The organism is Streptomyces sp. NPDC002104, from assembly GCF_053593795.1.
This window is the reverse complement of the sequence record NZ_JBSFDF010000004.1, coordinates 115,344-226,210: the sequence shown is the minus strand read 5'-3', so window position 1 is coordinate 226,210 and position 110,867 is coordinate 115,344. Positions and strand designations below refer to the sequence as shown.

110 protein-coding genes and 5 pseudogenes (2 of these 115 cut by a window edge) are annotated in these 110,867 nt (G+C 72.3%); 52 read left to right on the top strand and 63 right to left on the bottom strand.

The features are described 5' to 3' along the window. On the bottom strand, window positions 1-206 hold the 5' end (the start) of the coding sequence (locus ACWCP2_RS05920; protein WP_450907339.1) for a TOMM precursor leader peptide-binding protein. Its footprint begins 2,047 nt before the window's first position; 206 of the gene's 2,253 nt are visible here — the first part of the coding sequence; it begins with the start codon at window positions 204-206; the stop codon falls past the left edge of the window. A gap of 276 nt (window positions 207-482) precedes the next feature. Here ACWCP2_RS05920 and ACWCP2_RS05915 point away from each other — a divergent pair, with 276 nt between their 5' ends. Next, window positions 483-3,023, top strand: a complete 2,541-nt coding sequence (locus ACWCP2_RS05915; protein WP_450907338.1) for an AAA family ATPase — start codon at window positions 483-485, stop codon at window positions 3,021-3,023. Between the two features lie 52 nt (window positions 3,024-3,075). Here ACWCP2_RS05915 and ACWCP2_RS05910 read toward each other — a convergent pair whose 3' ends face one another. From ACWCP2_RS05910 to ACWCP2_RS05865, 10 genes are all read right to left on the bottom strand, one after another. Beyond that, a complete protein-coding gene (locus tag ACWCP2_RS05910; RefSeq protein WP_450907337.1) occupies window positions 3,076-4,518 on the bottom strand; it encodes an NAD(P)/FAD-dependent oxidoreductase in 1,443 nt (480 codons plus the stop codon). A gap of 232 nt (window positions 4,519-4,750) precedes the next feature. Continuing rightward, window positions 4,751-5,419 carry a VOC family protein gene (locus ACWCP2_RS05905; protein WP_450907336.1) on the bottom strand — a complete coding sequence of 223 codons (669 nt, stop codon included), beginning with the start codon at window positions 5,417-5,419 and terminating at the stop codon, window positions 4,751-4,753. Next, window positions 5,365-6,243, bottom strand: a complete 879-nt coding sequence (locus ACWCP2_RS05900; RefSeq protein WP_450907335.1) for a hypothetical protein — start codon at window positions 6,241-6,243, stop codon at window positions 5,365-5,367. The genes ACWCP2_RS05905 and ACWCP2_RS05900 overlap by 55 nt, the downstream gene beginning before the upstream one ends. A 96-nt stretch (window positions 6,244-6,339) precedes the next feature. Beyond that, window positions 6,340-7,242 carry an alpha/beta fold hydrolase gene (locus tag ACWCP2_RS05895; RefSeq protein WP_450907334.1) on the bottom strand — a complete coding sequence of 301 codons (903 nt, stop codon included), beginning with the start codon at window positions 7,240-7,242 and terminating at the stop codon, window positions 6,340-6,342. Continuing rightward, window positions 7,239-8,165, bottom strand: coding sequence for a Rieske 2Fe-2S domain-containing protein (locus tag ACWCP2_RS05890; protein ID WP_450907333.1), 927 nt, complete (start codon window positions 8,163-8,165; stop codon window positions 7,239-7,241). Before ACWCP2_RS05890 ends, ACWCP2_RS05895 begins: the two co-directional genes overlap by 4 nt. Next, window positions 8,162-9,415: a flavin monoamine oxidase family protein gene (locus tag ACWCP2_RS05885; protein WP_450907332.1), complete on the bottom strand. Its 1,254-nt coding sequence runs from the start codon at window positions 9,413-9,415 to the stop codon at window positions 8,162-8,164. The genes ACWCP2_RS05890 and ACWCP2_RS05885 overlap by 4 nt, the downstream gene beginning before the upstream one ends. Next, the gene (locus tag ACWCP2_RS05880) at window positions 9,408-10,655 is read right to left on the bottom strand and encodes a cytochrome P450 (RefSeq protein ID WP_450907331.1); all 1,248 of its coding nucleotides are present in this window, start codon (window positions 10,653-10,655) and stop codon (window positions 9,408-9,410) included. The genes ACWCP2_RS05885 and ACWCP2_RS05880 overlap by 8 nt, the downstream gene beginning before the upstream one ends. A gap of 71 nt (window positions 10,656-10,726) precedes the next feature. Beyond that, complete coding sequence (locus ACWCP2_RS05875) at window positions 10,727-11,629, bottom strand: ABC transporter permease (protein ID WP_450907330.1); 903 nt, start codon at window positions 11,627-11,629, stop codon at window positions 10,727-10,729. Continuing rightward, on the bottom strand, window positions 11,626-12,573 hold the full coding sequence (locus ACWCP2_RS05870) for an ABC transporter ATP-binding protein (protein ID WP_450907329.1): 948 nt from the start codon (window positions 12,571-12,573) through the stop codon (window positions 11,626-11,628). Before ACWCP2_RS05870 ends, ACWCP2_RS05875 begins: the two co-directional genes overlap by 4 nt. Before the next feature lie 44 nt (window positions 12,574-12,617). Continuing rightward, complete coding sequence (locus ACWCP2_RS05865) at window positions 12,618-12,998, bottom strand: hypothetical protein (RefSeq protein ID WP_450907328.1); 381 nt, start codon at window positions 12,996-12,998, stop codon at window positions 12,618-12,620. A 448-nt stretch (window positions 12,999-13,446) separates the two neighbouring features. On the opposite strand from ACWCP2_RS05865, the gene ACWCP2_RS05860 reads away from it, so the two are divergent. From ACWCP2_RS05860 to ACWCP2_RS05835, 6 genes are all read left to right on the top strand, one after another. Then, entirely contained in the window at window positions 13,447-14,730 is a 1,284-nt protein-coding gene (locus ACWCP2_RS05860) for a cytochrome P450 (protein WP_450907327.1), read from the top strand. After that, entirely contained in the window at window positions 14,727-15,611 is an 885-nt protein-coding gene (locus ACWCP2_RS05855; protein ID WP_450907326.1) for a class I SAM-dependent methyltransferase, read from the top strand. The genes ACWCP2_RS05860 and ACWCP2_RS05855 overlap by 4 nt, the downstream gene beginning before the upstream one ends. 42 nt (window positions 15,612-15,653) lie before the next feature. After that, complete coding sequence (locus ACWCP2_RS05850) at window positions 15,654-15,839, top strand: hypothetical protein (RefSeq protein WP_450907325.1); 186 nt, start codon at window positions 15,654-15,656, stop codon at window positions 15,837-15,839. An 84-nt stretch (window positions 15,840-15,923) separates the two neighbouring features. Beyond that, a complete protein-coding gene (locus ACWCP2_RS05845) occupies window positions 15,924-17,189 on the top strand; it encodes a cation:proton antiporter domain-containing protein (protein WP_450907324.1) in 1,266 nt (421 codons plus the stop codon). 203 nt (window positions 17,190-17,392) lie between these two features. Beyond that, window positions 17,393-18,037 (top strand): hypothetical protein, encoded by a 645-nt coding sequence (locus ACWCP2_RS05840; RefSeq protein ID WP_450907323.1) that lies wholly within the window; start codon window positions 17,393-17,395, stop codon window positions 18,035-18,037. Window positions 18,038-18,059: 22 nt separating this feature from the next. Further along, window positions 18,060-19,709, top strand: coding sequence for a phospholipase D family protein (locus ACWCP2_RS05835; RefSeq protein WP_450907322.1), 1,650 nt, complete (start codon window positions 18,060-18,062; stop codon window positions 19,707-19,709). Window positions 19,710-19,754: 45 nt separating this feature from the next. Here ACWCP2_RS05835 and rph read toward each other — a convergent pair whose 3' ends face one another. The 5 genes from rph to ACWCP2_RS05810 form a co-directional block, all read right to left on the bottom strand. Continuing rightward, window positions 19,755-22,352 carry a rifamycin-inactivating phosphotransferase gene (rph, locus tag ACWCP2_RS05830; protein WP_450907321.1) on the bottom strand — a complete coding sequence of 866 codons (2,598 nt, stop codon included), beginning with the start codon at window positions 22,350-22,352 and terminating at the stop codon, window positions 19,755-19,757. Window positions 22,353-22,614: 262 nt separating this feature from the next. After that, complete coding sequence (locus ACWCP2_RS05825; protein WP_450907320.1) at window positions 22,615-23,826, bottom strand: PucR family transcriptional regulator; 1,212 nt, start codon at window positions 23,824-23,826, stop codon at window positions 22,615-22,617. Window positions 23,827-24,036: 210 nt separating this feature from the next. Then, complete coding sequence (locus tag ACWCP2_RS05820) at window positions 24,037-24,984, bottom strand: hypothetical protein (protein WP_450907319.1); 948 nt, start codon at window positions 24,982-24,984, stop codon at window positions 24,037-24,039. A 106-nt stretch (window positions 24,985-25,090) separates the two neighbouring features. Further along, on the bottom strand, window positions 25,091-26,734 hold the full coding sequence (locus tag ACWCP2_RS05815; protein WP_450907318.1) for a DUF6801 domain-containing protein: 1,644 nt from the start codon (window positions 26,732-26,734) through the stop codon (window positions 25,091-25,093). Window positions 26,735-26,976: 242 nt separating this feature from the next. Further along, window positions 26,977-27,612: a hypothetical protein gene (locus tag ACWCP2_RS05810; protein ID WP_450907317.1), complete on the bottom strand. Its 636-nt coding sequence runs from the start codon at window positions 27,610-27,612 to the stop codon at window positions 26,977-26,979. A 734-nt stretch (window positions 27,613-28,346) separates the two neighbouring features. Here ACWCP2_RS05810 and ACWCP2_RS05805 point away from each other — a divergent pair. From ACWCP2_RS05805 to ACWCP2_RS05745, 13 genes are all read left to right on the top strand, one after another. Beyond that, window positions 28,347-29,360, top strand: coding sequence for an ABC transporter ATP-binding protein (locus tag ACWCP2_RS05805; protein ID WP_450907316.1), 1,014 nt, complete (start codon window positions 28,347-28,349; stop codon window positions 29,358-29,360). Then, window positions 29,357-30,121: an MlaE family ABC transporter permease gene (locus ACWCP2_RS05800; RefSeq protein WP_450907315.1), complete on the top strand. Its 765-nt coding sequence runs from the start codon at window positions 29,357-29,359 to the stop codon at window positions 30,119-30,121. The genes ACWCP2_RS05805 and ACWCP2_RS05800 overlap by 4 nt, the downstream gene beginning before the upstream one ends. Before the next feature lie 5 nt (window positions 30,122-30,126). Then, on the top strand, window positions 30,127-30,933 hold the full coding sequence (locus ACWCP2_RS05795) for an MlaE family ABC transporter permease (RefSeq protein WP_450907314.1): 807 nt from the start codon (window positions 30,127-30,129) through the stop codon (window positions 30,931-30,933). Window position 30,934: 1 nt separating this feature from the next. Beyond that, window positions 30,935-32,188: an MCE family protein gene (locus ACWCP2_RS05790; protein ID WP_450907313.1), complete on the top strand. Its 1,254-nt coding sequence runs from the start codon at window positions 30,935-30,937 to the stop codon at window positions 32,186-32,188. After that, complete coding sequence (locus ACWCP2_RS05785) at window positions 32,185-33,240, top strand: MCE family protein (protein WP_450907312.1); 1,056 nt, start codon at window positions 32,185-32,187, stop codon at window positions 33,238-33,240. The genes ACWCP2_RS05790 and ACWCP2_RS05785 overlap by 4 nt, the downstream gene beginning before the upstream one ends. Continuing rightward, window positions 33,237-34,286 carry an MCE family protein gene (locus tag ACWCP2_RS05780; protein WP_450907311.1) on the top strand — a complete coding sequence of 350 codons (1,050 nt, stop codon included), beginning with the start codon at window positions 33,237-33,239 and terminating at the stop codon, window positions 34,284-34,286. Before ACWCP2_RS05785 ends, ACWCP2_RS05780 begins: the two co-directional genes overlap by 4 nt. Window positions 34,287-34,294: 8 nt before the next feature. Further along, complete coding sequence (locus tag ACWCP2_RS05775; RefSeq protein ID WP_450907375.1) at window positions 34,295-35,335, top strand: MCE family protein; 1,041 nt, start codon at window positions 34,295-34,297, stop codon at window positions 35,333-35,335. Then, window positions 35,332-36,627 carry an MCE family protein gene (locus ACWCP2_RS05770; protein WP_450907310.1) on the top strand — a complete coding sequence of 432 codons (1,296 nt, stop codon included), beginning with the start codon at window positions 35,332-35,334 and terminating at the stop codon, window positions 36,625-36,627. The genes ACWCP2_RS05775 and ACWCP2_RS05770 overlap by 4 nt, the downstream gene beginning before the upstream one ends. Continuing rightward, window positions 36,624-37,919: an MCE family protein gene (locus tag ACWCP2_RS05765; RefSeq protein ID WP_450907309.1), complete on the top strand. Its 1,296-nt coding sequence runs from the start codon at window positions 36,624-36,626 to the stop codon at window positions 37,917-37,919. Before ACWCP2_RS05770 ends, ACWCP2_RS05765 begins: the two co-directional genes overlap by 4 nt. Continuing rightward, complete coding sequence (locus ACWCP2_RS05760) at window positions 37,916-38,464, top strand: hypothetical protein (protein WP_450907308.1); 549 nt, start codon at window positions 37,916-37,918, stop codon at window positions 38,462-38,464. Before ACWCP2_RS05765 ends, ACWCP2_RS05760 begins: the two co-directional genes overlap by 4 nt. A 20-nt stretch (window positions 38,465-38,484) precedes the next feature. Further along, window positions 38,485-39,159 carry a hypothetical protein gene (locus ACWCP2_RS05755; protein WP_450907307.1) on the top strand — a complete coding sequence of 225 codons (675 nt, stop codon included), beginning with the start codon at window positions 38,485-38,487 and terminating at the stop codon, window positions 39,157-39,159. 27 nt (window positions 39,160-39,186) lie between these two features. Continuing rightward, window positions 39,187-39,729 carry a hypothetical protein gene (locus tag ACWCP2_RS05750; RefSeq protein ID WP_450907306.1) on the top strand — a complete coding sequence of 181 codons (543 nt, stop codon included), beginning with the start codon at window positions 39,187-39,189 and terminating at the stop codon, window positions 39,727-39,729. A gap of 66 nt (window positions 39,730-39,795) precedes the next feature. Next, window positions 39,796-40,506 carry a hypothetical protein gene (locus ACWCP2_RS05745; RefSeq protein WP_450907305.1) on the top strand — a complete coding sequence of 237 codons (711 nt, stop codon included), beginning with the start codon at window positions 39,796-39,798 and terminating at the stop codon, window positions 40,504-40,506. Between the two features lie 36 nt (window positions 40,507-40,542). Here ACWCP2_RS05745 and ACWCP2_RS05740 read toward each other — a convergent pair whose 3' ends face one another. Beyond that, the gene (locus ACWCP2_RS05740; RefSeq protein ID WP_450907304.1) at window positions 40,543-40,869 is read right to left on the bottom strand and encodes a winged helix-turn-helix transcriptional regulator; all 327 of its coding nucleotides are present in this window, start codon (window positions 40,867-40,869) and stop codon (window positions 40,543-40,545) included. 186 nt (window positions 40,870-41,055) lie between these two features. Here ACWCP2_RS05740 and ACWCP2_RS05735 point away from each other — a divergent pair, with 186 nt between their 5' ends. Next, entirely contained in the window at window positions 41,056-41,367 is a 312-nt protein-coding gene (locus ACWCP2_RS05735; RefSeq protein ID WP_450907303.1) for an EthD family reductase, read from the top strand. 43 nt (window positions 41,368-41,410) lie between these two features. Here ACWCP2_RS05735 and ACWCP2_RS05730 read toward each other — a convergent pair whose 3' ends face one another. Both ACWCP2_RS05730 and ACWCP2_RS05725 read right to left on the bottom strand, forming a co-directional pair. Further along, a complete protein-coding gene (locus tag ACWCP2_RS05730) occupies window positions 41,411-41,914 on the bottom strand; it encodes a GNAT family N-acetyltransferase (protein ID WP_450907302.1) in 504 nt (167 codons plus the stop codon). Between the two features lie 24 nt (window positions 41,915-41,938). Beyond that, on the bottom strand, window positions 41,939-42,331 hold the full coding sequence (locus tag ACWCP2_RS05725; protein ID WP_450907301.1) for a winged helix-turn-helix transcriptional regulator: 393 nt from the start codon (window positions 42,329-42,331) through the stop codon (window positions 41,939-41,941). Between the two features lie 100 nt (window positions 42,332-42,431). On the opposite strand from ACWCP2_RS05725, the gene ACWCP2_RS05720 reads away from it, so the two are divergent. After that, the gene (locus ACWCP2_RS05720; RefSeq protein ID WP_450907300.1) at window positions 42,432-42,839 is read left to right on the top strand and encodes a RidA family protein; all 408 of its coding nucleotides are present in this window, start codon (window positions 42,432-42,434) and stop codon (window positions 42,837-42,839) included. A gap of 115 nt (window positions 42,840-42,954) precedes the next feature. On the opposite strand, the gene ACWCP2_RS05715 is transcribed toward ACWCP2_RS05720, so the two are convergent. Next, window positions 42,955-43,581 (bottom strand): alpha/beta hydrolase, encoded by a 627-nt coding sequence (locus tag ACWCP2_RS05715; RefSeq protein ID WP_450907299.1) that lies wholly within the window; start codon window positions 43,579-43,581, stop codon window positions 42,955-42,957. A gap of 428 nt (window positions 43,582-44,009) precedes the next feature. Here ACWCP2_RS05715 and ACWCP2_RS05710 point away from each other — a divergent pair, with 428 nt between their 5' ends. Together ACWCP2_RS05710 and ACWCP2_RS05705 are read left to right on the top strand one after the other, a co-directional pair. Then, window positions 44,010-44,555 (top strand): hypothetical protein, encoded by a 546-nt coding sequence (locus tag ACWCP2_RS05710; protein WP_450907298.1) that lies wholly within the window; start codon window positions 44,010-44,012, stop codon window positions 44,553-44,555. Window positions 44,556-44,756: 201 nt separating this feature from the next. Then, window positions 44,757-45,185, top strand: a pseudogene (locus ACWCP2_RS05705) (DUF6924 domain-containing protein). 112 nt (window positions 45,186-45,297) lie between these two features. Here ACWCP2_RS05705 and ACWCP2_RS05700 read toward each other — a convergent pair. The 6 genes and pseudogenes from ACWCP2_RS05700 to ACWCP2_RS05675 all read right to left on the bottom strand — a co-directional run bounded on the left by ACWCP2_RS05700 (window position 45,298) and on the right by ACWCP2_RS05675 (window position 50,786). Then, window positions 45,298-45,645, bottom strand: a complete 348-nt coding sequence (locus tag ACWCP2_RS05700) for a hypothetical protein (protein WP_450907297.1) — start codon at window positions 45,643-45,645, stop codon at window positions 45,298-45,300. Window positions 45,646-45,852: 207 nt separating this feature from the next. After that, a complete protein-coding gene (locus ACWCP2_RS05695) occupies window positions 45,853-46,830 on the bottom strand; it encodes an SUKH-3 domain-containing protein (RefSeq protein WP_450907296.1) in 978 nt (325 codons plus the stop codon). Next, on the bottom strand, window positions 46,820-47,203 hold the full coding sequence (locus ACWCP2_RS05690) for a YwqJ-related putative deaminase (protein ID WP_450907295.1): 384 nt from the start codon (window positions 47,201-47,203) through the stop codon (window positions 46,820-46,822). The genes ACWCP2_RS05695 and ACWCP2_RS05690 overlap by 11 nt, the downstream gene beginning before the upstream one ends. A gap of 1 nt (window position 47,204) precedes the next feature. Then, window positions 47,205-47,675, bottom strand: coding sequence for an SUKH-3 domain-containing protein (locus ACWCP2_RS05685; protein ID WP_450907294.1), 471 nt, complete (start codon window positions 47,673-47,675; stop codon window positions 47,205-47,207). 52 nt (window positions 47,676-47,727) lie between these two features. Then, window positions 47,728-49,515, bottom strand: a pseudogene (locus ACWCP2_RS05680) (YwqJ-related putative deaminase); the annotation flags it as partial. Window positions 49,516-50,489: 974 nt separating this feature from the next. Then, window positions 50,490-50,786: a C40 family peptidase gene (locus tag ACWCP2_RS05675; RefSeq protein ID WP_450907293.1), complete on the bottom strand. Its 297-nt coding sequence runs from the start codon at window positions 50,784-50,786 to the stop codon at window positions 50,490-50,492. 106 nt (window positions 50,787-50,892) lie between these two features. Between ACWCP2_RS05675 and ACWCP2_RS05670 the strand changes: the two genes are divergently transcribed. Next, window positions 50,893-51,033, top strand: coding sequence for a hypothetical protein (locus tag ACWCP2_RS05670; protein ID WP_450907292.1), 141 nt, complete (start codon window positions 50,893-50,895; stop codon window positions 51,031-51,033). 181 nt (window positions 51,034-51,214) lie between these two features. Here ACWCP2_RS05670 and ACWCP2_RS05665 read toward each other — a convergent pair whose 3' ends face one another. Continuing rightward, a complete protein-coding gene (locus ACWCP2_RS05665; RefSeq protein ID WP_450907291.1) occupies window positions 51,215-51,712 on the bottom strand; it encodes a hypothetical protein in 498 nt (165 codons plus the stop codon). A 274-nt stretch (window positions 51,713-51,986) separates the two neighbouring features. Here ACWCP2_RS05665 and ACWCP2_RS05660 point away from each other — a divergent pair, with 274 nt between their 5' ends. From ACWCP2_RS05660 to ACWCP2_RS05635, 6 genes are all read left to right on the top strand, one after another. After that, window positions 51,987-52,658, top strand: coding sequence for a DedA family protein (locus tag ACWCP2_RS05660; RefSeq protein WP_450907290.1), 672 nt, complete (start codon window positions 51,987-51,989; stop codon window positions 52,656-52,658). Continuing rightward, window positions 52,655-53,260: a phosphatase PAP2 family protein gene (locus ACWCP2_RS05655; RefSeq protein WP_450907289.1), complete on the top strand. Its 606-nt coding sequence runs from the start codon at window positions 52,655-52,657 to the stop codon at window positions 53,258-53,260. Before ACWCP2_RS05660 ends, ACWCP2_RS05655 begins: the two co-directional genes overlap by 4 nt. 66 nt (window positions 53,261-53,326) lie before the next feature. After that, a complete protein-coding gene (locus tag ACWCP2_RS05650; protein ID WP_450907288.1) occupies window positions 53,327-54,016 on the top strand; it encodes a phosphatase PAP2 family protein in 690 nt (229 codons plus the stop codon). Between the two features lie 66 nt (window positions 54,017-54,082). Next, complete coding sequence (locus ACWCP2_RS05645) at window positions 54,083-54,457, top strand: BlaI/MecI/CopY family transcriptional regulator (protein ID WP_450907287.1); 375 nt, start codon at window positions 54,083-54,085, stop codon at window positions 54,455-54,457. Next, complete coding sequence (locus ACWCP2_RS05640; protein WP_450907286.1) at window positions 54,454-55,395, top strand: M48 family metalloprotease; 942 nt, start codon at window positions 54,454-54,456, stop codon at window positions 55,393-55,395. Before ACWCP2_RS05645 ends, ACWCP2_RS05640 begins: the two co-directional genes overlap by 4 nt. 344 nt (window positions 55,396-55,739) lie before the next feature. After that, window positions 55,740-56,387 (top strand): hypothetical protein, encoded by a 648-nt coding sequence (locus ACWCP2_RS05635; RefSeq protein WP_450907285.1) that lies wholly within the window; start codon window positions 55,740-55,742, stop codon window positions 56,385-56,387. 94 nt (window positions 56,388-56,481) lie between these two features. Here ACWCP2_RS05635 and ACWCP2_RS05630 read toward each other — a convergent pair whose 3' ends face one another. The 3 genes from ACWCP2_RS05630 to ACWCP2_RS05620 all read right to left on the bottom strand — a co-directional run bounded on the left by ACWCP2_RS05630 (window position 56,482) and on the right by ACWCP2_RS05620 (window position 58,578). Beyond that, the gene (locus ACWCP2_RS05630; RefSeq protein WP_450907284.1) at window positions 56,482-57,036 is read right to left on the bottom strand and encodes an NIPSNAP family protein; all 555 of its coding nucleotides are present in this window, start codon (window positions 57,034-57,036) and stop codon (window positions 56,482-56,484) included. A 187-nt stretch (window positions 57,037-57,223) separates the two neighbouring features. After that, window positions 57,224-58,171, bottom strand: a complete 948-nt coding sequence (locus tag ACWCP2_RS05625) for a M56 family metallopeptidase (RefSeq protein ID WP_450907283.1) — start codon at window positions 58,169-58,171, stop codon at window positions 57,224-57,226. Next, window positions 58,168-58,578 (bottom strand): BlaI/MecI/CopY family transcriptional regulator, encoded by a 411-nt coding sequence (locus ACWCP2_RS05620; RefSeq protein ID WP_450907282.1) that lies wholly within the window; start codon window positions 58,576-58,578, stop codon window positions 58,168-58,170. Before ACWCP2_RS05620 ends, ACWCP2_RS05625 begins: the two co-directional genes overlap by 4 nt. 164 nt (window positions 58,579-58,742) lie before the next feature. On the opposite strand from ACWCP2_RS05620, the gene ACWCP2_RS05615 reads away from it, so the two are divergent. From ACWCP2_RS05615 to ACWCP2_RS05600, 4 genes and pseudogenes are all read left to right on the top strand, one after another. Then, window positions 58,743-60,470 carry a diacylglycerol kinase family protein gene (locus ACWCP2_RS05615; RefSeq protein ID WP_450907281.1) on the top strand — a complete coding sequence of 576 codons (1,728 nt, stop codon included), beginning with the start codon at window positions 58,743-58,745 and terminating at the stop codon, window positions 60,468-60,470. Between the two features lie 95 nt (window positions 60,471-60,565). Beyond that, window positions 60,566-61,519 carry a YihY/virulence factor BrkB family protein gene (locus ACWCP2_RS05610; protein ID WP_450907280.1) on the top strand — a complete coding sequence of 318 codons (954 nt, stop codon included), beginning with the start codon at window positions 60,566-60,568 and terminating at the stop codon, window positions 61,517-61,519. Window positions 61,520-61,741: 222 nt separating this feature from the next. Further along, a pseudogene (locus ACWCP2_RS05605) lies at window positions 61,742-62,494 on the top strand (phosphatase PAP2 family protein); the annotation flags it as partial. 182 nt (window positions 62,495-62,676) lie between these two features. Beyond that, on the top strand, window positions 62,677-62,919 hold the full coding sequence (locus ACWCP2_RS05600; protein ID WP_450907279.1) for a protealysin inhibitor emfourin: 243 nt from the start codon (window positions 62,677-62,679) through the stop codon (window positions 62,917-62,919). Window positions 62,920-63,123: 204 nt separating this feature from the next. On the opposite strand, the gene ACWCP2_RS05595 is transcribed toward ACWCP2_RS05600, so the two are convergent. Then, window positions 63,124-63,477, bottom strand: a complete 354-nt coding sequence (locus ACWCP2_RS05595; RefSeq protein ID WP_450907278.1) for a PRC-barrel domain-containing protein — start codon at window positions 63,475-63,477, stop codon at window positions 63,124-63,126. A 169-nt stretch (window positions 63,478-63,646) separates the two neighbouring features. Here ACWCP2_RS05595 and ACWCP2_RS05590 point away from each other — a divergent pair, with 169 nt between their 5' ends. Further along, entirely contained in the window at window positions 63,647-65,380 is a 1,734-nt protein-coding gene (locus tag ACWCP2_RS05590) for a thiamine pyrophosphate-dependent enzyme (RefSeq protein WP_450907277.1), read from the top strand. 27 nt (window positions 65,381-65,407) lie between these two features. On the opposite strand, the gene ACWCP2_RS05585 is transcribed toward ACWCP2_RS05590, so the two are convergent. Continuing rightward, window positions 65,408-66,139, bottom strand: a complete 732-nt coding sequence (locus ACWCP2_RS05585; RefSeq protein ID WP_450907374.1) for a VOC family protein — start codon at window positions 66,137-66,139, stop codon at window positions 65,408-65,410. A gap of 207 nt (window positions 66,140-66,346) precedes the next feature. On the opposite strand from ACWCP2_RS05585, the gene ACWCP2_RS05580 reads away from it, so the two are divergent. Further along, window positions 66,347-66,736, top strand: coding sequence for a hypothetical protein (locus ACWCP2_RS05580; RefSeq protein WP_450907276.1), 390 nt, complete (start codon window positions 66,347-66,349; stop codon window positions 66,734-66,736). Between the two features lie 58 nt (window positions 66,737-66,794). On the opposite strand, the pseudogene ACWCP2_RS05575 reads toward ACWCP2_RS05580, so the two are convergent. Continuing rightward, window positions 66,795-67,202 (bottom strand): annotated as a pseudogene (locus tag ACWCP2_RS05575) (Fur family transcriptional regulator); the annotation flags it as partial. A 356-nt stretch (window positions 67,203-67,558) separates the two neighbouring features. Here ACWCP2_RS05575 and katG point away from each other — a divergent pair. Next, on the top strand, window positions 67,559-69,751 hold the full coding sequence (gene katG / locus ACWCP2_RS05570) for a catalase/peroxidase HPI (protein ID WP_450907275.1): 2,193 nt from the start codon (window positions 67,559-67,561) through the stop codon (window positions 69,749-69,751). Window positions 69,752-69,803: 52 nt separating this feature from the next. Here the strand turns inward: katG and ACWCP2_RS05565 are convergent, their stop codons facing one another. Together ACWCP2_RS05565 and ACWCP2_RS05560 are read right to left on the bottom strand one after the other, a co-directional pair. Continuing rightward, complete coding sequence (locus ACWCP2_RS05565; protein ID WP_450907274.1) at window positions 69,804-70,091, bottom strand: hypothetical protein; 288 nt, start codon at window positions 70,089-70,091, stop codon at window positions 69,804-69,806. Window positions 70,092-70,344: 253 nt separating this feature from the next. Then, window positions 70,345-72,624, bottom strand: coding sequence for a catalase (locus tag ACWCP2_RS05560; protein WP_450907273.1), 2,280 nt, complete (start codon window positions 72,622-72,624; stop codon window positions 70,345-70,347). A 303-nt stretch (window positions 72,625-72,927) separates the two neighbouring features. Here ACWCP2_RS05560 and ACWCP2_RS05555 point away from each other — a divergent pair, with 303 nt between their 5' ends. From ACWCP2_RS05555 to ACWCP2_RS05540, 4 genes are all read left to right on the top strand, one after another. Continuing rightward, window positions 72,928-73,755: a sulfite exporter TauE/SafE family protein gene (locus tag ACWCP2_RS05555; RefSeq protein WP_450907272.1), complete on the top strand. Its 828-nt coding sequence runs from the start codon at window positions 72,928-72,930 to the stop codon at window positions 73,753-73,755. Window positions 73,756-73,942: 187 nt separating this feature from the next. Beyond that, on the top strand, window positions 73,943-74,311 hold the full coding sequence (locus ACWCP2_RS05550) for a PRC-barrel domain-containing protein (RefSeq protein ID WP_450907271.1): 369 nt from the start codon (window positions 73,943-73,945) through the stop codon (window positions 74,309-74,311). A gap of 142 nt (window positions 74,312-74,453) precedes the next feature. After that, a complete protein-coding gene (locus ACWCP2_RS05545) occupies window positions 74,454-74,885 on the top strand; it encodes a hypothetical protein (RefSeq protein ID WP_450907270.1) in 432 nt (143 codons plus the stop codon). Beyond that, window positions 74,882-75,148 (top strand): DUF4235 domain-containing protein, encoded by a 267-nt coding sequence (locus ACWCP2_RS05540; protein WP_450907269.1) that lies wholly within the window; start codon window positions 74,882-74,884, stop codon window positions 75,146-75,148. Before ACWCP2_RS05545 ends, ACWCP2_RS05540 begins: the two co-directional genes overlap by 4 nt. Before the next feature lie 71 nt (window positions 75,149-75,219). Here ACWCP2_RS05540 and ACWCP2_RS05535 read toward each other — a convergent pair whose 3' ends face one another. From ACWCP2_RS05535 to ACWCP2_RS05495, 9 genes and pseudogenes are all read right to left on the bottom strand, one after another. Continuing rightward, window positions 75,220-76,329 (bottom strand): AI-2E family transporter, encoded by a 1,110-nt coding sequence (locus ACWCP2_RS05535; protein WP_450907268.1) that lies wholly within the window; start codon window positions 76,327-76,329, stop codon window positions 75,220-75,222. A 223-nt stretch (window positions 76,330-76,552) separates the two neighbouring features. Then, window positions 76,553-76,833, bottom strand: a pseudogene (locus tag ACWCP2_RS05530) (alpha/beta fold hydrolase); the annotation flags it as partial. A gap of 131 nt (window positions 76,834-76,964) precedes the next feature. After that, window positions 76,965-77,279, bottom strand: coding sequence for an SCO5918 family protein (locus tag ACWCP2_RS05525; protein ID WP_450907267.1), 315 nt, complete (start codon window positions 77,277-77,279; stop codon window positions 76,965-76,967). 49 nt (window positions 77,280-77,328) lie between these two features. Next, window positions 77,329-77,736 carry a CBS domain-containing protein gene (locus tag ACWCP2_RS05520; protein ID WP_450907266.1) on the bottom strand — a complete coding sequence of 136 codons (408 nt, stop codon included), beginning with the start codon at window positions 77,734-77,736 and terminating at the stop codon, window positions 77,329-77,331. Between the two features lie 46 nt (window positions 77,737-77,782). Next, a complete protein-coding gene (locus ACWCP2_RS05515) occupies window positions 77,783-79,303 on the bottom strand; it encodes a DEAD/DEAH box helicase (RefSeq protein WP_450907265.1) in 1,521 nt (506 codons plus the stop codon). Between the two features lie 328 nt (window positions 79,304-79,631). Continuing rightward, window positions 79,632-79,835 (bottom strand): cold-shock protein, encoded by a 204-nt coding sequence (locus tag ACWCP2_RS05510; protein ID WP_008734853.1) that lies wholly within the window; start codon window positions 79,833-79,835, stop codon window positions 79,632-79,634. A 302-nt stretch (window positions 79,836-80,137) separates the two neighbouring features. Beyond that, on the bottom strand, window positions 80,138-80,536 hold the full coding sequence (locus ACWCP2_RS05505; protein WP_450907264.1) for an ATP-binding protein: 399 nt from the start codon (window positions 80,534-80,536) through the stop codon (window positions 80,138-80,140). 49 nt (window positions 80,537-80,585) lie between these two features. Next, entirely contained in the window at window positions 80,586-81,809 is a 1,224-nt protein-coding gene (locus ACWCP2_RS05500) for a PP2C family protein-serine/threonine phosphatase (protein WP_450907263.1), read from the bottom strand. A 123-nt stretch (window positions 81,810-81,932) separates the two neighbouring features. After that, window positions 81,933-83,183, bottom strand: coding sequence for a PP2C family protein-serine/threonine phosphatase (locus ACWCP2_RS05495; protein ID WP_450907262.1), 1,251 nt, complete (start codon window positions 83,181-83,183; stop codon window positions 81,933-81,935). A gap of 270 nt (window positions 83,184-83,453) precedes the next feature. Between ACWCP2_RS05495 and ACWCP2_RS05490 the strand changes: the two genes are divergently transcribed. The 8 genes from ACWCP2_RS05490 (at window position 83,454) to ACWCP2_RS05455 (ending at window position 89,678) form a co-directional block, all read left to right on the top strand. Next, entirely contained in the window at window positions 83,454-83,723 is a 270-nt protein-coding gene (locus ACWCP2_RS05490) for a GlsB/YeaQ/YmgE family stress response membrane protein (RefSeq protein WP_450907261.1), read from the top strand. 231 nt (window positions 83,724-83,954) lie between these two features. Then, entirely contained in the window at window positions 83,955-84,116 is a 162-nt protein-coding gene (locus ACWCP2_RS05485; protein ID WP_450907260.1) for a hydrophobic protein, read from the top strand. 194 nt (window positions 84,117-84,310) lie between these two features. Then, on the top strand, window positions 84,311-84,664 hold the full coding sequence (locus ACWCP2_RS05480) for a PRC-barrel domain-containing protein (protein ID WP_450907259.1): 354 nt from the start codon (window positions 84,311-84,313) through the stop codon (window positions 84,662-84,664). Window positions 84,665-84,797: 133 nt separating this feature from the next. After that, window positions 84,798-86,009, top strand: a complete 1,212-nt coding sequence (tal, locus tag ACWCP2_RS05475) for a transaldolase (protein ID WP_450907258.1) — start codon at window positions 84,798-84,800, stop codon at window positions 86,007-86,009. A 577-nt stretch (window positions 86,010-86,586) separates the two neighbouring features. After that, complete coding sequence (locus ACWCP2_RS05470; protein WP_450907257.1) at window positions 86,587-87,228, top strand: HemK2/MTQ2 family protein methyltransferase; 642 nt, start codon at window positions 86,587-86,589, stop codon at window positions 87,226-87,228. After that, the gene (locus ACWCP2_RS05465; RefSeq protein WP_450907256.1) at window positions 87,212-87,481 is read left to right on the top strand and encodes a CDGSH iron-sulfur domain-containing protein; all 270 of its coding nucleotides are present in this window, start codon (window positions 87,212-87,214) and stop codon (window positions 87,479-87,481) included. Before ACWCP2_RS05470 ends, ACWCP2_RS05465 begins: the two co-directional genes overlap by 17 nt. After that, window positions 87,478-88,509, top strand: a complete 1,032-nt coding sequence (locus ACWCP2_RS05460) for an iron-containing redox enzyme family protein (protein ID WP_450907255.1) — start codon at window positions 87,478-87,480, stop codon at window positions 88,507-88,509. Before ACWCP2_RS05465 ends, ACWCP2_RS05460 begins: the two co-directional genes overlap by 4 nt. Before the next feature lie 56 nt (window positions 88,510-88,565). After that, on the top strand, window positions 88,566-89,678 hold the full coding sequence (locus ACWCP2_RS05455) for a carboxylate-amine ligase (protein WP_450907254.1): 1,113 nt from the start codon (window positions 88,566-88,568) through the stop codon (window positions 89,676-89,678). A gap of 56 nt (window positions 89,679-89,734) precedes the next feature. Here ACWCP2_RS05455 and ACWCP2_RS05450 read toward each other — a convergent pair whose 3' ends face one another. From ACWCP2_RS05450 to ACWCP2_RS05370, 17 genes are all read right to left on the bottom strand, one after another. Then, window positions 89,735-90,379: a methionine ABC transporter permease gene (locus tag ACWCP2_RS05450; RefSeq protein ID WP_450907253.1), complete on the bottom strand. Its 645-nt coding sequence runs from the start codon at window positions 90,377-90,379 to the stop codon at window positions 89,735-89,737. A 14-nt stretch (window positions 90,380-90,393) separates the two neighbouring features. Beyond that, window positions 90,394-91,410, bottom strand: a complete 1,017-nt coding sequence (locus tag ACWCP2_RS05445; RefSeq protein WP_450907252.1) for a methionine ABC transporter ATP-binding protein — start codon at window positions 91,408-91,410, stop codon at window positions 90,394-90,396. After that, window positions 91,407-92,276: a MetQ/NlpA family ABC transporter substrate-binding protein gene (locus tag ACWCP2_RS05440; RefSeq protein ID WP_450907251.1), complete on the bottom strand. Its 870-nt coding sequence runs from the start codon at window positions 92,274-92,276 to the stop codon at window positions 91,407-91,409. Before ACWCP2_RS05440 ends, ACWCP2_RS05445 begins: the two co-directional genes overlap by 4 nt. 29 nt (window positions 92,277-92,305) lie before the next feature. Continuing rightward, complete coding sequence (locus tag ACWCP2_RS05435) at window positions 92,306-92,974, bottom strand: hypothetical protein (protein WP_450907250.1); 669 nt, start codon at window positions 92,972-92,974, stop codon at window positions 92,306-92,308. A gap of 305 nt (window positions 92,975-93,279) precedes the next feature. After that, window positions 93,280-94,614 carry a diaminopimelate decarboxylase gene (gene lysA, locus ACWCP2_RS05430; RefSeq protein WP_450907249.1) on the bottom strand — a complete coding sequence of 445 codons (1,335 nt, stop codon included), beginning with the start codon at window positions 94,612-94,614 and terminating at the stop codon, window positions 93,280-93,282. Window positions 94,615-94,627: 13 nt separating this feature from the next. Further along, window positions 94,628-95,086, bottom strand: coding sequence for an SAV_915 family protein (locus ACWCP2_RS05425; protein ID WP_450907248.1), 459 nt, complete (start codon window positions 95,084-95,086; stop codon window positions 94,628-94,630). Window positions 95,087-95,257: 171 nt separating this feature from the next. Continuing rightward, window positions 95,258-95,794, bottom strand: coding sequence for a flavin reductase family protein (locus ACWCP2_RS05420; RefSeq protein WP_450907247.1), 537 nt, complete (start codon window positions 95,792-95,794; stop codon window positions 95,258-95,260). Window positions 95,795-95,849: 55 nt separating this feature from the next. Continuing rightward, a complete protein-coding gene (locus ACWCP2_RS05415; protein ID WP_450907246.1) occupies window positions 95,850-96,665 on the bottom strand; it encodes an alpha/beta hydrolase in 816 nt (271 codons plus the stop codon). A 1-nt stretch (window position 96,666) separates the two neighbouring features. Then, complete coding sequence (locus ACWCP2_RS05410; RefSeq protein WP_450907245.1) at window positions 96,667-98,421, bottom strand: FAD-dependent oxidoreductase; 1,755 nt, start codon at window positions 98,419-98,421, stop codon at window positions 96,667-96,669. 10 nt (window positions 98,422-98,431) lie between these two features. Then, a complete protein-coding gene (locus ACWCP2_RS05405) occupies window positions 98,432-99,772 on the bottom strand; it encodes an NtaA/DmoA family FMN-dependent monooxygenase (protein ID WP_450907244.1) in 1,341 nt (446 codons plus the stop codon). Window positions 99,773-99,810: 38 nt separating this feature from the next. Further along, window positions 99,811-100,638 carry an ABC transporter ATP-binding protein gene (locus ACWCP2_RS05400; protein ID WP_450907243.1) on the bottom strand — a complete coding sequence of 276 codons (828 nt, stop codon included), beginning with the start codon at window positions 100,636-100,638 and terminating at the stop codon, window positions 99,811-99,813. After that, entirely contained in the window at window positions 100,635-101,537 is a 903-nt protein-coding gene (locus ACWCP2_RS05395) for an ABC transporter ATP-binding protein (protein ID WP_450907242.1), read from the bottom strand. Before ACWCP2_RS05395 ends, ACWCP2_RS05400 begins: the two co-directional genes overlap by 4 nt. After that, window positions 101,534-102,460 (bottom strand): ABC transporter permease, encoded by a 927-nt coding sequence (locus tag ACWCP2_RS05390; protein WP_450907241.1) that lies wholly within the window; start codon window positions 102,458-102,460, stop codon window positions 101,534-101,536. Before ACWCP2_RS05390 ends, ACWCP2_RS05395 begins: the two co-directional genes overlap by 4 nt. 2 nt (window positions 102,461-102,462) lie before the next feature. Beyond that, window positions 102,463-103,491, bottom strand: coding sequence for an ABC transporter permease (locus ACWCP2_RS05385; RefSeq protein ID WP_450907240.1), 1,029 nt, complete (start codon window positions 103,489-103,491; stop codon window positions 102,463-102,465). Window positions 103,492-103,522: 31 nt separating this feature from the next. Beyond that, window positions 103,523-105,100, bottom strand: coding sequence for an ABC transporter substrate-binding protein (locus ACWCP2_RS05380; protein WP_450907239.1), 1,578 nt, complete (start codon window positions 105,098-105,100; stop codon window positions 103,523-103,525). Window positions 105,101-105,723: 623 nt separating this feature from the next. Beyond that, the gene (locus ACWCP2_RS05375) at window positions 105,724-106,614 is read right to left on the bottom strand and encodes a DsbA family oxidoreductase (protein ID WP_450907373.1); all 891 of its coding nucleotides are present in this window, start codon (window positions 106,612-106,614) and stop codon (window positions 105,724-105,726) included. A 647-nt stretch (window positions 106,615-107,261) separates the two neighbouring features. After that, window positions 107,262-107,708, bottom strand: a complete 447-nt coding sequence (locus ACWCP2_RS05370; protein WP_450907238.1) for an RrF2 family transcriptional regulator — start codon at window positions 107,706-107,708, stop codon at window positions 107,262-107,264. Between the two features lie 138 nt (window positions 107,709-107,846). Between ACWCP2_RS05370 and ACWCP2_RS05365 the strand changes: the two genes are divergently transcribed. Further along, entirely contained in the window at window positions 107,847-108,353 is a 507-nt protein-coding gene (locus tag ACWCP2_RS05365; RefSeq protein WP_450907237.1) for a cupin domain-containing protein, read from the top strand. Between the two features lie 73 nt (window positions 108,354-108,426). On the opposite strand, the gene ACWCP2_RS05360 is transcribed toward ACWCP2_RS05365, so the two are convergent. Together ACWCP2_RS05360 and ACWCP2_RS05355 are read right to left on the bottom strand one after the other, a co-directional pair. After that, on the bottom strand, window positions 108,427-109,275 hold the full coding sequence (locus ACWCP2_RS05360) for an isocitrate lyase/PEP mutase family protein (protein ID WP_450907236.1): 849 nt from the start codon (window positions 109,273-109,275) through the stop codon (window positions 108,427-108,429). Then, window positions 109,272-110,054 carry a GNAT family N-acetyltransferase gene (locus ACWCP2_RS05355; RefSeq protein WP_450907235.1) on the bottom strand — a complete coding sequence of 261 codons (783 nt, stop codon included), beginning with the start codon at window positions 110,052-110,054 and terminating at the stop codon, window positions 109,272-109,274. The genes ACWCP2_RS05360 and ACWCP2_RS05355 overlap by 4 nt, the downstream gene beginning before the upstream one ends. A gap of 175 nt (window positions 110,055-110,229) precedes the next feature. On the opposite strand from ACWCP2_RS05355, the gene ACWCP2_RS05350 reads away from it, so the two are divergent. Then, window positions 110,230-110,867, top strand: partial view of an MDR family MFS transporter gene (locus ACWCP2_RS05350; protein ID WP_450907234.1) — the 5' end (the start) only. 886 nt of this gene lie beyond the right edge of the window; only the first 638 of its 1,524 coding nucleotides appear in the window; its start codon is at window positions 110,230-110,232; the stop codon falls past the right edge of the window.

Here is a 110,867-nt window from a genome sequence, read left to right as displayed (position 1 = left end):
AGTGCCGCGAGGACGGTGGGGATGGGCAGGGTGCCGGCGAGGGCCTGCACGATCTCCATGACGGTCTTGCGGCCGTCCAGGTGCGGGAGCACGGCCGCGGCCGCCTTGCCGGGCACCAGGTAGTCCTGGCCCTCCGCGTAGAGGAAGACCCGCTCGCCCTCCACCACCTCGACGTGGAAATGGGCCTTGAGGCGCGGCTTTTCCATCTGTCCCCCCTGGTTCTCCGGTCAGCCCTGACGTGGCATCACACCGAGAACCCAAACACGGGGCCGACCCCGGGTAAATGCTTCACCTGATACGCAGGAAGGGCCCTCGAATACGTAGCGCGTACGTGTTTCATACGTACCGGGACGCGCGCGGCACGCGACCCGCCCCGGGCGGAATTCCGACCTCCGGTTGCTCTGTGGGAACCTGGCCCAACTGGGCCTGGAAGACTGCCCATTTGGCTTGATCTGCACCCGGCGGAATGCGACATTGACCCCATGCATTCACCCAATGGGGATCTGTACCACCGCGAGCGTGAGATGGGCCTCCTCCAGGGTGCCGTCGGGGAACTCGCCCTGGGGCGACCGACGGTGGCCACCATTCACGGGTCGCACGGAATCGGGAAGTCCGCGCTGCTGAACGCGGTGCCCCGGCTCCTGGCCCCGGGGACCCTGGTGCTGCGGGCGCGCTGCCATCCGAGCGAGAGCCAGTTCCCGTACAGCATGGTGAGCCAGCTGTTCGACCCCGTCCTCGGCGGCGCCGGGGGCCACGGCACGCCCGGAGCCGGGCTCGGGGAGGCCGGTCCCACCCACGAGGCCCTGCTGGGCCTGCTGCGCACCACCCGCTCCCTCGCCGTCGACCGGCCGGTGGCCATCCTCGTCGACGACCTGACCAACGCCGATCCGCACTCGCTGCGCTGGTTCTCGTACATCGCCCGGCGGCTCGACGACCTGCCGGTGCTGATGGTGGCCACGCTGCCCGCCTCGGCCGCCGCGCAGGTGGCGGAGCAGCTCGGACCGCTGCCCTACCTGCTGCGGCTGTGGCCGGAGCCGCTGTGCCCGACCTGTACGACCGAGCTGGTCGACCGCGCCTTCGACAGCCCCGTCGACCAGGAGCTGGCGGCGCTCTGCCACACCCTCGCGCACGGAAACCCGCTCGTGCTGCACGACCTGGTGACCCGGCTGCGGCGCACCCACGTGCCGCCGGGCTCGCCCGACCCGGACCAGGTGCTGCCGATCGGGGCGCAGGCCCTGTCGGAGACCGTGCTGGCCTGGCTCGACGAGGACGACCCGTGCGCGAGCGAACTGCTCACGCAGCTGGCCGTCCTCGGCCCCGGCACCGACCCGGCCGTGTGCGCCGCGCTCTCCAAGCACGGCGAGGTGCACGACCAGCAGGCCCGCGAGACGCTCGTACGGACCGGGCTCCTGGAAGCCGGAGCGCCCGGCCGCTTCACGCACCCGGCCGTCCGGCCCGCGGTCCTCGCCCGGGTGTCGGCGCACGAGCGGCTGGTGCTGCACGGGCGCGCCGCGGCCGTCCTGGCCCGGCTCGGCGCCCCGGCCCGGCAGACCGCGGACCAGCTGATCCTGGCGGGCTGCGACTGGGGCATCGACGTGCTGCGCGGCGCCGGCATCCAGGCCTCCGGAGTCGGCGACCACGAGTCGGCGGCCCGCTACCTGCGGCGCGCGCTCACCCTGCTGGAGCAGCGCGGCGCGCCCGCGGCGGAGGGCGACGAGAGCGCGGCGAAGGAGGCACGTGAGCGTGAAGAATCGTTTCTTGACCTGACGGTGCGGCTCGGCGCCGTCGAACTCCACCGCGACCTCGACGCCTGCGCCCGGCAGGCCGCGGCCGCCGCCGACAGCCCACTGGGTCCGGTGCGGCGCGCCGAGGCCCTGGCCCGGCTCGCCTCCCCCGTGCTCGTCTCCCGGGTCGAGGGCGCCCAGCCGTTCGTCCGGGTCTGCGGCGAACTGGCCACGCTGCCGGCGCCGCCGCGCGAACACCTGCTGCGGCTGACCGCGCAGACCCTGCTGACCGGGCACCGCTCCGGTCTGCGCCGGGCGGCCCGGCTCGCCGCCGCCGATCCCGGGGACCCGGCCGCGCACGTCTTCGCGGGCGCGCTCGCCGCGGCGGCCGCCGCCAGCGGCCGGCTCGGCACCGCGCGCCGGATGGCCCTGCGGGTCGCGGCCGGCCCGGCGGGCGCACCGGAGGGGACGGTGCCCGCGTCGGCGGCCGGCCCGGTGGGCGCCGCCCTGGCTCTGACCTGGATCGGCGACCTCGACGGGGCCGCGGGCCTCGCCGACCGGCTGATCAGCGTGTCCCGCGCGTCGGACGACCTCGCCACCACCCTGCTCGCCCGCCTCGTGCGCAGCGAGATCCGCCACCGCGGGGACGCGCACGCCGACGCGCTCACCGACGCCGAGGCCGCGCTGCACCTGGCCCGCCGGCTGAACGCCCCCGCCCTGGCCGGCGCGGCCGCGGCGGGCGCGGCCCGCGCCCTCGTGGGCCTGGACCGGGCCGCCGAAGCGGCCGTCCTGCTGACCGCCGAACCGGCGGCCGGGGACGCCCACCCGTTCATCAAGGCACTGTCCCTCCAGGCGCACGGCACGGTCGCCGCGGCCCTCGGCGACCACGTCACCGCCGTACGCCTGTTCCTCGACTGCGGCCACCGGCTCGCGCTGCGCGGCATCACCCATCCCGGGTGCGTGACCTGGCGGGCCCAGGCGGCCGCCTCGTACCGGGCCCTGGGCGAGGAGTCCGCCTCGGCCACGATCCTGGACGGCGCGCCCCGGCAGCGGGGCGCGGCGCCGCGGCCCCGGCAGGGGACGCAGCCGGGGCGCGAGCCCGTACGCACCCTGCTGAGCCCGGCGGAGCAGCGGGTGGCCGAGCTGGTGGTACGGGGCAGCTCCAGCCTGGAGGTCGCGGAGAAGCTGTTCCTCAGCAAGCGCACCGTCGACACCCATCTGGGCCGCATCTACCGCAAGCTCGGCATCCACAGCCGGCACGAGCTGGCGGGCGCGATCGGCGAGGAACTGCCGGTGTGACACCGGCCGGTGGGCGGAGCCGCCGGCCCCGCCCACCGGCCGGCCCATGGGATCAGGCGCGCGCCGCCTGCGCGGAGCGGCCGGAGCGGCCTATGCCCAGCCGGGGACTGGTCGTCAGGTACAGCCCCGTCGCCGCGTCGTGGCCGCCGATGTCGTGCTGCCCGGACGACGGGACGGACATCAGGCCGGACATCTGGCCGGCCAGGACCTCCGCGGGCAGCGGACCCGCGCCACCCGCCCGCCGGGCGTCGTCGAGGTCCAGGACCCCGGCGGTCAGCGCCGCGAACGCCTCGCTGTCCGGCGCGGAGCGCATCGGGACCGGGCTCTCGCGGGGGGCCATCAGCTCGGGGTGGCGGCCGCGGGCGAGGCGCTGGGCGAGCCAGAAGTACGTGGACTTGCCGCGGTACTGCTCGTAGAACCCGGCCACCATCGAGAACATGCGGGCGTAGGCGTTGCGGTAGAGCGCCTCGTAGAACGCCATCGCCTCGTCCTCGGTCACCTCGCCCGCGTCGAGGGCCGTGATCGACGCGGCGGCGAGCATGCCGCTGTACATGCCGAGGTGGACGCCGGTCGACAGCAGCGGGTCCAGGAAGCACGCGGAGTCGCCGGCGAGGAAGTAGCCGGGCCCGCAGAAGCTGTCCGCCGTGTACGAGAAGTCCTGTTCGACGCGCACCTCGTGCTGGAAGACGCCGTCCGCCACCAGCTCGCGCACGGTCGGCGACTCCTGCACGGCGTCCAGGAACAGGGCCTCCAGGCCCGCCGTACCCCCGGCGTAGCGCTGCTTGCGCTTGAGGAAGTGGTCCTGGTGGGTCACGAGGCCGACGCTGTACACGTCGTCCTTGAGCGGGATGACCCAGTACCAGCCCTCGGGGGCGGAGATGACGTTGATGCCGCCGCGGGGGGTGCGCGGCAGCAGCGCGCCGCCCTGGTAGTAGCCCCAGACGGCCACGTTGCGGAACACGTCGTGGGGTGTGCGGTTGTCGAGGTGGCGCACCGACAGCAGGCCGGCCCGGCCGGTCGCGTCGATCACGTGGCCGGCGCGGGTGGTGTGCTCCCGGCCCTCGTGGGTCCACTTCACGCCCGCCGCGCGGCCGTTCTCGAAGAGCACCTCGCGGGCCTGGGCCCCCTCGACGACCTCGACGCCCTGGGAGGCGGCGTGGCGCAGCAGGACGTCGTCGAAGTCCGCGCGGTCCACCTGCCAGGAGGTCTGGGCGTTGGTCCCGAAGATCTCGGGCCAGTCGACGACCCAGTCCTGCTCGGCGCCCCAGCGCAGCAGCAGGCCCTCCTTGACCTGATAGCCGCGTGCCTCCACCTTCTCCAGCGCGCCGGCCAGCTCGATGATGGACCGGCAGGACGTCGCCACGGATTCCCCGATGTGGTACCGCGGGAAATGGGCACGCTCCAGCAGTTTCACGCGCGCGCCCTGGCGGGCCAGCAGCGCCGCGGCAATGGAGCCGGCCGGCCCACCGCCCATGACCACGATCTCGGATGCCATCGCTTTCGCCTTTCCCGTTCCCCGAAGGAATTTCCACCGCATTCCACGCTGCGCGCGGCGTCGCGCGCGAGCACGGGAATTCCGCACGGCGGATGTCTGGCATCGGATTTCCCCGGCCGAATCGACCTTCGCACGACGGACGGCGCGAATGAACGGGAGGCGATGCGCAGCGGGGGATTACGTATCCGGTGGATTGCGTCATCAGCGGGGGAGAGGGGCTGTGCCGGGGCTTCTAGGCGCTGGCGAAGCCGTCGGTCACGCCGAACACCGCCCCCCACGGATCGGCCAGCAGTCCCGGGGCGAGGACGCGGGCGCCCGCCGCGCGGGCGAGGTTCTCGAAGGTGCCGGTGTCGGCGACCCCGAACCGCGGCACCCAGCGCGCGTCCGCCGCCCGCGCCACCTCCTCGGTGTGCGGCCGGGCTCCGCACACCTCCCGGTAGAAGTCGCCCGACTCCACCGGCCGTGGCGTGTGCAGGGCCGCGCCGGTCAGGGCGCCGGCCTCGTCGACGACCACCACGCCCTCGTCGTGGGCGCCCTGCCACAGCCCGAAGGCCGCGCCCAGGGGGTCGACGGCGAGGCTGAGCCGGCCGTTGCCGCCGGCCGGGACGCCCGCCACCACCACGCGGGCGCCGTGCCGCTCGGCCCGCCGCCCCGCGCCGTCGAGGTCCTTCGCCGCGAGGTACACGGTCCAGGCGGAGCCGAAGCGCGGTCCGGCCGGGCTCGGTCCGAGGCCGCCGACGATCTCGCCGCCGAGCAGCACCAGGTGGTAGCCCCGGCCGCCCTCGGGCCGGAACTCCCAGCCGAAGAGGGCCGCGTAGAAGTCCTTGGCGCCCGTGGGGTCGACGCCTACGTGGTCGATCCAGCAAGGAGTTCCGTCAACGTAGGAGGTGCGACGGGGCACGGCACGGTTCCCTTCGGGGTGGTCGCGGTCAGTCGTCCGTCGAGCAGGTCGGCGGCCTCTTCCGCGGCGCCCGATTCGGGCAGCAGGAGGCGCATCCGGGGGGTGGCCGCGAAGGCGGGGTCCGCCGAGGCGTCCGGGGGCCACACCGAGGCGGCGAAGTTCCAGTCCTCCAGCCGGGACCGCTGCGCGCCCCTGCTGCAGAGCCGGACCAGGGTGGCCGGGCCGAACCGCTCGCGGATGTCCGCCGTGGCGATCAGCCGCTCCGGGCGGACCATGACGGACTCTCCCGTCAGCGGCGAACAGACCGTGCGTACGTCGTTGCCGGGGCCGCCGTCGGTGAGGCCGGCGGCCCGGGCCGCCTCCAGGGCGGGTCCTCGGAGTTCGAGGGGCAGTTGGTAGGGCAGCGTCTCCCCGGTGGTGCGGTCGACGACCAGGTATTGGCCGGAAACCATGCGCCATCCGCGTGCGCCCAGGGCGAGCGCCACGGAGTTCCGGGGCGAACCGATGCCGCCGACCAGTGCGACCACGCCGGCGCCCTTGGCCAGCACGGCGGCCTGGAGGACCGCGTACGGATGCTCCAGGACGGCGAAGGGCGGCAGGACTGGCGGGATTCCGCCTGTGCCGTGGTAGGCCCAGCGGCGCAGTACGCGCCCCTCGCCGTCCAGCACGCGCACCTCACGCCCCACGTGGCCCACCCCGGTGGTCGAGGCGAAATGCAGGCTCACCGGGGTCCGTACGGGCTCCGCGCGCTCCCCGAGCAGGTGCCGGCCGAAGTGGAAGGCGAGGTCGGAGCCTTCCACGAGGCCCATTACTTGGAGGATCATCCCAAAGAACTCAAGCGCGAATATCGGCATGTCCCCGCCCCCCTGATGTGGTTCCCTTGATCACTTTATACGGGCATCGATAGGCTGATTAAGTGCCTAACAGGCCAACAGGTGGTCCAGCAGCAGCGGCGCCACGGCCCACGGCTGCTCGAGAAAGGGCAAATGGCCGGCATCGGGAACGACATGGATGCGGCAGCGGGGCACGGTGCGGGACAACAAAGCGGCATTGGCATGGAATGCGGGCATGTCGGCGCTGCCGGTTAGTGCGAACGTACAGGCCTTGATCCGTGCCAGGTCCTCCGCGGAGTGCACGTGCGCGCTGAGCCCCGCCATCGCCCCGCTGTCCAGCTCGGCCCAGGAGTGGCGGGCCACGACGGACCGCAGCTCGGCGCGGAGCACCGGATGGGCCTCCGTGCCCCGGAAGATGTCCGGCGGCGCCGCCATCCAGAGGTCGGCCAGCGGCTCGGCCGCCTCCGCCCCGCGCATCCGGCGCAGCATCAGCATCTCGATGTACCGCTTGCGGGCCGCCGGGTCGGGCGGTCCGCCGGCCGGCGTCGGCGCGCCCACGACGAGGCGGTCGACCTCGTCCAGGTGGGTGAGCGCCGCCTCCAGCGCGACCGTCGACCCGAAGGACAGGCCCACCCACCGCCGGGCCCCCTGCTCACGGGCAAGTCCCATGATCCGTGCGGCGAGTTCCGGCATGGTCAGCCCGGGGCGCAGCGCCTCGGAGCCGCCGTGCCCCGGGAGGTCCACGCCGACGTGGCGCAGCCCGGGGAGCAGCCGCCACAGGGGCCGCCACAGGGTGGAGTCCATGGTGTAGCCGTGCACCCACAGCACGGTGGGGCCGCTGCCGTAGGTCAGGGTGCGCAGCCCGTCGTACGCGCCCTCCTGCTCGCCGGGCAGTGGCTCGCGGGAGACGTGGCGCCTGTCGTCGCCCGTCACCCCGGCTCCGGTCGCGGTCCCGGTCGCGGTCCCGGTCCCGGCCGCGGTCCCGGTCACGATGCCTCCCCGTCGCCGAGGTCGGTGAAGCCCGCGCAGAACTCCCGGTAGGCGACGACCGCCACGTCGGCCGCGTCGTAGCGCGGCGCCACCCGCGGGTTGAGGTGCTCCCAGACGGCGATGTCCTCGGCGAGGGCCCGCTCGCTGCCGGCGATCAGCAGGGGCAGCTGGTTCTCGCGGCCCTCGCGCACGCCGACAGCGACCCGGGCGACGCAGCCCCCGCGCCCGTCGGGCACGGCGCCGGTGACGATGACGTGCACCTCGTCGGCGGGCCCGAACTCGGTGACGACGACACCGGGGCTGTACGCACGGGCGTGGAAGCGGGGAACGTACGGCTGCGCCGGGCCCGCGCCCCCGCGGCCGGCCCAGGGCGAGGCCGACATCGGGAACTCCCCGTCCATCACCAACTCGCCGTGCACACCGGTGGAATGCCGCATGCCGCGGATCCGGTGGACCTTGTGCAGCGCCGTGAAGTGGTCGGTGTCGAAGGCGTTCTCGACGACGAGGTCCGCGGCCGCGGCCACGGGCCGCTCCACCGCCTTGACCAGCGGCATCGACCCGGCCAGTTCCTTGAGCACGGTGCGCAGCCCGCGGTCGTCGTCGGGCCCGTCGGTGAGGCGTACGAAGACGGCGTCGCCGCACTCGACGACCTCGTGCTCGCGCACCCAGGGCCGGCTGCCCTCGCCCGAGGGCTGCCCCAGCCCGATGCGCCGCCCGTGGAAGGGGCACACCAGGCAGCCGCCCTCGACCCGGCCGCCGTGGCCGAGATGGGCGCCGCGGTGCGGGCAGTCCGCGTCGAGGACGCGCAGGCCGCCCTCCGCGCGCACCGCCACCAGGCGGCGCCCGCCGATGTCCAACGGGGCCACCTCGCGGTCCAGTTCGGACGCGAAGGCGGCCAGGTACCACCCCGAATGGACGTTCAAGGACATCGTTTCCCCGCTTCCAGAACCTCGTGTGCGGCGCGCCGCCCGTCGGCGTACGCGCCCTGCAGCCACGGCAGTGCCCGCCCGGTCACGGCGGCCTCTCCCGCGAAGAACAGCCGCCCGTCGGGCCCGTTCAGGGGACGGGCCCAGTCCCGGGCCGCCCGTTCCGTGCCCGGACCGGGCGCGCAGAACGCCCCGCCGCTGTACGGGTCGGCGGCCCAGTCGGCGGTCACGACGTCCACCACCGCCACGCCCCTGGTCCACGGCAGCGCCACGGCCAGCAGCTCGGCGAGGTGGCCCGCGGACCCGGCGGCCTCCCGTACGCACGCGGCCGCCGCCGACTTGGCGACGATCAGCACCTCGGGGCGGCCCCGCCGGCAGGAGACGAACCCGACGACGCCGTCCGCGTCGAACACGGCGGCCGTCTCGGGGGCCGGGCCGGCCAGGGTCACCACGGCGCAGAACCCGTCGCCCGGTACCAGCGCCTTCGCGGCGGCGGTCTTCTGCGCGCCGAGCCCGTCGATGGCGAGCAGGCCGCCGGCGACGACGGCGGGCGGTACGGCCAGGACCGCCCGGTCCGCGGTGAGTTCGCCGTCATCGGTGACGATGCGCACGCCGCCCCCGGGGCCGGCCACGATCCGCCGGACGGGAGTTCCGGTGCGCACGTCCAGCCCCTCGGCGAGGGCGCGGGGCAGCAGGTCCATGCCGCCGGGCACGGTGAACTCCCCACGGCCGCCCCCGTCCTGGCGCACCGCGGCCGCCACCCCGGCGGCGTCGAGCCGGTCGGGGTCCGCGGCCCAGGTCTGGCGCAGCCACTCGCGGGCCGTGGCCGCCTCGGCGGGTGCGGCGCCGCTCGCCGCCAGCCAGCCGCCGACGCTCAGCCCGGCGCCGGGACCGCCGGGGGCCGGGGCATGGCCGGCGAGCCTGCCCTCCAGCAGCCACGGCGGGTTCGCGCCGCGGGCCAGGACGCCCATGGGGCGGGCGACGCGCCCGGTCACTACGTACGCGGCCGGCGGGCGGGGCGCGGCCGGGAGCGGGCCGAGGACGGAGTGGGCCGGGTTCCGGTCGCCGTGCACGACCTGCGCGCCGAGTTCGAGCGCCGGGCCGCCGTCGGCCGGGCGGAACGTGCGGACGCGGCCGCCGATCCGGGGACGGGCCTCCAGGACGAGGGCGTCGACGCCGGCCTGTGCCAGGCGTTGGGCACAGGCCAGCCCGGCGACCCCGGCTCCGATCACGACGACCTCAGGCATGCACGTCCTCCAGCCCGGCTGCCTCCCGTACGCCCGCATCTCGTATCCCCGCCTCCCGTACCTCCGCGCCCAGGTCGACGGGGAGCGAGGTGAGCCGGCGCGGGATCAGCGACGGCGCCCAGCGCGGGTCCGGGCCGGCGATGACGGCCTCGGGGAAGCGGCGGACGATCCTGCCGAGCAGGATCGCGCCGGACTGCTTGACCAGCCGGGCGGCCAGACAGAAGTGCGGGCCGCCGCCGAAGGCGAGGTGCGGGTTGGGCCGCCGGTCCCACACCAGGCCGCCGGGGTCGGCGAAGACGGCGGGGTCCCGGTTGGCGGCGGCGAGCACCGCGAGGACCCGCTGCCCGGCCGGGATGCGCCCGCCGGGAAGCGTGGCGTCGTGGAGGGTGACGCGGGCGGTGAAGGGGATCGGCGCTTCGAGGCGCAGCAGTTCGTCTACGGCCGTCTCGGCCGCGTCCTGGCCGGCGGAGCGCAGGGCGGCGCGCACCTCGGGGCGCGGCAGCAGCCAGTACAGGGCGTTGCCGACGGCCTCGGCCAGCGGCTGCCAGCCTCCTACGACGGCCAGGCCGAGGATGCCGAGCATCTCCTGCCGGGTCAGCCGGGTGTCGGCGGCGAGCCGGCCGAGGGGGCAGTGCGGGTCGACACGGTCGGTGTGGCCGTCGAGGAACCGGGTCAGCTCACCCATGGCGGCGCGGCCCAGGCGCGCGATGTGCGGCGGGGCGAGCGGATCGAGGTTGACGGACGCGGCACGGGCCAGCGCGGCCAGGGTCTCCCGCGCGTCTTCGGGCAGGCCGAACAGCCGGGCCAGTACGGAGGTGGCCAGCGGCGCGCCCAGCTCCTCCACGGCGTCGACGGGCACGCCGTCCTCCACGGCCCGGTCGAGCAGGGCGTCGGCGTCGGCGGCGATCGCGTCGGCCACGGACGCCAGGGCGGCCGGGCCGAGCAGCAGGGCGCCGGGGGCGCGCAGCCGGGTGTGGTCGACGCCGTCCGTGGTCAGCATGGACACGGGCAGGTCGTCGTCCCGGGACCGCTCGCGCTGCCCCGAGGCCGCGGAGAAGGCCGGGTCCTTGAGCAGGGCCGTGCAGTCGGCGTGCCCGGTGACCAGCCACATGCCGGTCATCGGGTCGCGGTGCACGGGGTCGTGGGTCCGCAGCCACTCGTAGGCCGGGTACGGGTCGATCCGCCCGGCGGGGCTGAAGGGGTGGGCGAGGTGGGCGGGCAGCCCGGCGGCCTCGGTCATGTACGGGATCTCCTCGTCACGGCACTTCTCTCGCCCGGCTCCCGCCCGGCCATGGTCATCCGGGGACCCGCTCAGCGCACCCGCGGGCCGCGCCAGCCGAAGGTCAGGCCGGTCGCCAGCAGGCCGCCGACCGCCCACAGGGCCAGGACCAGGGCGATGCGGCCCAGCTCCCAGGAGCCGGCGGGCTCGACGGCGGCGAAGGAGTCGGGCAGGAACACCGAACGGAAGCCCTGCGCCATCCACTTCACGGGGAACAGGGCGGCGGTGTTCTGCATCCACAGCGGCAGGTTCTCGAACGGGTAGAACACGCCCGAGATGAACTGCAGCACCATGAAGACGGGCGTCACCACGGCGGCGGCGGAACGGCTGTTGGGGATCAGCGCGCTGTAGGCGGTGCCGGCCAGCGCGCAGGCCGCGGTGCCCAGCGCCAGGCACCACGCGAGGGTGCTCCACCGCTCGGGGGTCTGCGGCAGGGGCAGTCCGAACGCGGTCACGGCGATCCCGATGAGCAGGGCCGTCTCCAGCACGGTGGTGACCACCACGCGCACGAGCTTGCCCACGAAGTACGCCGACTTGGGCATCGGGGTCAGGGCGAGACGGCGGATGGTGCCGGTGTCCCGCTCGATGGCCACGTTGATGGCCAGGCCGGAGAACGCGGTGCTCATGACGCCCGCCGCGATCACCCCGGCCATGAAGACCTGCCGGAAGTCCGTATCGGTGCCCTCGACCTTCCCCTCGAAGATCGAGCCGAAGACGACGAGCAGGATCACCGGGAAGAACAGGGTGAACACCAGGGACTGCTTGTTGCGGAAGAACGCCCGCAGTTCGGCCGACGAACGTGCCGCGCAGGCCCGTACGTACCCGCGCGCACCGCGCGCGGCCGGGCGTGCGGGCACGGCTCCGGCGCGGCGGACCGCACCGTCGCCGGATAACTCCGGGGTCGAGGTCCTGGTTTCGGGCACGGTCGCGGTCATGCGGCGGTCTCCCTGCTCTCCCTGGCGATCAGACTCAGGTAGATCTCTTCGAGGGTGGGCCGGTGCACGCGCAGGTCCGCGAGTTCCAGCGAGCCCGCCTCGCGTGCCCAGGGCAGCAGCAGGCTCAGCGCCTGCGAGGGCGCGGCGGTGCGCAGCGTCACGGTGCCCGGTCCGGACGGCAGCACCTCGGTGCCGGGCGGCAGCGCGGGCAGCGCGACGCCGGCCAGAGCTTCGCCACGGCGGAAGGAGACCGTGGCGGGGGTCTGGTCGCGCCCGCCGAACGAGGCCAGCGGCCCGTACTCGACGAGGCGGCCGCCGACGACGACACCGGCCCGCTGGGCCAGTTCCTCGGCCTCGTCGAGGTAGTGCGTGGTCAGGACGGTCGTACGGCCGCGGCCGGCGAAGTAGCGGACGAGCTCCCAGGCCTCGCGGCGGGCCACCGGGTCCAGGCCCGTGGTCGGCTCGTCCAGGAAGATCAGCTCGGGGTCGCCGACGACCCCGACCGCGACGTCCAGGCGGCGTTGCTGGCCGCCGGAGAGCGCGGTGGCCTGGCGGGAGTGGAAGGAGCCGAGCCCCACCATCTCCAGCACCTCGCCGACCGGCAGCGGGGCCGGATACATGGCGGCGAAATGCCTGACGACTTCTTTCACGGTCAGATCCGAGTAGGCGCCCGCCGTCTGCGGCACCACGCCTATCCTCGCCCGCCATTCCCGCGGGTCCTCGGCCGGATCATGGCCGAGGACCCGCACTTCTCCACCGGTGCGTCTGCGCACTCCCGTCAGAATGTCGACGGTCGTGGTCTTTCCGGCGCCATTGGGCCCGAGCAGTGCGAACACTTCGCCGCGATGAATATCGAGGCTGATGTCGCGCACTGCCTGGACGTCACCGTATCGCTTGGAAAGTCCGCGTACGGAAACGGGGTGTTCCGTCAGCGCATTGGGCATGCGACGCTCCAGCGGAGTGGGAAGGGTTGCGGGCACCGCACCTGTCAGGTGCAGCAGCAGCAGGGGCAGCAGCAGTAGTTGCAGGCGTCGAGCACGCCGGCGGCGACGTCGGACAGGTCGCCCTCGCTGAGCTCGACGGCGTCGACCGTCGGGGTCGCGGGGATGTGGAACTCGTAGCGACCGGTCTCCAGGCCCGTCTCCCACAGGGCGACCTGCACGTCCAGGTTGCCCTGCTCGTGGCCCTCGGGGGCCTGGGTGACGATGACGACCTCGGACTCGGCCGGGAGTTCGAGGCCGGCCTCGGCGAGCGCGGTCCGCGGCTCGGTGGCGAGCTTGGCGGAGAACGCCTCGTCGGACCAGGCGCTGATGAGAACCCGTGTGTAGGAGTTCACGAACTCAGCGCGCTGCTGCGGGTCGAGTGCCATGTGGACTCTCCATTCGATGCGGTTGCTGCGGATTCGATGCGGTCGGTGTGCCGGCGACAACGCAAGATTCACACGGCGGGAACCGCGCCGCCAAGACGCAATGAAACGTAATCCGAAGGCCCCCGCGGATGAGTATCCGGCCGCCCTCGATAAGCATTGAGCCTATTCTTTAAGGGAGTTACTGTGACCGAACCACCCGCGCCCGCAGGCCCGGTTGCCGTGCCCGCGTAGGCATGCTCTCACGCAGGGCGCCGTACGACGCCCGCCGGGAAGGCAACCGGGGTAATCCCAGCGGCGATTACGGAATTACCGACAGCCGGTACGTAGCGCCGGACCGGCTTGCGTAGAGGGCGTACGTACATCGGCTCAACCATCCACGGAGGTTCACGTGACAGCCACCACCGCACCGGCGGGCACCGTCCCACCGGGGCCGGATACCCCTGTGGACATGGAACTTATGCGCGCCGACCCCCTGGCCTTCGTGACCGCGATGAACCGTCGCCACGGCGACATCACCAGCCATGTCGGCGACGGCGAGCGGGTGGTCATGCTGCACCGGCCCGAGCTGGCCAGGCACGTGCTGAAGGACAACACCGCCAACTACACGAAGGCCGGCACCCCCGACGACGCCATGCTGCGGCCCCTCCTCGGAAACGGGCTGCTGACCAGCAACGGAGCCGACTGGGCCCGCCAGCGCAAGCAGTGCGCCCCCGCGTTCCGCCGCACCGAGGTCGCCACCTTCGACCGCATCATCACCGAGGAGACCGAAGCCCTCCTGGCGCGCTGGCAGCCGGCCGTGCGGGACGGCAGCGCCCTCCCCGTCGAACACCACCTGACCTCGCTGACCCTGGCGATCCTCACCCGCGCCGTGCTGGGCGTGGACCTGGGCACGGCCGGCGAGGGCTTCGGGCGCGCCGTCGACGCCACCAACCGGTTCATGGGGCACTACGTACCGAGCCCCGATCCGGACCCCGAGGACACGGCGCTGCGCCGCAAGGGCTACGTACAGGCGCGCATGTTCCTCCAGTTGATCGCCCGCACCGTCATCGCCTCCCGGCGGGCGGTCGCCGGGGCGCAGCCCCCCGCGCACGGATCCGCGTCCCTGCTCGACGCGATGATCGGCGAGCTGGACGACGAGGAACTGCGCGACCAGGTGCTCACCCTCGTCATGGCGGGCCACGAGACCACGGCCAAGGCCCTGACCTGGACCCTGTACCTGCTCGACCGGCACCCGGAGGAGGCCGAGAAGGTCCGCGCGGAGCTCGACGCGGTCCTCGGCGACCGCACGCCCACCGCGGCCGACCTGCCCGACCTGGTGCGCTGCCGGCGGGCGATCGAGGAGGCCATGCGCCTCTACCCGCCGGTATGGCTGATCTCCCGGCGCGCCAAGGGCCCCGACACCGTCGGCGGGTACGAAATCCCCGCCGGGACGCTGGTGTGCGTCAGCCAGTGGGTGCTGCACCGGCACCCCGACTACTGGGACCGGCCCGATGCGTACGTACCCGACCGCTTCGAGGACGCCGACCTGCCCAGCCACCTCTACCTGCCCTTCGGCGGGGGCGAGCGCATCTGCATCGGCCAGCACCTGGCCCTGATCGAGGCCACCCTGGTGCTGGCCGTCCTGATGCGCTCGACCCGCCTCGAACTGGAGCCGGGCTTCACGGTGGAGCCGGAAGCCCTGGTGACCCTGCGCCCCAAGCACGGCATGCGGATGACTGCGAGGCCCCGATGACCGCCCCCCTGACCTCCCCGCTGCCGTCGGCCCCGGCCGCCGCGGCGGTCGCCGACCGGGCGGGCGCCGCCGCCGGCCCGGTCGGCGGCTCGTACGACCCCGCCGCCACCACGGCCGGCGGGCTCACCGGTGAACTGGCCCGGCTGGAGGCCCAGGCCGAGCTGTCCTTCGCCGCCGAGCTGCGCATCCTGCGCGAAGCGGGCCTGGACGCGCACGCCGGCCCGTTCCTCGAGATCGGCGCCGGCTCGGGGGCGGTCACCCGCAGGCTGCGCGCCGCCCTGCCCGGCCTCGCCCACACCGCCGTCGACATCGACGGCGACCTGCTGTCCCACGCCGCCGGCTGCGGAGCCGAACTCCTCGTCGCCGACGGCGCGGCCCTGCCGCTCCCCGACGACTCCGCCGGCTTCGTGCTGCTGCGCTACGTACTCCAGCACCTGGCCGACCCGCAGGCCGTACTCGCCGAGGCGCTGCGCGTGCTGCGGCCCGGCGGGCGGATCGCCGTGACCGAGGTCGACGCCTCCTGCTGGGGCCTGGCCGAGCCCGCGTACCCCGAACTGGCCGCGATCCACGGCAAACTGGCCCGCGCCCAGACCTCGGCCGGCGGGGACCGGACCATCGGACGCCGCCTGACCCGGCTGCTGCGCGGCGCGGGCTACGAGGACGTGGCCCTGCGGCCCTTCGCCAGCACCAACGACGACCACCCCGTCGAGGCCTTCGCCCCGCACCTGGGCCCCGGCCGCCTCCAGCCGCTCGTGGCCGCCGGTGTGGTCAGCCTGGCCGAGTTCGCGCTGGCCGCCGACCGCTGGAACCGCTTCCGCGGCGACCCGGACGCGTACGTGATGCTGCTCGGCTTCACCGCCACGGGCACCGCCCCCCACTGACCCGCCCGAACAACCGAACCGATCCGATTGGACCCGCCCCCCATGAACCCGAGCCTCAAGATCTTCCTGACGATCTTCTGCTACATCAGCGGCGTGATGGGCGTCGTGACCGCCGTCCTGCACGCCAGCGACCAGCCCGCCCAGACCACCGCGGCCGTCATCGCCGGCACCCTCGGCGTGGTCTTCCTGTTCGCCGGCATCGCACTCGGCCGCCGCCCCCGCCACTGACGGCACCGGGCGCCGCCGCACCGCACCGCGGAGGGCCACCCCACCCGGGTCACCAGGTCCGGCAGAGCAGAACGGAAGAACCGCATGTTCCCTCTCGACTCCGTCGGCCACTTCTTCCTCGGTGCGGCCGTCGTCCTCGCCCTGTCCCGGGTCGCGGGCGGCCTCGCCGCCCGGGTGGGACAGCCGCGCGTGATGGGCGAGGTGCTCGCTGGCCTGGCCCTCGGCCCCTCGCTCCTGGGCGCGCTCGCCCCCGAGGCGGCGCTGTGGCTGTTCCCGAAGGCCGTGCTGCCCATGTTCTCCGGGCTCGCGCAGATCGGCCTGGCGGTGTTCATGTTCTTCACGGGGCAGGAGCTCTGCGCGATGCGGGTGCGGGGCACCGCCCGGGAGGGCCTGCTGATCAGCCAGGCATCCCTGCTCGTCCCGTTCGCCGGTGGCGCCCTGGCCGCCCTGCCGCTCGCGGACCGCTACACGCCCGCGGGCATGCCGCGGTCCGTCTTCGTCCTGTTCATCGGATGCGCGATCAGCATCACCGCGTTCCCGGTGCTGGCACGCATGCTGGAGGACCTGGGCCTCTCCCGCACCCGGCCCGGCCGGCTGAGCCTGTTCGCGGCCGCCGTCGGAGACGGCGGCAGCTGGCTGGCGCTCTCGGCGATCCTCGCGCTGTCCCAGGGGTCGAACCACCGGGACGCGGCCGTACGCGCGCTGGTCGCGGTGGTCGTCGTCGCCGTCTATCTGGGGCCGGTGCGCCGGGCGGCGGCCTGGTGGTTCGCGCGCAAGGGCGACACCACCGACCTCGCCACCCTGCGGGTCGTGCTCGTCATCGCGATCGCCGCCTCCGCGGCGCTGACCGCCGCCCTCGGCGTGCACCAGCTCATCGGCGCGTTCCTGGTCGGCCTGGTGTGGCCGGCCGGCAACCCGTTCGCCGTCGCCGCCGCCGAGCCGCTGGCCACCACGTCCAAGACCGTGCTGCTGCCCTTCTTCTTCCTGGGCTTCGGGCTCGGAGTGGACCTGTCGGCCCTGGACCTCTCCTCGGGCGGGGCCCTGGTCCTGCCGGCCCTGCTGGCCGTGGCCGTTCTCGGGAAGACGGGCGGCGCGGGGCTGGCCGCGCGGTACGCGGGCCTGCCCTGGCGGGAGTCGTTCACCGTGGGCGTGCTGCTGAACACCCGCGGGCTGACCGAGCTGGTCGTCCTCCAGATCGGCCACGAGGCGGGCATCATCGACGGCCCGCTGCTCGCGGTACTCACCGTCGTCGCCCTGGTCACCACCCTGATGACCGGCCCCCTGGTGAAACTGGCGGGCCCGCCGGCCCCGGCCGCGCACACCCCGCACCCCGCACCCGCGCACCACTGAGCACCGCCGACCGGGCCGCGGCGGCGCGCACCACCGTCCCGGGCGGGACGGCGGGCCGGTCGGGTGGTCCCTGCGCCGTACGCGTGAAACGGTCCTCGGTGCGTTCGGGGCCGGGTGTTCAGCCGTCCGCTCCGGCCGTGTGGCGGGGCCGCCGGGCGGGGGACATCCTGCTCGCTAAGAGCCCGCCTCCGAGGAGTCCGCGCATGTTCCGCAGTCCCGCCCTGGCCCTGGCAGCGGCCGCCGCTCTCTCCCTGACGGCCGCCGCCGCTCCTGCCTCCGCCTCTCCCTCCGCCTCCCCCTCCGGCATCGACACCGGCATCGACAGCGGCAAGGCGGGGGCCGAGCGCGCGATCGTCTACCGGGCGACCGCCCCGTTCCAGCAGCACGCGGCCGCGGTGAGAGCGGGCTACGTCCCGGACAAGCACTGCGTCGAGGACAGGGCGGGATCCGGCGCTCTCGGCTACCCGCACTTCAACCACGCGTACGACAACTCCGTCGACCCGGCGAAGCCAGCGGCGCTCTTCTACGAGGACGACGGGCACGGGGGCAAACGCCTCGTCGGCGCCCAGTGGCTCGTGTACGACCGCGACCAGGACACGGCCACGGACGACGACCGCCCGAAGCTCTTCGGCCGCTCCTTCGACGGCCCGACGCCCGGGCACTTCCCCCGCCAGCCCGTCCACTACGCCCTGCACCTGTGGCTGTGGAAGAAGAACCCCCGCGGGACGTTCGGGACCTACAACCCCACGGTCGCCTGCCTCCCCGGGACCACCAAGCCGAAGCGGCCCGCCACCCGCCCCGCCGACCCGGGCGGGGGCGGAGTGTCTGAGACCGCGCCGGGCGGGTAGCCGCTCGGGGGAGGCACGACACATGGAACGCAGTGACTGGATGCTCACCGCCGGCGAACGCGGCAACACGTCCACCCGGGTGGACAGCCGTCACCCCGACGGCGCGTCGTGGACCCGGGGCAACCAGGCGCGCCCGCTCGTGCACGGAGCCACGTACTTCGCGGAGCTCCTTCGCAACATCCGGGCACAGCGCCGGGGAGACCTGCTCCTCTTCACGGACTGGCGGGGCGACCCCGACGAACGGCTCGACGGCGAGGGTACGGAGATCGGCACCGTGCTGGCGGAGGCGGCCGGGCGGGGCGTGATCGTCAAGGGCCTCCTCTGGCGGTCCCACCTGGACGGACTGCGCTACAGCGAGAGCGAGAACCGGCATCTCGGGGAGGAGATCGCGGCGGCGGGCGGCGAATGCCTGCTCGACATGCGGGTGCGCCCCGGAGGGAGCCACCACCAGAAGCTGGTCGTCCTGCGCCACCCCTGCCGCCCTTCCCTGGACGTGGCCTACGTGGGCGGGATCGACCTGTGCCACAGCCGCAACGACGACGCCGACCATCACGGGGACCCGCAGGTGATGCCGATGGCGGCCGCCTACGGCCCCCGGCCGCCCTGGCACGACGTCCAACTGGCCGTCCGGGGACCCGCCGTCGGTGACATAGAGGCGGGATTCCGCGAACGCTGGGAGGATCCGGCCGCGCTGAGCCGCAGCCCGCTCGTCAAACTGCGGGCGCTGGTCAACGGCGAGGACACCTACGCGGATCCCATCCCGCCGCAGCTGCCCGACCCGCCGCCCTGCGGCAACCACACCGTGCAGGTGCTGCGCACCTATCCCAACCGGCTGCTGCGCGGCTACCCCTTCGCGCCGGACGGGGAGCGCAGCGTGGCGCGCAGCTACCTCAAGGCGCTCAAGCGGGCCAGGCGGCTCATCTACCTGGAGGACCAGTACCTGTGGTCCCCCGAGGTGGTGGAGTCCTTCGCCGGGGCGCTGCGCGAGAACCCCGAACTGCGGCTGATCGCCGTGATACCCACCGTCCCCGACCAGGACGGCCGGCTGTCCGGGCCGATGAACGTGGTCGGCCGGGTCAAGGCCCTGGACAAGCTGCGCGAGGCGGGCGGCGGGCGGGTGGCGGTGTACGGGCTGGAGAACCGCGCCGGCACTCCCGTGTACGTGCACGCCAAGGTGTGCGTGGTGGACGACGTGTGGGCCACGGTCGGATCCGACAACATCAACCTCCGGTCCTGGACGCACGACTCGGAACTCAACTGTGCCGTCCTGGACGAGGAGGCGGACCCCCGCGCGCCCGCCGACCCCGGGGGACTGGGCGACGGCGCCCGCCGCTTCGCGAGGGAACTGCGGCTGGAGCTCTCCCGCGAGCACCTCGACGCAACCGCGCCCGGTCCGCCCGAGCCCGGCGATCCGGACGCCACGGACGCTCCGGGCACCTCGGATCCGCTGTGCGACCCCGTACGGGCCTTCGAGGCGTTCGCGGCGAGCGCCGCCGCGCTGGACGCCTGGCACGAGGGCGGCGGCCGCGGGCCGAAGCCGCCGGGCCGGCTGCGCGCGTACAGCCCGCCCGACCTCTCGTACGCCGAGCGGCGCCTCACCATGCCGCTCTACCGGCTCGTCGTCGACCCGGACGGCCGTACGTTCGGACTCCGGCGGCGCAACGCCTTCTGACCCCCGGCCACCCCCCGGAGGGGGGGGCGGGGCCCGGGCGGCCGGTCAGGGCAGGATCTCGACGTAGCCCCCGGTTCCGTGCACGCGGATCCGCTGCCCGTCGCGGATCAGCCGGGTGGCCCGGTCCACGCCGACGACGGCCGGCAGACCGTACTCCCGGGCGATCACCGCGCCATGGGTCATCAGGCCGCCCACCTCGGTCACCATGCCCGCGATCCCGACGAACAGCGGCGACCAGCTCGGGTCGGTGAAGGCGGTGACGAGGATGTCGCCCGGTTCGAGATCCGCGTCCGCCATGTCGAGGATCACGCGGGCCCTCCCCTCGACGGTCCCGGCGGAAACCGGCAGGCCGGCCAGGGCCCCGGCCGGCACGTCGTCGCGCCGGTAGGCCCCGGTGAGGGCCTCGCCGTCCGAGGTGAGCACCCGGGGCGGTGTGAGCGCGTGGTACGAACGGAACGCCTCCTTGCGCCGCGCGATGAGCCCCTGGTCCGCCCGGTGCGTGCGCACCACCTCGTGGAACTCCTGGAACGTGAGGTGGAAGACGTCCTCCTGCCCGGCGAGCACCCCCGCCCGCACCAGGCGCCCGGCCTCCCGCAGGAGGGCCTGCTTGTAGACGAAGTAGCGGCTGACGATGCCGTACTTCGGGTACTCCCGGTACCCGATGAAGGTTCTGACCCGGTCGATCATCCGCTTGGTCTCGGCGGCCCTGCGGTCCCCGTCCGGCAGGGACCGCAGGCGCGACAGCACGTCCCGTTCCTTGTGCTGCGCCTTCTGCCGTCCCTCCTCGAAGCGCCGTGCGGCGGCGCCCGGCCCGAAGTTCCTGACGTTGTCCAGGATCAGGGGGACGAGGGTGGAGGGGCGCTCGCGCCAGCGCGGCCTCGTGATGTCGATCTCGCCGACGCAGCGCATGCCGTACCGGTCGAGGTAGTCCTCGATGGCTTCGCGCGCCCCGGCCCCGCCCGGGAGCTTCGCGAGTCCGTCCAGGAACCCCTCGTCCTCGACGCCCCGCAGGAACTCCACCAGCTCCGGATGCGGGCGGATCGCGTCCGCGACGTCGAGCAGTTCCAGGCCCATCTCCGACGTGATGTTGTCGGGGGCGGACAGGGTCAGCGTGTCGGCGGCGTTCTTCTCGCCCAGCCACTCCTCCAGCCTGTCGTTGAGCCACCAGGTGGCCTCCATCCCGGCCATGACCGCCTGGATGTTCAGCGGATCGCCGAGGACCCGCTTGTGCTCCTCGAAGGCCTCCAGCAGGAAGTCGAAGAGCTCCGGGCCCTCCTTCGTGCGGATCTCGCGCGCGAGCTCGGCGACGGACGCCCGGCTGCACTCGATCAGCGCGGTGACGACGGCCGGGTCGGTTTCGACCGGGGCGGGCGCGGCGCCGGCCGGCGGCCCGGCGGGGGCGGGGTCCGGGAGCGGGGGGACGAAGTCCTCGTCGGCGAGGACGGTCTCCAGGGCGTCCCGGACGAGCGGGTCGCCCTTCCCCAGGAGGTCCAGGAGTCCGGCCCGGCTCGCGGGCGCGGCCAGGCGCCGCGTGACGTCGACGAACAGCCGCCCGCCCGCCTCGTGCATCGGCACCATGGCCGTCAGCTGCCACATGGAGAGCCCCAGGGGCCTCATGGGGTCGGTCATCATCTGCCCGTGGCCGACGGACACGTAGACGTGGTTCTCCCGGTCACCCCTCTCGGGTACGGGGAACAAGGTCGTGATCGGCCGGCTCTGGACGATCCGGAAGCCGTCGTCGGCCAGACACCATTCGATGTCCTGCGGGCGCCCGAAGCGGGCTTTGATCCGGCGTCCGAGCCGTACGAGTTCCAGGACCTGGGCATCCGTCAGCGCCGGCTGCTCCTGGAGCCGCGGGTCGACGGTCACCTGCTCCGTGCCGCCGCCCGGCAGGGCGTGGACGGCACGCTGCTTGGCGGCGATCGTCCTGGCGGTGATCTCGCCTCCGCGCACCTCGAAGACGTCGGGGTTCACCAGGCCGGAGACCAGGGCCTCGCCGAGACCGAAGCCGGCCTCCACGGTGGCGGCCTTCCGGTGGCCCGTGACGGGATCGGCCGTGAACAGGACTCCGGACGCGTGCGGGAAGACCATCCGCTGCACGACCACGGCCATGTGGACCGTACGGTGGTCGATGCCGTTGCGCTCGCGGTAGGTCACGGCCCGCTCGGTGAACAGCGAGGCCCAGCACCGGCTGACGTGCTCCAGGACCGCGGTCGGACCCGTGACGTTAAGGTACGTGTCCTGCTGACCGGCGAAGGAGGCCGTCGGCAGGTCCTCCGCCGTCGCGCTGGAGCGGACGGCGTAGGCGGCCCGCTCTCCGTGCCGGGCGAGCGCGCGGGCGACCGCCGCCGCGACATCGTCCGGGACGGCGATCGACTCGATGGTCCGGCGGATCCGCGCGCTGAGCGTGCGGATCGCCTCCCGGTCGTCCGGGCCGGAGCGCGACAACCGGTCGAGCAGGTCACTGATCGACGGCGCGTCCGCCAGGGCCCGCCGGAAGGCGTCCGTCGTCACGCAGAAGCCGGCCGGCACGCTGATCCCGTCGATGCGCGCCAGACCGCCCAGGTGCGCCCCCTTGCCGCCGACGAGCGCGGCCCGGGTCTCGTCGACCTCTTGAAGATCCGCCACGTACTGCTCGGCCACCGGTGACTCCCACTCCGTCGAACCTCTCGCTCTCCGCGGATCGCGGCAGCGAGCGACGATTCTCCGCCGTGACCGGGGCCTTGCGGCAAGCCCCCCGGCCCGCTATAAGTTGAAAGTGGCAAGGAGAGAGCTCTCCTTGCCCTTTTTCATGGCCCGGGCGGCGAGGGCGGGCGGGCGGCGAGGGCGGCCGGGGCGGTGGTCCGGTCCGGCACCGGCGGTGAACGTCTCGAAGCGGTCCGGGGTCCGGCCGGGTGCGGGGGGTTCAATCCGCGTAGTCGTTGCCCTGGAGGTGGAGCGAGCGGAGGGCCGCCTCCAGGGTGAAGCGGTGGTCCGGGTCCGTGATGCGGTCGCCCAGGTGGGCGTCCAGGTTGCGCAGGCGGTAGCGGACCGTCTGCGCGTGGACGCCGAGCACCTCGCCGACCTGTTCCGCGGGAGCCCGGGTGGAGATGTGCACGCGCAGCGTCTCGACCAGGCGCCCGCGCCGGGAGCCGGTCAGTCCACCGAGCGGGGCCAGTTCGCGGGCCGCGATGTGGGTGACCAGAGCGGGGTCGGACAGGAGCCACAACGTTGTCAGATGGTCCTCGCAGTGCACGACGGGCCGGTCGGGCACGATCCCGTCGTCGATGAGCTGCAGCACCCTCCTGGCCCACCGGATGGAGTCGGCGGCCTGGGCCGGCGGCACGGTCAGACCGATGACGGCCGGGGCTCCCGCGAGGGCGGTTTCGAGCATCGCCAGACGCTCGGGGGTGAGCGGCCCGGGGATCAGCAGGTGCGGGTGCGGGATGCCGAGGTCGGCGAGGACGTCCCGGTCGAGACAGGCCCGTATGTGGTCGGGAGCCGGAGCGCGCAGGGCCACCATCGTGCACTGGGCGGGGAGTTCCCAGGCGGCCTGCTCGCACAGTTCGGCGATGGTCGCATGCGGTAAGGGCGATCCGACGAGGATGAGGTGGAGCAGCTGCCTGCGTAACGCCGAGACCTCGGAGGCCGCACGTGCCTGGACCTCCGCGTACCCCTCGCGCGCGAGGGCCTCCAGCTCGTCGACGTAGGCGAAGAGCGCGTCGGCGAAGGCGAGGATGAGGGCGGGGGAGAGCTTGTACCGGCGGCCTATCGTCCTGGCCCGGCGCAGCGCGATGCGTGCGCCGAGCCGGTAGGCGCCCTGGAGGGTGTCGAGGTCGCGGCCCTCGTACGCCTCCACCCGGCCGAACTTGCGCAGCAGCTCGTCGCGCAGGACCGAGCTCGTGGCGGGGTCGGCGACGCGGTCCACGAACGTGGCCAGCGCCTGCTCCACGCCCTGGCGGATGGCGTCCGCGTTGGGCCCGTTCAGGAGGCGGGCGTAGACCGGATAGGCACGCTGGACCTCGACGCGGATCTCCTTGATGAGGCCCGGTACCTCGGGCCTCATCAAGGCGGCGAACTCCTTGGGGAGCGGATCGAGCGGCTCGCCGAGGTCCGGTGCTTGTGCGATTGAGGGCATGACTGATCCCTTGCTCTCCTGCGCCCCGGTGGGGAGCGGCGCGGCCGCGCCGTGCCGGCTGGACGGCGCGGGCGCGACCGTCAGGTGCATACCAATGTTGGTTGCAGACGCTAAATCAAGTTAGCTGTGGTGTACACAACTTGGACAGGAGTAGCGCCGGAGGGAGGGCGGAGGGAGAAGACGCGGCCGAGAATCGCCGCTCGGTGACCGTTACTTGACTGCGGAGTGCCAGTTCTGGGCGAATCGCTTGCCGGCGTCGGGGGCGATGGTCCCCGGGGCGTAGAGCCCGCTCAGGTAGGTCTGGGTGTTGTTCAGGGTGAGACTGTTCTTGCCCGCCGCCGACGGGAGACCGGTCTTGAGGTTGACCGCCGCGTCGATCAGCCCGAGCAGGCCGAGGCCGCAGCCGCTGGCGCCGGGGACGGCGAAGGAGGTGTCGATCTGGGTGGAGCCGAGCATGTTGAGGCGGCTCATCTCGCCCTCCTCGTTCGGGCTGCCGTCACCGTTGAACAGCTCCACGGAGAACGCCGGGTAGTCCCGGTTCTTCGGCTTGAGGACGATCGGGTTGCTCTTGGTGCCGATGTAGCAGTTGCTGCCCAGGAACGGGTTCTCCAGGTGGATGCGGACCGGGATGTTCACGATGGTCTGGTCGGTGAGGACGCCCGCGATCTGGTCGAAGTTCGAGGGGGTGCCCACCGACTCCAGGGTCGCGGTGATCTTGTTGAGCTTGCCGTCGGCGAGCTGCTGGCAGATGGCGGTGATGCCCGGGATGTTGCTCGGACACATCAGTCCGAGAAGGCCGCCGGGCACGGTGGCGGAGTCCGCGATGATCGCCCCGGAGGCGGGCGCGACGACGGTGTTGGTGCCGTCGGCGTTCTGGACGACGCCCATCTGGAGGTTGCTGTTGCCGGTGATGACCGTGGTGTTGCCGAGTTTGATGGACCCGCTGGTGGCGTACGAGACGACGCACTGCGGTGCCTTGTCCAGACCGTCCGCGGCGAGCATCGCCGGCGCGTCCACGGGGCAGCGGGTGAACGGCGCCCACGCACCGTTGAGGGCCGGCGTGGCGGCGGCGGTCGCCGTACCGAGGGCGGCGAAGGCGCCGAACGCGGTCAGCGCCGAGACGGTGGCGAGCCGGGTGCGTGCGGAGGCGAGTGGCATGGAGGTGCCTTTCGGTGACGGGGACGGTCAGGTCTGTGGTGCGGGGGTGCGGGGGTGCGGGGGTCAGGGGGTACGGGGTGGGACGTGCGGGGTGCGGCGGCGGGGATCAGCGCTCGGGTGTCGGTACCACGACCGGCTGGCGGTCCGAGGTGCACTCGACCTCGCTCCCTACCGCCACACCGCAGGTCTGGCCCTGTATCTGCTTGATGTAGTTGCCGGAGCCCGAGATGGACGCGGTCAGCAGCCGGTCCAGGTCCTCACCGCCCGCCCCGCAGCCGGTGAACGCGGGGACGGTCACCTCGCCGGTCAGCGGCCCGCCCGAGGTCAGCAGGTAGCCCGTGGCCGGCTGCCCGGCGAGGATCACTCCCTTGCCCAGCATCACCAGGTGCGGACCGGGATGCTTGGCCGGGTCGGGCTCGGGGGAGCTGAGCGGGGTCGCCGTGCGGCAGGAGGGGCCGACGTCCAGGCGCGTGCCGTTGACCTTGACGTCCAGTACGCGCAGGACCAGCGGGACGCGCACGTAGGTGGTCGCGTAGTTGTTGCCCGTGGCGAAGTCGAGCAGGATGTCCGACGAGACGTTCATGGGCCCCGCCTGCTCCAGCACCATGGTCGCCGTCGTCGGGGCGAAGCCGAAGGTGAGGAAGGTCGACGTGAACGGCGGGGTCTGCTTGCGGCCCTGGTAGTCGAGATTGCCTTCCGAGGTCTGGAGGACGTGGAAGGTTCCGTCCGGGAACGGGGTGAATTCCGGAGTCCCCTGCTCGATCTGCACGCAGGACACCGGGATCAGCGAGGCGCCGTTCAGCTTGTTGACGTTGGAGTAGCCCGTGATGTACCCGGTGAGCGACAGCGGGGTCGGGTTCTCCTTGACGCAGCGCGGTGCGGGCGGCCTGTCGGCCGTGAGGCCGGAGCGGGTACCGCCGATCCTCGGCGCCTTGCCGTTGCCCTTGCTCTTGTCCTTGCCCTTGTCCCCGGGCGTCGGCGCCGCGGGGGCACCGGGCGTCGTCGACCCCTTCGGAGCGCCGGGGCCCGCCGATGACGCGGGGTCCACCGGTCGCCCGGGCGCCGGGGCCGTGGCGCCCGGCGGGGAGGGCGAACCGCTCGGAGCCGGGGTGTGGGTGGCCGGACCGACCGGGACGGTGGCCAGGAGGCCGTGGCCGTCCGCGTCCTTCGCGAGGGCGCAGTCGAGGGAGAGGGACGCGGGAGCGGTGGGCGCGCCGTCGGCCGCGGCGAGGGCGAGGTCGACGCCGAGGCCGGTGGCCGTGAGCGTGAGGTCGCCGTCGGCACCCGCCGTCACGGTCGGGACGTCGCCGGTCGTGGTGAGGGTCAACGGGCCCTTCGCCGGAACGGCTACGGGCTGGGCGGCGCCGGTACCGCGCCAGAGGGCCTGGGCCTTCGCCCCCTGTTGCGCGACGTCGAGGGCCAGCCTGGTCTCCGGTACCACGGTGGCGGCCTTGAGGGCCGTCAGGTCGGCGACGGCCGCGGCCGGCAGCTCGACCGTCGTGGTGACCCCGGTCGGACGGATGGCCTCGCCGGCCGCGACCCGGTCGGGGAAGGTGGCGGTGACCCGTACCGCGGCGCGTTGCGGTCCCGAGGGCAGCGCGCAGTCGTAGGCCAGCTTCGCGGTGATCTCCTGCGAACCCACCGCGGCAGCCGCCGACGGGATCAGGGGGGCGAGTGCCGCGAGGGCGGCGAGCGCCGCACCGCGCGCGCGGACGCGGGGTGTCGGCAGGGCGGGAGGGTGGCCTCGCATCGCGTGCTCCGCTCGGGCATCGTCCGGGCGCCGACGGCCGGCGCGGCCGGTCGGCGTGTCTGGTCGGCTTCGTGGACCGGGTTTCATGGACCGGGTTCGTGGACCGGCTTTCGTGGACCGGGTTCGTGGACCGGCTTCATGGACCGGATCCGTGGATCTGCGTCGTGGGTCGGCGAACGCCCGGCCGGGTCCCACCGGTCGGGCGTACGGACCGGGGAGTGCCGGCGGCACTCCCGCACGCCTTACGGGTTGGAGCCGACGATGGTCGGGATGACCGAGGTGCCGGTCTTCTTGACCAGGTAGGCGCCGGTGAAGATCGGCTTGGCGCCCACCGGCACGGCACTGCCGCAGTTGGTGGAGGAGACGACGGTGAGCTGACCGGTGGTGCTGGCGACCGCGAGCTTGCCCGTCGAGTTGGTGTAGGTGCCGGACGCCGTGCCCGTCACGCGGAAGACGCAGGCGCCGACGGTGACCTTGGCGTCGACGTTGCCGATGTAGCCCTTGGTGACGCCGGTCGCGGCCGTGTAGTCCTGTGCCACCACGGTCCACGGGGTGGTGGCGACGGTGGTCACGTTGCCCAGGACGCTGGTGCAGGGCGAGCCGGAGGCGCCGAAGTTGATGGCGTTGATCGACGCGACGGTGGCCGGGTTGCCGGTGGCGCTGGCCATCGAACCGGAGGCGCCCGAGGTCGTACACGTCATGGCGATGCCGTTGACGCTGAGGACGATGTTCCCGCTGTTCGTCGCCGTGAAGGCCGCGGGGGACGGGTTGACGGTCCACGTGGTGGACGGGACGGCCGAGGCCGGGCCCGCGGTCAGGGCGAGCGCGGCGGCAGCGGCACCGGTGACGACGGCGAGGTTTCTGATGGTCTTCTTCATGGCTGTGGGACTCTCCTTGGGATCGTTCGGCAGAGGTGGGCCGCGGCTGTGCGATGGGGGAGACACAGAGGGCCCGCGGCTCGGTGTTCCTCGGCCGCGACGCTGACGTTACTTGCGGGAAACTTGGCTGAACAATGGCGCAGTTCAAGATTCTTTGAACAGCCCGAATTACCTGTTCGCCGGGTGAGTGGTCCTCGGTGACGCCTTAGTCCTCCAGTGCGCAATGTCGACATTTTTGATCGATCGCGCACCGTGCTGCCACATTTTCCGCGGGGCGGGTCGTGTGCATCTCGACATGAAGAGAAAACACTCTCGCCTGTGACAAGAATCGGCGCGCGTGTGTAATCCGCGTGACAAGGGACGAAGGTGGGCGGGTCGCCGCGCGAAAAACTCCACCCCGCTTATTGCCGCCTGATGTTACCCACCCGTAGCGTTTCGGGTGCGCTGTTCGCCCCTGGTTGGCGGCCCCTGGCGACAGGGGCTCCGGCCGGCGTTCCGGCCCGGTCACCTGCCGGGACGGACGCTTCCCGGCGGGTCCCCGCGGATACGCCTCAGGGCCCCGCGAAGCCCCGTCGTGTCTCCCCGGAGACAAGTGGCGCACCCGGATTTGTCCGCGCGGTGACAAATTTCGGCACACCGGGCCGAATTGACGTCGCGCCTATTGTCCCGGTGATCGTGAACGACCTAACGTGCGGCCCGCGACGCACACGCGACACACGCCTGCTGGAGGTGGTATGGGAATCGAAGTGGCTGTCGAAGGTCTGACCATGTCCTTTGGCAAGCAGAACATCTGGCAGGACGTGACCTTGACGTTGCCCGCGGGGGAAGTGAGCGTCATGCTCGGTCCTTCCGGTACCGGAAAGACGGTGTTCCTCAAGTCCCTCATCGGTCTGCTGAAACCGGAACGGGGACGTGTCCTCGTGGCCGGCGTCGACATGGTGAACAGCCCCGAGCGCGACATCTACGAAGCCCGCAAACTCTTCGGCCTCATGTTCCAGGACGGCGCCCTCTTCGGGTCCATGTCCCTCTTCGACAACATCGCCTTCCCGCTGCGTGAGCACACGCGGAAGAAGGAGTCGGAGATCCGCCGGATCGTCATGGAGCGCATCGACGTCGTCGGGCTCCTCGGCTCCGAGGGCAAGCTCCCCGGCGAGATCAGCGGCGGGATGCGCAAGCGGGCGGGGCTGGCCCGCGCGCTGGTACTCGACCCGCAGATCGTGCTGTGCGACGAGCCGGACTCCGGGCTCGACCCCGTCCGCACCGCCAACCTCTCGCAACTGCTGATCGACCTCAACGCGCAGATCGACGCGACGATGCTCATCGTCACCCACAACCTCGACATCGCCGCGACCGTCCCCGACAACATGGGGATGCTCTTCCGGCGCAACCTCGTCACCTTCGGACCGCGCGAAGTGCTCCTCACCAGCGACGAGCCGGTCGTGGCCCAGTTCCTCGCGGGACGCCGCGAAGGGCCCATCGGGATGTCCGAGGAGAAGGACGAGGCCACGCTCGCGGCCGAGGCCGCCCTGCCCGCCGCCGCACCCGTCACGCCCCGGGTCATCGTTCCGCAACTGGAGCCCTCGCCCGGACTGCCGCCGCGCCAGGCGGTGCTCAGGCGCCGCGAGCGCGTCCTCGGCATGCTCGACACGCTGCCGCCCGCCGCCCGCGCCGCCATCGAGGACACGTACGCGGCGCACGGGCCGCAGGCACCGACCCTGCGGCTTCCGGCCACCGGGAGCGGTTCGTGATCACAGGGGCACTGCGTCAGACCGGCCGGCTCTTCGCCCTCGCGGCCGAGGTGGGCCGGGCCATCTTCCGACGGCCCTTCCAGTTCCGGGAGTTCGTCGAGCAGTTCTGGTTCATCGCGAGCATCACGATCCTGCCCGCCGCCCTCGTCTCCATCCCGTTCGGCGCGGTGATCGCCCTCCAGGTCGGCTCGCTCACCCAGCAGTTGGGCGCGCAGTCGTTCACCGGAGGTGCCAGCGTGCTCGCCGTCATCCAGCAGGCGAGCCCGCTCATCGTCGCCCTGCTCATCTCCGGCGCCGGCGGCTCCGCCATCTGCGCCGACCTCGGCTCCCGCAAGATCCGCGAGGAGCTCGACGCGATGGAGGTCATGGGCGTCTCGCCCGTCCAGCGTCTGGTCGTGCCGCGGGTGCTGGCGACGATGGGCGTGGCCGTGCTCCTCAACGGCCTGGTGTCCGTGGTCGGCACGCTCGGCGGCTACTTCTTCAACGTCATCCTCCAGGGCGGCACCCCCGGTGCCTACCTGTCCAGCTTCTCCGCCCTCGCCCAACTGCCCGACCTGTACATCAGCGAGTTCAAGGCCCTGATCTTCGGGTTCATCGCGGGCATCGTCGCCGCCTACCGCGGCCTCAATCCGCGCGGCGGCCCCAAGGGGGTCGGCGACGCCGTCAACCAGTCCGTCGTCATCACCTTCATGCTGCTGTTCTTCGTGAACATGGTGCTGACGGCCATCTACCTGCAAATCGTCCCGCCGAAGGGAGGCTGAGGCCGATGGCCTCCCCGTTCGTCTGGCTCGACCGCTCCGGCGACCAACTGCTCTTCTACGTCAAGGCATTGGCCTGGATCCCGCGCACCCTGCGCCGCTACCTCAAGGAGATCCAACGGCTGCTCGCCGAGGTGGCCTTCGGATCCGGCGGCCTCGGCGTGATCGGCGGCACCATCGGTGTGATGATCGCGATGACGCTGTTCACCGGCACCGTCGTCGGTCTCCAGGGGTACGCCGCCCTCGACCAGATCGGCACCGCCGCGTTCACCGGATTCGTCTCCGCGTACTTCAACACGCGCGAGATCGCGCCGCTGGTCGCCGGGCTCGCCCTCTCCGCGACCGTCGGCGCGGGCTTCACCGCCCAACTCGGCGCGATGCGGATCAACGAGGAGGTCGACGCCCTCGAAGGCATGGGCATCCGCTCCATCCCGTACCTGGTCACCACCCGCATCATCGCGGGCGTCGTCGCGATCATCCCGCTCTACGCGCTCGGCCTGCTCTCCTCCTACATCGCCTCCCGCTACGTGACCGTCCTGTTCAACGGCCAGTCCCAGGGGACGTACGACCACTACTTCAACCTGTTCCTCTCCCCGACCGACGTCGTGCTGTCGGTCCTCAAGGTGCTGATCTTCAGCGTCATGGTGATCCTCGCCCACTGCTACTACGGCTTCCGTGCCTCCGGCGGCCCCGCCGGGGTCGGCGTCGCGGTGGGCCGCTCCGTGCGCAACGCCATCGTGCTCATCAGCGTCACCGACTTCTTCCTGTCGCTGGCCCTGTGGGGCGCGACCACGACCGTGAAGGTGGCGGGGTGAGATGAGCAGTCCACGGGTCACGTCCCTGCGCCGCCGGCTCGCCGGAGTCGTCTTCCTGCTGGTCCCCGCCCTCCTCGTCTGGCTGGCGATCGCCGTCTACGACAAGCAGTTCACCGACAGCGCCCCGGTCACCGTCGAGACGAGCAGCGTCGGCAACGAGATGCACCCGGGCGCCGAGGTCAAAATGCGCGGCGTCGTCATCGGCGAGGTCCGCTCCATCACCGCCACCGACACCGGTGCCCGGCTCACCCTCGCGCTGGAACCGGGCGCCCTCGGCCGCGTCCCTTCCGACGTGAGCGCCCAGATGCTCCCGACCACCCTGTTCGGCGAACGCTTCGTGGCACTCGTCCCGCCGCGGACACCCTCGCCGAAGCCGATCGACGCCGGAGCCGTCATCCCCGAGGACCGCTCCAGCAACGCCGTGGAACTCCAGCAGGTCCTGGACAACGTCCTGCCCATGCTCACCGCCGTCCAGCCGCAGAAGCTCTCCGCCACCCTGTCCGCGGTCTCCCAGGCGCTGTCGGGGCGCGGCGACACGCTCGGCGCCACGCTCGCCCAACTGGAAGCCCACCTGGAGAAGTTCAACCCCGAACTGCCCGCCCTCAACCGGGACCTCCAGCACCTCGTGAAAGTCAGCACCGTGTACGCCGACGCCGCCCCGGACATCATCACGGCCCTCACCGACTTCACCACCACCAGCGGCACCCTCGCCGAGAAGGAGAGCGAGCTCGCCGCCACCTTCGGCGCCACCACCCGCACCGCCCAGGACATCACCGCCTTCCTGCGCCAGAACAAGGACAACATCATCCGGCTCAGCGCCACCGGCAGGCCGACCCTGGAACTGCTCTCCGAGTACTCCTCCTCCTTCCCCTGCACCCTGCGCACCCTCGCGGAGTTCGTACCGGCCATGGACAAGGCGCTCGGCAAGGGCACCGACCAGCCCGGGCTGCACGTCAACGTGGTCACCGTGCCCTCGCGCGGAGCCTACGTACCCGGCCGCGATGCCCCCGCGTACACCTCGGGCGGCGGCCCGCACTGCTACCCGGTGCCCTACCTCGGCGTCCCGGTGGCACCCGCCGCGCGGGCCGCGGCGGCGGCCGAACAGAACCTCGGGCCCGCCAACTCCGCCCAGGAGAACGACTTCCTGAACGAGCTCCTCGCGCCGGCCGCCAAGAAGCAGCCCGGCGACCTGCCCGACTGGAGCAGCCTGCTGGCCGGCCCCGCGTACCGCGGCACGGAGGTGGTCCTCAAGTGAAGGACGACCTCGCCCACACCCGGCGCCGCCCCCTGACCGGCCCCCTGGTCAAGTCCCTGATCTTCGTCCTGGTCACGGCCCTCGCCACGACCGTGCTCGCGCTCAGCATCGCCAACACCGGCGTGGGCTCGGACACGCGCTCCTACAGAGCGCTGTTCACCGACGCCACCGGGCTCATCGACGGGGACAGCGTACGGATCTCGGGCGTGAAGGTCGGAGAGGTGACCGACGTCCGCGTCGTCGACCGGCGCACCGCCCAGGTCACCTTCAGCATCCGCGACGACCGCACGCTCCCCGGCTCGGTGACCGCCGCGGTGAAGTACCTCAACATGGTCGGGCAGCGCTACGTCGCCCTCGACCGGGGCAGCGGTGACGTTGGCGGCACCCTGTCGCCCGGTTCCACGATCCCGCTGGACCGCACGACGCCCGCGCTCGACATGACCCTGCTCTTCAACGGGTTCAAGCCGCTGTTCGAGGGCCTGTCGCCGACTGACGTCAACGACCTCGCCGAGTCGCTGATCCAGGTGCTCCAGGGCGAGGGCGGCACCGTCGACAGCCTCATCCGGCACGTCGGTTCGCTGACGCGGACCGTCGCGGCCAAGGACCAGGTGATCGGCCAGGTGATCACCAACCTCACCACCGTCCTGGACACGCTCAACACCCGTGAAGACGCCTTCGACGACCTCGTCGTCACCCTCCAGAAGCTCGTCACCGGCTTCAACGACGACCGCAAACCCCTGGGCGAGGCCGTCCAGGCGATGGGCGACCTCACCACCACGACCGCAGGACTCCTCCAGGACGGGCGCGCCCCCCTGAAGCAGAGCATCGGCCAACTGGGCCGCCTCTCGGCCAACCTCGGCGACCACACCCCGCAGATCGAGGACTTCCTGGCCAGGACACCGGCCAAGATGACCGCCCTGGCGCGACTGTCCTCGTACGGGTCCTGGTTCAACCTCTACCTCTGCGAGGCCCGCGTGAGCGGTGTGCGCACCTCCGACGGCTCCAAGCCGCCGACCGGCATCGTCGTCACCGAACCGAGGTGCCGAGGATGAGCCGTCCACCCGGGTTCACCCCCGTCAAGGACCACAATCCCGTCGTGGTGGCCGTCTTCGGACTCGTCGTGCTGGCTCTGCTCGCCGTCCTCGCCTACAACGTGGACCGCCTCCCGTTCGCCGGGACGGGTACCGCCTACAGCGCCGACTTCACCGAGGCCGCCGGACTCGGCACCGGTGACGAGGTGCGCATCGCCGGGGTCAAGGTCGGCTCGGTCACCGGGGTCGCCCTCGACGGGCCCAAGGTGAAGGTGACCTTCGAGGTCGCCGGCGCCTGGGTCGGCGACCGCTCCACCGCCGCCATAGCCATCAAGACCCTGCTCGGCGACAAGTACCTGGCCCTCGACCCGCTGGGCTCCGGCCGCCAGGACCCCGGCCGCCGCATTCCGCTGGCGCGCACCACCTCCCCGTACGACGTGACCCAGGCGTTCCAGGACCTGAGCGGCACCGTCGACGCCATCGACACCAAGAAGCTCGCCGAGAGTTTCGAGACGATCTCCGACACCTTCAAGAACTCGCCGCCGAACGTGCGCAGCGCCGCCACCGGCCTGTCCGAGCTGTCGAAGTCCGTCTCCAGCCGTGATGTCCAGCTGTCCCGGCTCCTCCAGGGCAGCGCGGCGTTCACCAAGACCCTCGAGGGCAAGAAGTCCAGCTTCGAGACCCTGATCGAGGACGGCGGTTCGCTGCTCGGTGAGCTGAAGGACCGGCGCGACGCCATCAGGGCCCTGCTCACGGGCAGCCGGGCCCTGGGCACGGAGCTCAGCGGCATCGTCGACGACAACGACCGTCAGCTCGGCCCCACCCTGGCGGCGCTGAGCCGGGTCACCGAGGTACTGGAGAAGAAAAGCAGCCAGCTCGAGAAGACCCTGGCCCTCGTCGGCCCGTACTACCGGCTCGTCGGCAACACCCTCGGCAGCGGGCACTGGTTCGACAGCTACCTGTGCGGAGTCGTGCCCCGGAACTACCTGCCCGAGGCGTCGCAGCCCAAGACCGGATGCCGGCCGCCGCAGCAGAAGACGGCGGCGCAGGGGAGCGGTGAAGGATGACCATGACCATGACCCGACCCGGAAGGCCCTTCGTCATCGGTCTCGCGATCGTGGTCCTCGCGGCCTGCGGTCTCGTCGCCGTGCGCGTCCTGGGATCCGACGGCACCCGCGTCACCGCCTACTTCGACCGCGCCGTGGGCGTCTACGCCGGGTCCGACCTGAGGATCCTCGGTGTGCGCGTCGGTGAGGTCGAGTCGGTGGAACCCGAGGGCACCAAGGTGCGCGTGCGTCTCCACCTCGACGACGGGGTGCGCGTCGCGGCCGACGCGCGGGCCGTCATCGTCGCCCCGAGCATCGTCGCGGACCGGTACGTCCAGCTCACCCCGGCCTACAGCTCGGGGCCGGCCCTCGCCGACGGCGCCCGGCTCGCCGCCTCCCGCAACCGGACCCCCGTCGAGATCGACCAGCTGTACGCCTCCATCACCGAGCTCGGCAAGGCCCTCGGCCCCGACGGCGCCAACTCGACCGGCGCCCTGTCCGGCCTGCTCGACACCGGCGCCGCGAACCTCAAGGACAACGGTGACGCGATCGGCACGTCCATCCGGGAGTTCGGCAAGGCGGCCAAGACCCTCGACGGCAGCAGCGGCGACCTGTTCACCACCCTCAGCCAGCTCCAGACGTTCACGACGATGCTCAAGGACAAGGACACCGACGTCCGCACCGCCCAGGAACGCCTCGACGACGTGGTGACCTTCTTCGCCGACAACAAGGACGACCTCGCGGGCGCCCTCACGGAACTCGGCAAGGCCCTCGCGCAGGTCAAGACCTTCATCCGGGACAACCGGGCCGGGCTGAAACAGAACGTCGACCGGCTCGTCCCCCTGACCCAGACCCTCGTCGACCAGCGGGCCTCCCTCGCCGAGGCACTCGACGTGGCCCCGCTCGCGGCGTCCAACGTGGTGGGCGCGTACAACAAGGACACCCGCACCCTCGACGGCCGGGCCAACCTCAACGAGATCAGCATGGGCGGACCGCTGCTGCCCCTGCCCGTGGCCGGGGGCTCCTCGGCCGGGGGCTCCTCGGCCGGCGGCGGGAAGGGGGACCGGTGAAGCGCCGCACACCGTTCACCGGCCGGGCCGCCGGGGCCGGGATCGGCGGGATCGTCGCCCTGGGCGTCGCCGTGGTCCTCACGGTGACCATGCTCCCCGCCGACCTGCCGCGCTTCGACGGCATCGAGGACCTGCCGCTGCCGGGCGGCGCGGACCTGGGCTCCCACCCGTACACGGTCACCGCCGAACTCGCCGACGTGCTCAGCCTCGTCCCCCAGTCCGCGGTCAAGGTCAACGACGTGGCCGTGGGGCGCGTCACCGAGATCCGCCTCGGCACCGGCGACTGGACGGCGCGCGTCACCATGAAGATCAACGGCGACATCCACCTGCCCGCCGACGCGGGCGCCCGCCTGCAGCAGTCCAGCCTGCTCGGCGAGAAGTTCATCGAGCTCACCGCCCCCGCCAAGGACGCGGGCGGCGCACGCCTCACCGACGGCAGCACGATCCCGCTCGCCCGCACCAGCCGCAACACCGAGGTCGAGGAAGTCTTCGGCGCCCTGTCCCTGCTGCTCAACGGCGGCGGAGTCAACCAGCTGAAGACCATCACCAAGGAGCTGAACTCCGCCCTGGGCGGACGCGAGCCCGAGGTCCGCTCCATGCTGGAGCGGGTCGACACCCTCGTGAGCGACCTCGACGCCCACCGGGAGGACATCACCCAGGCGCTCGACGCCGTCAACCGGCTCTCCGCCACCCTGGCCGGACGCAAGGAGGACGTGGACAAGGTCCTCACCAACCTCTCCCCGGGCCTCAAAACCCTCGAGAACCAGCGGGGTTCGCTCCTGACCATGCTGCGCGCCCTCGACACGCTGTCCGGTGTCGCCGTGTCCACCATCAACGCCGGCAAGGACGACATGGTCGCCGACCTCAAGGCCCTGGCACCGACCCTCAAAGCGCTCGCCGACGCCGGCGCCGACCTGCCCGACTCGCTCCAGGCGCTCGTGACGTACCCCTTCACCGACGAGGTGATGCGGGGCATCAAGGGCGACTACCTCAACACCTACCTGTACCTCGCCGCCGAACCCGGCACGCAGGTCATCCCGCCGCTCGTCCCGCAGACCGCGCCCACCCCACCGGCCGATCCGCCGACCGGTCCGCCGGCCGATCCGGGCAGCGGCGCCCGCAACGGCAAGCCCACCGGCAAGCCCACCGGAACGCCCACCGGCACGCCCACGAAGCCGGCGTCACCCCTGCCCCTGCCACCCGTCCGGAGCGCCGGCCCGACCGCGCCGCCCGCCTCCCCGAGTGCGGGGAGCACCGCCACCGGAGCGAAGGACGGAGGGAAGAAGCCGTGATCACCCTCGCCGTACGGCTGAAGAACCTCGCCTTCCTCGTCATCGCCGTCCTCGTCCTCGGCTTCCTCGGCATCCGATACGCCGACCTGGGCCGCTACGTGGGCGTCGCCGACTACTACACCGTCAACGTCCACCTCGCCCGCACCGGCGGCCTGTTCCCCCACTCGGACGTCACCTACCGGGGCGTCTCCGTGGGACGCGTCGGCGACATCGACCTCACCGACGACGGGGTCGTGGCCCGGCTGCGCATCAAGAAGTCGGCGGCGCGGGTACCCGCCGACGCCAAGGCCGTCGTCGCCGGGCTGTCCGCCGTCGGCGAGCAGTACATCGACCTGCGGCCCCACAGCGACCAGGGCCCCTACCTCGGGGAGGGAGCCCGCATAGACCAGGCCGACACCGAGGTCCCCGCCCCTGTCACCGACCTCCTGACCAGCATGAACGACCTCACCCGGTCCGTTCCGCTCGACTCGCTGCGCACGGTCGTGGAGGAACTGGGCAAGGCGTTCGAGGGGAACGGCGACGACCTCCAGGCCCTGATCGACAGCGGGAGCGCGTTCGTCCAGGCCGCCGACCGCTCCCTGCCCGAGACCACCCGCCTCATCAACGACGGCGAGGTCGTCCTGCGCACCCAGGCCGAGGAAGGCCGGGCCATCCGCGACTTCGCCACCGGCGCACGCGAGCTGGCCGTCACCCTCAAGGGCTCCGACAGCGACCTGCGCCGCCTGCTCACCGTCACGCCGGACGCGGCCACCCAGGTCAGCGGTCTCCTGCGCGACCTCGATCCCAGCCTCGGCGTGGTCCTCGCCAACCTGCTCACCACCTCGGAGATCGCCGTCACCCGGCAGCACGGCATGGAGGAGCTCCTCGTGAAGTTCCCCGCGGCCGTCTCCGCGGGCGCCACCACCGTCGACGGAGGACGGATGAACCTCGGCATGGCCGTCACCTTCTTCAAGCCCCTGCCCTGCACCTCCGGATACGGGGGCACGCGCTACCGCAACGGCCTCGATCTCGGTACCGCACCCGCCCTCAACACCGGAGCCTCCTGCACCACCGCGGCCTCGTCCGGTACGAACGTCCGCGGCTCCGCCAACGCCCCGAAGGGCGGCCCCGTGCCCACCCCGGCCCGACCGGGCTCCCTGCCCTCGGGCAGCGCCGGCCCCGCCACCGCGCCGGCCCCGCACGCGCTGCCGGGGGCACTCGCGCTGCCGGGGGCACTCGCGCTGCCGGGCCAGGACGGCGGGCCCACCGACCTGGCCGGGCTGCTCGGTCTCGGCGCCGGGGGCGGCCGATGAGGCGGGCACGCGTTCTCGCGGGCGCGGGACTGGCGGTGGCGCTCGCCTTCTGCGGGACCGGCGCCTGGACGTACGCGCAGGCGCGCACCGACGACGCTCTCGCCTTCAGCCGGGAGCGGGACAAGGTCCTCGCCGCGGGCCGCGAGCGCCTCACGGTGCTCCACACCCTGGACGCGTCCACCCGCGAACAGGCGGAAGCAGGGATCAAGGCGTGGAGCGAGGCCTCCACCGGGCCGCTGCACACCGAACTGGGTTCCACCAAGGCGGCGGTGGGTGCATCGGCCCGCGCCACCGTCACCGAGGCCGCCCTCACCGCGCTGGACGCCCGGGCGGGTACGGCGAAGCTCATCGCGACCCTGCGGGTCGACGTCACGCCCCAGGGCGCCTCGAACGCGACGAGCGACCGCAAGCGGCTCGAAGCGGTCATGGAGCGCACGGGCCACGACACGTGGAAGGTCAAGGCGCTGAGCGCCGTTCCGGTGGCGGGGGCCGACGCGGGCACCGCGGGTCCCCTGCCCACCGGCGGGGGGAGTGCGGCGCGGTGACACGGCTGTCGTGGAGGACGATGGACAGGCGCGTGGAGGGCGGAGCGCCGGTGGGGGAGCAGGACGGAGCTGACGCGGACGGCTCGACCGACCCGGAGGCGCGAGACGCCGGTTCCGGTTCTGGTTCCGACTCCGGCTCCGACTCCGGCTCTGGCTCCGACTCCGACTCAGGCTCCGGCTCCGGCTCCCGCTTCGGTGAGCGGTGGCGCGCGGCGACCTTCGCGGTGGCCGTCACGGTGCTGCTCCTGGGCGGGAGCGCCTTCTTCTACGGCGCGCACCAGGTGCGCTCCGCCCCGTCCGCCCGCAACCACGCCCTCACCGACACCGCGGCCACGGAGCGGGTCAACGGCGAGGTCAGCGACGGGCTGGCCAGGATCTTCTCGTACACCCCCACCGGCGCCGACGCCACCGCGCGATCGGCGCGGACGGTGCTCGGGGGGAAGGCCGCCCGGCAGTACGACGACCTGTTCGCCGAGCTCCGCGCGAAGCTGGAGACGCAGAAGATCACCCTCAACACGCAGGCCGTCCGGACCGGGACGATCGCACTGGAGGGGGACACCGCACGGCTCCTGGTCCTCCTCGACCAGACCTCGCAGCGGGACGGGGGCACCGCCACGTCGGCCGCGGCCCAACTGACCGTCACGGCCCGTTTCCACGACAACCGTTGGCAGATCGTCGACATCAAGGCCCGCTGAGAGATGAGCGGGAGACGGGAACACCCCATGACACGCACGGTCCGCACCCTGGCCGGCACCCGGCCGGTCCTGGCCGTCGCCCTCGTACTCACCCTGGTCGCGGGCGGCTTCGCCGCCTGGGCGGCCCAGGACTGGTACGGGGCGGGCCACGACGAGTCCGCCGCGTACGCCGTCCAGCGCGACCGGGCGCTCACGGAGGCGGAACAGGCCGTGCAGAACCTCAACACGCTCGACCACACCAAGGTGGACCAGGGGCTCGACCTGTGGGAGTCGTCCACGACCGGCGATCTGCACGACCAACTCGTGCAAGGGCGCGCCGAGTTCGCGAAGCAGGTCAAGGCGGCGAAGACGGTGACGACGGCCCGGGTGCTGTCCGGTGCGGTCACCGAGCTGGACGACCGCGCGGGGCGGGCCAGGGTGCTGGTCGCCCTGCGGATCACGGTCAGGGCGGCGGACGACAAGAGCAGCGACAAGGACAGCCGCATGCTCGGTGAACTCACCCGCACCGGGACCCACTGGAAACTCAGCGCGCTGGGCCAGGCCCCCGTGGGCGGCGCCGCGTCCGGCTGACCGGCCGCCGCGCCCGGAGAGCCGCCCGCACCCGAGAGCCGCCCGTACCAGAGAAGGACAGGCACGATGACGACGACCCGCCACCTCATCAACCGTCAGCGCCGCCGTCAGGCCGCCGGCGACCAGCCGGTCCCCGCCCCGCATGCGACCGAGGACACCGGCTCGGCGAAGGCCCCCGGCACGCAGGAGCCGCCGGAGCAGCGGGACGAAAGGGCCGGGGCGGCCGGCCCGGGCAAGGGTGCGAGGAGACACCGCACCTCCCTCCTGATGCTCTGCGCGCTCACCGTCCTCCTCGGCGCCTTCGCCGGCTTCGCCCACAGCCGGGCCGTGGCGCTGCGCGACGATCCCGTACGCGGCAACACCGCACTCACCGACCTCGCCCGTACCAGTGAGATCAAGGGCTGGACCGCCAAGGCCGTCGCCTCCCTCTTCTCGTACGACCACGCGAAGCCCGCAGCCTTCGAGAGCGCGTCGAAGACCTTGCTCACGGGCAAGGCCGTCGCCCAGCACCAGGCGCTCTTCAAGGAGGTCCTGGCCCAGGCGGAGAAGCAGAAGACGGTGATCACCACGACGGTCACGGACAGCGCGGTCGAGCGGATCGACGGCGACCGGGCGCGCGTGCTGATCTTCGCCGACCAGAGCAGCGTGGGCACGGCGGGCGCCGAGAAGCAGAGCGCTCAGGACCAAGGCGTCTACGCGGGGGCGATGTTCGCGGTCGATCTGGTGGATCGCGACGGGCACTGGCTCGTGGAGGGCATCGACACCCTCGGCCGCTGAGTCCGGCTGTCCGCCCCACCTGGGCGGGCGGGAGCCTCACGTCTCCGTGGGCTCCTGATCGTCGCGCTCCTGCGCCTGCGCCTGCTCCTGCGCCTGCTCCTGGTCCTGCGCCCAGGTGATCGCCCATTCGTCGAGCGGACGCAGGGCGTGACGGAGTGCTGTCCCCAGCTGGGTCAGCTCGTAGCCGTCGGCCGAGGAAGCGATGATCCCGCTCGACGAGAGTTCACGCAGCCGCTGGTAGAGGACGCTGGACGACAGTCCTTCGCACCGTGCCAGCAGCGCGCGGGCGCCGAGCGGGCCCGCACGCAGCTCCCAGAGGATGCGCAGCGCCCACCGGCGGCCGAACAGGTCCATCGCGGCCATGATCGGATGGCCGGTCGTCGATCCACGAACCGGTCTTCCTGGGCGCGGTGTCGGCATGACCCTCCTTGCGTTTCGTTATTCGAAACACTAGCATCCACCAGTGTTTCGGATTTCGAAACGAACTCGACGGGACAGCCGACGTCGCCACGAGCTGGGCAGCCAGCTCACCTCTGGACGGAGCCCTTCATGCACAAGCTTGTTGTCCTGTATCCCGCGCCCGCCGACCCTGACCACTTCCGCGCGTACTACGTGGCCCACCACATCCCGCTGATCAAGGATTGGCCCGGCCCGCTCGCGTGGCGCTACAGCTTCGACGCCGCGGCGCTCGAGGGTGAAGCGCCGTATTTCGCGGTCTTCGAAGCCGACTTCGTGGACGCCGCCGCGATGGAGGCGGCGCTGGCGTCGCCGCACGGCGAACGGCTGGCCGCCGATGTCGCCAACTACGCCACCGGCGGTGCGGTCATCATCCACTATCCGGTACAGGACGGCACCGGCTGACGCCGGCGCCATCGCCCGGGGCGTACTCTCACGTCACGTCACGTCACGGCAACGAGCGCGTGAGCCAGACCACTTCGCCGTTCTCCTCCGTGGACACGTGGTCCCGCTCGAACCCGAGCTTCTCCAGGACGCGGAGCGACGGTGTGTTCCACGTGCCGACGGTCGACCAGAGCCGCTTCCGCCCGGTCGCGACAGCGGCATCGAGCACCGCGCCGGCCGCCTCGGTGGCGTAGCCCTGCCCATGTGCGTGCTGGAACAGCTCATACGCGATTTCGGGCTCCTCCACGGTGGCACGGCCGATGATCAGGCCGCAGTAGCCGATGAAGTCCCCTTCGTCACGGCGCTGGATGGGCAACAGGGCGATCCCCGTGGTCGCCGTGGCGCTGAGCAGCCCCGCGATGGACGTCCGGATGTGCTCGACGGTGGGAGTCCCCTTGCCGCGTTCGGAGAGGAGGGCGCAGAACTCGGCGGCGTCCGATTCGGCCCACGGACGCAATATCAGGCGCTCGGTCTCGAGGTGGAACTGCATGGTCTCGTACGTAGTCATGCGCCCACCTTGCCCCACGGATCGTCACGCCCTCCCGATGGCGTCGAAGCGGCGGCGGGAGGCCTCGATGTGGCCGAAGTGCCGGTGGGTCCAGTCGCACAGTCCGTCGATCGTCGCCCGCAGGGCCTGGCCCGGCTCGGTGAGGGTGTACTCGACGCGCGGCGGCACGACGGGGTGGACGGTCCGCTCGAGCAGCCCGTAGCGCTCCAGCATCCGCAGGTTCTGGGTGAGCATCTTGTGGCTGATGCCCTCGACCTCGTCACGCAGCGCGCTGAAGCGCAGGGTGCGCTCCCCGAGGGCCTCGATGATCAGGAGCGCCCATTTGTTGGCGACGTCCGAGAAGATCTCCCGCCCCAGCGAGTCCGCCCGCCTGAGGTCCGCATCGTCGGGCGAGCCCGTGAGCTGCTTGGTCACCATGGGGTTCCCCAGTCACTGAAAAGTGCGTTCTTCCCTGTCGGAGGCCACTCTCCTACGGTTCCTGAGTAACCACAAGAGAGCATCAATGGAGGCGGACAGCATGGCCATCACCCTGGTGAACCCCGAGGGACTGCCGGAGATCGACGCCTACCGGCAGGTGTCGATCGCCACGGGATCGAAGCTCGTCTTCATCGCCGGACAGGTCTCCTGGAAGGCCGACGGCACCACGGTCGGCGAAGGCGACCTCGCCGCCCAGGTCGAGCAGTGCTACCTCAACATCGCCACCGCCCTGTCGGGCGTCGGCGCCTCCTTCGCCGACGTGGCGAAGCTGACCGTCCACGTCGTGGACTGGACCCCCGACAAGATGCCCCTGCTGATGGAGGGGATCGACCGGGCGGCCGCGAAGCTCGGAGCCGTACCGGTCCCGCCGGCCTCCCTGCTGGGCGTCGCCGCGCTCGACGTACCCGAGCACCTGGTCGAGATCGAAGCCACCGCCGTCATCGACTGAACCGGGGCGATGCGGACGAGCACCTCGACGCCGGCCGCGCCGGCCGCGACCCGGCCGGCGCGGAGAGCGGTCCCCGCAGCGCCGCCGTGCCCGCCACGGCGGCGCCCGCGTGCCGTCAGGCGTGAGGACCGAGGCCGTGTGCGGCCTGGGCGATGACGGCGGCAACGACGGCCGGGCGGGAGACGTAGACGGCGTGGCTGCCGGGGGTCTCGGTGACGGTCGCCCCGGCCCGTTCGGACATGGCGCGCTGGGCGGCCGGCGGGATCATGCGGTCGTCGGTGGCGACCAGGTACCACGACGGCTTGGCCTGCCAGGCCGGTTCGGATACGGCCCCTTCGAGGGCGTCGACGCCCCAGGGGACCTGGGAGTCGGCCATGAACGCGGCCGTCGCTTCGGGGACGTCGGCGGCGAAGGAGGCCGCGAACCCGTCCCGGTCCAGGAGGAGGCGGCCGTCCTGGGGCGGCAGGATCGGCGGGACCGGCGCACCGGGCGCCGGGTCGGCGATCAGGGAGGCAACGGACTCGCCCTTGTCCGGTGCGAAGGCGGCGATGTAGGCGAGCGCGGCGACGTGCGGGTGGTTGCCTCCACGAAGCCGCCGTGTACCAGCACGATGTTCCTGAGGGCTGCCATGATCGTCTCCGATGCGGAGGAGGGACGGGCCCGATGCCCGTCCGGCTCCTCCATCCAAGTGGCCCGAGGGGCCGGAGAACACGCAGAGCAGCACGCAGAGTTGGAACGCCATCCGTGTTCCGTACGTCAGGCCGCGGTCGCCAGGGCCTGGCACCGGCTGCTGGCGCGCGGCGGAGGGTTTTGTCAGTGCGGAACACCCCCGGCGCGAGGTTGCGCCGGGGGCGTTGTGTGACTACGTGGGGCAGCCTGCCGTTCGACGCGGACAGGTCTGGCTGCTCAGGTCTCGCGGTTGTCGAGCATCTCAGCGAGGTGGCGCAGGCTGGGCAATGGCAGTGGCCGGCTAGCGGCGGTCCTTCGGGCCGCCGTCCTGCGGCCGCCGCCACGCGGCGTAAAGCACTGTCGCGGCGGTGGCGTATCCGGCGAGGTCCTGAGGGGCGCTGTGTCCGACCAGGACAAAGACACTCACGACCAAAAGCACCGCCAAGAAGACAAGAAGGTCACTGGGGATACGAGGGTCGCGGGACTTACGGTTGAACGCCGTTGTACGAGCAGCAGCACGCGGCCGCACTCGACGAGGCGGGGCGAGCGTCGCGCGCCTGTACCGAGGCACTGCGCGGAGGCTGGGAGGCCCTCACCGGGAACCCGCACGTCTCCCTGCTCGCGCGGGGCGCAACCCTGGTCCTGCCCGAGGACGCCCAGTCCATGGACGCCATGTTGGAGACGCTGCGGCAGCGAGTCCCCCTGCTGGCCGCCCGCCTCGACGACCGTGTCACCGAGGACGTTCAGCAGCTCCGGGCCGGCGCCGCGGCCCAGAACACGGCGGCCGCGCGGCACCGCGCGAAAGCGGTCGCGCTGCAGCAGGAGAACGCGCTGCGCGAGGAGATGCGCACTGCGGCACCCGTCGGCCACGCCCGCGAGACCGGCGACCGCGCCGCAGCCCTTCGGCAGTTGCACGGACAGGTCACCCCCTCGCCGTCGAGCCGAAGCACCTCCCCTTCCCCCTTGCCTTCCCCGACGCGGCAGGTGGCCCGCCGGCCTGAGAACGGGATGCAGAGCGGCAGCACACCGCCGCAAGCACGGCCATGACCGGGCGTGCAGCGCCGCCCGCGCACGACGGTCCTCCCTATCAAGGCCGGTGGGTCCGCCACCGGACCGACCGGGAGAAAGATGAGTACGTGACCCTCGTACCCGAGCCCCGGGGCTACGTGATCCGCGATCCGAGATCCTCCGGCGTTCGTCCAGCTAGGACTTGTCCGGCCGATCATGTTCGCAGCCAGATGACGAGGGTTGCTGCCGTGGCGGTGCCGAGGTAGACGTAAAGGAACGCTGGTCCTGCGTACTGACTTCGGTGACGAGGGAGCCTGGGACGCGGTTCGTGCCGCACTCGACGCGGCGGGTGAGTACCCCCATGCCACGTAGGTCAGCGAGCTCCGCTTTGCTGGCGTGGGAGTCCAGGCATTACTGGAAGCAGAGGCTGCTGCCGACGAAGATGAGCAGATCGTCTACATGTTTCTGGCGGACGCAGTCACGATGAAGGATCCGGGTCACCCGCTCCTGGTCGTGGACCTCTCGGACGAGCCTGGGCGGACGTTCAGGGTCCCCGTGCAGTGGTTTCCTGACATCTCGGCCAACCTCAGCATCGCCAACATGGACTGTGCGGAGTTCGCCGACGCCGCTGATGGATCAGGGATCTTCCGCGGCTTCGACGAGGGCTGACGGCTTCTCGTGGCGGCCCGTCTGGGCGGGCTATGTCCCGCGTCAGGTCAGCGTGGCTTCGCGGGTGATGAGCCGCAGGCTCACACGAGAATCGACTCCGAACTGGAAGGACTCATAGCCGCCGAGTCACGCTGACGCGCGCGTCCTGGACCCTCATCGCCCGCGGCCAGCGGTCATCGATGACACCCGCCACTTCCCGGCAGGCGCCACAGGCGTTCTCCTTCTCCGGCTCCCACTTGTGGTCGAACGACGGCGACATGCTGGCCTCCTCAATCCCGCACAGCGTCCTGCCAGAACTACCGAAGGCGTGGGACAAGTCGGCGGGAAGGCCGTCCGCGACCGCCAGGTCCCAACGCATCTCGATGGGCAAGTACGGCGGCCGCACAACCTCGAACCACTCGCCATCCATATGGGTGGTGGCGTGGCACCAGGAACAGGACCAGATCTCCGCGTGCGTCACTGCCGGCAGCGACGGCCATCGCCCCATCGCCCGTCCACACACATCGCAGTCCACAGGCGCATCCTCACACGCCTCCGTACCTGGCCCCAATCCGCTGACACCGTGTGCCTTACCTGACCTCGGACGTCCCGGTCGGGCTTGCTGCGGCGGCGCGGCGCGGTGACGGGTCCAGTGCGTCGCGGGGCGTCGGGCGCTTTCTCCCGACAGTCAGCGAGCGGCCGGTTCGGGGAGGATGTCCGGAGCTCCGGGCGCCTGCCAGATGCGCGAGAAGTCGGCCGAGCAGGCGTCGAACACCTCTGCCGAGGGGCCGACGGAGGAGCCCGGGCCGGCAGTGAGCGTGAGGGAGGCCGCAGTCGGGTGGAGTGCCGAGGCGCCCAGGGTGAGCGCGCAGTCGAAGGTGGAGAGCGGCCCGGTGCTGGTGGGTGGCGGCGGTATGGAGAGGCGCAGCTCGGCGCCTGCGACGGGGACACCCGCGATCGCCAAGGCCTCGGCCATGGCGTGGGCGAGGGGTCCGGCCGAGGCCTCCAGGGAGCCCCTGGGCAGGGGGAAGGACCGGTCGAGAGCGACTGCGCCGATCCCGCGCAAGGTGGTGGCGCGCAGCTGGAGCGCGCGGGCGCTGTACGCGCCGTGGCGGTGAAGGACGTACACGGCGGTCAGCCCGACCCGGAGTGCCTCGGCGATCCGGTCCTCGGGTCGGAACGGGCCGAGAGGCCAGGATCCCCGCCGGGCGGCGAGCCGTACGGGCATCCGCCCCTCGGTGAGCGCGCTCAGACCGTCGGCCACCGATTCACCGAGGAGCCGGAACCCGCCGTGGTCCACGGTGAAGAGGCGCCCGAGCTCGTCCACGGCGAGAGGGGCGTCGGCGGTGGTCCGGCCGAAGGGGAACAGGCGGAGGCCGACGTGCCCTGCGAGGGCGTGGAAGGTACCCGCGGTGTACTGGGCCTCGCGCGGGTCGACGACCGCGCCGGTCGGTGCGACGGCCAGTCCAGCTCCGGTGGGATCCACACGTACCCCGTACCAGGCGCGCAAGGCTTCCACCGCCGTCGGGAACGGCTCCCAGCCCAGGGCTCCGACCTCCAGGACAGCCAGCATGGCCGCTTGCTCGCGGCCCATGGCGCTCTCACCGCCCGTGGCCTTCGGGGTGTTCGGGGAGTTCCGGGTATTCGGGGTGATGTCAGCGGTCATGGATAACGTCGATGCCGAGCCGGTCGAGCAGGGCGGAGCAGGATCGGCAGACCTCGGCCTCGGCGCCGTGCTCGGGGTCCCCGTGGGGTCGGATCTTGCGCGCGACGATGGCCGACCCGGCGAAATGCGACAGGGCTTCGTCGAGGTCGGTGGTTCGTCCGTCGTTCCGCTGCGCGTCGAGGGCGTGGAACTGGTCCGAGATCAGCGCGCATTCGGCGCAGTAACCGATGAACGGCTCCCGCTGGGCCGGTGGGAGCTCGTCGAAGAAGGCCTGCACGGCGGAGTGCAGACGGGGCTCGCCGTCCCCACTGAGGTTGGTGTGGCTGAGCACCCTGCCGCCGACGAGCAGCGAGGCGGCCACACCGGGAATCACGTCAGACAAAGTAGGCTCCGGCTTCCTGCAGCGGTCCGCGCAACAAGCAGCTGACCGCCTCATACGTGTTGCTTCCCAGGAAGTAGCTTCCTGTGTGGTGGATGAGGAAGAAACGTCCCGTCGTGTCGATGAGGATCATCGAGCGGTCGAAGGTGTCGTATCCGACCGGGAACACGGCGGTGCCGAGGTCGGCAGCCAGTTCGGCCACGTCCTCGCCGCTTTCCTCATAGATCCAGTGCGGGGTGAAGACCGCCGCGTCCGGTGGATCGCCGGGGATGTCCAGTCGCAGGTTCCCGTACTCGCGTACGAAGTCCACCGCGGTCCGGATCGGTTCCAGGGGGAAGCCCTCGGCCTCGTACTTGTCGGTGACGACGCGCACCAGGTCCTTCACCTGGTCGCCGATGTCCCGTCCGGGGTGCCAGCCGGCTCCCGTGAGGGCTGCCTCGACCTGCTCGGGGGTCATCCTTGCCATGCCGTTCCTCCTTTCAGTGCTGGTGGGGGGTCACCCCGGCCATGGGGAGCATTCTCGTACAGGACCTGCAGGGAGGTTTGTACTCCCCGTGCAGGATCTGGTCGTCGCCGGGGCGCATGTCCCCGATCTGCCGGGTGTGGATGAGCGATCCGCGCATCGCTTCCTGGACGTCGGAGGGAGTGACGATCCTGGTCCCGGTGGGATCGAGCTGGTGGAGGCGGTCCGATATCAGCGCGACTTCGGAGCACTTTCCGTGACCGTTTCCCGCATTGACTCCCTCGGCGGTCAGCTGTTGTTCGACTTGATCGAGGACGTTCTGCAGCGCGGGGTGCCGGTTCATGGCGGCGGTTCCGGTGGACGAGCTGCTCGAATGCGCGGTGAGTACCCCATCGTGGAGGAGGGTTCCGCCACAGGCCGTCTTGAGACGGTGCTTCCCGTCGGGATAGGGATTGGTCGCGGGTTGGTCCCGCGCGTCGTCCGCCAGCCTCCGGGCTTCCTGGACCATGAGCGCGCGCTGCTCGTCCGGACTCAGATGGTCCACGGTGAGGGTGTCTCGGCGGTGGTGCTTCATCTTCCCCGCCGTCTCGCCGTGCCACTTCGGCTGCGGATCCATGCGGCGCCCTTCGGGGCCGTCGTCGGCGGCGGGGCTCTTTCCGTCGCCACCGTTCCCGCCGCCACCGTTCCCGCCGTTCCCACCGGCCCCGCTGCCTCCCGCTGTGCCGCCACTCCCTGCGGTGCCGTCGCCGCCCGGGTGCTTCCCGCCGCCGGAGTGCGCTTCCTTCTTCCCCTTCAGACGGTTGAACTCGTCGTGGATGGCCTGGTCGTTCTTCTTGTGATCGGCCGATATCAGCCGTACGGCCCTGGGGAGGGTGGTGCCCACGTGGTCGCCCATGGCCTTGGTGGCTTTGGTGAGGGCGGCCATGGCCTTGTCGGCAACGGGGTCGATGGCCTGGGCGATGGAATCCCGGCCACGGGTACGGCCGTGGTGGGACTTGGCCTTGGTCAGGTGGGTGGTGGTCTTGCCGTGGATGCCGCCGCTGACGATGTTCAGGCTGGTTCCCGCGCGGGTGTGCTCGACGTGTTCGATGTGTACGTCGACCAGACCGGTACCACCACCGCTGTATGCGCCCGCGCCTCCTCCCGCTGCTGATCCCGAGCTGCCGGCCGAGGCGAGGTGGAAGGCTTCCTTGCCGGACTGGACGCCGTCGTTGAACCCGTCCTTGCCCGCCGTCCCGGTCTGGCCGAGGTCGACCCCGTCCTGGAATCCCAGCGCCATGGAACCGAGCTGGACCACGAGGTCGGCGGCCATTCCCTCCAGGGCGGCGACGGCCGGCTCAGCCATGGCGGAGACGATGTAGCCGACGGCTTCCTCGACGCATTCCTTGATGAGGCGCTTGACGACCTCTTGCGTGGCCCGCATTGCGGCGGCGCCGAAGAGCGTGGAGAGTCCCGCGGTGACGGGGATGAGGGAGATGGCTATACCGGCCTCGGCGGCAAGGTAACCGAGCTGGACGAGGGCCGCGACCTTCATGGCCTCGACGGCACCGGCAGCAGTGTCCATCGCGCTGGCGATGGTGCGGGCCGCGTCCGCGATGTCCCTGAAGTGCTTGCCCTTGACCTTGTTCCAGTGCTCGTTCAGGGCCGCGATCGACTCGCCCTTGCTGGCGGAAAGAAGCCGCTCGACATGATTGTTGGCGAGCTGACCGTCGTCGAGCAGGTCCTCGGCGAACTCGCGGAGCGAGTCGGCCATGGCGCGGTAGGCGTCCTCGTCCACGTTCGGCCAGGCCACACCGATCAAATCCAGCAGTGTGTCGGCCCAGTCGGGCACCGTGACAGCCACGTGAACTCATCCCCCATGAGCCAGAACCGATCAAATGATCGAACAGTCCTATCACGCAGTCGATCTGACAGCTAATCCGCACCAGCAAATTTCGGTCACTCGGTGATGAGGTTCTAGCCGCTCCTCCGAGTTGAGTGAGGCCCGGACAACATGCGCGGACGTGCGCATCGCAGACCTGATTGCGGGCGGGCTCATCCCCGCGGGCGACCGACCGGAACGGGGTAGGGCGGCACTTGGCTTCACCGTTCCCGCTCTGCCGGAGGCCTGGGCCTGGGAAGGCGAGCCCCTCGCCGAAGACCACGACGCGCGCGTTGCCGACGTCTTCGGCCACGGCTCCGTGGTCCGGGCACCGATGATGGACTCTCCTACTGGATCCTCGTCGTCAACAGGCCCCAGAGGGGCAGGGTCTGGCTGGTCAGCGACGTGGGCGCCTACCCATATCCCGGGCCGGAAGCCTTCGGCTTCCTGGAGTGGGTCCGGCGCTGGCAGACCGGCGCCGGCTGGTGGGACTGACCACCTCGGTAATTCGCCCACTCCACCCCAGGACCGCCAGGAAACGTCACCCGGACGAGGGGCGGGGCCCCCACCGCAGACCGATTCAGTAGAGCAACAACTCGTTGGAAATGCCGTTCCCGCACCCCGCAGCTTGGTGAAGGGCTCGATCAAGGTCCCGGCGAGGCGGACCGCGTCCTGGGGTGGGAGTTTCTTCCACAGGCTGCATGCCCGGCGGATCGCGAGGTCCGTCTCCGGGTGTTCCGGGCCGTGAAGAGCGGCGTGCAGGCGGACTACGTGGAGGTACCAGGTCACCGCGACGGCGGGGTGAACGTCGGTCAGGTGCGCGAGGTAGGCCCGGACTTCCTCGCGCTCCGCCCCCGTCCAGAACCGTGGGTCGACGATGCCCCAGGGGCGGAAGAGGGCGTGGTCCTGGTCCTGTTCCTGCATGTGTGTCCCCGTGCTCGTGCCGGTCAACCGGGTCACCAGTTCGCCACCCGACGCATGCCCGTCACCCGGGTCAGGTAGTTCGTCGAGTTCCGCCAGCTCGCGTACGGGACGATCCGCGTACGGATCCCCGTGCGCGGGGCCTCGATGAGCATGCCGGATCCGACGTGCATCCCCACGTGCCCCGGCCTGGCGGCCGAGCCGTCGGAGCCCGTGCTGAAGAAGAGGTCACCCGGCTTCGGGTCGTCCAGGTCGACCTGGACGGGCAGTTTGATCTGGTCGTACGTCACGCGCGGGATGGTGATCCCGGCAGCCCCGTAAGCCTGCTGCACCAGGGACGAGCAGTCGCACCAGTGCTGCCGGTTCGGTCCCAGGCGTCCGTGCAGTCACCGCCGAGCTGGTACCAGCCGCCCCGCCGGCCCAGGGCCCAGGCCACCGATGGGCGCGGACCCGCGGTTCGTCGTCGTGCCGCTGGAGCCCGCCATCCGCTTGCGGAAGGTGCTCGTATGGCGGGCGAGCACCCGGCCGAGTGCGCCACTGCGGGCGTTCCTCGACCTGTGGACGGAGCTGCCCGAGTAGTGCGGCGACCGAACTGGCCTTCTGCGGACGGCCGGACGGCCGGCCGATCGAGGTCGTGGTCGCCACGACGGCCGGGGCCGCGGCGCGCGGCCCACGGAGCCTGGAAGACGGCGAGCTCACGCTCTGGGGCACGTCCCGGTGGGTCCAGGGCGTGGCGACGCCATCCGCGCCTACGGCCACGTCATCCTGGTCGCGTTCGCGGCGCGGCAGGCCGGACGGCCGTCTCTCCCTTGACCGTCTTCATCGCCCGGGCGAAGACCGCGACCAACTCGCAGGGCATGGCGTAGCCGCGGATGCGCCGGTCTTCGTCGTGGTGGGCCGTGGGGGTCAGGGGGACCCGGATTCCGGCGGGCCACAGTCCGCGCCGGGTGCCGCGGGTGACCGCGTTGGTGAGGGTGGTGTTGAGGCCCTTCCAGACTTCCTCGCCGTTCGCGCCGCGAAGCGTTTCCACACCGGCCCAGCCGGAACCCTCGACGACGTGGTGCAGGACGTGGACGGCGCGGGCCGGGAGGTCGCGTACCAAATGGGCGGCGCGCTCGGTCGTCCAGTCGCTCTCCATGAACACGGTGGGGCCGTCGGTGCCGGAGGAGACCGGGGCGTGGCGGGCGACCAGCCCGATGACGCCCAGGGCGATTTCGCTGCCGAGGTCGTCCGGGATGTCTTCGATGACGATCCGCATCGGCGCTCCTCCTCGCATCGGTCCGGTGAGGGATGGCGGCCCACGGTGTGGGTCCGAGCGCTCGCGTCTACATGGACGTAGTCGCCCGCTTCACTCTAGGTGATCCCCCTGGGGGCAGGTCCCGCGGGGTGCGCCGCGGTCGCCCGAAGCGTCGTTGCCGAGGCCGCACTCGTCCCGCGATCGTCTACAGTGCAGTAGACCGTCTACGGGAATGTAGTCGCTGGGCGTTCTGCTCGGCTGCCCTGCCCCCGTCTCTCCGAGAGGCCCTCTCGCCATGGCCCCTTCCCTTCCCCTCGCGACCGACCTCGCGGTCAACCTGCTCGATGCGCAGTCGCTGCTGGCGGCCTTCGGGGTGCTGGGCATAGCGGTCGTGATGTTCGCGGAGACCGGGTTGCTGGTCGGGTTCTTCCTGCCGGGGGACTCGCTCCTGTTCTCCGCGGGCCTGCTGTGTGCCGGACACGCGGACAAGGCATCGACGCTCTCCCTGCCATGGGTGCTGGCTGCCGCCGCGACCGGTGCGCTGGCGGGCGCGCAGGTGGGGTACCTGATCGGGCGCCGCGCCGGCGGGGCCCTGCTGGCGCGCACGGGGAACAAGCGGCTGCGCGAGGGCGCCGAGCGGGCCGAGGTCCTGCTCGAAAGGTACGGGCACGCCAAGGCCATCGTCCTCGCCCGCTTCGTCCCGGTGGTGCGCACCGTACTCAACCCGCTCGCCGGTGCACTCGGCGTTCCGGCCCGCGTCTTCACCCTCTGGCAGGTCGTCGGCGGCCTCGCCTGGACGGTCGGCCTCGTGCTGGGCGGCTACGGGCTCGGCTCGTCGGTCCCCGGCGTCGAGCGCTACCTCCTGCCGGTCGTCGCCCTCGTCGTCGCCCTCTCCCTGTTGCCGCTCGCGATCGAACTGCTGCGCTCCCGACGGGCCGGCAAGCACCAGAACGGATCTGCCCGATGACCCCCGCGTACGACGGTTCGCCCGTCGACGGCTCCGCCTACGCCGACGTGATCGGCCTCGCCCGCCGCGCTCCGGGCTGGCTGGACGCCCTGATCGCCGCCTGGTCGACCTACGGGCTGGCTGTACTCGCCCTGCTGATGCTCGCCGGGTGGTGGACGGCCCGGCGCGCCGGCACGCACGGGGTGGTCACCGCTCTCGCCGTCCCGGTGATCACGGTGCTCGCCTTCGGCGCGGATCTGCTGCTCAAGAGCGTGGTGCGTGAGGACCGGCCGTGCCGGAGCCTTCGGGTGTCCACGCTGGAGGCCTGTCCGGCTCCCGGTGACTGGTCCTTCCCCAGCAACCACGCCGCCATCGCCGCGGCGGCGGCCGTCGCGCTGCTCTTCGTCTCGCGCCGGCTCGGAGCCCTTGCCGTGGCCGCGGCGGTACTGATGGCCGGCTCCCGGGTCTGGGTGGGCGCGCACTACCCGCACGACGTGCTCGCCGGGCTCCTCGTCGGCGCGCTGGTGGCCTACGTCCTGGCGCGCTCCGTCCGGCGCCACGAGGGCGCCTGGGCGCGGAAGTTGAAGAGCGGCCCGCTGCGTCCGCTCCTGGCCGGCTCGTGACGGGGGCCCGGTTCGTGACAGGGACCGGCTCGTGATGCGGCCCGGTTCGTGACGCGGGCCCGGCTCGTGACGCGTGCCCGGCTCGCCCGCCGCGCGAGGTGGGCGGCCCTGGCCGCCGGAGTGCTCTTCGGGCTGCTGACGCTGTGGGTCCTGAGGGCCTCCGGGCGCCCCCTTCCCGCCGACGCCGGTCTCCACCGATGGTCCGTGGCGCACCGCCCCGCCGTCGCCGAGGCGCTCGCGCGCGCCCTGACCGACACCGGCACCGGTCTCATCCCGTACCTGCTGCTCCTGCTGGCCGGCCTGTACGCGGGGCGCACCACCGGGCAGCGGGCCTTCGCGGCGGCCGGTCTGCTGCTCTGCCTGGGAGCCGGACAGGCCCTTCGCTACGCGGCCATGGCCTCGATCGCCCGCCCGCGCCCTCCGGTGGGCGACTGGGCCGCGCACGCCTCGCGCTGGTCGTTTCCCTCCGGGCACGCCACCACCGCCGCGCTGACCGCGGGCCTCCTGGTGGCGGCGCTGGTTCTGCGCGGTCCGCGGGCGCCCCGGGCGGCCGTCCTCGTGATCGGGCTCTGGGGCGCGGCTGTCGGCCTGACCCGCGTCTACCTGGGGGTGCACTGGTTCAGCGACGTGATCGGCGGCTGGCTCTTCGCCGCGGTGTGGCTCTCCGTGCTGGCCTGCGCGTTCGGGTGCCGGGTGCCGGGTGCCGGGTGCCGGGTGGGGAAGGGATCCCGCCGCGTCCGGTCTACAGTAAAGTAGTCGGTCTGCTTTTCCGCAGCCGTCCGGTAGCGCGGTAGCGCGGTAGCTCGATGGATGGAGGACTCCATGGCGGAGGGGGACGGCGAGCGCAGGCCCGCCGGTGAGCTGGAGGCCAGCGTGCTCGCAGCGCTGTGGGCGGCCGGAGGGCCGCTGTCGGCCGCCGAGGTACGGGTGGCGATATCCCAGGACCTGGCCCGCACCACGGTGGCGACCCTGCTGGGTCGGCTGTGCGAGAAGGGGATGGTGGGCCGTCGCCCCGGCGGGCGGGGGTTCGTCTACTTCGCCGTCCAGGACGCGCACGGCCTGACGGCGCGGCGCATGCACCACGCACTCGACGAGGTCGGCGAGGACCGCGGCATCGTGCTGGCCCGGTTCGTGCAGGGGCTCAGCTCCGGCGACGAGGCCGAGCTCCGGCGGCTGCTGGAGGAGGGCCGCCCGTGATCGTGCTCCTGCTGGTTCCGCTGCTGCTGCCCTGGCTGTTGCCGCCGCTGGCGCGGCGGACCGCCGAGCGGATCCGGCCCGACGTCGCCCTGTGGTCGGTCACCGGCGCCACCACCGTCATGGCCCTCGGTGTGCCGGCCTGTCTGGGCGCCCTCGTCCTGCCGGTCGCCCTGGACCTTCCCGTACTGGCCGGACTGGCGCACCTGCTCCGACCCGTTCAGGCCGGCCCGGCGTCCCTCGTGCTCGCGTTCTCGGTGCCGGCGCTCGGCGCCCTCGCCCTGGGCGTGGTCCTCGGGGTACGAGGGGTCCTCGCCGAAGTGCTGCGGCTGCGAGCGGCCCACGGTCGCGTGGCCGGTGTGCCCGAGGCCGGGGGCCTGAGCGTGATCGACGACGAGCGGCCGGACGCGTTCGCGCTGCCCGGCGGCCTGGGGGCGGCGGGCAGGGTCGTCGTCACGGCGGGCATGCTCAGGGCCCTGGAACCCGGGGAGCGCGAAGCGCTGCTCAGCCATGAACGGGCTCACCTCGCCGGACGCCACCACGTGTTCCTGGCGTTGGCGCGACTGGCCGGCTGGTGCCATCCGGCCCTGGCGGCGGTGATCCCGCACGTGTCCTTCGCCGCCGAGCGCGCCGCGGACGAGGCGGCGGCCGCCACGTGCGGGGACCGGCGCCTGACGGCGCGAGCCGTCGGGCACGCCGCCCTGGCCGCCACGTCCCGCGGAACCGGGCGGCTGCTGCCCACCGTTGTGGCCGGAGCCACCACCGGCCCCGTCCCCGCGCGGGTCCGGGCCCTCCTCGCGCAGGCCCCCGCCCGCCGCATCGCACCCGCCCTGCTGGCCATGGCGCTGGTGACCGCCTCGGCGGGAGCATCGACCCTCGGCGGCGCCGTATGGCTGCACCGCGGAGTGGAGATCGCGCAGGGAGAGCATCCCGCCGACTGATACGGCCCGGGTCCGGACCACCGGCCAAGGCAGGGGGGCGGCTTTTCCTCAGTGACTACATGTATGTAGGCTCCGCGACGGTTCGCGACGCACTCGGCCGGCCGCCGTCCGGGTCGGCCGCCGCAGTCGTCGAGTGAGCCCACGGCGCGGAGGGGACTCTCGCGAGCCCCGCACGGAGTCGTCCTGGGCCGGCACGTCCCCAAGGGCGCCCTCGGGATCGACCTGGCCGGGGTCTTCCGCCGGCCCGGCACCGTGCTCCACGTCGCGGTGGCGCCCGTCGGCGCGAGTCCGGCGGAGGCGCAGGAGAGGCGGAAGCCGCCACTGAGTACGAGCGGGGAGGGGACATGTACGAACCGAGGAAGTCCGGGCCCGCGCCGGACCGGGGCGAGCCCGGCCCCGGCCCCGGCCCCGGCCCCGGCCCCGACCAGGTCATCGCCTGGCTGAAGGGCGGCAGCACCGTCGACCAAGCGCTGCAGACCGCTCTGGGCGGCATGGCGAGTGAACGCGACTCCACCCTGGCCCGGATGGGAGAAGTGCTCCAGGCGGCCGCCCAGGGGCTCCGGCCGGAGGCCGCGGCAACGTGGGCGGGGGTCTCCGCATCCGTCCTGCGGAGCTGGATGGAGACGGACCCCGCCTTCGCGGCAGCTTTCCACGGTGCCGCCGCCCTCGCCGCCGCCCACGGGGTGGGGCCGGGCAAGGAGGACACCCCGGCGATGCTGCGTGCCCTGCTGGTGGCCATCGGCAACGGCGCCACCCTGCCCGAGGCCATCGGACTCGCGGGTCTGCGCCACAACCGATTCCAGGCACGGGCCAAGAACTCGCCCGCCCTGGCGGCCCTGCTGGACGCGGCACGCCGTGTCCGCCCGTCCCCCCGCGGCCGTGGCGCCTACCTCCCGGCCGCCTACCGGCCCCGTCGGCCGGACAAGAAGGTCCGAACCCGGAGCGGCTTCCGGCTCATTCAGCGCACCGGGACGGACGAGGGGCCCGACTGAGCAGGCCGCCCGGCCGCGGTGCCGGACGCCGCGGGCCCGGCAAGATACGGAACAGCCGGGCGTCGCGACGCAGTCGGGACTTCACGGACACCCCCTAAGGCGTCACGGGCCCCAGACGCAGCCGTCGGCTCGGCCAGGGCGCCGGCGCGGCCCGGCCGAACCAGACCCGGACGTCCTCCCCCGTGCGGACGGGCAGGCGCGGGAAGTCGTTGTCGGCGTGCTCGGTGCGGTGCAGCGCGTGCTCCGGGCGCAGGTGCCGGGCGGCGTACGCGTCGAAAGCGGCCGCGTCGGCGGGGTGGCACACGGTGGCCGGCACCTCACCCGTGCCCGGCTCCGGTGTGAAGCCCGGACCGCGCAGCAGCAGTACGTCGTCGCTGCCGCCGTCGATCATGGTGGCGTTGGCGGCGTCGCGGTGCTCCCGCCAGACGGGGCCGGTGTAGAACGCCTCCAGCGCGCGCCGGCGGTGCGCCATGTCCGGGAAGGCCCGCAGCCAGACGAAGCGGTCCGGGTCGTCCAGGTCGCGGAACCGGCCGCCGACGGTGATGCCGACCGCCTGCTGCCCGGTCACGAACTCGCGCTCGAACAGCTCGATCAGCGCCTCCCGGGCACCCGGATGCAGGGTGTACTGCCGCAGTTCGACGATGCTCATGCGGTGCCCCGCCCGGTGTGCGTGTGGTCCATGGTCCCGTTGTCGTCCATGCGCCGCAGGCTAGGGCCGGTCCACTGACATCTCCTGTCAGTGGATGCCGGGCGATGCGGCTGCCCCGCTTGGCGGGCACCGGTCCGGCGGATGCGGCCGCGGCGCGGGCGGCACGGGCCCCGTTCCGCGCCGCGCGTCAGTTTCCCCGTACGGCGGCGGCCGCGTACTCGACGTACTCGTGCAGCCCGTACGCCAGCGCGAGGGCGGCGAAGGCCGAGGCCGCCACCGTCACCGCGAGGCCGACGGCGCCTGCGCGGCGGGCGCCGCCCCGCGGGCCGGCCGGAGCCGGCCCGAGCAGTGCCTCGACCCGCTGGGGCACCGGCCCGGAAGCCACCGACAGCAGCGGGTACCCGCTGCGGGTGCGCGGTTCCCGTGCGGCTCCGGCGAGGGCGGCCCTGGCGATGGCCGCCGCCGCCACCTTCCGGTTGCCGACCTCGGCCGCCGCGGCCTCGTCCGCCCAGCGCTCGAGGTGGAACCCCAGGCAGTCACGCACGCTCCGGAGCGCGGGATGCACCGTGGCGGACAGGTCGACCGCAGCCGACAGCAGATGGTGGCGGCCCGACAGGTGGGCGCGCTCGTGGGCCAGCAGCACCTCGCGCTCGCCGCTCTTCAGCGCTCGCAGCATGCCGGAGGTGACCACGATCCGGCCGCTCCGGCCCCGGTGGCCGGGCAGGGCGAAGGCATCCACGGCGCTTCCCGGGACCAGGAGCAGGTCCCCGTCGCCCGTTCCCAAGGCGGTCGCGAGCCAGGCGCGGTCGAGCAGGGAACGGTGCTGGAACCACCGCCGCGTCAGCAGCACGGTCTGGACGAGCAGGATCGCGCCGGCCGCGACGGCGAGCGGTACGGCCGCCGGCCAGGCCTCCCGTACACGCGCGAGGGGAACCCGCTCCAGCGAGGCGAGGAACGGCACCTGGAACAGGCCGATCAGCGCCGAGACCGTACCGCCGGCCATGAGGAGGGCCGCAGCGGTCAGGGTCCAGCAGGCGGCCCGGGGCGGCAGGACGCCGGCCAGGCGCCGGGCCAGCGGGGCGCCGCCCCAGGGCAACGCGAGGGCCAGCACGACCGCGACCAGGACGAAGGTCACTCGGCGGCCCCTTCGGCCCCTTCGTCCCCGGCAGCTTCGTCGGCCTCCAGAAGCAGGCGCCGCAGGGTCTCCTCGTCGCTCTCCGACAGCGAGGACACGAACCTCATCAGGACCAGGTCACGCCGCGGCTCGCTCTCGAGCTCCCGGCGCATCCGTCCGGCGACGAGCCCCGCCGCGTCCTCCACCGGCTCGTAGGCGAACCCGCGGCCGTACGGGATCCGGCGCAGCGTCCCCTTTTCGTAGAGCCGGGACAAGATGGTGGCCATCGTCGTCCGAGCCAGCCCCTGGCCGAGCACGGCGTTGACCTGCTGAGCGGTCATCGGCTCGCCGGCCTCCCACAGCACGGCCAGCACATCCGAGAGCAGCTCACCATGCGGACGCCTGTCGTCCCGACCCTTGCCCGGCATCTCTGTCCCGTCCTCCGTCAGCGTCCAGCGCACCCCTTCGTACCCTCGTCACGCAGTGGACGAAGTGGTTCTAAGGTATGCCTAATCTACCGGCTTCCAGCCGTCGCGACCGGCCGATCCCCAGGGGTGCGCATCTTTCGGTCCGCGCGGGCCAGAAGGCATCCATGAAGCGAAGCTGCGGTTCCTCCGCGCGCGGTGTCGGACCGCTCCTGCTCCTTCCCGTGCAGGCGGCCCTGATGGTCGGGCTGGGTCGGCTGGTCACCGGACCGGCGGCCGGACACTGGCCCCTGTCGGCCGAGGCCTCGATCGACAAGGACCTGGCGGAGGGCCGGGACCCGGCCACGTCCGGAGTCTCGGAGGTGTTCTCCGTACTCGCCGGGACCCAGGCCGTCATCGGTACGACCCTGGTCTGCATCGTCGCCCTGCTCGTCCTCCCGCGCGTCGCCCTGCGCGCCGAGGCACTGTTCCTCGGCGTCACGGTGGCCGCGCAGTCGGCGGTGTTCGTGCTGGTGACGGCCTTCGTGGACCGGCCGCGGCCCGAGGTTCCCCACGAGGACCCCGCGCCGCCCACGTCGAGCTTCCCCTCCGGGCACGTCGGTGCTTCCCTCGCGCTCTACGGGGGACTGGCCGTCATCGCCGCGCTGCGCCTGCGCGGCCCGTGGCGCTACGTGGTGACGGGCACCCTGCTGCTGATCCCGCCGGCCGTCGGACTGTCGCGGATGTACCGCGGCATGCACTACCCCAGCGATGTGGCGGGCGGCCTCCTCAACGGCACCCTGACCCTGCTGATCACCGGGTTCGCGCTGCTGCACGGGCGACGGGCCGCCGCGGAGCCCGACGCGGCGGAGCGGCCCGGGCGCGGGGCGCCCGTCCCGCGCGGCGCCGGCGGTCCGGTCCTCGTCGTGCGCCACCCGAACGGCTGCCCGGACGAGCTCGCGGACCGGCTGGCGGCCGTCCTGCGCGAGCACGGCCACCGGGACCTGCGGTGGATCCTGACCTCCGCCGATCTCCCTTGCGGCACGTTGGCCGAGGAGCTCCCCGCCGTCCGCCCCGCCCTCGTGGTGGTCTGCGGAGGCGACGGCACCCTGCGCGCCTGCGCCGAGGTCCTGGCGGGCACGCGGATCCCGCTGGCCCTGGTGCCCTGCGGCACCGGGAACCTGCTCGCCCGCAACCTCGGCCTCCCGATGGATCCGGCCGCGGCCCTGGCCGAGTCCCTGTCCGGGGAGAGCTTCGGCATCGACGTCGGCCGGGTCCGGGGCGACGGGCTCGAACCGATGCGGTTCACCGTCATGGCCGGCGCCGGATTCGACGCCGCGATGGTCCGGGACGCCTCCCCGCGGCTCAAGTCCCGGATGGGCTGGGCGGCGTACGTCCTGTCGGCCCTACGGCACCTGTGCGATCCCGGCGTCCACCTCACGGTCCGCGTCGACGGGGGCCGCCGGCTGCGGCGCAGGGCCCGCATGGTCGTCATCGGAAACGTCGGCACGCTGCAGGGCGGCCTGCCGCTCCTGCCGGCGGCGCGGCCGGACAGCGGACGCCTGGACGTGGTGCTCTTCGACCCGCGCGGCCCCGCCGGATGGCTCACCGCGGCCGGGCACCTGGGGGCCCGTCTGCTGCGCCGGCGCCCGCCGGCCGCCCCCGGCCCGGCAGCCCCGGACGGGCGCAGCGAGGCCGGGGGAGCGCTGGAGTACTTCAGCGCCACCCGGATCGACGTCCGCTGCTCCGTACCGCAGCCGCGCGAGCTCGACGGTGACGCCGTGAGCGACGGTCTGCGCCTCACCGCCGAGATCGAACCGGGAGCGCTGCGGGTGTACCTGCCCCGCGCGCCCGGGGCGGCGCAGGCCCAGCCCGCCGAGCGGCTTCCGGCGGCGGTCCCCGGCACACCGTCCTGACACCGGGCGCGCACGCCCCGTAGGCCCGCACGCCCCGTACGCCCGCGGGCCCCCGCAGGTACGCACGAGACGAGACACGAGAAGGCAGGAACACGATGGGCACGGCGCGCCGGGTACCGCAGCAGCACGATGTGAGCGGCGAGGAGCTCTCCGCCGACGAGGCGTGGACCGCACTGCGCCGCTACGGCGGCTGGAGCCTGGCGCGCGACTCCTTCGTGCGCTTCCGCTACGCCGACGGCTTCAGCCACGCCCGCGCGCTCGCCCTGCAGACCGTCCTGTCGATAGTCCCGCTGGCCATCGCGGCCGTCGGCCTGTCCGGGGTGCTGCACACCGAGGACGTGGGCCGGGTCGCCGAGCTCACCATCCGCGGGCTCACCAGCGGCCCGGGCCAGGCCGTCGTCGACGACGCGCTCAGCGAGAGCAGACGGCACGCCGGCGACGGCGGCCAGGCCGCGCTGTGGCTGGGCCTGCTGTTCTCGCTGGTCAACGTCACCACCGCCCTCTGCCAGGTGGAACGGGGCGCCAACCGCATCTACGGCAACGAGCGCGACCGGCCCTTCCTCGCCAAGTACAGCCGGGGCCTGGTGATGGCGGCCCTCGCGGGACTCCCGCTGGGGCTCAGCTTCATCCTCACCGTGCTGGGCACCCATCTGACCCGTGCGCTGGCCGAGGTGTACCGGCTCTCTCCCGACACCGTGCGGGCCTGGGACCTCCTGCGCTGGCCCATCGGCATCCTGCTCGCCGTACTCGCCACGAGCGCGATCTTCCGCCGCTCCCCGCGCCGGCGCCAACCCGGCTACACCTGGCTGGCCTTCGGGGCCGTCGTCCACCTGGTGCTGTGGAACCTCGCGACCTGGGCCCTGAGCCTCTACATCAGCGAGAGCAGTTCCTTCACCAGCGTCTACGGGCCCCTGAGCGCCATCGTGGCGCTGCTCCTGTGGTCCTACCTCACCTCGATGGCACTCTTCCTCGGCCTCTCCTTCGCCGCCCAGCTGGAAGCCGTACGGGCGGGGGTGAAGGAGCCGGTCAGGAAGGACCCCGGGGTCTGACCACCCCGGCCTCGGGCCACCGGCGGCCGGAGGCCCGCCACCGCACGCACACGAGAGGGAGCCGCCACCATGGCACGGCGCACGGAAGGTGCTGGACGCGTTCAGCGGAATCCGGAAGGAGCCCGGCAGCCGGAAGGACCGGGGCAGCCGGAAGGACCGGGGCAGCCGGGAGGACCCCGGCAGCCGCGCGGAGCCGAGCGTCCGCCGGGTCCGCTACGGAGCCTGCTCGCGCGGCACGCCGGAACCGACGCCACCTTCGGCGCGAGACTCCTGCTCGTCGCGGCCGCGACGGCCCTGGCAGCCGTCCCCTTCGCCCTCGCCCTCGTACTGGTGGAGTCCCAGTGGGCGCCACTGCACCGCCTGGACCAGGGCGTGGCCGAACGCCTCCACGCCGAGGCGCTCGCCCACCCGGACCGGGTGGCCCTCCTGCGGGTGCTCTCGGACCGGGTGTGGGACCCGGTCACCATGCGGCTGCTGGTCGCCGTGCTCGTGGCCTGGCTGGTGAGCCGGCGCGCCTGGCGGCTGGCGGCCTGGGCCGGCGTCACGGCCGTCGCGGGCGGTCTGATCGGGCTGCTGGTCAAGAGCGCGGTGGAGCGGGCGCGGCCGCATCTGCCGGACCCCGTCGCCCACGCGCCCGGCTTCTCCTTCCCCTCCGGCCACGCGATGACGGCGACGACCTCGTGCGCCGTCCTGCTGCTGGTCCTGCTGCCGATGATTCCGCGGGCCTGGCGTCCGCTGCCCTGGGTGGTCGCGCTGGTCACCGTGGTGGGCGTCGGCTACACGCGGGTCGCGCTGGGGGTCCACTGGGTCAGCGACGTCGTGGGCGGCTGGCTGCTGGGCCTCGGGGTGGTCACCGCGACGGCCCTGGTCTTCGAGGCCTGGCGGTCCGACACCGGACGCCGCCGCAGCGCGGTGGCCGAGGGCCTGGAGCCGGAACTCACCGGACCGGACCCCGAAGCGCACCCGACCGGCCCGACCGGCGCGACCGACCCTGGCGACCCGCCCGCGCCCGCCCCACCTGCCGCCTGTCGGCCAGGCGCCGACGAGTTCGAGCCCTTCGCCACGCGGCGCGGGCCCGGCGGGGGAGCGGAGCCCGATCGGGGGCAGGCGAACCGACCGACAGCTCCTACAGCTCCGACATCCGAAGGAGAACGGCCATGCTGATCACCGTCAGTCGCTCCGGGGGTTTCACCGGTGCGGACAAGATGCGGAAGATCGACACCTCCGTCCGGCGGGACGCCGCGGAATGGGAGGGTCTCGCGCGGCGCGCCGTACGACCGGTCGCGGACGGCTTCCACTACCGGATCACCATCGACGGCCAGACGGTCGACCTCGACGAGGCGGGCCTGACCGGCGACCAGCGGGAACTGATCCGTGCGGTTCTCGGCGAAGGGGCCTGACCTGCGCCACCGCCGCGAAAAAGTCTGCGCTCCGACCGTTTGGGCTCCCGGAGACCGGCCATAAGAAGGGACACGGGAGTCCGCGACGGTGAGCGGCGCGGAGTCCCCAGCGGGCCCGAGCCGCGCGGTGGCAACCCCCCCAGCCATCGCGCGGCCGGGGCTCCGCGGCCGCGGCGGCCCGTCGGTACCCGGGTCGCCCCCCGGCTACATGTGGGGCATGCCGTAGTAGTGGGCGAACCGCTCCAGGTAGCCGGGCTCGCCCGCGTGCTTCGCCTCGTCGAACTCGGGTGCGTTCTCGATCTGCTCCTTGGTCCGGTCGACGTAGACCTTCTCCCCGGCGGTGTCGATCCGGCGGACGGTGCCGGCCGGAAGCAGGACGCGCCTGCCGAAGATCCAGGCTCCGGTGTCGACGACGAGGTACGACGCGCCGACGCCCTCGGAGTGCTTGTCGATCTTTCCGATGTGTCCGTCCGTGGCCTCGACCGCATAGCCGATCAGGTCGATCCCCGTCAGATGGCCGCTGTCCTGTCCGTAGCCCCAGATGCCTGCCTCACCCATCGCTCCCACCTCGCTTCGCCCCGGCCTTCCCGGAGTCCCTCCGGGGCGGCTGCCCGTCCCAGGTGACAGGAAACCCCCGGCACGGCGCACCCAGAGAGCGCCCGACCGGACATCCGACCGGACAGCCGACCGGACATCCGGCCGGGCATACGAATGGAAGGACATCCCCGTGGCACGCACCGTCGCCCACGTCATCGTCGACGCATTCAAGGAACTGGGGGTCCGGCAGGTCTTCGGAGTCGTCGGGGACGCCCTGAACCCCCTGACCGACGCGATCCGCACCACGGACGGCCTGGAGTGGATCGGCTGCCGGCACGAGGAGGTGGCGGCCTTCGCCGCCGGGGCGCAATCGCAGCTCTCCGGAACCATCGGGGTGTGCATGGGCACGGTGGGACCGGGTTCCGTGCACCTCCTCAACGGTCTCTACGACGCGGCCAAGAGCCACACCCCGGTGCTCGCGATCTGCGGCCAGGTCCCCCTCGCGGAGATCGGCAGCGACTACTTCCAGGAAGTCGACAACGACCTCCTCTTCCGCGACGTGGCCGTCTTCCGGGCCACGGTCACCTCCCCGGACCAGATGCCCCGCTTGCTGGAGTCCGCGGTGCGCGCCGCCGTGTCACAGGGCGGAGTGGCCGTACTGACCGTCCCCGGCGACCTCGGCGACCAGGAACTGAGCGAGGACCGGCCGACCCGCTTCGCCCTCGACCAGCCCGTGACCCGGCCCGACGACCCGGCCCTCGCCGCGGCCGCCGAACTCCTCAACGCCGCTTCGCGCGTCACCCTGCTCGTCGGCCGCGGAGCTCGGGACGCCCGCGCCGAAGTGCTCCGTACCGCCGATCTCCTCGCCGCGCCCATGGTGCTCACGCTGAAGGCGAAGGAGGGGTTCGAGGACGAGAACCCCTTCCAGGTGGGCCAGACCGGCCTGATCGGCAACCCGGCCGCCGCCCACGCCCTCGACCAGGGCGATGCCCTCCTCATGCTGGGCACCGACTTCCCCTACCGCGAGTGGTACCCGAAGGACCGCAAGGTCGTCCAGGTCGACACCCGCGGGGAGCATCTGGGCCGGCGGGTCCCCGTCGACGTGGGCCTCGTGGGCGATGTCGGAGCCACGCTGCGCGCCCTGCTCCCGCTCCTGAAGCAGGCCCCCGACCGCGCGCACCTGGACGATGCCCGGGACCGGTTCGCCCACTGGACCGAGGGGCAGCAGAGGCTCGCCGACCCGGCTCACGAGCACCGGTGGACCGGCAAGCTGCGGGCGGTGCTGGACAACCGCGACCACGAGATCCGCCCCGAGGCGCTGGCCGCCGCCGTGGACGCGTACGCGAGCGAGGACGCCGTCTTCACCTCCGACACCGGCATGGCCACCGTCTGGCTCTCCCGCTTCGTCACCATGCGCGGTACGCGGCGCCTGATCGGCTCGTACAACCTCGGGTCCATGGCCAACGCCATGCCGCAGGCCCTCGGAGCCCAGCTGTGGGCGCCCGACCGCCAGATCGTCGCCTTCTGCGGAGACGGCAGCCTGAGCATGCTGCTGGGTGACCTCATGACGATCAAGACCTACCGGCTGCCGGTGAAACTCGTCGTCTTCGACAACCGGCGGCTGGGCATGGTCAAACTCGAACAGGAACAGGCCGGCCTGCCCGAATTCGGTACGGAGCTCGACAATCCCGATTTCGCGGCGGTCGCCACGGCCCTCGGTCTGACCGGCCTGCGCGTCACGGATCCGGCCGATCTGGACGAAGCCGTACGCCGGGCGCTCGACACCCCGGGCCCGGTCCTGCTGGACGTCCTGACCAATCCCGAAGAGGTGGCCGTGCCGCCCGAACCGTCGGTGGGCCAGGGAGTGGGGTTCGCCCTCGCCAAGATCAAGGAAGTGGGGTCGCGGCGCCGGGCGGGAAAGTGAGGACCCCGGCCCCCTCCCGCGCCGGGGCTACGCGTCCTGCGGTGCCACCACGGTGAAGAGCGCTCCGTCGGGATCGGAGAGAACCATCCACCGGCTCGTGGCGGAGGTCTGTACGGGGGAGGCCGCCCTGCCGCCGAGACCGGTGGCGGCGTCGATCGCGGATTCGAGGTCGGGCACGTGGAAGTGGACGTGCCAGCGGGGGCGCACCTCGGGGTCCGGGGCTTCTTCGAGCGCGCCGCCGCTGATGCGGGCCACGGTGTCGTGGCCGTGGCGCAGGACGACGTGGTCGTGTTCGTAGGAGACGGTGCAGCTGCCGGGCCGCCGGCTGTCCCAGTCCAGTACCTCTCCGTAGAAGATGGCGGCGGCGAACGCGTCCCGGGTGCGCAGTTCCAGCCAGGCCGGGGCGGTTCCGCGGCCCATCGACCAGTCGGGGACGGCCTCGCCGTGCCAGAACCCGAAGACGGCCCCGGCGGGGTCCGCCGCCAAGGCGGCCCGTCCGGTACCGAAGGCCAGGGGGCCGACCGCCATCGTCGCGCCGCGTTCACGGATCCGTGCGGCCGTCGCGTCGGCGTCCTCGACGGCGAAGTACGGCGTCCACACCGCGGGCACGCCGCGGCTCCCGGTGAGCGCGCCGATGCCGGCGACGGGGGAACCGTCGCGGAAGGCGACGAGGACGCCGTCGCCGAGGTGGGTGGGTCGGAACTCCCACCCGAGCACGGCGCCGTAGAACCTCTGGGCGGACGGGAGATCCCGGGCCAGGAGGCTGACCCAGCAGGGGGTACCGGGGATCTCACGGCTCGACGTCGACACAGTTGCCGGCCTCATCTGCTGCTCACGTGGAACGGGACATTTCCCACAGTAGACCGGACGACGCCGACGGGAGGACTCCGCGGCGTTCCGGCCGTGTCGCCCGCAACACCTGCCGTCACGGTGTCTGGCACGGGGTGGACGGGGCAGGCGACGGGCATGAACGAATCCCTTGAGAACGTGTCCAGCAGCTACTACGTCACCGTCCGGGGGGAGCGCTTCACCTGTGGTGAGGTGACGGGTCTCGGTCCCCAGGGGGACCTCGGCCTGCCCGGGCAGGTGCTCACGCTCACCCTCGACGAGTGCGTCATCACCGACGCTCCCGGGGCCCGGGACTGGGCCCTGTCCTCCACGGAGGCGCCCGCCGAGCCGTGCAACGTCAAGATCGAGGAGATCCGGGAGGGTTCCGAGGCCCCGCTCACCACGTGGTACCTCACGGACGCCCGGCCGGACTCGATCACCGACCACAGCACGACGGCGACCAGTCACGAAACCCGGATCGGCCGACTCGTCATGCACGCCGCGAAGATCTCTCCGGACACGCCGTAGGCTCCGGGCCCTGAGCCCGGCGGTCCGCCGTACCCGCCCCCCGCGGCCCGCCGCCGGGGGCGCACGCCGGGCACAGACCGCGGTAGGTGACGTCGGCCTCGGACACGGTGAAGCCGAACCGCTCCCGCGCCGGAAGCCCGGCCAGCGGATCGCCGGTCGGGTGGACGTCGCGGATGATGCCGCAGCCGGAGCACACGAGGTGCTGGTGCGGACGGTGCGCGTTGGGGTCGTAGCGCTTCGCACGGCCGTGGGCGGCGATCTCCACGACCTCACCGAGAGCCACCAGTTCGCCCAGGGTGTTGTAGACGGTGGCCCGGGCGATCTCGGGCAGCCGCCGCGCCGCGCGCGCGTGCACCTCGTCGGCCGTGAGGTGCACGTGCTCCCCGTCGAGGGCTTCCGCGACGACGCGCCGCTGGGACGTCATGCGCCAGCCGCGCCTTCTCAGCCGTTCCAGCAGGTCGCTCATTTCGGTTCGCCTCTCCAATGCGTGTCGGGACGGTCGTCACTCTCGATTGAAATTCCGCGTGTTCCGCTTCGAATTCCGATTCTCATATCGGCGGGGGAGGCCGTGATGATCGGAAGATGTCACCCCTGGATTTCGAGTGCCGGTTACGTGGCGGTGCCCTGCGTGTTCTCGTAGCGGTGCGGTCTGCGGTGCGCGACCATACGGACGCCGATACGCGCTCGATTATCGACCTCGTCCGTGAGGATATGTTCTCGTCGGCGGCGCGGGTCGCCCTGCTCGACTCGCGAAGCCGACGGCATCAGGAGCAGTCAGCGCGGCCGGCAGCGGAAATCACCGAGACAGGAAGAAGGGCTGACGTGTCCGGCAGCGAAAGCGAGAACCCGGTAATTCCCTCCCCGACCCCCGCGCCGACCCGTCCCAGGACGAACCGGGACTGGTGGCCGAACCAGCTGGACCTTCAGGTTCTCCACCAGCACGCGCCCGGCTCCAATCCGATGGGTGAGGACTTCGACTACGCGGCGGAGTTCGCGTCCCTGGACGTCGAGGCGCTGAAGCGGGACGTCTTCGAGGTGATGACCGCCTCCCAGGAGTGGTGGCCCGCCGACTACGGCCACTACGGGCCGCTCTTCATCCGGATGAGCTGGCACGCCGCGGGCACGTACCGCATCGCCGACGGCCGCGGCGGGGGCGGCTCCGGCGCGCAGCGCTTCGCACCCCTCAACAGCTGGCCGGACAACGCCAGTCTCGACAAGGCCCGCCGTCTGCTCTGGCCGGTGAAGCAGAAGTACGGCCGACAGATCTCCTGGGCCGACCTGCTGGTGTTCGCCGGCAACTGCGCCATCGAATCCATGGGGTTGAAGACCTTCGGGTTCGGTTTCGGGCGGGAGGACATCTGGGAGCCCGAGGAGATCTTCTGGGGGTCGGAGGACACCTGGCTCGGGGACGAGCGCTACAGCGGCGACAGGGAACTCACCGGTCCCTTCGGCGCGGTGCAGATGGGACTGATCTACGTCAATCCCGAGGGGCCCAACGGCAATCCGGATCCCCTCGCCGCCGCCCGGGACATCCGCGAGACCTTCGCGCGCATGGCGATGAACGACGAGGAGACGGCCGCGCTGATCATCGGCGGCCACACCTTCGGCAAGTGCCACGGCGCGGTCGGCTCCGAGTACATCGGTCCGGAGCCCGAGGGCTGCCCCATCGAGCAGCAGGCCCTCGGCTGGAAGAACTCCTACGGCAGCGGGGCGGGGGCCGACTCCCTCACCAGCGGGCTGGAGGGCGCGTGGACCTCCGAGCCGACGAAGTGGGACAACGGGTACCTGGACAACCTGTTCCGCTACGACTGGGAGCTCACGACCAGCCCGGCCGGCGCCAAGCAGTGGACGCCCACGGACCCCTCGGCCCAGGGCACGGTGCCCGACGCCCACGATCCGTCGAAGCGGCACGCGCCCATGATGCTGACGACGGACCTCTCGATGAAGCTTGATCCGGTCTACGGGCCGATCTCGAAGGCCTTCCACGAGAACCCCGACCGGCTCGCGGACGCGTTCGCCAAGGCCTGGTACAAGCTGCTGCACCGCGACATGGGGCCCCTCTCGCGCTACCTCGGCCCCTGGATCCCCGAGCCGCAGCTGTGGCAGGACCCCGTTCCCGCGGTCGATCACGCACTGGTCGGGGAGGCGGAGACCGCCGACCTCAAGGGCCGGATCCTCGCGACGGGCCTGTCGGTCGCCCAACTCGTCACCACCGCCTGGGCGTCGGCGGCGAGCTTCCGCGGCACCGACATGCGCGGCGGGGCCAACGGGGCACGGATCCGGCTCGCACCGCAGAAGGACTGGGAGCTCAACGCGCTGCCCGAGGTGACCGAGGTGATCCGGGCCCTGGAGGGGATCCAGCGGGACTTCAACGCTTCCCAGGCCGTGGGCGGGGCGAAGATCTCGCTCGCCGACCTGATCGTGCTGGGCGGGTGCGCGGCCGTCGAACGGGCCGCGAAGGACGCCGGGCACGCCGTCACGGTCCCGTTCGCGCCGGGGCGCACGGACGCTTCGCAGGAGCAGACCGATGCCGAGTCCTTCGCCGTGCTCGAACCCAGGGCGGACGGGTTCCGCAACTACCTCCCGTCCGGGGAGAAGCTCTCGCCGGAGACCCTCCTGCTGGACCGCGCCAGCCTGCTGACGCTGACCGCACCCGAGATGACGGTGCTGACCGGTGGCATGCGGGCCCTGAACACCGGCTTCGGCGGTTCCGCGCACGGGGTCTTCACCGACCGGCCGGAAACGCTGACCAACGACTTCTTCGTCAACCTGCTCGACATGCGCACCGAGTGGAAGGCTTCGGCCTCCGACGAGAACGTCTTCGAAGGCCGGGACGTCGCGACGGGCGAGGTCAAGTGGACGGCCACCGCCGTCGACCTCGTCTTCGGATCGCACTCCCAGCTCCGGGCCATCGCCGAGGTCTACGCCGCGAAGGACGCCGGAGAGAAGCTCGTGCGCGACTTCGTGGCGGCGTGGGACAAGGTCATGAACCTCGACCGGTTCGACCTGGCCTGACCCCGGGGCGCCGGCCGGCCGCTCCCCGGCCGGCCGGGGCGTCCTGACCCGCTCACCGTGCTGCGAAGGGAGCGAAGCCCAGCTCGCCCTGTGTTCCCCGGGCACGGTGCGCCAGCCGGCGGGCGGCGTGCACGCTGCGTCGCGCCAGGCAGAGCTCGCCCGCAGAGACGTTGCAGGTCGGGCACGGCTCGGCGAACGCGCCGTGCCGGAAACGGCGGTGCGTCTCGTAGGCGGCGTCCAGCATCGCGTCGAGCGCCGAATGCGGCAGGCCGACGGCTATGGGGGCGGCTGCGCGTACCGACCGGCAGGGGGTGGCCAGGACCGGGGTGGTGGTCGTCAAGGCATCTCCTCGTGCGACTGGGGGCGTATGCGAGCCTCACACTCCAGTCGAAAGGGCGGGGCCTGGCCGTTGTCCTCGTGTACCCGCGTCACCGCTGCTCAGACATCGCCGCGGGCCGCACCGCGGATCGGCCCCTGCTCCGAGGAGCAGGGGCCGGGACTCCGTAGGGCCGGTACGGACCCGGCCGGGCCGGGTCAGACCGGGGCGGGTCAGACCGGGCGGGTCAGACCGAGGCGGGTCAGACCGGGCCGTGTCAGACCGGGGCGGGGAACCTGTCCCAGGCGCGGTGTTCCGCCAGCCCCCGGGTGATGCCCTTCAGGGCGGCGGCGGGGGTGGCGGCGAACGCGATACCGGGATCGCCCTCCCGGATGCCGGCCGCTCGCAGGACGCGGGAGGAGTCGTTCCAGCCGCCGATGGCCTTGCCGTGGCGGTAGGCCTCCGCGAGCAGCAGGACGACCCGGGGGTCGGGGCCGTCCGCGTCCGGGGCTCCGGCCTTGGCGTCGCGGGCGCCGCGGGCGTCGGCCGCCGCCGTGGGCGTGCCGGCGAGGAGGAGGGCGTCGAACTCGATGGAACGCGAGGCGGCGAACGTCCGCTGGACCGTGACCGGGTTCTTCCCGGTACCGAGCGCGCCGCCCGTGGGGGCGATCACGAGAGGGACCATCCCGGCCTTCAGGACGGCGTCCCGCACGGCACGGACGCCCTTCAGATCGGAGCCGGCGTCGGCGACGATGCCGATGACCCGTCCGTCGAGCGGCCAGGTGCCGCCGATTTGGGACAGCGCCGGGCTCGGCGCCGGTTCGGTGAGGGGCCGGGTGGGGGCCGGCGCGGGAAGCCCGAGCCCGGTGGCCACCTCCGCGCACAGCCGCGCGTCGATGTTCGCCAGGACGGACAGGACGCGTTCCCTGATGGCCTGCTCCGTGCACTTGGTGAGTTCGAAGGTGTACGCGGCGATGATGTGCTCGCGCTCGACCGGCGTCATGCTCAGCCAGAAGAGCCGCGGCTGCGTGAAGTGGTCGTCGAACGAGGCGGGAGCCTCACGGACCTTGCGGGCCGCGGGCAGCTCCACCGGCACCTCGATGAAGGCGCCCGTGTCGGCGCCGGCGAGGAAGGGGCAGCCCCCGTCGAGGCTGTTGGGCCGGTACGGCGCGACCCCGGAGTGGACGGCGGTCTGGTGCATGCCGTCGCGGAGCATGTCGTTGACGGGGGCGTGCGGCCGGTTGATGGGGATCTGGCCGAAGTTGGGGCCGCCGAGGCGGCTGATCTGGGTGTCGAGGTAGGAGAAGAGCCGGCCGGCGAGCAGGGGGTCGTCGGTGACGTCGATACCGGGGACGAGGTGGCCGGGGTGGAAGGCGACCTGCTCGGTCTCCGCGAAGTAGTTCGTCGGGTTGGCGTTCAGCGTCATCAGGCCGATGGGCCGGACCGGGGCCAGTTCCTCCGGAACGATCTTCGTGGGGTCGAGCAGGTCGATGCCCTCGAAGGTCTGCTCCGGGGTGTCGGGGAAGGTCTGGACGCCCAGTTCCCACTGGGGGAACGCGCCCGCCTCGATCGCGTCGGCCAGGTCGCGGCGGTGGAAGTCCGGGTCCATGCCGTTCGTGAGCTGTGCCTCCTCCCAGACCAGGGAGTGCACGCCCAGCTTCGGCTTCCAGTGGAACTTCACCAGCGTCGTGGCGCCCTTGGCGTTGACGAGGCGGAAGGTGTGGACGCCGAAGCCCTCCATCATCCGCAGCGATCGGGGGATCGCGCGGTCGGACATGTTCCAGAGGGTGTGGTGGGTGGCTTCGGTGTGCAGGGACACGAAGTCCCAGAACGTGTCGTGCGCGCTCTGCGCCTGCGGGATCTCCCGGTCGGGGTGGGGCTTCCCGGCGTGGATGACGTCGGGGAACTTGACCGCGTCCTGGATGAAGAACACCGGGATGTTGTTGCCGACCAGGTCGAAGGTGCCCTCGCCGGTGTAGAACTTCGTGGCGAACCCCCGGGTGTCGCGTACGGTGTCGGCCGAGCCGCGCGCGCCGAGGACGGTGGAGAACCGGACGAAGACCGGAGTCTCGACGCCCTTCGCCAGGAAGGCCGCCCTGGTGAGCTTCCCCGCGGTGCCGTAGCCCTGGAAGACCCCGTGGGCGGCCGCGCCCCGGGCGTGCACGACGCGCTCGGGAATCCGCTCGTGGTCGAAGTGCGTGATCTTCTCCCGCAGGTGGTGGTCCTGCAGCAGTACCGGCCCCCGCGCACCCGCCTTCAGGGAATGGTCGCTCTCGTACAGCCGGGCCCCCTGCGCGGTCGTCAGGTACGCGCCGCCCTGCGCCACCGCGGCCCGGGGCGCGCCGGTGGGCTGTCCCGTGGGGCTGAGGGTGTCCGGGCCGTCCTGGTCCGGTTTCGGCGGCAACGGCTCGTGCGCGGCGGCCGGCTCGGCCGGCCCGGCCTCCGCGGGCGGTCGCGGGGAGGAGCGGCCGGAGGCGCCGGGGGAGGCGACTCGCTTCTTCGGCCCGGCCGTCGCGGCCTTCTTCGCCGTGGCCTTGGTCGCCTTCTTCTGCACCATGCGTGAGGTCTCCTCCTGGGCGGACTGCGGGGCCTGCGGGATCCTCCGCCGTATGCCCGGCAGGCGGTGGTCATGCCCCAGGGGCAAGCCTTCGGCTTCTTTCCGCCCCGGGCACGCCGAGTACGGCCATCTCGGCTAAGGGGCCCCGGGCGCAGCCCCCGCTGCCGCCGAGTCGGCGTCGGCAGGCCGGTCGGACCAGATGTTCGGAGGTCCCGACGACTCCCGGGCGGGTGTCCGGTGGCTTTCCCCGAAGGTGGGGTCGGGCCGTGGTGGGCGTGCCCGTGACCAGCGAGGATGGCGGTCATGCGTACGGACCAGAACCTCGGCCGGAACCTTTCCCCGCTCAGTTCCACGCGGTCGGCGCCCGTCGTCTTCGGGGCGGGGGCTGCCATCGGTGTGCTGGGCGGGATGATCGGTCTGGGCGGCGCGGAGTTCCGTCTGCCGCTGCTGATCGGCCTCTTCGGGTTCGCGGCGCTGTCGGCGGTCATCCTGAACAAGGCGACGAGCCTGGTCGTGGTCCTGGTGGCACTGCCCGCCCGGATGGCCGCCGTCCCGGCCGCCGAGGTGGCGGCGCGCTGGCCGGTCGCGGTCAATCTGCTGGCCGGCAGCCTGGCCGGGGCCTGGGCCGGAGCGGCGTGGGCGCTGCGCATGCGCTCCGCGACCCTGTACAAGGTGCTCGCGGGGTTGATGGTGCTCATGGCGGCCGCGCTGGTGGTCACGCACACCACCGCCCTGGACACGCTCGCGTTGCCGCTGTGGGCACAGGTTCCCGCGGGTGTCCTGGCCGGGTTCGGGATCGGCGTGGTCGCGGCGATCATGGGTGTGGCGGGCGGCGAGCTGCTGATCCCGACGATCGTCCTGCTGTTCGGCGAGGACATCAAAACCGCCGGAAGCCTCTCCCTGCTGGTCTCCCTGCCCACCATGCTGGTGGCTTTCGCCCGCTACAGCCGCGACGGCAGCTTCGCCGTTCTCGGCGCCAACCTCCGCTTCGTCACGGTCATGGCCGCGGGCTCGATCGCCGGCGCGGTCCTGGGCGGACTCCTGCTCGGGGTCTTCCCGGACCTCGTCCTGATCCCCCTGCTGGCCGTGATCCTGCTGGTCTCCGCGGTCAAGCTCGCCCGTCACGACTGACGTCGCCGGGCCGCTCCGGAGCCGCCGCCGCGAATTCTCTTCGGTGACGCGGGCATGGGGTGCCGGGACAGGGGCAGGCGGGACTCCGAGCGGAACGCGAAGCCGTCCGCTGCAAGGCATCGGAAATGGAGGGGCGGCAGGGGGGATCCCTAAGCCCGCCTCCGCTTACCGGAGGAGTTGTTTTCGCGTGACTGAGCATGTGTGGAGTTACAAGTCCACCTCGGGCCATCTGGCCGGGACCGATCTGACCGGCTTCAAGGTCGAGGCGGTCGACGGTGACATCGGCAAGGTGGACAAGCACTCCGACGAGGTCGGTGACGCCTATCTGGTCGTGGACACCGGGGTCTGGATCTTCGGCAAGGAGGTCCTGTTGCCGGCGAGCACGGTCCTGCGGGTCGACACGGAGGACAAGAAGCTCTACGTGGACCGGACCAAGGAGCAGATCAAGAGCGCTCCCGAGTTCCACCGGGACAAGAACCTCGGCAACGCCGGTTACCACGAGGAACTCGGCACGTACTACGGCAGCGGCGCGCCCTTCGGCGGCCGCCCCGCCTGACTCTCCGCCTGAGGGGGTCCGGACTCCCTGAGTTCGGACCCCCTCAGGCGTTTCGACCGCACGGTCCGTACGAGGACCCGTGCCCGAGCAGTCCGTGAAAGCCAGGGCCCACGTGGCCGGGAACAAGGAGAGGGCCCATCTCATGACGCACTACCCGAACCAGCCCCACCGGAGCGACTCCACCCCCTCGTCCGAGGAACTGGGCGACCGGATCGAGCACACGCGCGACGAGCTCGGCAGGAGCGTCGAAGCCCTCGCCGGCACGGCCGACGCCAAGGCCAAGGAGAAGGCCGCCGAGGCAAAGGAGAAGGCCGCCGAGGTCAAGGTCCAGGCCGTGGACGTGGCGGCCGACGTCAGGGCTCAGGCCGAGGACCTCACGGCGCAGGCCAAGGAGAAGGCGTCCGTGATGACGGAGCAGGCCGCCGGTTTCGTGAAGGACAAGGTGCCGGAGCCGGTGTTCGACGAAGCGGAGCGGATCACCACCAGGGCGTGGGCCAACCGCACTCCGCTGATCGCCGTCGGAACGGCCTTGATCGTCATCCTGCTGGTGCGTCGTGGCCGGGGGCGCAAGTGAAGGCGTCCAAGGTTGCGTACAAGCCGGTAGGGCTCGCGCTGGGGGCGGCGAGCGGCATGCTCGCCTCGATGGCGTTCAAGCAGGCCTGGAAGGTGATCGAAGGGGACGGGGACGCCCCGGACGCCACGGATGAGGACCGCTCCTGGAAGGAGATCCTGATCGCCGCGGCCCTCCAGGGCGCGATCTTCGCCGTCGTCAAGGCGGCCGTCGACCGGTCCGGGGCTCTCGCGACACGGCGGGTCACGGGTACCTGGCCGGGGTAGACCTCCGCGGCGACCGGCCGGGGCCTCACGGGGCCTCGGGGCCGGACGCCGCGGCGAAGGCTCCCGGGACGCTACGAGGCGGCGGCGGTGGCCGCCCCGTCGGTCCCCGTACCGGGCGAGGGCTCGGAGAGCTGCTCGCGCAGGTAGTTCCAGACCACCGCGATCAGCGCCGCCACCGGGACCGCCAGCAGGCTGCCGACCACGCCGGCCAGGCTGGCGCCCAGCGTCACCGCCAGCAGGATCACGGCGGCGTGAAGACCGAGACTGCGGCTCTGGATCATCGGCTGGAACACGTTGCCCTCCAGCTGCTGCACGATGACGATGATCGCCAGTACGAGCAGGGCGTCCGTCAGACCGTTCGAGACCAGCGCGATGAGCACCGCGACGAGGCCGGCGAACAGGGCACCCACGATCGGCACGAACGCGGACACGAAGGTCAGTACCGCCAGCGGCAGCACCAGGGGAACACCGACGATCCACAGGCCCAGCCCGATGAAGACGGCGTCGAGCAGACCGACGAACGCCTGGGACCGCACGAACGAACCGAGGGTCTCCCAGCTGCGCTCGGCGACCACGGGGACGTCGGTGGCGAGCCGGCCGGGGAGCTGCCGGGTGAGCCACGGCAGGAACCGCGGGCCGTCCTTGAGGAAGAAGAACATCAGGAAGAGCGCCAGGACGGCGGTGACCAAGCCGTTGAACACGGTGCTCACACCCGTGACGACGGTGGACACCGCGGTGCCGACGCTGCTCTGGACCCGGTCCACCGCGGCGTCGAACGCCCCGGTGATCTGTGCGTCGCCGATGTTCAGCGGCGGCCCCGCCGCCCACTCGCGCAGCTGCTGGATGCCCTTGACCACGCCGTCGCCCAGCTCGCCGGACTGCGAGGCCACCGGTACGGCGATCAGTGCCACGATGCCCGCGGCGACGACGAGGAACAGGACGGTCACCAGGGACGCGGCCAGGGCGGGGCGCCATCCGTGCCGACGGAGGAAGGCGGCCAGCGGCCACGTCAGGGTGGTGAGGAACAGTGCCACTATCAGCGGCCAGACCACCGACCACATCCGGCCCAGGAGCCACAACGCCACCGCTGCCATCACGAGGACCAGCAGCAACTCGGCGGAGACCCGTGCGGAGGTCCGCAGTGCGGACGCGGTTTTATCGGAACTCAACGTGTCAGACATGGGGCCACCCTATGGGCCGTCCCACCCGCACCCCGTTCCACCCGCTCGCGCGAACCGCTGAGGGGGGCGAGCCAAAGCGCCGTCGGGACCGGCGAGTTCGCTGCCCGCCGCCCCGGCGCCCCCGGCGCCGACCGGCTTCGGCTCACGGGGCGGGCAGGTCGCGCAGGCCGGGGGCGGTGGTGTGGCCGAGGTCCCCGATGACCTGCGGGACGAGGCCGGTGGCGAAGGCGTTCGCCAACCCCTCACCGAGCGCGGGCCGTTCCGCATTCCCCATGATCACCGGTGCCATCGCCGCCGGCCAGCGGGGGCGGTCATCGCCAGCGCCCCGCTGCGCTCCGGGGCCGTCCCCGCCGCCAGTACGCCGACCATCGCGCCGACCGAGTGCCCCGCGGACACCGCGTCACGCAGGTCGAGCGCGTCGCACACCTTCACCACGTCCTGGGCGTGGCCGGCCGGCGATCCGTAGCGGTCCTCCGAGAACGCGGACGGATCCGAGCGGCCCGAGTCCATCGCTCGATGTTCATATGCCTCTGTTCCTAGGACTCACTCGCCCACCCTGCGAAAAGGGCCCGAGCGGCCCGTGCCGGTCGGGCCCTTTTCGCTGTGGGGGCCGCGGCGTGCGCCGGGCCCGCCGGTCAGGCGGTCACGGGGGTGCCGAGCATCGCGGAGGCCCGCTGGAGCGGGCTCAGCACGCGGGTGGGCACGGCCGTCCGGGTCAGGCCGCCGCGGCAGGTGAAGCCGAGCTGGGTCATGGCGCGGAGGACCTCGCCGACGCTGAAGTCACGCCTGTCCTGGCGGGTGATGACCTGTCCGACCTGCTTGACGGGGTAGGTGCGGCGACCGATGATCACGGACGCGCCGACGACCTCCTCGGGCTTGATGCCCTTCATCGATTCCAGGACCCCGCTCTTGGTCAGGTCGAACGGGAAGCGGGCGATGACACAGCGCATGATGCCTCACAGGAAGAAGAAGTTGACGGTCGTGCCGCGGTGAGGTGGTTCAGCGGGCGAGGGCGAGGTCGCCCGGGGTGCTGCCGCGCTCGTCCACGACGGGCAGGGCGGTGAGCCCGCGGTAGTGCATCGAGGCCGTGGGCGAGGCCGTCTGCGAGGCCGTCGGCGAGGTGAACGCCCCGCGGTCGCCGAGGACATCGCGGACACGGAGCCGGTCCGTGTACGCCGCGCTCTCGCGGACGGCGGTGAGTTCGGCCCGGGTCAGCAGCCCGGTGCACAGGCCGTCCTCGTCGCAGACGAGCAGATGGTCCGCGCGGGAGCCGGCCAGGACGGCCAGGGCCACCTCGACGGTCATGTCGTCACCGACCTGGGGGCTTGCCGCCTCCATGGCGTCCTCCACCGTGCGGTGGGCGAGGCCGGCGGGCGCGGAGCGGGGCTGCATCTGGACCAGCGTCAAAAGGTTCCTCCTGCAGAGATGGGTCAGTTTCCGGATCATGTGTCTCTCAGACCGCCGCGTTGAAGGCGGACTGCCGTGCACTCGCGCGCCGGGCTGCCGAAGCGGGCCCGCGGCGGCCGCGGGAGGCCGTGCTGCGCTTGGGCCGCTCGGACACCGGTGCGGTGATGGTGACCGGGATTCCGGAGGGTGCCTGGGCGCCGGTGATCCGGCTCAGTTCGGCCTCGCCGGAGCGGACCTGCGTGGTCTGCGGGGTGATGCCGGCGGCGGCCATCAGGCGGGTCATCTCGCGGCGCTGGTTGGGCAGGACCAGGGTGACGACGCTGCCGGACTCGCCGGCGCGGGCGGTGCGGCCGCCGCGGTGCAGGTAGTCCTTGGGGTCGGTCGGCGGGTCCACGTTGACGACGAGGTCCAGGTTGTCGACGTGGATGCCACGGGCGGCCACGTTCGTGGCGACCAGGACGGTGACGTGCCCCGTCTTGAACTGGGCCAGGGTGCGGGTGCGCTGCGGCTGGGACTTGCCGCCGTGCAGGGCCGCGGCGCGCACCCCGCTGTTGAGGAGGTCCTGGGTGAGGCGGTCGACGGCGTGCTTGGTGTCCAGGAACATGATCACGCGGCCCTCGCGGGCTGCGATCTCGGTCGTGGTGGCCTGCTTGTCGAAGTTCTGCACGTGCAGGACGTGGTGTTCCATCGTGGTCACCGCACCCTGCGAGGGGTCGACGGAGTGCACGACGGGGTCGGTCAGGTAGCGGCGGACCAGCAGGTCGACGTTGCGGTCGAGGGTGGCGGAGAACAGCATCCGCTGGCCCTCGGGGCGGACCTGGTCGAGGAGCGCGGTGACCTGGGGCATGAACCCCATGTCGGCCATCTGGTCGGCCTCGTCCAGGACGGTGATCCCGACCTGGTTCAGCCGGCAGTCACCGCGGTCGATGAGGTCCTTCAGCCGGCCCGGGGTGGCGACGACCACTTCGGCCCCGGCGCGCAGCGCACCGGCCTGGCGGTGGATCGGCATGCCGCCGACCACGGTGGCCAGACGGAGCTTGACCGCGCGGGCGTAGGGGGTCAGCGCGGCCGTGACCTGCTGGGCGAGCTCACGCGTCGGTACGAGGACCAGCGCGAGCGGCTGACCCGGCTCGGCGCTCTGGCCGGCCGTACGGGCCAGCAGCGCGAGGCCGAAGGCCAGGGTCTTGCCGGAACCGGTCCGGCCGCGGCCCAGGACGTCACGGCCCGCGAGGGTGTTCGGCAGGGTGGCGGCCTGGATCGGGAACGGGCTGGTCATGCCCTCACGGGTGAGCGTGGCGAGCAGCTGGGCCGGCATGTCGAGGTCGGCGAAGGCCCCGACGGCGGGAAGAGCCGGGGTGATCGTCTTCGGCAGGGCGAATTCGCCCTGGACCGCGGCGGGCCGGCGGCCGTACCCGCCCGAGCCCGAGCGGCTCGGGCCTGCGGAACGGCTCGGGGCCGAGGAGCCGAAACGGCCGCCCCGGCTCGAACCGGCGCCGGAGCCGAAAGCGGGTCCGCCCGTCCGGCTGCGGGTGCGGGCGGAGCGGTCGTTCGTACGGGTGGGGTTCATGCGGAACCTTCCTTGATGCGGCGCGTATCAAGGAATTCCCGCAGCGTAGGAGCGGCGCAGGGAATTGCGAGAACGGGCCGGGCGAAATGCGAAAGCGGATCTGGCGGACAGATGATCCGTCCGGGCTCAGACGCTGAAAGAACGAAATGAGGTGGCGGCACGTGGGCGCGTCAACCAGGGCGATCAACTCGGGTGCAGTCCCGAGGCGGCCGGTCGGTCGGATTCTCCACATGCTCGATACCGCGGGTGACCGCACCGCGGGGCATGCATGCAGCTGGGGCCCGCACCCCGAGGGATGCGGGCCCCAGCTGCGGAAAGCGCGTCAGCGTCAGGCGGGAACGATGTTCTCGGCCGTCGGGCCCTTCTGGCCCTGCGCGATGTCGAACGTGACCTTCTGGCCCTCGTTCAGCTCGCGGAATCCCTGGGCGGCGATGTTCGAGTAGTGGGCGAACACGTCAGCGCCGCCACCGTCCTGCTCGATGAAGCCGAAGCCCTTTTCCGCGTTGAACCACTTCACGGTACCAGCAGCCATGTCATATCTCCTTTGGGGCAATACAGCAGCGTCCGAACCTTACGGACGCCGTGTCGCCGCGATGATGCCCCATCCGGAAATGACCGGAAAATACAAAACGCTTCCCTGAGGCACGAAGTGCGACCGGAGGCGCTTGAAGTTCTTGGGTACCAAAACTGCAACCGAGATCGACAGTAGCACGCAGCGTCGGTTCGTGTGCGTTGAAATTTCCCGTCCCCTGCGTTGGAGTAGAAACTCTCCCCGCCGGGTCCATTAAATTCTCAGACCGCGGTGACAGATATTGATTCGCGGTGGCCGCACCGCTACCAAGGGGTGTCGGCGTAGATGGTCTTGCCGCCGTCGGGGGTGGGTTCGGTGTGGGTGTGGGTGGTGAGGTTCTTGATCAGGAGCCATCCCCAGCCGCCGGTGCCGTCGGTATGGGGCGGGCGGGGCCGGGGTGGGTGCGGGCTGGTGTCGGTGACGCGGATTTCGATGTGATCGTCGTGCAGTTCCAGGTGCAGGGTGCACGGTCCGCTGGTGTGGCGCATCGCATTGGTGACGAGTTCGGCCACGATCAGGAGCACCGCGTCGGTGCTCTCGGGCCGCGCGGGCGGTCTCACCCGTGCGGCGAGGTGGAGGAATCCGCGGGTGGCGTCGCGTGCTGATGTCGTGGGCGTGCCGGTGCGCGGCACGGGCTGATCGAGGACGGGGGCAGGGGCCACGGCTTCTCCTCCACATGGTGGGCCTCCATGGCGCCTGCCCCTTCTGCTCTCAATTACCCCATTCCGCCCCGTCGGCCGCCCCGTGGAGATCCTGCCGTCCCAGGGTGTGGGGGCCGTGCCAGTCCAGGCACAGGACGGTGGCGTCGTCCTTCGGCGGCCCGCCGTCGTAGGCACCGGTGACCGCGGCGACCAGGGTGCGTACGACCTCGCGCGGGTGCTCGGAGGCCGTCTTGCGCAGCAGTGCGGGCAGGTCGACGGCCGACGCGTCGCGTTCCTGCATGCCGTCGGTGTGGAGCAGGAGACGGTCGCCGGGACGCAGGTCGAGTTTCTGGACGCGGTACGGGCCCTGATGGGCGACGCCGAAGGGCATGTCCACGGCCAGGACCAGCTCGTCGACCGCACCGCCGCGCAGCCGCAGCGGCCACGGGTGGCCCGCGTTGACGACCCGGGCCCCCGATCCGTCGAGCCCGATGCGCAGCAGCTGCCCGGTGGCGAAGGTCCGGTTGCCGTGGTCGAGGAGGGCCTGATGGGTCTGGCGGGCTTGCTCGGCGAGGTCGTGTCCGGCGCGGCGCGCGCCGCGGGAGGCGTTGACCAGGAGCGTGGCCATGAGGGAGGCGTTGACGTCGTGGCCCATGGCGTCGGTGATGGACAGGTGCAGGGTGTCGTTGTCGAGGCTGTAGTCGTAGGTGTCGCCGGCGATGTTGGAGGCGGGGACCAGCGCGCCGGCGAGCGTGAACTCCGCGGCCTCGCAGGAGGCGGCCGACGGCAGGAGCTGGCGCTGGATCTCCGCGGCCAGACTGACCGCGGTGGTGCGGTTTCCCCAGTGGTAGAGGTCGGTGAACCTGCGGTCGGTGACGATGATGTACGCCAGTGCGTGCGCGGCCTCCTCGACCTGTTCGAGCACGTCCGGGGTGATCCGGGGGAGGAACAGCTCCAGGACCCCGATGACGTCGCCGCGGTTCGTGACCGGCGCGAGCACCCGCTGCCCGCGCGCGCCGTCCGCGGCCAGCACCAGGCGCTGACTGCGCAGGACCTCGTCGTAGACGCTGCTGCCCGAGAGCGGGACCTGCTCGGCGCGTTCCTCCTGGCGGGCGGGCGCGGTGTCGTGGACCCGGAGGAGGCGTCTGCCCACGACATCGACGAAGAGGAAGGACACGGACACCGCACCGAAGCGGTCGCGCAGATTGCGTGCCACCACGTCGAGCGAGCGCACGGGGGCGGCATCCTCCGCTGATGCGAGGACCTCGGACAACCCGATGCGATCACGCCCCACGGCAACCTCCATGCGCCACAGAAGGGTCATTCCCCCCTCAAGCGAAACATCACGCTGTTCACTGCTTCGTGGTCCGGAGGCCTCCTGGATGCGCGCGGGCCGCCGGCCCACCTCCGGCGCCGTCTATGGCCCGGGAGCGGGCAGCGGCGTCCTCGCGGGGTCCGAGGCGTCGTCGAGATCGGCGCCCGTGGCGGCGTCGCGCTCGGAGTCGGCCACGCCGTGCCAGTCCAGGCACATGACGGTCGCGTCGTCGTCCAGATGGCCGTCGCCGGCGTCGACGATCGCACTGATGAGGGCGCGGGCGGCTTCGCGGGGATGCAGCTCGCGGGTGCGGACGATCAGGTCCGCCAGGTCGAGGAGCTGGGCATTGCGCTCCAGCATGCCGTCGGTCAGCATGACCAGCCGGTCACCCGGCCGCAGGTCCAGCGACTGCACGCGGTAGGCGTAGTCCTGTGCGGCGTGGAAGCCGAGACCGAACGGCAGGTCGACTGCCGGGACGATCTCCCGGACCTTCCCGTCCCGCATGCGCAGCGGCCAGGGGTGCCCGGCGTTGACGAACTCGCTCGCGCCGTCGAGCAGGCTGATGCGCAGCAGCTGGCCCGTGACGTAGCCCTTGCGGCCGTGTTCGCGCATGGCCCGGTCGGCCTGCCGGGCCTGTTCCGCGAGGTCGGCGCCCTCCCGCCGGGCGCGCCGCAGCGCGCCCACCACGAGGGTCGCCAGCAGCGCGGCGTCGACATCGTGACCCATGGCGTCGGTCACGGACAGCTGGACCGTGTCCCGGTCGATCACGTAGTCGAAGGTGTCGCCGCCCACGTGGTCGGCGGGTTCCAGTGCCCCGGCCACCGCGAACTGCGCCGCCTCGCACGCCAGCGATGCCGGGAGGAGCCGGTGCTGGATCTCGGCGGCCAGGCTCAGTGGCGTGGTACGGCGGCCCCATTGGTACAGGTCGGTGAAGGAGCGGTTCGCGATGACGATGTAGGCCAGAGCGTGCGCGGTCTCCCCGATCTTCCGCATCACTTCGGCGCCCGGCGTCGCGGGCAGGAACAGTTCGAGGAGCCCGATGGCGTCCCCGCGGTTGGTCACCGGAGCGATCACCCGCACCAGTTTTCCCTCGTCGGGGTCCTCCACCCGGGGCTGCTGGCTGCGGATGACTTCGTCGTACGGGGTGCCCCGGAGCGGAATGCGCCGGGCCGGCTCGTCGGTGTCGACGCTGCCCGCGACACCGAGCCGTACGACCGAACTGCCGGTGAAGTCGGCGATCAGGAACGACACCGACGCGGCCCCGAGGTGCTCCCTGAGCATGCGTGCGACCACGTCGAGCGATTCCACGGGCGCCGCGGCCTCGGCCGCCTCCAGCGTTCCCGCCAGAGTCATGGCCTGACCCCGCCGGCTCCCGCCCGCGTCGTCCGGACCTCCTGCGCTCACAGAGACCCTCACTGCTCGATGGCGCCCGGCTCCGTCCCGACCCTCTCGGCGGACCCGCGCGCAGGTGGCATCGGATTCACATTGCACCACGCGGCACCGGCGAGCGCGTCCGCCACGGCACCCTCTGAAAATGATCATGAGCTCGGGGCGTTTGGAAATCTCCACACGGCGCAGACGCTCGCTAACACCAACTTTATCCAACGAGGTAGGAGACACATCATGGGCATTCTGGCCTGGATTCTCATAGGGCTGCTCGCGGGCATCATCGCCAAGGCGCTCATGCCGGGCAGGGACCCGGGCGGCATCATCATCACCATGCTCATCGGCATCGCGGGCGGCCTGCTCGGCGGCTGGCTCGGCAAGGTCATCTTCGGCGTCGACTCCATCGACGGCTTCTTCGACCTCTCCACCTGGATCGCCGCCATCATCGGCTCCCTCATCCTCCTCGTGGTCTACCGACTGGTCACCGGCAACAGGCGTCACGCCTGACCGAGGCGTCCCCTTCGTGGGGATCGCACGGACCGTACGGAAACGGCTCCCCCTCTCCCGAGGGTGGGGCCGTTCCGCGTCTCCGGACGCGGGACCCCGTTGACGCATGGCCTCAGGCGGTGGCCTCGGACGGCCGAATCGTATTCCCGCCTGCACTGATAAGAAACAGGTAAATTCCGCGTGCATGGCCTGAGCATGATCGGGCAGACGGTGCCTCGGAGGTTGATAACAATGGTTCCCCTGCTTCTCGTTCTTCTGCTGGTTCTGGTTCTCGCTGCCGCGGGTTTCGCGATCAAGATTCTCTGGTGGATCGCGATTGCCGTGCTCGTGCTGTGGCTGATCGGATTTGTTGCCCGTCCGAAGGGCGGCAGCGGCCGGTGGTATCGCTGGTAGCTGCCCGGTAGGGCGACGATCGGCCGCCGCCCCGGTCTCTTGTTTCATCCGAGAGGTGTGCGGGAGAAAAAGCGGGGCAGGCGGAGGTCAGGACGGGATGAGAGTTCCGTCCGTGTACGTGGTACGGAAAAGGCGGACAGGCGGGGAAAGCATTTCCCTTCCGTTCGCCGTTGACCGGAGGAGTTGTTTTTCGCATGACTGAGAATTTCTGGGGTTACCGCGAGAGCGCCGGCCGTCTGGCCGGCGCCGATCTGGCGGGATACAAGGTCGAGGCGAGCGACGGTTCCATCGGCAAGGTCGACAAGCACTCGGACGAGGTGGGTTCGTCCTACATCGTGGTCGACACCGGTCCGTGGATCTTCGGCAAGGAAGTTCTGCTGCCGGCCGGCACGATCAGCCGGATCGACGCGAACGACGAGAAGATCTACGTCGACCGGACGAAGGAGCAGATCAAGAACGCTCCCGAGTTCGACAAGGACAAGCACCTCGGCAACGCGGACTACCACCGCGAGGTCGGCGGCTACTACGACGGCCCGCACCGCCTGTAACCGGCGCGGAGCAGGATCGGCGTGGGACGGGGGCGGCAACCAATCGGTTGCCGCCCCCGTCGGCGTCTCCCGCTCCCCGCGGATGTGCCCGCCCGTCGCGCGAGCGGCACCGCACCCCCCCTGGAGGTCCCTCATGTCCGGTTCCACCGTCCCCGACCGGCTCGCCGCCCTGTCCGACGCGGGGGTGTCGGTCTGGCTCGACGGCCTGTCGCGTGAACTCCTGGCCGGCGGTGGGCTCAAGGAACTGATCGCGGCCATGCACGTGGTGGGCGTGACGGCGAACCCGGCGGTCTTCACCTCCGCCCTGTCCACGGGGGACCGCTACGACGAGCAGATCCGCCGTCTCGGCGCCGCCGGTACGAGCGTCGACGACACGGTCTTCGCCCTCACCACGGACGACGCGCGTGACGGCTGCGAGGTCTTGGCCCAGGTGCACCAGCGCACCGCCGGGGTCGACGGGCGCGTGTCCATCGAGGTCGACCCGCGACTTGCGCAGGACGCCGCCGCGACCGCCGAGCAGGCCCGCCGGCTGTGGGAGGCGGTCGGCCGGCCGAACGCGTTCGTGAAGATCCCGGCCACCCCGGAGGGATTGGAGGCGATCACCGCCGTGGTCGCGGAGGGCATCAGCGTCGACGTCACGCTGATCTTCTCCCAGGACCGCTACCGCGCGGTGACGGACGCCTACCAGGCGGGTCTGGAACGGGCGCACGCCGCGGGGCGCAACCTGGCGGACATCCACTCGGTCGCCTCGTTCCTCGTCTCCCGCGTCGACACCGAAGTCGACCGGCGGCTCGACGCCCTCGACACCCCCGAGGCCCGGGCGCTGCGGGGCAAGGCCGCGATCGCCAGCGCCCGCCTGGCGTTCCGGGCGTACGAGCGGATGCTCCTGGCGCCGCGCTGGCAGGTCCTCGCCGCGGCCGGAGCGCGCATGCAGCGTCCGCTGTGGGCGTCCACCGGGGTCGAGGACCCGGCGTACCCCGACACGATGTACGTCAGCGAACTCGTCTTCGCGGGCACCGTGAACACCATGCCGGGCGCCACGCTGGCCGCGTTCGCCGACCACGGAGCCCTGCCCGGGCCACCGCTGACGGAGGGTCATCTCGCCTCCGTCGCCGCGCACTTCGAGGAGCTGGAGCGCATCGGCATCGATTTCGCGGACGTCACCGCCACCCTGGAGCGCGAGGGACTGTCCGCCTTCGAGGACAGCTGGAAAGAGCTCGGGGCATCGGTGGAGCGTGTGATGCGCTCCGAAGCCGTCCGGGCCGACGAGGGCGGCGGGAGCGGAAGCCGGGGCGCCGGCTCCGAGCGCGCCGCTCTGCTGGGCATCCACCTCAACGACCACTAAGCCGCCGCGACCGCCGGCCTGGAGCTGTTCCGCCGGGCCGCGAAGGCGCAGAAGCACGGGAACGAAGGGCAGAGGCACGGGAACGGTGGGCAGAAGCACGGGAACGGTGGGCAGAGGCACGGGAACGAAGGGGAGGGCGCCGAGCTGCCGGCCGGGCTGGTCCAGCAGGTCGAGGAGGACCGCGACGCACTGGGGCGGATCACGGCCGGGCTCCGGGTCTCCACCGACCGGTCCAAAGACGGCCATGGGCCGGCTGGCGGACCCTGCGGGCACTGGCCGGAACCGACGGCCGCCTCCCCGCCGCGGAGCTGGACGCGCTGCTGGTGCGTGCCGATCAGCGGAGCGGGCTCCTGGACGCCCTGCGCGCCGCGGCGGCAACCCGGACGCTCCAGCACCCGGCGTCCGTTTTCGTCCGATCCTCCTAAGATCGCCGATTTCCCGGATGGGACGCCTGGGGCAGGGCAGGCGCAGTACCTCATCAACCTTTGGCTCGAACGGGGGCCGCGGTCATACCGGAGGTACGGTGCCCAGTACTGCTCTCCCCTCGTCAGCACGGCCCGCGTGGCCCGCGGGCCTCATGGCTCTGCCCGGCGTCTACGCGCCGCAGGCGGACACCCGGCTGCTCGCCGAGGCCATGGCCCACGAGGACCTCGGGCCCGGCAAGGACCTCCTGGAAATCGGGACCGGGAGCGGGGCCCTGGCCCTCCACGCGGCGACCAGGGGCGCCCGGGTCACGGCCGTCGACGTGTCCTGGCCGGCCGTGGCCACGGCCCGGCTGAACGCCTGGAGGCACCGGCTCCCCCTGCGGGTGCTGCACGGCGACTTCGCGACACGGGCGGCGGGGCGCAGCTTCGACCTGGTCGTCTCCAATCCTCCGTACGTCCCGGCTCCCGGCAGCCGACCGCCGTCGCACGGGCCCGCGCGGGCCTGGGACGCCGGACAGGACGGCCGCGTGGTCATCGACCGGATCTGCGCGCAGGCCCCGGCCCTGCTGCGATCCGGGGGGATTCTGCTCATGGTCCACTCGGGAATGTGCGGCGCCGGCGAAACCCTCCGCCGACTGGCCGTGGCGGGGCTCGCCGCGGAGGTCACCCTGACCGCCACCGTGCCGTGGGGACCGGTCCTGCGCTCGCGGCGGTCCTGGCTGGAAGGGCAGGGCCTGGCGGCCGAGGCCGAGGAGTGGGACGAACTGGTGGTCATCCGTGCCCAGAGCCAGTGATGACGCCCCGCACGGCTGCCCGGACCCCGCCACCGGGGCGGCAGCGCGCAGGGTGACGGTCGAGCCCCGGGGCCCGGTGCTGGTCGAGGGACCGGTCGAGATCGTCCTGGACGACGGCACGGTCGCCCGGTCCGACCGCTTCATGGTCGCCGTGTGCACCTGCCGCCGCAGCCGCACGTACCCCTGGTGCGACACCAGCCACCGCGTCCGCGAACGAGCCGAGTCACCGACCGAAGACAGGGACCAGCAATGACCTTGACGACCCCGCCCGGCCCCAGCACCGCCACGGCCCCGGCCGGCCCGCGCCTCGTCGAAGGGCGGGGCGAGCTCTCCGACGCCGTGGTCCGGGCCCTGGGATCGGGCGCCCCGCCCGTGTACGCCCCCGGCGCCGTGCTGAAGGCCGATCCGTGGGGCGAAGACCTCCAGCTCGCCCTGTACCTGATGTACGAACCGCACTACCGGGGCTTCGCGGGAGTGGACGACGCCCGGGAATGGGACCCGGACCTGCTGCGCCTGCGCCAGGCCCTCGAAGCCCGCTTCCTGCACGCCCTGCGCACCGAGCTCCCCGGCGCGCCCCGGACCGTCGAGGAGGCCTTCGCCCCGCTCCTCGTGGAGCCCGTGGACCTCTCCGACAGCCTCAGCCACCACCTCGAAACGGAGGGCGAGCTCTGGCAGTTGCGCGAGTACGCGGCCCTGCGCTCCCTCTACCACCTCAAAGAGGCCGACCCGCACGTATGGGTGATCCCCCGGCTGACCGGCCGGGCGAAGGCCGCGATGGTGGCCATCGAGTACGACGAGTTCGGCGCGGGCCACGCGGACCGCATCCACGCGCGGCTCTTCGCGGACCTCATGACCGATCTCGGGCTGGACCCGGCGTACGGCCACTACCTGGACCAGGCCCCGGCGCCGCTGCTCGCCACCGTGAACCTGATGTCCCTCTTCGGCTTGCACCGGGCGCTGCGCGGCGCGCTCGTCGGCCACTTCGCGTGCGTCGAGGTCACCTCGTCCCCGGGCTCCCGCCGCCTGGCCAAGGCCATGCGGCGCTGCGGGGCCGGGCCGGCCGCCGAGCACTTCTACGCCGAACACGTGGAGGCCGACGCCGTTCACGAGCAGGTCGTGCGCCACGAGGTCATCGGCGGTCTCCTCGCGGACGAACCGGACCTGGAGGAGGACGTCGCCTTCGGCTGCGCGGCGACAGGCCTCCTGGAGGACCGTCTGGCGGCCCACATCCGTACGGCCTGGGAGCAGGGGAACAGCGCCCTGCGCTCGCCCCTGTCCTAGTCGCCGGAAACGGGAACGCCGGGGGTGATCATGGGACCTGCGGGTAGCCGCAGGACGTGATCACCTTCGGAGTCGAAGAAGAATATCTGCTGCTGGACCCGGACACCGCCGTACCGGCTCCGCTGGTGGAGGAGGTACGGCGCAGGGCCGGTCTCGGCGCCCTCGCGGAACAGGGCGAGGTCCAGGACGAGCTGCTCCAGGCCCAGATCGAGGTGGCCACTCCGGTCTGCTGGAATCTCGAGGAGGCCGGGGGACACCTGCTCCGGCTGCGCCATGCGCTGGCGTCGGCGGCGGAGGCCAGTGGCTGCCGGATCGCGGCGACCGGTGCGGCGCCGGTGCGAGGGGCGCTGCCCGTGCCCGTCACCCGGACGCCCCGGTACCTGAGGATGGAGGGCGACGCGCGTCAACTGGTGGACGAGCACCTCATCTGCGGGATGCACGTCCATGTGGGCATTCCCGACGCCGAGACGGGCGTGGCCGTACTGAACCGCATCCGGGGATGGCTGCCGACGCTGCTGGCCATGTCGGCGAACTCGCCCCTGTGGGACGGGCGGGACACCGGGTTCGCCAGCTGGCGGACCATCGTCTTCAGCCGCTGGCCCGTCAGCGGTCTGCCCCCGCACTTCGACGGGCTCGCCGACTACGAGCGACGGCTGGAGGCGCTGCTGGCCTCCGGGGTGATCGCCGACCGGGGACAGGTCTACTGGCAGGCGAGGCTGTCCGACCGCTACCCGACCGTCGAGGTGCGCTGCATGGACGTGCAACTGCGGGCGGACGACGCCGTGATGCTCGCCGGCATCGTCCGCGCCCTGGTCGCCACGGCGATCGCCGAGGAGAAGGTGGGCATGGCGCCGGCCACCGCGGCGGACTCGGAGCTGCTCCAGGCATCGAGCTGGCACGCGGCCCGGTACGGATTGAACGGCACCCTCGTGGGGCCGGACGGCCGCCCCGCAAGCAGCGGCGACGTCCTGTGCTCCCTCCTGCGCCACATCACACCGGCCCTGGAGGACGCCGGCGACCTCCGCGAGGTCAGCGCCCTCGCGCACCGGCTGCTGCGGGAAGGCACCCCGGCGGACCGCCAGCGCCGCGCCGTGTCCGACGGCGGGCTGCCGGCGCTGACCGGACTGATCACCGGCGCCGCGCAGTCCGAGGAGAACGCGTACCCCTGATGCCGACGCCGTGCCGGCCGTCCCCGGGCGACACCCCGGGGCGGCCGGCCGGCGGGTCAGCGGCGGAGCACCTTGCGGGACACCACGTTGCCCAGGAGCTGCGCCGACTGCACGAGGGCGATCAGCACGAGCACCGTCACCACCATCACCGAGGTGTCGAAGCGCAGGTAGCCGTAGGTCATCGCCAGGTTGCCCACGCCTCCGCCGCCGACCGTCCCCGCGACCGCCGAGAAGTCGATCAGCGCGACGAGCATGAAGGTCATGCCGAGGACCAGGGGGCCGAGCGCCTCCGGGACGAGGACCGTGAGCAGGATCCGCAGCGGGCTCGCGCCCATGGAGCGGGCCGCCTCGATCACGCCGGTTTCGACGGAGAGCAGGTTGGACTCCACGATGCGGGCGACGCCGAACGTGGCGACGACCGTCATCGGGAAGATCGCGGCGTTCGTGCCGATCATCGTGCCGACCACCCCGCGCGTGACCGGGGCCAGCGCGACGATCGCGATGATGAACGGCACGGGCCGGATGACGTTGATGAGCAGGCCCAGGACCGTGTGGACGATCCGGTTCGGCAGGACGCCGCCCTTGCGCGTGGCGTAGAGGGTGAGCCCCACCGCCAGTCCGCTGACGGTCGACAGCGCCAGGGTGATCAGCACCATGTAGACGGTCTCGCCGGTGGCGTCGAGGACCTTGGGCCAGAACATGCTCCAGTCCGCCTTCACCGGACACCCGCTTCCGCGCGGTCCGGGAGGCGCAGCCCCGCGACGACGGCCCCGACCGCGGCATCCTCGCCGCGCAGTTCCAGCGTCACGCTGCCCAGGGGGCGTCCGCGCACCTCGGCGACGCCCCCGTGGACGAGGGTGAAGTCGACGCCGTGGACGCGCAGGAGCTCCGAGAGGCCGTCCAGCGCCGGGCTGCCGTCGACGACGGGCAGTGTGACCAGGCGGCCGGGGTGGCGGGCGCGCAGCCGTTCCAGGAGCCCCGCGTCCGGCTCGGCGTGCTGCGCGGAGCGGACGAAGGCGGCGGTGGTCGCGTGGCGGGGCCGTGCGAAGACCTCGTACACCTCGCCGCTCTCGACCACCCTGCCGTCCTCCATGACCGCGACGCGGTCGCACAGGGTCCGGACGACCTCCATCTCGTGGGTGATCAGGAGGATGGTGACGCCGAGCTCGCGGTTGACCCGGCGCAGCAGGGCCAGTACCTCGCCGGTGGTCCGCGGATCGAGGGCGGAGGTCGCCTCGTCGCACAGCAGGACCCGGGGGCGGGTGGCGAGCGCGCGGGCGATGCCGACGCGCTGGCGCTGGCCGCCCGAGAGCTGCTCGGGGTAGCGCTTGCCGTGGCCGGCGAGACCGACGAACTCCAGCGTCTCCTCGGCGCGGGCCCGGGCCGCGGCGCGGTCCGTCCCGGCGAGGCGCAGCGGGTAGAGCACGTTGCCCAGGACGGTGCGCGAGCGGAAGAGGTTGAACTGCTGGAAGATCATGCCGATGTCGCGGCGGATGGGGCGCAGCCGGCGCTCGCCGAGGGAGGAGAGGTCCTGGCCGTCCAGCAGCACGCTGCCCGAGGTCGGCTCCTCCAGGCCGTTGACCAGGCGCAGCAGGGTGGACTTGCCCGCACCGCTGTGTCCGACGACACCGAAGACCGTACCCGCCCCGACGCTCAGGCTGACCCCGTCGACGGCGCGCGCTCCGCCGGGGAACTCCTTGGCGACGTCGCGCAGTTCCACTGCGGCGGTCATCGCTTCAACTGCTTCTGGATACGGGCCACCTCGGCCTGCAGCTCGGCGGCGGGCAGCTCGATGTGGTGGGCGGTGCCGTTGCTGGTGCGGCGGACCTCGTCCTGGACGGGCTTCGAAGCGTAGAGCTCGACGATCTTCCGGTAGTCCGCGTTGTCCTTCTGGTCCGCGCGGGCGGCGATGACGTTCAGGTACGGGACGGACTGCGGCCCGGCGGGGTCGTCCTTGAAGAGCGCCGTGCCGGCCTTGATCCCGGCGAGTTCGGCGACACCGTCGTTGATGATCGCGGCGTCCGTGTCCTTGAGGGTACGGGGAGTCTGCTGCGCGTTGACCGGGGTGAGCTTGACGTGCCTGGGGTTGGCGGTGATGTCGTCGGGGGTGGCGAACAGCCCGGCGTCCTGCCGCAGTTCGATGAGTCTGGCCTGCTCCAGCACGCGCAGGCCGCGCCCCTGGTTGGCGGGGTCGTTGGGCAGCGCTATCTCGGCCCGGTCGGGGAGGTCCGCGAGCTGCTTGTGCTTGCTGGAGTAGAGCCCGAGGGGGACCACCGTGGTGGCGGCGATGGGGGCGATGTCGGTCTTGTTCTCGGTGTTCGACTGGGCGAGGAAGACCAGGTGCTGGAAGGCGTTGAGCTCGATGTCACCCGCGCTGAGGGCCTTGTTGGGCAGCGAGTAGTCGTCGAAGACCACCGTCTCCACGGTGATGCCTTCCTTCTTGGCCTCCTTGGCGAGGATCTCCCACTCCGGGGAGTCGCCGGAGACGCCGACCCGAACGTGGTGGTCGCCCGGGCCTCCGGCGCCGCAGCCGGACAGGAGGAGCGTGAGGACGGCGGCGGTGGACGCGGCGCCGCGCACGCGATCCGATGCCCGCACCGCACCGCACCCCCACCTCACCGGCTCGGTCAGCCCACGAACTCCTCGTCCCCGTAGCGCACTTCCGCGGTGCTCCAGTCGACGCCGAGGCCGGCCGTGAACTTCTGCGCCAGGGGGAGGTCCGCCACCGGGGCGATCAGGATCAGCCGGCCGTCGAGGGTGACGGAGCCACCGTAGAGGCGTTCGCGGGCCTCGGGGTCGGCGACGAGGGCGTCGTGGAGGCGGGTCGGGCTCACTCCCGGGGCCTGGATCTCCACGGCGTCGGTGTCCGGCGAGCTGCGCGACAGGCACCGGAACGTCAGCACCGACTCCTGGTGGTACTGCTTGCGGATGACGTCGGCGATGTGGTGGAGCCCCGCGGGGTCCACCCGGTCGACCTCGAACTCGCGCGAGCGCTCGTACGTGGTCCGCTTCAGCTCGTCCGACCAGAAGACCCCGTCCAGCAGGGTCGACGAGCCGGGCTTCGCGCCGTGGGACCGGATGACGCCGCGCACCTCGTGGCCGAAGCGGTTCAGGCGGTTCTGCAGCCGGGGGTCGGCCGGGTCCGTGATGATCGCCGTGTTGTCGGTGGCGAAGATCTCCGCCGTCGACGGGCAGCCCCCGGGCGAGGCCGGGGAGGCGTGCGCGCTCCCCGTGCCGGCCGATCCCAGCGTGAGGACCCCGACCGCTGCCAGGGCCCGCAAGTACCGCTGCCTCATGTTCCAACTCCCTTTCCGGGAAACCGTGGTGATGTACCGGTGACGGACCGAGGTCCAGGTCACCCCGGGCAAGGAGAACCCGATCGGTGCCGCGCGTGTCAGGAAGATCGCGAACGTTCACGTGATCGTCAAGAACGGCTTAGGCCGGCTCTTTCGGATCTTGCCGGGCCCGCGACGCCTGGCACCGCGCCTGGCCGCACTGCCGAGGCGACCACGTACGCCCAGTACGCGAACGCCCCGGCAGCACGCCCAGGCACGGCACCAGACGCCGCGGACTCAAGCCGACAAGATCCGAAAGAGACGGCCTAGCCGCCCATGTCCCGGCTCCGGTAGTCCTCCAGGGTTTCGCGCCGGACGAGGAGCCGGGCCGCGCCCTCGTGGACGGCGACGACGGCGGGGCGGCCGACGAGGTTGTAGCCGGAGGCCATGGACAGCTGGTAGGCGCCCGACACCGGTACGGCGAGCAGGTCGCCGGGGCGGACGTCGCCCGGCAGCGGGACGCCGGAGGCGAGGACGTCGCCGGCCTCGCAGTGCCGGCCGACGACCGTGGCCGTACGGGGCTCCGCCGTCGAGGGGCGGCCGACGAGCCGGGGCGCGTACCGTACTCCGTACAGCGCGGGCCGCGGGTTGTCGCTCATGCCGCCGTCGACGGCGACGAACACCTTCGCGCGGGTGTGCTTGACGGCGAGCACGCGGTAGAGCGCGATTCCCGCCGGTCCGACGACGGCCCGCCCGGGCTCGACGGCGAGGCGGGGCACGGGAAGCCCCGCGGCGGCGCAGCCGTCGACGAGGTCCGTACGCAGCCGCCGGGCGAGCGTGCCGAGGTCGAGGGCGGGCTCACCGGGCCGGTAGGCGATGCCGTGGCCGCCGCCCAGGTCGAGCTCGGGCAGGACCAGACCGTGCGTGTCACGGATGCGGGCCATCAGCCCGATCATGCGGCGCAGGGCGACCAGGTAGGGCTTCACCTCGGTGATCTGGGAGCCGATGTGGCAGTGCAGCCCCGTGAGTTCGAGCTGATGCTGACCGAGGACGCGGGCGACGGCGTGCCGGGCGCCGCCGTCGGTGAGGGAGAGCCCGAACTGCTGGTCCTCCGTACCCGTGCGGATCTTGTCGTGGCCGCCGGCCGAGACACCCGGGACCACCCGCACCATGACCTTCTGGCGGCCCGACGCCCCGACGGCGGCGGCGATGCGCGCCGTCTCGGACGGGCTGTCGATCACGATCCGTCCCACACCCAGGCGCAGGGCGGCCTCCAGGTCGCGGGGTGACTTGGCGTTGCCGTGCAGCACGATCCGGTCCGCCGGGAAGCCGGAGGTGACGGCGAGTTCGAGCTCCCCGGCCGAGCACACGTCCAGGCCCAGCCCCTCCTCCCGCACCCAGCGGAGCATGGCGCGGGAGAGGAACGCCTTGGCCGCGTACAGCACGTCCGCGTCGGGGAAGGCCGCGCGGTACGCCCGGCAGCGCCCGCGCACCTCGGCCTCGTCCAGCACGTAGGCCGGTGTGCCGAACCGGTCGGCGATCTCACGGAGGGAGACTCCGCCGACGGCCAGGCCGCCGCGCGGGAGCGGCGCCGCCGAGGAGGGCCACACGGACAGCTCGCCGGCGCCGGCGGGCATCTCGGGGAGAGCGGTGACGGTCATGTTCCGCTCCCCTTCAGGCCGTGCGGGCCGTGGTTCCGGGCACCCGTGCGGGCGGGGCACCTCCGGCGGTTCCGGCGGCGGTGCCGGCCGCATCCGCCGGGGGAGCGGCGGGAACCACGGCGACCGCGGGCGCGGTGAGAGCGGGATCCACGGTCAGCAGGGACGCGCCGAGCGGCCGGGCCAGGGCGCGGAGCGCGGCCTCGGAGAGCCGGATCCAGGGCAGGCCCGTACCGAGCGTGGCGGCCAGCCGCTCGGCACTGGTGAAACCGACGGCGGTGCGGGCTCCCAGCGGGGTGCGGAACAGCCGCACCACGACGTGCGTTCCTCCCGGCCGGGCGGGCACGAACAGAGGCCCGGCCGGGCGCCGTTCCCCGGGTTGGGGGCGGCAGGGTTCGGAGCGGGAGGGTTCGGAGCGGGAGGGCTCGGAGCCGGAGGGCTCGGAGTCGGATGCGTCGTACTGGAACAGGCACATGGGGCGCTCCTCGGGGAACCACGCGTGGCAGGTGACCGCCCGGAGCGGGGACGCGGCCGGGACGTGCCACCGAAGGTATGGCCGCCCCCGCCCCCGGACCCCGCCCCCTGACGGGACCCATACGGCCACCGGCCCGTTCCCTACGGATCACTGACGGGCGGGACCCTCCCGTCAGCCGGAGGCCGAGTCGGGGAGACGCCGCGCCGCGGCGAAGGCACCGTCGTGGTGGACCAGCGCGGTCCCGTCCTGGTCGACGGAGCCGGACTCCACCTCGCCGACGACCAGCAGATGGTCACCGATGTGCTGGCGCAGCGTGATCCGGGCCGTCAGCCAGGCGGGAACACCGTCCAGCAGCGGAAGGCCGTCCACGGTCGGGGTCCACGCCACGCCGTCGAAGCGGTCGATGCCGCTGCGCGCGAACTGCCGCGCCAGATCCGTGTTCCCGGTGCCGAGCAGATGGACGGCGAACCGGTCCGCGTCGTGCACGGCCGGCGCGGTGGAGGCGCCCTGGCCCAGGTAGAACGCCACCAGGGGCGGGTGGAGGGACACGGAGGTGAAGGAGGTGGCGGTGAAGCCCGCGGGCCCGGCGACGGTGATGACGGTGACCCCGGCCGCGTGACGGCGCAGGGTGCGGCGCAGCACTTCATCGGCGGTGAGTGCGGCGGGCGCCGCGGCGGGCTGGGGGACGGATGCGGTGGAGATGGTCATGCCGGTTCCCTCTCGCTGGTGGTGCGGAACGTGTACGGGCAGGTGGCGGACGGCGTCACCAGGCGCTCGACTCCACGGTGACGAGCGGCACCAGGCCGTCCCGCAGGGTCTCCAGGAACGTGACGACCTCGGCCGCCACGGAGCGGTGCTGCACGTCGTTGAGGACGTCGTGGTGGGCGCCGCGGACCACCGACAACCGCGCCCGGGGCAGCGATTTGGCGGTGCGGGCGAGTCCCTCGCGGTCGGCGAGCGGGTCGGCGTCCCCGACGAGGAGCAGTGCCGGGACCTCCGAGGCGCTCTCGTACGCGGCGTCCAGGACGGCGTCCGGCACCGGGTCGCCCAGTGAACCCCGCCGGACCTGGGCGTCGTTGGTGAGCACGCCCCGGTGGGTGGGGCAGGACGTGCGGACGTCGAGCTCCTCGTCCCAGCTCCCCGCCGCCCCGGCGGCCGTCCCGGGAAGCCCGGCGAGGACGAGGCCGTCCGGGCGTACGGCGTCCCCGTCCCGTTCCCGGGCGAGGAGCGCCGCGACCGCGGCGGCGCCGGCGTCGGCCCCGACCAGTACGAGCGGCCGGGCCACGCCGTCCGGGCCCGCGGCGCCCTCGACGGCCTCCGCCAGCCGGGCGGCGAAGGCGTCCAACGAGGCTTCGGAGGAGCCGGCTTCGGCCTCGTCACCGCTCAGCGGCGGGCCGACGACCCGGACCCGGTAGGCGTCGGAGGCGAGCCGCCTGCCGAAGCGGGCGTAGGTCGCCGGGGTCTCGCCCCGCCCGGGCACCACGACGACCGTGCCGCGGGTGAGCAGGCCCTCCGGGGCGAAGTGGTCGGCGTGGTCCGCCTGGTCGGTGCCGTCTGCGGGGTGGGTGGTCTGGCTCATCTCATACTCCTGCGGTCGTGGTGTGTTCGAGGGAACGGAGCCCGGAGTCCCGGGCGCCGTGACCCAGTACGTGGTCCAGGACGGCGGCGGCGCCGCCTTCGGGAAGGCCGGCCGCGCGCCAGGCGACGTGCTGGTCCGGCCGTACGAGGACATGGGCGGTGCCGTACACGGCGCGCGCCCCGGGGTCGGTCAGGTGGATCACCGTGAAGGGCAGCGCACGGGCCGCTGCTTCGGCGACGAAGGCGTGCTCGACGGTGCGGTCCCCGGTGAGGACGAGCAGGGCGAAGGAGGTGCCGATGCGGTCGTGCAGCGTGCTGCCGTACGGATCGATGGCTCCGTCGGGCGCGCGGTGGCCCGGCCGGGGGTCGTCCTCGTAGAGGTCCGCGCGCCAGCGGGGCTCCGAGCCGAGCTGGTCCGGCTCGTACCAGATCACGGACGAGGCGTCGTAGCGCTCGTCGAAGGTGACGCCCGCCGCGTCGAGGCGGTCCCGGCGCAGCCGTTCGCCGATCTCCGCCCGCCGCCGGACGGCTTCGGGGCCGAGGTCCGCGTCCTCGGGTATGCCGCCCCGGCGGATTTCGGCGAGCGTGCTCTGCGAGCGCCGCGAGCGCTCCAGGGCGTGGTCGGCCACGCGCCGGTTGTGCGGGCGCCGTTCCTCGTCGTAGGAGTCGAGGAGGGACTGCGGGGCGTGGCCGGCCAGGACCGCGGCCAGTTTCCAGCCGAGGTTGGCCACGTCCCCGATGCCCTCGCCGAGGTTGCCGCCGGGCGTGCGCACGTGCGCGGCGTCGCCGGCGAGCAGGATCCGGCCGCGGCGGAACGACTCGGCGATCCGGGTGGCGTGGTAGAAGGTCGTCGCCGAAACGAGTTCGAGGTCGAGGTCGAACCCGAAGGCGGCCTTGCCGATCTCCAGGAGTTCGGCCTCCCCGGGCTCGTGGGCGAGCGGGTACGGCCCGGCGTACACCCGCCATTCGCGGGTGCTCACCGCGGCCAGGAACCCGGACGCCTTCTGGTTGACCACGATGTTGCTGCCGTGGGGCGCGGCCCCGACCCGCTCGGCGATGTCGCCGGTGCGCACGATCAGGCGCAGCCGCTTCTCGGTGGCGTGCTCCCCCTCGCGGGCGATGCCGGCCAGCCGGCGGGTGGTGCTGGAGGCCCCGTCGGTGCCCAGGACGTACGCCGCCCGAAGGGTGCGGGCCTCGCCCGAGCCGGCGTCGGCGACCTCGGCGCGGACGCCGTCGCCGTCCTCGTGGAGCGCGCGCAGTTCCCAGCCCCCGGCGACGCTCACCCCGCGCTCCCCGAGGTGGTCGAGGAAGACCTGCTGGAGCACCGTCTGGGGCCGGCGCAGCGCCTCCTGAGCCCTCGGCCGGGAGCCGCCGGGACCCGTGAACGGCGCGCCCGGCGCGGGCACCAGCTCGTGGCCGGCGAGCGAGGTGACCAGCCTGGTGCCCCGGTTCCACTCCGGGGGATAGGTCCAGCCGTCCCGGATGCGCCGGAGCAGGCCCCAGCGCCGGAAGTGCTCCACCGTGCGCGCGGTGTGGCCCATGGCCCCGGCCCGGACCAGGGTCGCGGTGCGGGCGCGGTCGACGACGGCGACCCGGACGCCGCGCGCGGTCAGTTCCACGGCCGCGGCCAGGCCGACGGGGCCCGCGCCGACGATCAGTACGTCGGCCTCGGCGGGCGGGGTCGCGCTCGGGAACCGGACGGTGTGGACGTCGCGCCCACCCGTCACCGGAAACGCGCTCACCGGAAATGCGCTCATGCCCCCGCCCTCAGCCGTTCAGGAGCTGCGGTACGCGGGTGTTGCGGTTGGCCGGTACGGGCAGGCCCAGGTTGCCGCGCAGGGTGTCGGCCGCGTACTCGGTGCGGAACAGGCCGCGCTTCTGCAGCAGGGGGACGACTCCGTCCACGAAGAGTTCGAGGTCGTCACCGGTACGGAAGGCCAGATTGATGCCGTCGAAGGTGCCGGCCTCGAACCAGCGCTCGATCGTGTCGGCGACGGTGTCCGGGGCTCCGACGAAGGGGGACGTGTGGAACTCGTTGACCAGGGAACCGACCTGGCGGAGCGTCAGGTTCTCGGTCCGGGCCCGCTCGATGAGCTTGGCCGCGCCCGTCCGGCCGCCCTTCTCGGCGAGGTGCGCGACGTCGGGGAAGGGCGCGTCGAGGTCGTGCACGCTGAAGTCGTAGGCGCCGAAGGCGCGCCCGAGGAGCGCCAGGTTGCGGTCGAAGTCGTTGTCCTCCTCGAAGATCTCCCGCTCGCGGCGCCGGGCCGCCTCGTCCGTGGCGGCGACGACAGGGCTGCCGTGGATGAAGATCTTGATGTGCTCGGGGTCGCGGCCGTAGGCGGCGGTGCGCGCCTTGATGTCGGCGTAGTACTCCTGCGCCTGCCGCAGGGAGCCGCCCGGCGCGTAGATGCCCTCGGCCACCTGGGCGGCGAGATCGCGGCCCTCCTCGGAGACCCCGGCCTGGAAGATCACCGGCTGTCCCTGCGGGGAGCGGGACAGGTTGAGCGGTCCGGCCACCTTGAAGTGCTCGCCCTCGTGGTCCAGCGCGTGCAGCCTGGCCGGGTCGAGGAAGACGCCCCGCTCCACGTCGGCGGGGAACGCGCCGTCCTCGTAGGAGTCCCACAGCCCCCGGGCGACCTTGACGAACTCCAGGGCGCGGCCGTAGCGGGTGGTGTAGTCGAGGTGCTCGTCGAGCCCGAAGTTCTTGGACGTGCCGGTGTCGAAGCTGGTGACGACGTTCCAGCCGGCCCGCCCCGCGCTGATGTGGTCCAGGGAGGCGAAGCGGCGGGCGAGGTTGAACGGCGAGTTGTACGTCGAACTCGCCGTGCCGACCAGCCCGATGTGCCGGGTGTGGGTGGCGACCGCCGACAACAGGGTCAGCGGTTCCAGTCGGTTGAGGTAGTGCGCCGGGTAGGTGGCGTTGATGAACTGGCTGTCGACGATGAACAGGGCGTCGAAGAGGGCGTGTTCGGCCGCCTGGGCCTGCTCGATGTAGTAGTTGATGTCGATGCTGGCGTTCTTCGCGACGCGCGGGTCCTTCCACAGGCCGTGCTGGCCGGGACCTCCGACGCCGTACGGGTGCAGTGCGAGGTGGATCGTGCGGGACATCTCTGGTTCCTGTCTTTCGGCAGTGTTGGGGGACGGGCTCAGGAGTGCAGGAGGCCGCGCAGGGCCTCGCGTTCGGCCCGGTCGGCCGGTGCGCTGCGCAGGGTGGGCGCGGAGCCCAGGAGGAGGCGGGTGTACGGGTGCCGCGGCCGGCTGATGAGATCGCGGGTGGCGCCGGTCTCGACGAGCTCGCCCCGGTAGAGCACCGCGATGCGGTCGGCCGTCCCGGCGACGGAGCCGAGGTCGTGGGAGATGAGGACGAGGGCGACCCCCGAGCCGCGGAGCTCCCTGAGGATCTCCAGGACCTGAACCCGGTTGGCGGAGTCCAGGGCGCTGACCGGCTCGTCGAGGATGACCAGCTCCGGCTCGGTGACCAGGGCACGGGCCACCGCGACGCGCTGGCGCTGCCCGCCGGACAGCTCCCCGGGCAGCCGGTCGAGCAGCTCCTCCGCGAGGTGGACGCGGGCCAGGTACGCGCGGACCCGTTCGGCGGCCTCCCCGGGCGAGACGCCTTGGATCAGCAGCGGTTCGGCCAGCGACCGGGCGACGGTGAGGTCCGGGTCGAGACTGCGCAGCGGGTCCTGGAAGACGTACTGGACCGTGCCGCGCAGGCGCAGCGCGCGCCACTGGCGGCGGTTGTACCCGGTCACCTCCTCGCCGCCGACCAGGATCGAGCCGGCGGAGGCGCGGACGAGGCCCAGGACCGCGCGGGCCAGGGTGGACTTGCCCGAGCCCGTCTCGCCGATGATGCCGAGGGTCTCACCGGCGGCGACGCTCAGCGACACCCCGCGCAGGGCGCTGCGGCGTCCCCGGCGCGCGCCGTAGTGGACGTCCAGGCCGGTGACTTCGAGGACGGGCCGGGTGGTCACGATGCCTCCTGCGGTACGAGGAACGTGTCGAGGCCGTACCTCTCGTGCTCGGCGATGAGCAGCCGGGTGTACTCGTGCCGCGGCTGCCGGAGCACCGTGTGCGTCGGCCCCTGCTCGACCACCTCGCCCTGCCGCATCACCAGGACCTCGTCGCACAACTGGGCGACGACGGCCAGGTCGTGGGAGACGACCAGGAGGGCGAGACCCGCGCGCACGCGCAGGTCGGCGAGGAGGTCGAGGATCTCGGCCTGGACGGTGACGTCGAGGGCGGTGGTGGCCTCGTCGGCGATCAGGATCCGCGGCTCCGCGCAGATCGCCGCGGCGATCAGGACCCGCTGGAGCATGCCGCCGGAGAGCTCGTAGGTGTACTGGCCGTAGACCAGTTCCGGGTCCCGCAGGTGCACGGCGCGCAGGAGTTCGAGGGCCCGGTGGCGTGCCGCACGCCGCTTCAGTCCCTTCTTGACCCGCAGGACCTCGGCGATCTGCGGGCCCACCCGGATCGAGGGGTTGAGGTAGGAGGCGGGGTCCTGGAAGACCGCGCTGATGGTGGTGGCGCGCAGGGAGGTCCACTGCCGGGGCGTCAGGCCGGCGATGTCGGTGCCGGCGATCTCGACCGAACCCCCGGTGACCTCGAAGTGCGCGGGCAGGATGCCCAGTGCCGCGCGGCAGGTGAGGGTCTTTCCGCTGCCGGACTCCCCGACAATGCCGACTGTCCGGCCCGGGGTGAGCGCGAAGCTCACGCCGTGGACGATCTCGCGCCCGCTGACGTGATCGCTGATGCGGACGTCGCGCAGGGAGAGGACCGGCGCGGCCGTGGGACCGGCCGGGGCGGGCGGTTCACCGCCGGGGGCGCTGCCGCGCAGCTGCCCGGGGAGGGTCCGGGGGGACAGGGGCGTCATCGCGCGCCTCCGGCGGGAACGGGAACAGGATCGGTATCGGTATCGGGGCCGGCACCGTGGACGGGCTTCGCACGCCGGTTGGCGCGGGCCTTGCGGTGGTTGACCAGGGCGCGGCCCGCCTCGCCGGAGACGTCGCGGATCGCGTCGGCGAGCAGATTGCTCGCCCAGACGGTGACCATGACCAGCAGCGCGGGTACGAGCGGGGCCCAGGGGCGCTGGCCGAGGTAGTTCAGGTCCGAGGCGAGCAGCCCGCCCCAGGTGGGCGCGGGCGGCTGGACCCCGATGCCGAGGAAGGTCAGGCTGGAGACGATGATGAAGCCGACGCCGATGGTCTGCGCGAGCGCCACCGCGATCGGCGGCAGCACCTTGGCCCACACGTGGCGGCGTACGACCCAGCCGGTCGAGGCGCCGGAGACGATCGCCGCCTCCACGTACGGGGAGCGGGCCACGGCGAGCGTGGCCGCGCGGGCCACCCGGTAGAAGAGGGGGGAGACGAGCGTGCCGGTGACGAGCATGGCCTGGGTGAGCCCGTTGCCGAGCAGGGCGATCACCGCGACGGCGAAGAGCAGGAACGGCAGTGCGACGAGCGTGTCGGTCAGCCGCAGGGTGATCCACTCGAAGCCCCGGCCCAGGTGGACCGAGAGGATCCCGGGGAGCGCGCCGACGGCCAGGGCGGTCAGCGCGACTTCGAGGGAGCCGAGCACGCTGACGCGGGAGCCGTCGAGGAGACGGCTCAGGACGTCCCGGCCGAGGTGGTCGGTGCCCAGCCAGTGGCTGCCCGAGGCCGCCGCGAGCAGGTGCTCGCTGGTGGCCAGCGGATCCTGCGGAGCGATCAGCGGCCCGAGGAGGGCGAGCAGCCCGATCAGGGCGAGTACGGCGACGGATATCCGTCCGGACGGCAGTGCGAGAACGCGGCGCACCATGGTCACACCCCCCGTTGGGAGGCCGGCGTCACGCGCGCCAGCACCAGGTTGACGAGCAGGTTGAAGGTGACGACCAGGGCGATCGACACCACGAGGACCCCCTGGACGGCCGGTACGTCGCCGGCCTGGGCGGCGTCGTTGGCGAACCGGCCGAAGCCCTGCAGGCCGAAGATCCACTCCGTCACCACGGAGGCCCCGACCAGGGCAGGGAACTTCAGGCCGAGGGTGGCGAGGGCGGATCCGAGGCCGTTGCGCAGCACGTGCCCGAAGAAGATCCGGCGCGGGCTCAGCCCCCGGACCAGCGCTCCCGTCACGTAGTTCTCGCGGTAGGCGGCGACGAGGCTGCCGCGGAGCTGGCGGGCGACGTCGGCGACGACGTCGAAGCTCAGCGCCACCGCCGGGAGGGTGATGTGGGAGAGCCAGGGGCCGAACCCCTGGTCCGCGGGCACGTACCCGGCGGACGGGAACAGGTGGAGTCCGACGGCGAAGACCGCGACCAGCACGATGCCGACGACGAAGGCGGGCATCACCGAGATCAGGGTGACGAAGCCCGTGATCGCGCGGTCGATCCACGTGGTGCGGCGCAGCGCCGCCACGGTGCCGAGGAGGAAGCCGGCGGTGACGCCGATCAGGAGGGCGAACGTCGCGATGGACAGGCTCACGCCCAGACCCAGACCGATGAGCGTGGAGATGTCCGCGCCGTTGCTCCAGCTGGTGCCGAGCCGGCCGTGCAGGACCCCGCTGAACCAGTCCCAGTACTGGACCAGGAAGGGCTTGTCCAGGCCCCACTGGGCCTCCACCCGGTGGACCGCCTCGGGTGTCGCGTCCTCGCCCAGCTGGATCCGTGCCGGGCTGAGCCCGCTCATCGACCGCAGCGAGAACGTCACGAACGTCGCGACCAGGAAGACGGGTACGAAGATCGCGACCGACCGTACGAGGGTGGCCAGGACGCGGCCCGCGGTGTCCCGGACCCTGGTCACGGCCACCCCTGGGCGCCGGGCGGCCGCGGTGCGGAGCGCGGTGGTTGCCATGGGGTTGCCCCCTCTCTGTGGTGGACGGCTGTCAGCTGCCGGAGATGGTGACGCCGGTCCAGTCGATGTGCGCGGGGTTCTTGGGCAGGCCGGAGATGGACTTGCTCTTGGCGATGAGGTTCGGCGAGGAGTACGTGAACACCAGCGCCTTGCTCTCCAGGCCCGCCCGGGTCGCCGCCTGCAGGACCTTGGTGTAGTCGGGCGAATCCAGCGGGGTCTGGCGGACCTTGGCGATCGCGGCCTCGAAGCCGGCGGGCTGGTACGGGGAGCTGAGGTTGAGCGGGCCGTTCGGGCCGAAGTGGGCGGTGAGGGTCTGCGCCGCGGAGTCCCGGCCGGTGGTCCCGTACAGCGAGAAGGTCAGGTTCTTGGCGAAGAAGGGGGTGGACCAGTTCTTGTCGATCTTGATGGTGACGGTGATGCCGACCTTGGCCAGCTGCGACTGGACGATCTCCGCCTGCGGGTCCTCGGTGGGGATGACGAGGCTGAGCTTGATGTCGCCCGCCTTGTAACCGGCCTGGGTGAGCAGGTGCACCGATTTGGCCGGGTCGTAGGGGTAGGCGTTCTCGGACTCCGGGTCGAAGGCCACGTACCCCTTGGGGAAGGGCTGGTTGGTCACCGAGCCGAAGCCGAAGGTCAGCTTGTCGACGAACTCCTGGCGGTTGACCGCGTGGCGGACGGCGTCGACGACCTTGTCGTTGTCGAAGGGCGCCTTGTTGGTGTTGAGGCTGATGTTGGAGGCGTTGAACCCCGGTTGCACGAAGACGTCCAGACCGGCCTTCTTGGCCGCTTCCGCCTGACTGGGCTTGATGTCGGCGAAGTTGTAGACGCCGGTCTGCAGGCCGGAGACCACCGTGGAGGAGTCGGGGGCCGAGGTGAGCTCCACGGTGTCGATGTGGATGTTCTTCGCGTCCCAGTAGGCGGGGTTCTTCTTCAGGACCGCCTTGGTGCCCGGCACCAGCTGGGTGATGGTGAACGGCCCCGCGCCGACCGGGTTCTGGTCCAGCTTCTCGGGGGCGGCGGCCGCCTTGGGGCTGGCGATCTGCAGCACCCGCTGGCCGAGGAGCTGCGGGATCTGGTAGTCGACCTGGGTCAGGTGGACGACCGCGTCCAGACCGTTGGCATCCACCGACTGGATCGAGGTCAGGTCCCCGAAGAGCGCGGAGTTCTTCTGCTTCTTGGCCCGCTCGACGGCCAGTTTGACGGCCGCTCCGTCGAGCGGTTCGCCGTCGCTGAACTTCAGCCCGGGGCGCAGGTGGAAGGTGACCTGGTCGCCCTTCTCGTTGTACTCCCAGCTCTCGGCGAGGTCGGGGACGGCCTTGCCGCTCTCGTCGGTCCGGGTCAACGAGGCGTAGACGAGCGCCAGTTCACGGAACTGGGCGCCGCTGCCGGAGACGACCGGGTCCCAGTGGGCCGGGAAGTACGAGGAGGTCCACTTCAGCGTGGAGCTGCCGCCACCGCCGACGGAGGAGGCGTCGCCGGCGCAGGCGCCGAGGGCGGGGGTCAGTACGGCGACGAGACCGGCGGCGAGCAGGGCGGGGCGCGGGCGTCCGGAGCGGCGTACCCGGGGGAGGCCGGTACCGGGTCTGCGGGTCACGAGTCGTGCGGACATGGCTGATTTTCCTTGGACTTGGTCCAGGCCCGGTCAGGGCAGGAGGAGCGGGGGAGCGGAGTGGTCCGGTGCCGCGCACGACCGCAGACGGGTACGCCGGTGGGCAGGTGCGGGGTAGGTGCGCGGTAGGTGCGGGGGAGGGGAAGGCGAAGGCTCCGGGGCGCGGCCGGGCCGCCCCACGCTGCCGGCGCGGTTCGCCGGCGGGGTGACGGGGGGCGGGCCGGGATCGGACCCGGGATACGACGGAGGGCGGGGAGGGAGGACTGAGGGAGGGGTACGACGGAGTGCGGGGCGCGGGGCCGGATCGCCCGGGCAGTGCGGGCGGGGGCTCAGTGGGAGCGCGGCCTACCGCAACCACCGGAGGCGGTACGGCTGTTGGCGGGCGCGGTCCGGCGCCTGTGGGCCGGGGGCGGCTGGTCGGTCAGCGACAGAGAGCGCTGGACGTGCGCCGCAGGTCCACGTAGCGGCACACCACACCGGGGTGCGTCGTAAGCATGTGCCACATCCTGGGGGAGCGGCCGGGGGCTGTCAATGGACACCAATTGGTGTCTCATTCGTCGGGACGGTACGAGCCGCTGGTCAGAGGCCTGTCGGAGGTCTGCGAGAGTTCTGTCAGAGTTCCGTCACGGGGCTGCGGGAATCCCGCGGCCGGCGGCCGGATGCACCGCCGCCTCCTCGGGATGCAGCCACAGCGGGCCGTTCCCGGTCTCCACCCGTACCGCGTGCGGCGGCGGCCACGGGCCCTCGGCGAGCATCGGCCGGTCCGGGTCGCTCAGACTCCGGTAGCGCTCCAGCGCCCGCGCCGGGGACGGTCCGCCGCCGGTCACCGGCAGGCCGGGGGCCAACTCCCGTACCGCTGCGGCACATTCCTCGAACGTCCGCCAGCCGGGCACGGCGCGGTGGCCCGAGGGCGTGCGCAGCAGCAGCGTCGGCAGGGCGTAGCGGTGCCCCTCGCCGGTCTCCTTGGCCGTACCGGGATGCGGCGACCCGCCCCGTACGGACAGCACCTCGGCCACCGGGCGGCGTGCCTCCGCATGGTCCGCGCGCACCAGCCCGAGGACCTCGGCGCCGCCCGCGTCGGCCGCCAGCCGCTCCGGATCCAGGCCGGGCACGCCCCGTACCGCGGACAGGGCCAGCGCGGCCGTGTCCGCCGGCTCGCCGAGCACGAAGACGCTCTCGCGCAGCCGGCGCAGCACCCGCTCCGCGACCTCGGGACCCTGCGCCTCCGCGGCTTTGGCGACGAGCGAGGCGGGCCACGAACTGGCCGCCACCCGGCTGAGCCGCACCGCGCGGGGCGCCAGGGTGTGCGCGGTGATCCCCTCGACGTACCGCGCGTACCAGGCGGTCTCCGCCGCCGGGTCGGGGGCCGGTTCCTCGTCCTCGTCGAAGAGGATGCAGAACACCCGCCGCCAGCGGACCCGGCCGTCCAGCGCGGCCCGCAGCCGGCGGAACACCGGCTCGGATCCCCAGGCCCAGGGGCACAACGGGTCGGTGTACTCGACGACTTCGAGCACCGGTGACGCTGACCCCTGCGGCGCACCGGACGGTGCCCCCTGCGGCGGCCCGGGCCGCGGCAGGACTGGCGGCCCGGGCCGCGGCAGGACTGGCGGCCCGGGCGGGGGAGCGGCCCCGGCCCGGATCCCGGCCCCGGGTACATCCTTGGCGCCAGCCCCGGCGGCCCTGGCCTTGGCCTCGGCCCTGGCCCCGGCCCTGGCCTCGGCCTCGGGCACGTCCTCGGCCCCGGTCCCGGCGGCCTTGGCCCCGTCCTCGGCCCCGGTCCCGGCGGCCTTGGCCCCGGCCTCGGTCTCGGTCTCGGCCTTGGCCCCGGCCTCGGTCTCGGCCTCGGTCTCGGTCTCGGTCTCGGCCTTGGCCCCGGCCTCGGTCTTGGCCTCGGCCTCGGCCTCGGCCTCGGTCTTGGCCTCGGCCTCGGCCTCGGCCTTGGTCTCGGCCTTGGCCCCGGCCTTGGTCTCAGCCTTGGCCCCGTCCTCGGGCACGTCCTCGGCCCCGGCCTCGGCGCGGGCCTCGGCGCGGGCCCCGGTCTTGGCCTTGGCCTTGGGCTCGGTCTCGGTCTCGGCCTTGGCCCCGGCCTTGGTCTCGGCCCTGGCCCCGTCCTCGGGCACGTTCTCGGCCCCGGCGGCCCCCGCCTCGGCCCGCGGGCCCGTCATGCGGCACCTTCGTGGGGCTGCCCGCCGGCCGCCCCCGCGAGGGCGGACGCGGGCAGCAGGGAGGCCAGCGTCGCCCCGGCCAGGACCGCCGCCGCCTCCGCCTCGATCCGCTGCCACACCCCGGGCAGTCCGACAGCGGCGCCCGGGTAGTCCAGCCCGGCCAGCGGCTCGCCGCGCAGCGAGATCAGCTCGCCGTCCACGGCACGCGCCACGTCCAGCAGGGTGATCTCCTCGGCGGGCCGGCCGAGCCAGTAACCCCCCTCGCAGCCGCGCTGACTGCGCACCAGACCGGCCTTCCGCAATTCGCCCACCACGGACTTCAGGAAGCGGAACGGGATCTGCTGCGAGGAGGCGATGGCCTCGCAGGTCAGCGGACGGGAGGGCTCACAGGCGAGCTCCAGGAGGGCGCGCGCGGCGTAGTCCGCCTTCGCGGAGATATGCATGCGCCCATCATGCCCGACACCCCGCCTCCGGCAGGGGGCCAATCGGCTTCCCGGCCCGCATTGCGGGAACATTGCCGCAGGTGAACGGCAAAGGACACCTCTTGACATCCTTTCCGGTGCCCCCCTAGCGTCCCCGCCATGAGCGAGCCGCTGACTGCCCCCGGTGAGGGCTTCCACCCGCACCTCCCCGACGCCCCGGACCGCCCGACGGCCCCGCTGCGCACCCGCCTGCACCACGTCCGTGCCGACTCCCTGGACGGGGACACGGCCCAGAGCGGCGGCATGCGCAGGTTCGCCGCCGTCAGCGGGAGGACCGTGGGCTCCGAGAAGCTCTGGATGGGCCAGACCCACGTGGCGCCCTCGACGGCCTCCTCCGACCACCACCACGGGGAGTCGGAGACCGCCATCTACGTGGTGAGCGGACATCCCGAGTTCGTCTTCCTCGACGACACGGGCGAACAGCCCGAGGAAGTACGGCTGGTCACGTCCCCCGGCGACTACATCTTCGTCCCGCCGTTCGTACCCCACCGCGAGGAGAACCCGGACCCCGCCGAGGAAGCCGTGGTGGTGATCGCCCGCAGCACCCAGGAGGCGATCGTCGTCAACCTCCCCCAGCTGTACGCCATCCCCGCGGCCGACGCCTGACCGGCCCGGGCCCCGGGCCCCAGGCCCCAGGCCCCGGGCCCCGGACGACGGCACTGACCCGGGAGGCCCCCGCTCAGCGGTCGCCGGGCTCCGGCGGGCGGCTGAGGGCGTCGACCTCCGCGTAGCCCGGAATGCCGGCCGGCAGCGCGCCGCCGTCCCGGACCGCGAGCGCCGTGCCGACCGCGGCGTGCAGCGACGCACGGAACAGCAGGGACCCGGTACTGACGCGGCGCACGCCCAGCTCCGCCAGCCGGGGGAGGCCGAGCGCGGGCTCGTACAGCACGTTGACGGGGAGCGGCAGGGCGGCGGTCACCGCGGCGATGTCGGCCTCGGCGGCCATGCCCGGCACGAAGATTCCGTCGGCGCCGGCGTCCGCGTACCGCCGGGCACGCTCCAGCGTCGCGGAGGGCCGGGCGTCGACCCCCGACCAGTACGTGTCCGTACGGGCGTTGACGAAGACCCCGGGCGCGCGGAGCTTCACGGCGCGGATCAGAACGGACTGCACCGCGGGGTCGGCCAGCCGGTCGCCGCGTCCGTCCTCGATGTTGATCCCGGCCACGCCCAGGTCGGCGAGCTCGGCCACGAGGTCGGCCACCGCCCCCGGGTCTTCGGCGAATCCGGCCTCGATGTCGATGCTGACCGGACAGGCGAGCCGGACCAGCCGCCGGGCCAGCTCGACGGTCTCCGCCCGGGCCAGGCCGGCCGCGTCCGCAAGGCCGTGGGCCGCGGCGACACCGAGGCTGGTCGTGCCCACGGCGGCGAAGCCGGCGGCGGCCAGCGCCGCGCCCGAGGCGAAGTCCCAGGCGTTGGGCAGCAGGAGCGGCCGGTCCGTGTGGTGCAGCGCATGGAACGCTGCATTCGGCGGCGCACTCTGCGGCGAGTCCAGCGGCGAGTCCAGCGGGGAGTTCAGCGGCGCAGTCAACGGATCGTTCCCTCGACCGCACCGGCGGCTGCCGCCAGTGTCGCGCGCTTCTCGCCCAGGGACAGGCGCTGGACCCCTTCGGCGTCGAAGTTGTCGGGTGCCAGCCAGGCCTCCAGGGCCCGCTTGTTGGTCTGCCACTCGGTGTCGACGACGGAGTACCAGGCGGTGTCGCGGTTGCGGCCCTTGTAGACGAGCGCCTGGCGGAAGATGCCTTCGAAGGTGAAGCCCAGCCGCTCCGCCGTGGCGCGCGAGGGGGCGTTGAGGCTGTCGCACTTCCACTCGTAGCGGCGGTATCCCAGGTCGTCGAAGGCGTGGCGCATGGCCAGGAACTGGGCCTCGGTCGAGAGCGGACTGCGTTTCATCAGGGGAGAGAACATCACGTTGCCGACCTCGACCACACCGTGGTCCGGGTCCTGCCGCATCAGCGCGAGCGTGCCGACCGCCGTACCCCGGGCGAGGTCGATCACCGCGTAGTGCCGGGGATCCGCGCTCGCGGCGGCCTCCTCGGCGTAGCGGCGGTAGTCCTTCTCCTCCGCGAACGGCCCGGTGAACATGTACGTCCAGTCCCGGTCGTCCGCACCGCTGGAGTAGGCCGCGAACAGGTCGGCCGCATGCCGGTCCGCGTCGAGCGGCTCCAGCCGGCAGTACTCGCCTCTCATCGTGTCCGCCCCGGGCGGCCGCCGCCGCGACCAGCCGGGCACCGGTTCGCCGACAGGCTGGCCGAACTCGTTGAGGCGAAAGCTCATGGTCTCTCCCGGTGTGGGGTCCGTCTCGGGCATGCCCGCAGCCTACCCCTTCAGTGCAGTGGATGTGAAAGTTTAACGGTTGCACTTATTGATCCGCTGTGCTCTTCTGGAGGGGCGGGTGTCGGAGCAATTGCCCGACCTCTCCGATCTCCCCTCTCCCTTCCCCTTCCCCTCCCGCCTCCCTCCTGTCCGAAAGGAGTGATCAGTCATGTCCACGACTGCCTCCCTCCCCTCCGCCGTACCGAAGAACGTCCGCTGGGTGCTGCTCGGCGTCATGCTCGCCATGCTCCTGTCGATGCTCGACAACATGGTCGTCAGCACCGCGATGCCCACGATCGTCGGCGACCTCGGCGGCCTGGAACACATCTCGTGGGTCGTCACCGCCTACACCCTGGTCACCGCCGTCACGACCCCGATCTGGGGAAAGTTTGGCGACCTCTTCGGCCGCAAACCCATGTACCTGGCCTCGATCGGCGTCTTCATCCTCGGATCCGCCCTGTGCGGGACGTCCGGCTCGATGGGCGAGCTGATCGCCTACCGCGTCGTGCAGGGCATCGGCGCCGGCGGCATCGGCGCGGGCGCCTTCGCGTTGATCGGAGCCCTCGTGCCGCCGCGCGAACGCGGCAAGTACCAGGGCATGACCGCCTCCGTGATGGCCATCGGCACCATCGGCGGGCCGCTGCTCGGCGGCTTCGTCACCGGGCACTTCGACTGGCGCTGGGCCTTCTACATCAACCTTCCGCTCGGGCTGCTCGCGCTGGTGTGGCTGTGGCTGAAGCTGCGGATCCCCGCCACGCGCATCCGGGCGAGGATCGACTGGGCGGGCATCGCCCTGCTGACCCTCTC

Coding starts and splice junctions, on each gene's coding strand:
- ACWCP2_RS05495 (WP_450907262.1), bottom strand. CDS start 83,183: ATGACTCTGGCGGGAACGCTGGAGGCGGCCGAGGCCGCGGCGCCCGTG.
- ACWCP2_RS05850 (WP_450907325.1), top strand. CDS start 15,654: ATGAACCCGAGCCTCAAGATCTTCCTGACGATCTTCTGCTACATCAGC.
- ACWCP2_RS05885 (WP_450907332.1), bottom strand. CDS start 9,415: ATGCCTGAGGTCGTCGTGATCGGAGCCGGGGTCGCCGGGCTGGCCTGT.
- ACWCP2_RS05670 (WP_450907292.1), top strand. CDS start 50,893: ATGGGCGCGGACCCGCGGTTCGTCGTCGTGCCGCTGGAGCCCGCCATC.
- ACWCP2_RS05715 (WP_450907299.1), bottom strand. CDS start 43,581: ATGGCGTTCCAACTCTGCGTGCTGCTCTGCGTGTTCTCCGGCCCCTCG.
- ACWCP2_RS05655 (WP_450907289.1), top strand. CDS start 52,655: ATGACCCCCGCGTACGACGGTTCGCCCGTCGACGGCTCCGCCTACGCC.
- ACWCP2_RS05845 (WP_450907324.1), top strand. CDS start 15,924: ATGTTCCCTCTCGACTCCGTCGGCCACTTCTTCCTCGGTGCGGCCGTC.
- ACWCP2_RS05480 (WP_450907259.1), top strand. CDS start 84,311: ATGACTGAGAATTTCTGGGGTTACCGCGAGAGCGCCGGCCGTCTGGCC.
- ACWCP2_RS05445 (WP_450907252.1), bottom strand. CDS start 91,410: ATGACCGCCGCAGTGGAACTGCGCGACGTCGCCAAGGAGTTCCCCGGC.
- ACWCP2_RS05385 (WP_450907240.1), bottom strand. CDS start 103,491: ATGGCAACCACCGCGCTCCGCACCGCGGCCGCCCGGCGCCCAGGGGTG.
- ACWCP2_RS05725 (WP_450907301.1), bottom strand. CDS start 42,331: ATGGTGACCAAGCAGCTCACGGGCTCGCCCGACGATGCGGACCTCAGG.
- ACWCP2_RS05910 (WP_450907337.1), bottom strand. CDS start 4,518: ATGGCATCCGAGATCGTGGTCATGGGCGGTGGGCCGGCCGGCTCCATT.
- ACWCP2_RS05415 (WP_450907246.1), bottom strand. CDS start 96,665: ATGAGCCAGACCACCCACCCCGCAGACGGCACCGACCAGGCGGACCAC.
- ACWCP2_RS05555 (WP_450907272.1), top strand. CDS start 72,928: ATGCGTACGGACCAGAACCTCGGCCGGAACCTTTCCCCGCTCAGTTCC.
- ACWCP2_RS05380 (WP_450907239.1), bottom strand. CDS start 105,100: ATGTCCGCACGACTCGTGACCCGCAGACCCGGTACCGGCCTCCCCCGG.
- ACWCP2_RS05450 (WP_450907253.1), bottom strand. CDS start 90,379: ATGTTCTGGCCCAAGGTCCTCGACGCCACCGGCGAGACCGTCTACATG.
- ACWCP2_RS05595 (WP_450907278.1), bottom strand. CDS start 63,477: ATGGGTGAGGCAGGCATCTGGGGCTACGGACAGGACAGCGGCCATCTG.
- ACWCP2_RS05870 (WP_450907329.1), bottom strand. CDS start 12,573: ATGCCCAATGCGCTGACGGAACACCCCGTTTCCGTACGCGGACTTTCC.
- ACWCP2_RS05525 (WP_450907267.1), bottom strand. CDS start 77,279: ATGCGCTGTGTCATCGCCCGCTTCCCGTTCGACCTGACCAAGAGCGGG.
- ACWCP2_RS05730 (WP_450907302.1), bottom strand. CDS start 41,914: ATGACTACGTACGAGACCATGCAGTTCCACCTCGAGACCGAGCGCCTG.
- ACWCP2_RS05665 (WP_450907291.1), bottom strand. CDS start 51,712: ATGCGGATCGTCATCGAAGACATCCCGGACGACCTCGGCAGCGAAATC.
- ACWCP2_RS05740 (WP_450907304.1), bottom strand. CDS start 40,869: ATGGCCGCGATGGACCTGTTCGGCCGCCGGTGGGCGCTGCGCATCCTC.
- ACWCP2_RS05755 (WP_450907307.1), top strand. CDS start 38,485: ATGGACAGGCGCGTGGAGGGCGGAGCGCCGGTGGGGGAGCAGGACGGA.
- ACWCP2_RS05635 (WP_450907285.1), top strand. CDS start 55,740: ATGTACGAACCGAGGAAGTCCGGGCCCGCGCCGGACCGGGGCGAGCCC.
- ACWCP2_RS05735 (WP_450907303.1), top strand. CDS start 41,056: ATGCACAAGCTTGTTGTCCTGTATCCCGCGCCCGCCGACCCTGACCAC.
- ACWCP2_RS05410 (WP_450907245.1), bottom strand. CDS start 98,421: ATGAGCGCATTTCCGGTGAGCGCGTTTCCGGTGACGGGTGGGCGCGAC.
- ACWCP2_RS05790 (WP_450907313.1), top strand. CDS start 30,935: ATGAGCAGTCCACGGGTCACGTCCCTGCGCCGCCGGCTCGCCGGAGTC.
- ACWCP2_RS05490 (WP_450907261.1), top strand. CDS start 83,454: ATGGGCATTCTGGCCTGGATTCTCATAGGGCTGCTCGCGGGCATCATC.
- ACWCP2_RS05535 (WP_450907268.1), bottom strand. CDS start 76,329: ATGTCTGACACGTTGAGTTCCGATAAAACCGCGTCCGCACTGCGGACC.
- ACWCP2_RS05600 (WP_450907279.1), top strand. CDS start 62,677: ATGCTGATCACCGTCAGTCGCTCCGGGGGTTTCACCGGTGCGGACAAG.
- lysA (WP_450907249.1), bottom strand. CDS start 94,614: ATGACCGTCACCGCTCTCCCCGAGATGCCCGCCGGCGCCGGCGAGCTG.
- ACWCP2_RS05395 (WP_450907242.1), bottom strand. CDS start 101,537: ATGACGCCCCTGTCCCCCCGGACCCTCCCCGGGCAGCTGCGCGGCAGC.
- ACWCP2_RS05840 (WP_450907323.1), top strand. CDS start 17,393: ATGTTCCGCAGTCCCGCCCTGGCCCTGGCAGCGGCCGCCGCTCTCTCC.
- ACWCP2_RS05775 (WP_450907375.1), top strand. CDS start 34,295: ATGACCCGACCCGGAAGGCCCTTCGTCATCGGTCTCGCGATCGTGGTC.
- ACWCP2_RS05915 (WP_450907338.1), top strand. CDS start 483: ATGCATTCACCCAATGGGGATCTGTACCACCGCGAGCGTGAGATGGGC.
- ACWCP2_RS05370 (WP_450907238.1), bottom strand. CDS start 107,708: ATGCATATCTCCGCGAAGGCGGACTACGCCGCGCGCGCCCTCCTGGAG.
- ACWCP2_RS05510 (WP_008734853.1), bottom strand. CDS start 79,835: ATGGCTGCTGGTACCGTGAAGTGGTTCAACGCGGAAAAGGGCTTCGGC.
- ACWCP2_RS05660 (WP_450907290.1), top strand. CDS start 51,987: ATGGCCCCTTCCCTTCCCCTCGCGACCGACCTCGCGGTCAACCTGCTC.
- ACWCP2_RS05405 (WP_450907244.1), bottom strand. CDS start 99,772: ATGTCCCGCACGATCCACCTCGCACTGCACCCGTACGGCGTCGGAGGT.
- ACWCP2_RS05610 (WP_450907280.1), top strand. CDS start 60,566: ATGGGCACGGCGCGCCGGGTACCGCAGCAGCACGATGTGAGCGGCGAG.
- ACWCP2_RS05485 (WP_450907260.1), top strand. CDS start 83,955: ATGGTTCCCCTGCTTCTCGTTCTTCTGCTGGTTCTGGTTCTCGCTGCC.
- ACWCP2_RS05815 (WP_450907318.1), bottom strand. CDS start 26,734: ATGCGAGGCCACCCTCCCGCCCTGCCGACACCCCGCGTCCGCGCGCGC.
- ACWCP2_RS05390 (WP_450907241.1), bottom strand. CDS start 102,460: ATGGTGCGCCGCGTTCTCGCACTGCCGTCCGGACGGATATCCGTCGCC.
- ACWCP2_RS05855 (WP_450907326.1), top strand. CDS start 14,727: ATGACCGCCCCCCTGACCTCCCCGCTGCCGTCGGCCCCGGCCGCCGCG.
- ACWCP2_RS05745 (WP_450907305.1), top strand. CDS start 39,796: ATGACGACGACCCGCCACCTCATCAACCGTCAGCGCCGCCGTCAGGCC.
- ACWCP2_RS05880 (WP_450907331.1), bottom strand. CDS start 10,655: ATGACCGAGGCCGCCGGGCTGCCCGCCCACCTCGCCCACCCCTTCAGC.
- ACWCP2_RS05435 (WP_450907250.1), bottom strand. CDS start 92,974: ATGAGGCAGCGGTACTTGCGGGCCCTGGCAGCGGTCGGGGTCCTCACG.
- ACWCP2_RS05645 (WP_450907287.1), top strand. CDS start 54,083: ATGGCGGAGGGGGACGGCGAGCGCAGGCCCGCCGGTGAGCTGGAGGCC.
- ACWCP2_RS05695 (WP_450907296.1), bottom strand. CDS start 46,830: ATGACCGCTGACATCACCCCGAATACCCGGAACTCCCCGAACACCCCG.
- ACWCP2_RS05580 (WP_450907276.1), top strand. CDS start 66,347: ATGAACGAATCCCTTGAGAACGTGTCCAGCAGCTACTACGTCACCGTC.
- ACWCP2_RS05685 (WP_450907294.1), bottom strand. CDS start 47,675: ATGGCAAGGATGACCCCCGAGCAGGTCGAGGCAGCCCTCACGGGAGCC.
- ACWCP2_RS05420 (WP_450907247.1), bottom strand. CDS start 95,794: ATGACCATCTCCACCGCATCCGTCCCCCAGCCCGCCGCGGCGCCCGCC.
- ACWCP2_RS05560 (WP_450907273.1), bottom strand. CDS start 72,624: ATGGTGCAGAAGAAGGCGACCAAGGCCACGGCGAAGAAGGCCGCGACG.
- ACWCP2_RS05825 (WP_450907320.1), bottom strand. CDS start 23,826: ATGCCCTCAATCGCACAAGCACCGGACCTCGGCGAGCCGCTCGATCCG.
- ACWCP2_RS05760 (WP_450907308.1), top strand. CDS start 37,916: ATGAGGCGGGCACGCGTTCTCGCGGGCGCGGGACTGGCGGTGGCGCTC.
- ACWCP2_RS05615 (WP_450907281.1), top strand. CDS start 58,743: ATGAAGCGAAGCTGCGGTTCCTCCGCGCGCGGTGTCGGACCGCTCCTG.
- ACWCP2_RS05875 (WP_450907330.1), bottom strand. CDS start 11,629: ATGACCGCGACCGTGCCCGAAACCAGGACCTCGACCCCGGAGTTATCC.
- ACWCP2_RS05780 (WP_450907311.1), top strand. CDS start 33,237: ATGAGCCGTCCACCCGGGTTCACCCCCGTCAAGGACCACAATCCCGTC.
- ACWCP2_RS05810 (WP_450907317.1), bottom strand. CDS start 27,612: ATGAAGAAGACCATCAGAAACCTCGCCGTCGTCACCGGTGCCGCTGCC.
- ACWCP2_RS05820 (WP_450907319.1), bottom strand. CDS start 24,984: ATGCCACTCGCCTCCGCACGCACCCGGCTCGCCACCGTCTCGGCGCTG.
- ACWCP2_RS05545 (WP_450907270.1), top strand. CDS start 74,454: ATGACGCACTACCCGAACCAGCCCCACCGGAGCGACTCCACCCCCTCG.
- ACWCP2_RS05470 (WP_450907257.1), top strand. CDS start 86,587: ATGGCTCTGCCCGGCGTCTACGCGCCGCAGGCGGACACCCGGCTGCTC.
- ACWCP2_RS05750 (WP_450907306.1), top strand. CDS start 39,187: ATGACACGCACGGTCCGCACCCTGGCCGGCACCCGGCCGGTCCTGGCC.
- ACWCP2_RS05425 (WP_450907248.1), bottom strand. CDS start 95,086: ATGTGCCTGTTCCAGTACGACGCATCCGACTCCGAGCCCTCCGGCTCC.
- ACWCP2_RS05795 (WP_450907314.1), top strand. CDS start 30,127: ATGGCCTCCCCGTTCGTCTGGCTCGACCGCTCCGGCGACCAACTGCTC.
- tal (WP_450907258.1), top strand. CDS start 84,798: ATGTCCGGTTCCACCGTCCCCGACCGGCTCGCCGCCCTGTCCGACGCG.
- ACWCP2_RS05630 (WP_450907284.1), bottom strand. CDS start 57,036: ATGAGCATCGTCGAACTGCGGCAGTACACCCTGCATCCGGGTGCCCGG.
- ACWCP2_RS05720 (WP_450907300.1), top strand. CDS start 42,432: ATGGCCATCACCCTGGTGAACCCCGAGGGACTGCCGGAGATCGACGCC.
- ACWCP2_RS05365 (WP_450907237.1), top strand. CDS start 107,847: ATGAGCGAGCCGCTGACTGCCCCCGGTGAGGGCTTCCACCCGCACCTC.
- ACWCP2_RS05355 (WP_450907235.1), bottom strand. CDS start 110,054: ATGCCCGAGACGGACCCCACACCGGGAGAGACCATGAGCTTTCGCCTC.
- ACWCP2_RS05900 (WP_450907335.1), bottom strand. CDS start 6,243: ATGATCCTCCAAGTAATGGGCCTCGTGGAAGGCTCCGACCTCGCCTTC.
- ACWCP2_RS05460 (WP_450907255.1), top strand. CDS start 87,478: ATGACCTTGACGACCCCGCCCGGCCCCAGCACCGCCACGGCCCCGGCC.
- ACWCP2_RS05865 (WP_450907328.1), bottom strand. CDS start 12,998: ATGGCACTCGACCCGCAGCAGCGCGCTGAGTTCGTGAACTCCTACACA.
- ACWCP2_RS05860 (WP_450907327.1), top strand. CDS start 13,447: ATGGAACTTATGCGCGCCGACCCCCTGGCCTTCGTGACCGCGATGAAC.
- ACWCP2_RS05515 (WP_450907265.1), bottom strand. CDS start 79,303: ATGAACCCCACCCGTACGAACGACCGCTCCGCCCGCACCCGCAGCCGG.
- ACWCP2_RS05620 (WP_450907282.1), bottom strand. CDS start 58,578: ATGCCGGGCAAGGGTCGGGACGACAGGCGTCCGCATGGTGAGCTGCTC.
- ACWCP2_RS05835 (WP_450907322.1), top strand. CDS start 18,060: ATGGAACGCAGTGACTGGATGCTCACCGCCGGCGAACGCGGCAACACG.
- ACWCP2_RS05805 (WP_450907316.1), top strand. CDS start 28,347: ATGGGAATCGAAGTGGCTGTCGAAGGTCTGACCATGTCCTTTGGCAAG.